We start from the raw sequence: 113,480 nt of genomic DNA on the forward strand, positions 1-113,480 counted from the left end.
CCGCTAACACAGCCCGGATGGGCACATCCAACCGCCCGAACGAACTGAGACCTGGATAAAACTTGGGGGCAAGGTCAATAAGCGCGAGACTCCGCAGTCGTCGTCGCGACGGAGAGCTCCAAGCCCACCGCCTATCAACCTGCCGCCTACCGCTTCGCCGGCAGCACGAACATCTGGCCCGGATAGATCAGATCGGGCCTGCGGATCTGCTCGCGGTTGGCGCGGTAGATCACCGCATAGCGGGTGCCTTCGCCGAGCAGGCGCTGGCTGATGTGCCACAGGCTGTCGCCGCGCGAGACCGTGATCGTCCTCATCCCGCGCCGGCCGGGTGACGCCGCCACGTCCTTGAGGTCGCCAGGCGACGCCGATGCGAGCTGCGTGCGCGCGGCGGCAGCGCCACTCAAGTGAACTCCCCTCCGAAGAGAGCCAGAACGCTGAACGGCTCCCGCAGCAACCTCGAGCCGCTCCGCAGGATAGATCGCAGCCGATCTGATGGCTCTGGACTCCGAAGGCGCGATAGGGTGGCATGATGCGATCCCCTGTCTCACGCCGGGAGCGCCGCGGTGTCCGACATACGCCACACCTTCTTCGCTCGCCCGCAGACCCGGCTGGCGCCGCCGTCGGTTGATCTGCTGGCAGGACGCCGGGTGCAGGACACCGTCATCCTGAACCGGACGATGCTGGTCGCAGCGCCGCCGACACTGATCGGGCAGCGGACCCATGCATCGTTCCATGAGCTGACGGGCCGCGACGACGACGACAAGACCCGCCTCTTCGCCCGCCCTCTCCGGAGCGACGTTCCAGACGACGCTGCCACGGTCCTGTTCGTCCCGCGCCGTGGCCAGCGCGACGTCTTCACCGACAGTGAAGACCGGCCGGCGATCAGGAAGTCGCTGCCGGTCGGCTCGCTCGTGCATCGCTACCGCATAGAGAAGGTGATCGGTGAAGGCGGTTTCGGCATCACCTACTCCGCGGAGGACACGGTGATCCGCCGCCGCGTGGCGTTGAAGGAGCTGTTCCTGCAGGGAGGCTGCTATCGCACGCAGACGAACGAGGTCCGCTCCGTCGAGGCTGACGCAGATGACCGCCTGATCCGCTGGGCCAGCTACTACTTTTCCGAGGAGGCGCGCATCACCTTCGCGTTGCGTCACGAAGGTGTCGTTCGTATCCAGGATTTCTTCCGTACCAACAATACGGCCTACATCGTCTATGAGATGATCGATGGTGCCGACATGCGGCATTGGGCCGAAGCAGCCCGCGGCAGCCTGGCGCATTCCGACGTACTGGGACTGCTGAGCGCGGCCGGCGACGCGCTTGCGCACGTCCATTCCTGCGGTTTCCTGCACCGCGACGTCAAGCCCGCAAACGTCCTGATCGCAAATGCCCGGCAGTTGCCGATCCTGATCGATTTCGGTGCCGCGATCGAGCAAGGCGCGATCACTGAGGGAGAGATCGTGGCAACGCCGGGCTACGCCCCACCGGAGCAGTACAGCCCCGAGACGCGGCTCGATCCGCGCTGCGACATCTATGCGCTCTGTGCCACCTTCTACTGGCTGCTCTCGGGACAGCGACCGCAAGACGCGCGCGAGCGCCAGGCATCCGATGATCTGCAGCCGCTGCGCACCCAGGTCGATCGCCCCCTGCGCTTCGGCGAGCGGCTCTACCGGGTCATCGACCAGGGCCTCAGCCTCGATCCCGCGCAGCGCTATGACAGCGTCACCGAACTGCTCGACGACCTGTTTCCGAAGACGATGCTGGCCCCGACCGGCTATGCCCCGCGGCCGCTCGGCGACAAGATCTTCCTGTCGTACCGGCGCAGCGACAGCGCTCATTTCACAGGCCGCCTGCTCGACTTTCTCGAAATGCGGTTCGGCCCCGGCGCGGTGTTCGTCGACGCGCACTCGATCCCGCCGGGAAGCGACTTCTGGGATCACATCAAGGATGTGCTGTGCAACTGCGCCATTCAGCTGGTGATCATCGGACCAGGCTGGACGCCGTCGTTCCGCACGCGTCGCCGCCGCTGGTATCAGTCCGCCGCCCGCCCCGACTACATCATTCAGGAGATCGCTGCCGCGAGCGAACTTCAGATACCGATCCTGCCGATCCTGTTCGATGGCGCCGGGATGCCCAATGCTCACGAGCTCCCACCGGAGTTGCAGATGTTGCCCAATCTCAACGCGAGCGTGATCGGTTCCGCAGACGTTTTCCGCAGCGCGGCTGAAAACATCTGTGACCACATCGCACAGCTACGCCTGACAGCAGCGGCTTGGCCGCGATAAGGCTTGCTGCCGGACCTTGCCGTCACGCGGCTCTGGTGCTGACGGACTTGGCAGACGCACCAGACTGGCTGACGCCTGCGCCCGCCTACCGCTTCGCCGGCAGCACGAACACCTGGCCCGGATAGATCAGATCCGGCCTGCGGATCTGCTCGCGGTTGGCGCGGTAGATGACCGCATAGCGGGTGCCTTCGCCGAGCAGGCGCTGGCTGATGTGCCACAGGCTGTCGCCGCGCGAGACCGTGATCGTCCTGACGCCGCGCCGGGCGGGTGACGCCGCCACCTCCTTGAGGTCGCTTGGCGACGCCGATGCAAGCTGCGTACGCGCGGCGGCAGCGCCACTGCCTTGGGCCGCGGCCGCAGGCAGCGAGGCCGTGGTCAGGGCTTCCGGCACGTTCAGCGGCACCTCGGCACGGGCCTGAACGGCGCCCGTCTTGCCGTCCACCTCGTCGAGCCGCAGCCGGTCCTTGCCGGCCCAGGCGGCATCCTTGATGGTCGCGGCCACGCGCCCGTCGGTGCCGGCCACAGCCGAGCTGACGAGACGGTCGTTGATATAGATCCTGACGGTCGCGCCAGGCTTGGCGCGGCCGCTGACGCGCAGATTGCCGTTGGGCTCGAAATCGACGGCCTCCACCGCAACCGCCAGCGGCGCGGATGACGCAGGCTTCGACAGCACGCGCGTCGGCTGGTCGGGCGCGATCACCGCAACGGTGGCCGGCCGCTTGCCGGCCTCGACCACGACAGCCACGCTCTGCTTGGACGACAGCTCGCGGCCGTCCGGCTGCCGCGCGCGCAGGGTCAGCTCGAACGTGCCGGCAGGCAACGGCGATGGCACCATCGAGAACTGGCCTGCGCGATCCGCCACCACCCGCGCATGCGGCTCGCCATTGCGCAACAGCTCGACGGTGGCGCCGGGAGCCGCGCGGCCCGCGACGACGGTCTCGCCCGTGGGCTCCACGCTGACCACATCGAATGACGGCTCGTCGCTGGAAGCCGCCGGCGGGGTCACCGGCGCCAGCAGCGCCGCGAGACCGCTGGCCTGCTGCTGTGCGGTGGCGAGCGCGGCCTGGGTCGTCGCGCTCACCTTGTCAGCCGCGCCCGGCACCGCGGCGCGCTGCGCAGCCTCGGGCGTTGGCCCTGGCCCAGGCGGCAGAGCACCTGATGCCGCAGTGCCATCACGGCTCGCGGACGTCACGTCACGCTTGATCATCGACAAATCGAGGACACCAGCGGCAAAGGCGATCGCCAGACCGGCCAGCGCGACCGCCGCGGCGCCGCCGCCAATCCAGATCCAACGTCCGCCGTTTCCGGTGCTCATGCGGTGATCCGTCCCTGGTCGAGCGCGCACGGAGGCACGACTCCGTCGGCGGTAATCCTGCTGCGTTCATAACATCCTGGCTGTCGAAAAGCCATCGCGTGGCAGCGCCGGACCGGCCTCAGCGGCCCCCCGCCATCTGGCCTGCGCATTCTGCGAACACCTGGCGCAGGAACCTGTGGCTCGGATCCTGGTCGCGAAACGAGGGCCAGATCATCGACTCGTTCAGCCGGGGAATCTCGAACGGGAAGTCGACATACTTCACCGGATAATGCCGCGCGAGTTGCTGAGCGAGCAGCCGATGCACCGTCGCGATCCGGTCCGTTCCGCACAGCATCGTCGGCAGCACGCAGAACGTATCGACGGTGCAGGCCACCTTGCGCTGCCGGCCCATGCGCGGGAAGAACAGCTCCTCGAACGAATAGGAGCCGGGCTCGCCGAGGCGGACGTTGATGTGGCTCGCTGCGAAGTAGTCGTCCTCGGTCAGCCGGCCGCGCTTCAGCTTGCGTGCCTGATCCATCATGCAGACGTGGTCGTCGGACAGCAGATGCGTCTGCGGATGCGGAATCCGCGACGCATACAGCTCCGGCAGGATCATCAGATCGATGTCGCCGAGCTGGAACACCTGCTCCAGATGCCTCGGCAGATGCGAGATCTCGAGCTGAAAGCCGGCCGCCCGGTGCGCCAGCGCGATCGCCACCCGCGATACCAGCACGTAGGTCGCGTAGTCCGAGGCGCAGATCCGGAACGTCCGGCTGACCTTCGCCGGATCGAACTCCGCCTTCGTGCTGATCGCTGTGCGCGCGCGGATCAGCGTGTCCTTCACCGGCTCGACCAGCGCCTGGGCGAGCGGCGTCAGCTCGAACTGGCGGCCCACCGGCGTCAGCAGCTCGTCGGCGAAGAAGTCGCGCAGCCTTGCCAGCGCCGCGCTGGTCGCCGACTGGCCCAGCCGCAGGCGGTCGGAGGCGCGGGTGACGTTGCGCTCGTCGAGCAGCGCGTCGAGCGCGACCAGCAGATTGAGGTCGAACCTGTCCAGCCGCATCGCCGCGCTCTCCCTGCCCTGCGATCCTCTCCCGTGGGACCGATGTATCGATCCTATCGATGCAGGAATGCAATTCAATCGATTTTGCCGGATCGTCGATCCGACCTAGCCTGTCTGCGGGATCAGCAAAGGCAAAGGGTGGCGCAGACGCCCGGGCCGTGGGGCCGCCACTGATCCCCTGACGGGGAGGGAAACATGGGCCGTTCGCGCTCGAGTGGAGTCGTGCTTGGTGTGTGCCACGTGGCCGGCATGCTGGACATGGTGGCCTTGCCGGTCTGGGTCGGAACGTTCATCGAATTCTACGGTCTGTCGCCGGCCCAGGCGGGCGTCACCGTCACCAGCTTTCTCGCCGGCATCGTGCTCGCGAGCCTGCTCACCGCCCGCGCTTTGGGGCGGCTCGATCCGCGCGCGGTCGTCGTCATCGGCTTCGCTGTCGCGAGCGCCGCCTTCGGCATTCTCGCCAGCCGGCCGGTCGCCGGCACGCCGTTCGCGGTCCTGCCGGTCATCCATGTGATCGCCGGCCTCGCGGCGGGCGCCGCGCTGTCGATGACGCACGGCACGATGGGCAGGACGGACAATCCGCACCGCCTGTTCGGTCTCGCCAATGTCGCGCTCGCGGTGTTCGGCATCGCCTTCTTCGCCGCCGTTCCGGCGCTGATCCACGCGGTCAGCCCGCGCGTGCTGTTCGTCGTCTTCGCCGGCAGCATGGCGCTCGCCGCGCTCGTCGCCGCGCTCGGCTTCCCGCGGACGACCGGACGAGCGGCCGCCACCGACGTGACGCGCCAGCCCATGCCGGCCAAGGCGTGGCTCGTCATCGCCGTCGTGATCTGCCTCACCTTCAACCAGGCGCTGATCTTCTCCTTCCTGGAGCGGATCGCCGACCACAAGGGCTTCTCGCGCGCCGACATCACGGCCGTGCTGATGGCGGTGGGCTTCATCAACCTGCTGCCGGGCGCCTTGGCGGCGATGCTGCAGCAGCGCCTGTCGCCGATCGCGGTCGGCATCGCCGGGCCGGTGCTGCAGGCCGCGCTGGCATTCGTCGTCGTGTCAGCCGAGAGCTTCGCGACCTTCGCAGCCTTTGCCAGCCCCTACGTCTCGATCGTGATCTTCACCCACACCTTCCTGTTCGGCCTGCTCTCGCAGGTCGACCCGAGCCGCCGCGCCGTGGCGGCCACGCCGGCGATGATGATGATCGGCTCGGCGGCCGGCCCCGCCGTCGCCGGCGCGATCGTCCAGGGCATCGGCTATGGCGGCCTCGCCTACATGGCCGCGGCGACGTCCACGCTCGCGGTCGTGCTGATGCTCACGTTCAGGGCCCGCACCGGCGCAGCGCCAGCCATGCTGCGGTCGGCCTGAGCCGCATATCCATTTTTTTTGACTGCCGAGGAGAACACGAGAATGAACCAGCATGTCACCCAGCCGACGGGCCTGCAGTTTCCGCAGGACGTCGTGTTCTCCGGCTACGCCGCGCCGGTGCGGATCGAGGGCGAGGTGCACGACCTCGAGGTGATCGGCCGCATCCCGGCCGGCCTCGAAGGCGCCTACTACCGCAACAGCGCCGACCACCGCTATCCGCCGCTGCTCGGCAAGGACATCTTCCTCAATGGCGACGGCATGGTCCACATGGTCCGGATCCAGAACGGCCATGCCGACCTCGCGATGCGCTACGTCCGCACCCACAAGTTCCTGCGCGAACGGCAGGCGCGCAAGGCGCTGTTCGGCGCTTATCGTAATCCCTTCACCGATTCACCCGAGGTCGCCGGCGAAGACGCCAACACCGCCAACACCTCGGTGATGTGGCATCATGGCAGGCTCTACGCGCTGAAGGAATCGGGCCGTCCCTACGAGCTCGATCCGCTGACGCTTGCGACCCGCGGCGAAACCGATTTCGCTGGCCAGCTCACGAGCCGCACCTTCACGGCGCATCCGAAGATGGATCCGCTCACCGGCGAGTGCATCGCCTTCGCCTATAATTGCGAGGGCACGGCCAGCAACGAGATCGAGCTCTACAGCATCGCGGCCGACGGCGAGTTCACCCGCACCGAGCGTTTCACCGCGCCGTACTGCTCGATGGTTCACGACTTCCTGGTGTCGCGCAACTACATCGCCTTCGTGATCTGCCCGATGGTGTGCGACTGGGAGCGCGTCAGGCAGGGCGAGCCCTACTGGCACTGGGACAGCCATCGGCAAACCCACGTCGCCGTCATTCCGCGCCGGGAGGGCGTGGCCGGCATCCGCTGGTACACGGCCCCGAAGCTCGCGATGCAGACGCATACGTTCAACGCCTGGGAGGACGGCAGCCGCCTCGTGCTCGACCAGTTCGTCACCGAGTCCGGCTGGCTCAGCCAGTTCCCGGACATAAACAACCCGGGAGCCCATGAGCTGCCGCCGTTCGGCGAGCGCTGGACGCTCGATCTCGCCAGCCAAAGCGGCGCGATCGAGATCGCGCGTTTCATCGGCCATATCGGCGAGATGCCGGTCATCGACCCGCGCTTCGCGATGAGCCGGGTGCGGCATTTCTGGTTCGGCACCAACAATCCGAAGCTCGGACCGATGCTGCCGTTCGGCCCGAAGGGTCCGCCCTTCACCTGCCTCGGACATTTCGACGAGGAGACCGGCAAGCTCGACTTCTACTACGCCGGCCCCGACAGTTCGCCCGAGGAGCCCTGCTTCGTGCCGCGCAGCGCGGATGCGGGGGAGGGCGACGGCTGGCTGCTCAGCATCGTCGGCCGGCGCGCGGAGAACCGTACCGATCTGGTGATCCTCGATGCGCGCAATCTCTCGGCCGGGCCGGTCGCAACGCTGCGCTTTCCGTGCCGCGTGCACGAAGGCTTCCACGGCATCTGGGTTGACGCGAACAGCCTGGTGACGCGCGCGGCCACGAACAGAGGAGCACCACCATGAACCGGCTCTATGGCTCGCTGCATTCGCGCGCGCATCGTTGCGCGTGGATGCTGAAGGAGCTGAAGCTCGCTTTCGATCACGTCCCGACCGAGTTCACCGACGGCAGCACCCGCCGGCCGGAATTCCTGACGATCAATCCGAACGGTCGCGTGCCGGCCTACCAATCCGACGAGGTCGTCCTGTTCGAGTCGCTGGCGATCAACCTCTATCTGGCGCGCCGCCATCCGAGCGAGATCTCGCCGGCGAACCTGACGGAGGAGGCTCTCGCTACCCAATGGAGCTTCTGGGTGGTGACCGAGATCGAGAAGCCGCTGCTGCTCGCCGCCGCCAACCGCTTCCTGTTCGACGCCGACAAGCGCAATGCCGACGAGCTGAAGGTCGCACTGACCAAGCTCGCCCGCCCGCTCGGCGTGCTCGATCGCCATCTCGCGTCGCGCTCTTATCTGATCGGCGACCGCTTCACCGTCGCCGACCTGAACGTGGCTGCTGTCATGACGCTTGCGCGGCTCGGCTCGCTCGATCTGTCGGAATGGCCGCGCGTCGAGCGCTGGCTCGACGACTGCCTCGAACGCCCGGCAGCGGCGGACTGGAAGCCGATCAGCTTCCGGATCCCGCGGCCCGAGAGCGCGCTCGGCATTCTCGCGATGTTCGTCTGAGGCGCCGGTGTCGCTCGATCGCAAGCAAGAGTTGCCCGTGATGCTGGGACTAGCCGATGCCGTCACCATCGTTACAGCCGCACTTCGCCACGGCCGTGCGCAAAACCTCGCGCCGCTCGCCGTCGCGGTGCTCGATGCCGGCGGTCACCTGATCGCCTACCAGCGTGAGGACGGCGCCGGCATCGTCCGGTTCGAGATCGCCTTCGGCAAGGCGTGGGGCTCGCTCGGCATGGGCTTCGGCTCGCGCGAGCTGAGCCGCCGCGCCGGCCATCTGCCGACCTTCTTCACCATGCTCTCGGTCACCAGCGGCGGCCGCCTCGTCGCCTCGCCCGGCGGCGTTCTCGTCCTCGGACCTGCCGGACGGGTGCTCGGCGCCGTCGGCATCTCCGGCGACACCGGCGACCACGACGAGGCCTGCGCGATCGCCGGAATCGTCGCGGCCGGCTTCCAGACGGAGGAGACAATCCAACGATAGGATCTGACGGCGGCCGTTCCGCTGGCCCTGACGGCACCTCGCGCAAATTTTCTGTTTCTTTTTTTCAGAATTCATATATGATCCGTCCATCCCGCCTCGTTGCGAGGGGCGTACGCGTCGTCACGGACGTTGGGGTGGGATGCGGTGGACGCGGCGGCTGTGCACGACGGGCATGGCTGCGCGGACGGCGAAGTCGCGTGGTCCTGACCTCCCGACGCTGAGGCCAAGTCCGAGCCGGTGCTGACGCGCGGCGCAGACGACGGGGGCAAGAAAGCCCGGTCCCCGGGGAGATCGCGTATAAGCCGTTAAAACCAGCCGCGCGGGGAATGCCGGGTCGATCGGCTGTACCTGTGGTGACTGCCGCCTGCTTTCTTGTCTGCAGGCGGGCCATGGGTGAGGCCCTCACCCGGCATTCCCTGCGCCCTCGGTTCGCGAGGGCTCGCTGCGATCAACCCGGGTGCTTGCGCGCCGCGGGAGGCTTCTGCACGCCGTCTCACGAGCTCAGGCCCAGCGAAGACGCCCAGCCCGCCTCCCCGGCCCGTATTCATACGGTGCCTCAATTTTATGCAACCCTTAACGGGATTAAGGCCCCTCTTAACATTGACACGACCGCCTGCATCCAACGTCCGCATGCAGGCAGGGGACAATGGAGTTTCATCCGTGCGCCAAAATCTGCCCGTCACCCGAAACGAATACCCGATCACCGACGAGACGCTGATCGTCTCGCGCACCGATCTCAAGGGCAAGCTGACCTACTTCAACGACCAGTTCGTCGATGCTGCCGGATTCACCTCCGACGAACTGATGGGTCAGCCGCACAACATCATCCGCCATCCCGACATGCCCGCCGCGGCGTTCGATAATCTCTGGGACACGCTGAAGCAGGGCAAGCCATGGTCCGGCGCGGTCAAGAACCGCCGCAAGAACGGCGACTTCTATTGGGTTCTTGCCACCGCCTCCGCGATCCGCGAAAACGGCGAGGTCACCGGCTATACCTCGATCCGCACCAAGCTTCCCGCCGACCAGCGCGCCGAGGCCGAGAAGGTCTATGGGCTGCTCAACCAGAACAAGGCGCAGGATTACGCGATCAGCGCCGGCATCATCCGCCAACGCTCCGTGTTCGACCGGCTGTCGTTCTTCACCGGCACGCTGAAAGCCCGCCTGACGACACTGGCCACCGTGCTGGGTGTTTTCATGCTGATCATCGGTGCGGCCGGCCTGCTGTCGACGCGGTCGTCCGATGCCAGCATGAGGTCGCTGTACGAGGATCGCACGATTCCGCTGTCGCAATTGTTCGAGATCAACGATCGCAGCCTGCAGAACATGTCGTCGCAACAATCAGCAGCGGCGAACGGCAAGGCCGGAAAATCGATCGCCGGCATCAGGGCGTTCGTGGACGGAAACAGCGAAAGGATCTCCAAGGTCTGGGCCGACTACATGGCGAGCTATCTGACGCCGGAGGAGAAGGCCGTCGCCGAGACGTACGCGATCAAGCGCAAGGCCTATCTCGAGGAAGGCATCAGACCGGGCCTGGTCCTGCTCGAGCAAGGCAAGTTCGACGAGGCCAGCCAGCACATCGCCACCAAGGGTCACGATCTGTTCGAGGCCGCCAAGCACGAGCTCGACAAGCTCGTCGCCATCCAGGTGAAGGAAGGCAAGGCGCTCTATGAGTCAGCCGAGAGCCAGTACCACGCCGTGATCGCGGTCGTCGCCTTGATGATCCTGGCGGGCCTTGCAATCGGCGCCCTGTTCAGCGTGCAGACCATTCGCGCGGTGCTGCGACCGCTCAAGGTGCTCAACGACTCGATGCAGAACATCACCGACGGCAAGCTCGACAACCTGATCCCGGTCGCGCACGACGACGAACTCGGCGAGGCGCTGCGCAATCTCCGGACCGTGCAGGCGATCGTTCGCTTCAACAGCGAGGAAGTGAAGGCGATCCAGCGTACCGGCGAGGTCAAACGCAAGGCTGAGATGAGCAAGCTCGCCAGTGAGTTCGAAGGCGCGATCGGCGGCATCGTGCAGACCGTGTCGACGGCCTCGTCCCAGCTCGAGGCGTCGGCCGGCACACTGTCATCGACGGCATCGCGCTCTCAGCAGCTGGCCACCACCGTGGCCGCGGCGTCCGAGCAGGCCTCGACGAACGTGCAATCGGTCGCCTCGGCGACCGAGGAGCTGACCTCGTCGGTCACCGAGATCAGCCGTCAGGTGCAGGAATCGGCGCGGATCGCCTCCGGCGCCGTCGACCAGGCCCGCGTCACCAACGACCGCGTCAACGAGCTGTCGAAGGCGGCCGCGCGGATCGGCGACGTCGTCGAGCTCATCAACACCATCGCCGGCCAGACCAATCTGCTGGCGCTCAACGCCACGATCGAGGCGGCGCGTGCCGGCGATGCCGGCCGCGGCTTCGCGGTGGTCGCGTCCGAGGTCAAGGCGCTGGCGGAGCAAACCTCCAAGGCGACCGGCGAGATCGCGCAGCAGATCTCCGGGATTCAGGCGGCCACCCAGGAATCGGTCGTCGCCATCAAGGACATCAGCACGACCATCGAGCGGCTGTCGGAGATCTCCTCGACGATCGCCGCCGCCGTCGAGCAGCAAGGTGCTGCGACGCAGGAGATTTCGCGCAACATTCAGGAGGCGTCGCGCGGCACCTCCGAGGTCAACACCAACATCGTCGACGTCCAGCGCGGCGCCTCGCAAACCGGCTCCGCCTCCGGCGGCGTGCTGTCGGCGGCACAGTCGCTGTCGCAGGAGAGCGACCGGCTGCGCCAGGAGGTCAGCAGGTTCCTCGACAACGTGCGGGCAGCCTGACGCCAGCGGCCCGGGTCAGCGCCTGGTCAGGCGGATCGGGCGGCCCTGGCTGATGAAGGCGTAATGGCCGGCGCCGATGCCGCCGACCATCAGCGCCTCCACGACCGGCTCGGCGATCTCGCCGGTCGCCGCCCAGTCGACGACGAAATTGGCGCCGGTGCCGCCGCGCGTGTCCTTGGTGGGCACGAATACCTCGACGGTCGCGAACGGCTTCAGCGCCACCGGCTCGCGCAGATGGGCTTCGACCAGCGCGCCGGCCGTGTCGTAATAGTCGATGCGCCTGACGATCAGCGGCCGCTGCTCGGAGGCGTTGTGGATGCTCAGGGTGACCGAAAAATCGGCCTGCACCTTGCCCGGGTTCATGGCGACGCTGGAATAGACGGGGACATAGACCGCGCCGCTCACGGTCGCAGCGTCAGCAGGAACCGCGGTCAGCGAGCTCGCAAACGTCGTGGTCAGGCTGTCGGCCGCCCGCCCCTCGCTCCCTGCGAGCAGCAGCGCCAGCACCGCGGTCCCGATGTGACAGATTGCGGGTTTCCTTGCGCCGCGGCGCGACATAAGTTGCCGCCTCGGGGGTTGCTTCATGCATGAACTGATCGGCGACATCACGCTCTGCATCCTGTTTGCGTGGGTGCTTGGACTGGCGGCGCACCGCTGGCGCCAGCCCTCGATTCTCGCATATCTGGTCGCGGGCTTCGCCATTGGCCCCTTCGGCACCGGCTGGGTCAAGTCCCAGGAATCGATCTCGGTGATCTCGGAGCTCGGCCTGATCTTCATGCTGTTCATGATCGGGCTGGAAATCGACCTGAAGAAGATCATCCGCGCCGGCCCGGTGATCCTGATCGCCGGCGGCGTCCAGCTGCTCGGCGGCGCCGCGCTCGGCATCCTGTTCTTCGTCGCCATCGGCATGCGGATGGGCGCGGAGAGCTATGACGCGCTCTATCTTTGCGTCGCCTGCGCGCTGTCCTCGACCGTCATCATCGTCAAGGTGCTGTACGAGAAGCGCGAGCTCGACACCCTGCCCGGCCGCATCACGCTCGGCGTGCTGGTGCTGCAGGACGTGTTCGCGATCCTGTTCCTGGCGGTGCAGCCGAGCCTCGACGACCTGCATTTCAGCGTCATCCTGCTGTCGTTCGCCCGCGCCGGCGCGCTGGTCGCGATCGCGCTGCTGCTCAGCCGCTACGTGCTGCCGCCGGTGTTCCACCGCATCGCGCGCACCCCGGAGCTGATCCTGCTCGGCGCGCTCGCCTGGTGCTTCCTGATCGGCGAGATCGCCGAGCGGCTGCATCTGTCGCGGGAAATGGGCTCCTTGATCGCCGGCGTGTCGCTCTCGACCTTTCCTTACGCGCTCGACGTCACCGCCAAGGTCACGACGCTGCGCGATTTCTTCATCACGCTGTTCTTCGTCGCCCTCGGCATGACCATCCCGATCCCGACGATGTCGGTTGTCGGGCTTGCGCTGGTGATCGCGCTGTTCACGATCGCGAGCCGGCTCGTCACCACCTTCACGCCGCTCTACATGATGCGGCAGGGCCTGCGCGCGAGCCTGCTTCCGGCACTCAACCTCGCCCAGATCAGCGAGTTCTCGCTGGTGGTGATCCAGACCGGCGCGGCCGCCGGACATCTCAAGAACGGCACGTCGGCCGCGGCGTCTTTCGCTTTCGTGCTGCTCGCGGTGCTCTCGACCTTCGTGATCGTGCGCTCCGATCCGATCGTGCGCCGGAGCATCCCGCTGCTGAAGCGCGTCGGCCTGCGCGACCTGGACACCGCCAAGGACGGCGAGGCAGGCCACGAGGGCGGCCACGCGGCCGGACGGCCGATCGTGCTGCTCGGTTTCTTCCGGACCGCGAGCGCCCTGCTCAGCGAGATCGAGCGCAACCAGCCGGGGCTGCTGGAGCAGATCGGCGTGGTCGATTTCAATCCGGTGGTGTTCCGGACGTTGTCCGATCGCGGCATCCAGGTGACCTATGGCGACATCAGCAATGTCGACACGCTGGTCCATGCCGGGGTCGGCCAGGCCGAGCTGATCATCCTCAGCATTCCGGACTCGCTGCTCAAGGGCGCCAACAACGAGAAGCTGGTGCGGCACGTCCGCAGCATCAACGCATCAGCCAAGATCGTCGCGACCGCCGACCTGCTCGCCGACGTCCGCGACCTCTACGAGGCCGGCGCCGACTACGTGACCGTGCCGCGGCTCAGCGATGCGCAGGTGCTGCTCAACCTGATCCAGGACGCCAGCGCCGGCCTCTTGTTGGAGCGGCGAAGCCAGGCTGAGGCCATGTTGGCCGACCGCCGCGAGGTGCTGCCGTGATGCGCGTCAACCCCGATCCACAACACGAAATCCTGCCAGACCCAAGATCATGACAAACAGCCAAGTCCATGTCGTCGACCACCCGCTGGTGCAGCACAAGCTCTCTTTGATGCGCGAGCGCGACCGCTCCACCAAGGGCTTTCGCGAGCTCCTGAACGAGATCGGGATGCTGCTGGCCTACGAGGTCACCCGCGACCTGCCGCTAGAGCTGGTCGACATCGAGACACCGATCGCGCCGATGAAGGCGCCGAAGATCGCCGGCAAGAAGCTGACCCTGGCCCCGATCCTGCGCGCCGGCGTCGGCTTTCTCGACGGCATGCTGGCCTTGATGCCGTCGGCGCGCATCGCCCATATCGGGCTCTATCGGGATCCGAAGACGCTGCAGGCGGTCGAGTACTACTTCAAGGCGCCGCAGGACCTGACCGACCGCACCGTGATCCTTATGGATCCGATGCTCGCGACCGGCAATTCGGCCTGCGCCGCGGCCGAGCTGCTCAAGGCACGCGGCGCGCGCGACATCCGCTTCGTCTGCCTGCTGGCCGCGCCGGAAGGCATCGCGCAGTTCGAGAAGGAGCATCCGGACATCCCGATCTGGACCGCCGCGATCGACGAGAGGCTGAACGACCACGCCTACATCGTGCCGGGTCTCGGCGATGCCGGCGACCGAATGTTCGGGACGAAATAGCAGGAGTGGTCAGGACGGGCGCGGCGCGAGGCGTAGGAGGTTGAAGATGCGTCCGTCGATCACCAGCAGCGCGCTCCCGATCACGAGCGCACCAGCTAGCTCCCGCAGCGAAATGGTCTCGTCGAGGATCAAGGATCCAAGCAGGATCGTTGTCACGGGAATCAGCAGCGTCACCAAGGTCACATTGGTGGCACCGGAGCGACGCATGACCTGAAAGAACACGATGTAGGCGAAGGCCGTCGACAGCGTCGCGAGCGCAGCGATCGCGAGCCAGGTCTGCGGCCCGGGCATCGGCAAGGACCACGGCCGGTCGACCAACCCGGCGATCACGAGCATCATCACGCTCGAGGCGGACAGTTGAAAGGTGGCGGTGGCAAGCGGCGGCGAGTTGGCGAGGTGACGCCGCACCAGCAGCGCGGCGATGCCATAGCTGAAGCACGCACCGAGACCGAACAGAATGCCGATGCCGCCGCCGGAGGCATCGCCTCTCAGGATTACGACGCCGACGAGCCCGACGATGAGGCCACCGACGCGACGCGCCGAGAGCCTTTCCTCGCCGGCCGCGGCCATCACCAAGATCGTGAACAGCGGCGTGGTGGCATTCAGAACCGAGGCAAGACCCGACGTGATGTAGGTCTGACCGATGACGATCAAACAGAACGGCACGACATTGTTGAACAGCGCGACGGCGACATACGGCCACCAGCCGACAATGCCCTTGGGAAGGCCCAGCCCGCGCCAGCGCAAGATCGGCAGCAGGATCGCGGCCGCCAAGACGATCCGCAACAGCACCAGCGTCAGTGGTGGCAGTTCCTTCAAGGCTAGGCTGTTAAAGATGAAGGAGCCGCTCCACAACAACGACAGCAGACCGAGCAGCGACCAATCCCGCCCATCCATGCCGTCGTTCGGAGAGGTCATTATGGCAACCGCCTGTCGATCTGCGGAGGGACGTTGCAGCCGAAGCAAGCCGCCGTCCACCCGTTTTGCGCCACCATGGCGCGACGGCTAGGGCGAGCCTCTCGGCCGCGAGACCAGCTCGATCATGCGGCCCTCGTCCTCGTCAGGCATCGCCGCCTTCGCCCGCGCATAAGCATCGACGGCGGCCTGGGCCATGACGGGACGATCGCCGAGCAGTTCTTCCGCCAGCCGCAACGCGTACGCCGCATCCTTGTAGCGCAGCGCGGCGGTGAAGCTCGCATCGGCGAAGTTGCGCGCGATCATGCGCGGCGCATGCCGCAGCACTTGCGGACTGGCCGCAACGCCGCCTTGGATCGCTTCCAGCACGAGGTTCATATCGAGGCCGGCCTGCTCGGCAATCGCGAGCCCCTCGGCGAGGCCGGCGATCTGCATCGCGCCCAACAGATTGTTGATCAGCTTGTAGACCGTGCCCGCACCGACCAGCCCGAAATGACGAATGGTCGAACCGATCGGCGTCAGATACGGCCGCGCGCGCTCGAGATCGGCGGCGTCGGCGCCGACCAGCAGCGTGAGCTTGCCGCTCGCCGCCGCGTCGGGCAGTCCGGTCACCGGACAGTCGAGATAGATCACGCCGCGCGCGTTCAGTTCGCGCGACAGCCGCAGCGCATGGTCACGCGACACGGTCGAGCATTCGATCGCAATGGTGCCGACCCGCATCGTCGCGGCGGCGCCGTCCGGCCCGAGCCAGACCGCCCGCGATGCGTCGTCATCGGCGACCATGGTGACAACAGCATCGGCATCGATCGCCGCATCGGCCGGCGACGTCGACCAGCGCGCGCCGCGGGCGATCAGATCGTCGGCCTTCGCTTGGCTGCGATTCCACACCGCGACGGAATAGCCGGCGTCGAGGTAACGACCTGCCATGCCATGGCCCATGCGGCCGAGCCCGATGAAGGCGACGCGCGCCACCGCTCAGTCCACGTCGTCGATCACGGCCCCCGGCGTGGTGCCGAAAGCACGCTGCGCCAAGGTGGCGGCCATGAACTCGTCGAGATCGCCATCGAGCACGCCCGAGGTGTCGGAGGTCTGCACGCCCGTGCGCAGATCCTTCACCATCTGATAGGGCTGCAGGACGTAGGAGCGGATCTGGTGACCCCAGCCGATCTCGGTCTTGGCCGCCTGATCGGCTGCCGCCTTCTCCTCGCGCTTCTTCAGCTCGATCTCATAGAGCCGCGCGCGCAGCATGTCCCACGCCTGGGCGCGGTTCTTGTGCTGCGAGCGGCCGGCCTGGCAGACCACCGCGACGCCGGTCGGGATATGGGTCAGCCGCACCGCCGATTCGGTCTTGTTGACGTGCTGGCCGCCCGCACCACCCGACCGCATCGTGTCGACGCGGACGTCGGACTCCTTGATGTCGATCTTGATCGAGTCGTCGATGACCGGGAAGATCTGCACCGACGAGAACGAGGTGTGGCGGCGCGCATTCGAATCGAACGGCGAGATGCGGACCAGCCGATGCACGCCGGCTTCGGTCTTCAGCCAGCCATAGGCGTTGTGGCCGGAGATCTGGATGGTCGCCGACTTGATGCCGGCCTCTTCACCCAGCGATTCCTCAAGATACTCGACCTTGAAGCCATGGGTCTCGGCCCAGCGCGTGTACATGCGCAGCAGCATCTGCGCCCAGTCCTGGCTCTCGGTGCCGCCAGCGCCGGCATGAACCTCGAGATAGGTGTCGAACTTGTCGGCCTCGCCGGACAGCAGCGCTTCGAGCTCGCGCCGTGCGACGTCCTTCTTGAGCTCCTTCAGCGCGTTCTCGGCTTCCTTGACGACGCCAGCGTCGTTCTCGGCTTCGCCGAGCTCGATCATCTCGATGTTGTCGCTGAGCTCGCGCTCGACCTTGCCGATGCCGGTCAGCGAATCCTCCAGTGAGGTTCGCTCCTGCATCAGCCGTTGAGCCTTTTGGGGGTCGTTCCAGAGGTTGGGATCCTCGGCGAGCTTGTTCAGCTCGGCGAGCCTTGCCGTCGATGTCTCGACGTCAAAGATGCCTCCTCAGCAGCCCGACAGACTGCTTGATCTCTTCTACGATTTTTTCGATCTCGGCGCGCATGTCGCTCTCTTCGGGCCGCAGCCGAACATGCCACGGCGATCATCTATGGCTGGGGATGTAACGGCGCGCGGTGCAAAGCGCAATCGCCATGCACCGCATCAACCCGGGTTTCGCGCGGCCTAGTACAGGCTGCCCGTTCCCGGACGGATGATGAAGCTGCCCGCATCCGGCTGGCCCCCGGCCGACGGCGGCATCATGCGGCCGTCGGCATCGGCGACGCCGATGACCGAGTAGTTGTCCGGCGGCGCCGTGCCCGGCTTGAACGCTTCCATGATGGTGCGGCCGCCGTCGCCTGGACCCGCGCGCAGGCCGGTCTTGGCGTCGACACGGACGAGCTTGATGCCGGCCGGGATCTTGAAGGGGGTGGCGGGCTTGTCGGCCAGCGCGAGCTTCATGAAGTCCTTGGCGATCGGCGCGGCCAGATGGCCGCCGGTCGCGGCATTGCCTTTGCCGAGCGGTCGCGGCTTGTCGTAGCCCATGTAGATCGCGACCGCGAGATCCGGCGAGAAGCCGACGAACCAGGCGTCCTTGGCCTCGTTTGTGGTTCCGGTCTTGCCAGCGATCGGCTTGCCGACCTCCCTGAGCACGGTCGCCGTACCCGCCTGCACCACACCCTCGAGCATCGAAGTGACCTGGTAGGCCGTCATCGTATCCAGCACCTGCTCGCGGCGATCGACGAGCTGCGGCTCGGTCTGGTTCTTCCAGCCGTCCGGCGCGTCGCAGCCGCGGCATTCGCGGGCGTCGTGCTTGAATATGGTGTGGCCGTAGCGGTCCTGGATACGGTCGATCAGGGTCGGCTTCACCCGGCGGCCGCCATTGGCGATCATCGAATAGGCCGTGACCATGCGCATCGCCGTGGTCTCGCCGGCACCGAGTGCGTAGGACAGATAATTCGGCAGCTCGTCATAGACGCCGAAGCGGCGCGCATATTCCGAGATCAGGGGCATGCCGACGTCCTGCGCGAGCCGCACCGTCACCGTGTTCAGCGACAGGCGCAGCGCGTTGCGAAGGGTCGTGGGACCGAGATACTTGCCGTTCGAGAAGTTGTCGGGACGCCAGACCTGACCGCCCTGCCCCTGGTCGATCTCGATCGGGGCGTCGACGACCTGGGTCGACGGCGTGTAGCCGTTGTCGAGCGCCGACGAATATACGATCGGCTTGAACGACGATCCCGGCTGCCGATAGGCCTGCGTGGCGCGGTTGAACTGACTCTGGTCGAACGAGAAGCCGCCGACCATGGCGAGAACGCGCCCGGTGTTTGGATCCATCGCGACCATGGCGCCGGAGACTTCGGGCAATTGCTCGAGCCGATACTGGCCTTCGACCGGATTGCCCTCCTTGAACAGCGGATCGGCGTAGATCACGTCGCCCGGCTGCAGCACCTGCGCAACCGATGTCGGCACCTTGCCGCGGCCATTGCCGGTCGCAGCACGTGCCCATTTCACGCCGTCGAGCGTTATCAGGCCGGTCTGCCGTTCCTTGCTGACGGCACCGCCGAGCTCGCGCGGCGGCTGGAAGCCGATGCGGGCGGACTGGTCACTGGTCTCGAGCACCACGGCCATCCGCCATGGCGAGATGTCGGAGAGCGACTTGACGTCGGCGAGCTTGACGCCCCAATCGCCGGAAATGTCGAGCTTGGAGACGGCGCCGCGATAGCCCTGCTCCTGGTCGTAACGCACGAGGCCGGCGACCATGGCCTTGCGGGCCATCACCTGAACCTTCGGATCGAGCGTCGTGCGGACCGACAGTCCGCCCTCATAGAGCTTCTTCTCGCCATAACGCTCGAAGATGTCGCGGCGCACTTCCTCGGCGAAATACTCACCGGCAAAGATGTGCGCGCCGGTGTTGCGGCTGGCGATCGTCAGCGGATCCTTGCGCGCCTTCTCGGCATCGGCCTGCTTGATCCAGCCGTTCTCCAGCAGGCGGTCGACGACGTAGTTGCGGCGCTCGATGGCGCGGTCGCGGTTGCGGATCGGATGCAGGCTGCCCGGCATCTTCGGCAGTGCCGCCAGATACGACGCTTCCGCGACCGTGAGCTCGTTGACCGACTTGTCGAAATAGACCAGCGACGCAGCGGCAATGCCGTAGGCGCCGGAGCCGAGATAGATCTCATTCAGATACAGCTCGAGGATCTTGTCCTTCGAATAGGTGCGCTCGATGCGCATCGCCAGCAGCGCTTCCTTGATCTTGCGCGCAAACGACACCTCGTTCGTCAGCAGGAAGTTCTTGGCGACCTGCTGGGTGATCGTCGAGGCGCCCTGCGGGCGCCTGTTCGAGCCGAAGTTCTGGGCATAGACCACCGCGGCACGCGCCATGCCGGTGAAATCGATACCGCCGTGCTCGTAGAAATTCTTGTCCTCGGCCGCGAGGAAGGCGTTGATCACGAGTTTGGGAACCGCCTGGATCGGCAGGTAAAGGCGGCGCTCCCTGGCATATTCACCGACCAGCGAGCCGTCGACCGCGTGCACGCGGGTCATCACCGGGGGCTCGTAATCCTGCAGCTGGGAATAGTCGGGCAGGTCCTTGGAGAAATGCCAGATCAGGCCGGCCGCCGCCGCCACGCCCACAAGGAAGACAACGGTACCGGCCGCGAACAAGAAGCCCAAAAACCGCACCAGAAAGCGCATCGGCAATTATCCGTTCCAACTCTTGTTCATCTCTTGGCTTGGGGCGCGCGGTGCGTCCCAAAAGCGCTGCCGCGAAAATCACGCGGTCGGCTGCAATGCCGCGTAACCCATGCCAGAGAACCGCACGGTCAAGCCCATCAACGGTGAAGCCTACCACAAGTCTGCAGATAAGGAATCCTCATATGATTCCTTGTGCCTCGCACCACGTTTATACGAGCCTTGCTGTGGCCAAACTAGGGCTTTGGCCGTGCCGGGGCCGGCTTGTCCGGCCGATCTCCACCGGCATTGGCGACGCGCTTGGACAGAAAGGCATCGATGGCGCGCGCCATGGCATCTGCCGTGCGCGAACGCCAGACTTCGGAGACCAGATTACCCATGTCGCCCTTGTTGGAGACATAACCGAGTTCGACGAGCACCGACGGCACGTCCGGCGCCTTGAGGACCCGGAACCCGGCCGATTTCAGCGGCCGCTTATGCATATGCACCGAGCTCTTCATGTCGTTCATCAGGATACGGGCGAACCGGTTGGAAAACGTACGCGTTTCCCGCCGGGCCAGATCGATCAGGATGTCGGCGACGTCTGCCGGCTCCTCGGTGAGGTTCACGCCGGCGATCATGTCAGCGCGGTTTTCGGCCTCCGCCAGCCGCTCCGCTTCGACGTCGGAGGCCTTGTCGGACAAGGTATAAATTGTGGCACCTTGAGCATCGCCCTCGCCGCGCGGCAACGCGTCGGCATGAATGGAGACGAACAAGGCCGCCGACTGCTTTTGGGCGATTCGGACCCGGTCACCGAGCGGAATGAAGGTGTCGTCGTCGCGCGTCATGATCACCCGGTACTTGCCCGCCCGTTCCAGGCGATCGCGCAACGCCTGTCCGAACGACAGCACCAGGTTCTTCTCGGGAATCTCGCCGCCCTGGGTTCCGTAGTCGACGCCGCCATGCCCCGGATCGATCACGACCACGGGCCGCGGATCAGGCGGCGCGGCGGGGCCTGCGGGCGCTGCGGCGACGGTCGTCGGCGGCCTCACGGCGGGCGGGAACCCGGCTGTGGCGGCGAAGGCCGCGGATGGGCTGATCTCGGTCAGGGTTGGCTTCAGCTGGGGACTTCTGTCGTTGCCAATCGCCCGCGCAAAGGTCGCCTCATCAACCTCTTCCAGCTCCAGCACCAGCCGGGGCGGCTGCCCATTGGCGGCATCCAGCACCAGGGAGTTCGCGATTCGCACCGGCCCGGTCAGATCGAACACGATGCGGGACCCACCGGGCATGACCATGCCATAGCGGAACGCCTTGACCAACCCGCGACCGCTGGTGCCGGCCCCGGCCGGCAAGTGAAAGCTGACCTGCGGGAGGTCCACCACGACGCGGTAAGGGTCGCTCAACAGGAAGGCCCGAAAAGGAACCGCCTTGTCCAGGTCGAGCACGAATCGGGTCTGCCGGGAATCGCCCGCCAACCGCGCGTCGGAGGCAATCGGGAAGCCCGGCCCGACCGCAGCAGGCGGCACCTGCCCGACCGGCCCCGTCTGGGCCTGTGCCGAAGGCATTCCAGTCCATAACAATTGCGTGACGCACAGCGACGCGCATCCCAGCAAAGAAAGGTAATTCGCCCGGCCAACTGCCAAATCAGTGCCTCCGCGGGACCGTCTTACCCCAACCAATCCACGGGGTTAATCGCGAAATTTTGGCATTTTCGTTAAACCTTACCGATTGTTGCGGTTCCGCGACGCTTCCCTTGCACGGCCACCGCAATCCTCGTATGTACGAAGGGCTGAAGGCTATTACTTACTGCCGGTTGTGTCGCGTTCAACCTCCGGTGAAACGCTGGAAGCTTCGTGGTCGAGGTTCTCGACGTCAGCGGAGATTCCTGCGCCTTTCCGACGCTCCTTCAGGCCTGCGCGCTTCCCGCGCGGCCGAAACGGAGCGCCGGTGACGAGCCGAGTGGCCCGGTTTCCAGGGCGCCTCCTTGGCTGAGGCCACCTGGGCACCAAGTCACACACGGCGTAGCCTGATACCGCGCCCGTGATGGGTGGGGTATTGATCCCAAGGCAAGCGCCTCGGTGCAATCTGGTCTTCAGCAACAGACAACGGCGGCTCCTCAGCCGCCAACGTGTTCCAGACGGGCCGACGCTTGATGCGCCATAAGAGACTGCCAACCTTGACCAGCGGACGATCCGCACCGATGCGGGGCCAGACCCCCGATCGGCTGATCGCATCGCGGGGTTCACGGCGGGCACGGCGCGACCAGCTGCGTTTAGGCCTTCCCCTCACCCCCGAATCAGGTGGACCGTCGCGTCGTCCCACAGCGCGTCACGCGCTCGCGGCCAATCGCGTCCGTCGCCTCCAAGAGTTCCAATATGCCCAACAAGATGTTGATCGATGCTACCCACCCGGAAGAGACCCGGGTCGTTGTCGTTCGTGGCAACCGCGTCGAGGAATTTGATTTCGAAACTGCCCAGCGCAAACAACTCCGCGGCAATATCTACCTCGCCAAGGTCACGCGCGTAGAGCCCTCGCTGCAGGCGGCGTTCGTCGAATATGGCGGCAACCGCCACGGCTTCCTGGCTTTCAGCGAAATCCACCCCGACTACTATCAGATCCCGGTCGCCGACCGTCAGGCGCTGATCGAGGCCGAGGAACGCGCCCACCGCGAAGCCGAAGAGGAGAGCGAGAACCGCTCCAACCGCCGGCGCAACCGCCACCGCAGCTCGCGGCGTCGCGGCAGCGGCGAGCGTGTGCAGAGCGAGATCGTCCAGGCCGCCGACGGCAGCCAGGCGGCGCAGCCCGATTACGAGGCGCATGAGCATCACGCCTATGCGCATGATGACCATTCCGAGCAGCCGCATGTCGAAGACGCCGGCCTTGCCGGGGCGCTCGACCACACGGCCACGAACGAGAACGATCAGGGCTCCCCCGCCGAGCCGGCGCACGAGCCTCACGATGCCGTCGCCGCGCATGGGCACGACGATGCCGAGCCCGTCCCGGCCGCGGAAGCGCCGGCTGTCGAAGCAGCAGCGGTCGCTCCGGCCAGCGACGTATCTTCGGCCGAGGCGCATGACGACGACGAGCATGGTCATGACGATGACCATCATCATGACCATGAGGCGCATGATCACGATCATGATGAGCATGATCATGACGATCATGAGCACGACGACCACCACCATGAGCACGACGATCACGAGCACGACCACGAGATCGCGCCAGTCGCCGAGCATGACGACAGCGACGTCACCATCGTTCCAGGCGACGAGAACGGCGCCGAGGCGGCAGCCGCCGACCACGAGGACGACGAGGACGACGGCGAGGAGATCGAGGAAGAGGTAGTCGAATCCGTCGGCGGCGACGACGTGCTCGAGGAAGTGCCGGAACGGACCTTCCGTCCACGCCGCCAGTACAAGATCCAGGAGGTCATCAAGCGCCGCCAGGTGATGCTGGTGCAGGTGGTCAAGGAAGAGCGCGGCAACAAGGGTGCGGCGCTGACGACCTATCTGTCGCTGGCCGGTCGCTATGCCGTGCTGATGCCCAACACCGCGCGCGGCGGCGGCATCAGCCGCAAGATCACCTCGGCGCAGGACCGCTCGCGGCTGAAGGAAGTGGTGCAGGACCTCGACGTGCCCGAGGGCATGGGCGTGATCCTGCGCACCGCCGGCGCCAACCGCACCAAGCCCGAGATCAAGCGCGACTTCGAATACCTGCTGCGCCTGTGGGAAACCGTCCGCGACATGACGCTGAAGTCGCAGGCCCCGACCCTGGTCTACGAGGAAGGCTCGCTGATCAAGCGCTCGCTGCGCGACCTCTACAACAAGGAGATCGACGAGATCCTGGTGGCCGGCGAAGCCGGCTACCGCGAGGCGCACGACTTCATGAAGATGCTGATGCCGACCAACGTCCGGGCGGTGAAGCAGTATCGTGACGGCCAGCCACTGTTCTCGCGCATGGGCGTCGAGAGCCAGCTCGACGCGATGTTCTCGCCGACCGTGCAGTTGCGCTCGGGTGGCTACATCGTGCTCAACCAGACCGAGGCGCTGGTCTCGATCGACGTGAACTCCGGCCGCGCCACGCGTGAGCATCACATCGAGGACACCGCGCTCAAGACCAACATGGAGGCCGCCGAGGAAGTCGCGCGGCAGCTCCGCCTGCGCGACCTCGCCGGGCTGATCGTCATCGACTTCATCGACATGGACGAGAAGCGCAACAACCGCTCCGTCGAGCGCAAGCTGTCGGACTGCCTGCGGCAGGATCGCGCGCGCATCCAGGTCGGCCGCATCTCGCATTTCGGCCTCTTGGAAATGTCGCGCCAACGCATCCGCGCCAGCGTGCTGGAGAGCTCGACCGAACCGTGCGCGCATTGCGGCGGCACCGGCCACGTCCGCTCTGTCTCGTCAGTCGCGCTGCAGCTGCTGCGCAGCCTCGAAGAGACGCTGATGAAGGGCGCGACCCACAATCTCGTGGTCCGCACCCGCACCGAGGTGGCGCTCTACGTGCTCAACCACAAGCGCGGCCATCTGCGCGACCTCGAGAACAGCTTCAAGGTCTCGCTTGCCGTCATCGCCGACCCGAGTGTGAGCGGCCAGCAGTCCTTCATCATCGATCGCGGCGAGCAGGTGCACACGCTCGAGGCCGCCAAGGCGCTGCTCGTGGCGCAGGCTTCCGCGCCGCCGCTGGTGGCCGAGGAGATCTTCGACGACGACGAGGTGTTCGACGTCGAGACCGAATCCGAGGTCGAGACCGAGGAGACCGAAGGCTTGTCCGAGGACGCTGCCGAGGCCACTGAGGGCGAACGCGACGGCTCCCGCCGCAAGCGCCGGCGCCGCCGCCGCGGCCGTGGCAACGAGGCGCGCGAGGCGTCGCCGGACGGCGGCGTCGGAGCGCAGCCCAGCGAAGCCGGGATCGCGGCCGACCTGCCCGCCGAGGAGGCCGAGGCCGACGAGGAGGAAGGCGAAGAGCAGCAGGCATCGGCGCAGGGCGACCAGGTCGGCGATCATGCCAATGGCGAGCGGCGCCCGCGTCGCCGTGGTCGCCGTGGCGGTCGTCGCCGGCGTGGCGGGATCGAAGACGGCCTTCCGGCCTCGATCAGCGACGAGCTCGCGCCGGCATCAGCTTCGGAAGCCGAGTCGGCGGTCGCCGATTTCGACGGCAATGGTGGATCCGAGCACGATGAACCGGCCGCGCCGGTCGCCGCTGCTGCGGCCCCGATCGAGAGCGTCGAACCGGTTGCGACGGCTGTGCCGGCAGCACCAGCGCAGCCCGAGGCCGCGGACGCTGAGAGCCCGAAGGCCGAAACCGAAAAGGCCCCGCGTCGCTCGACGGTTCGTGAAAAGGTCAGCTTCGTCACCGAGCCGAAATCGGATACCACGGCTACGGCGGTCAACATGGCCGAGAGCACACCGACCGCTGTGACGGCCGAGCCCGCGGCGACAGAGCCGGTCGCCACCGAGTCCAGTGCAGATTCGGCGTCCGCTGCTCCCCGCAAGGCCGGCTGGTGGTCGCGCCGCTTCGGCGGCGGGCAATAGCGGAGCCGCCACGCGGCCTGCGCCCACATCGATCTTCAATGCAAAACGCCCGGCCTGACGGCCGGGCGTTTTCGCATTCCGCCTCCCGCTGCTGACGGCCTAGCCGAGCCAGCGCGCGATCCGCGCCACTGCCTCGCGCATGTCCTCGGCGGAGCGCGCGTAGGAGAACCGCACGAAACTGCGGCCGTGGATCGGATCGAAGTCGACGCCGGGCGTCGCCGCGACATGCGTCTCCTCCAGCATCCGCTTGGCGAAATCGAAGCTGTCCTTGGTGAAGTCAGAGACGTCGGCATAGAGATAGAACGCGCCGTCGGCGGGCAGGAACCGGGTCAGGCCGGCCTTGGGAAATCCCTCGATCAGGATGCGGCGGTTCTCCTGGTAGCCGTGCTTGATCGCCTCCATGTCGGCGCGCCCGTCGAAGGCCGCTTCGGCTGCGATCTGCGACAGCGTCGGCACGGAGATGGCGAGGTTCTGCTGCAGGCGCTCGATCGGACGGACCAGCGCATCCGGCACCACCATCCAGCCGATGCGCCAACCGGTCATGCAGAAGTACTTAGAGAACGAATTGATGATCAGCGCGTCGGCCGACAGCTCCGCCGCGGTCACCGCGGGGAAGGCATAGTCGAGCCCGTGATAGATCTCGTCGGAGATGAAGCGGATGCCGGCATCGCGGGCGGCCGCGATGACGCCGCCGAGCGCCTCGCGGGACATCATCGTTCCCGTCGGGTTGGCAGGGCTCGCAACCAGCACGCCCTTCAGCGGCGTCTTGCGGTGGGCGGCGAGCAGCGCCTCGCCGGTCAGGGCATGACGATTCTCGGCGGTGGTCTCGATCAGGACCGGCTCGCATCCCAGCGCCGTGAGAATGTGGCGATACGGCGGATAGCCGGGCACGGTGACGGCGACGCGGTCACCGGGCTCGAACATCGCCAGGAATGCCAGGACGAACCCGGCCGAGGATCCCGTGGTGATCACGATCCGCGCGGGATCGGTCTCGCAAGCGTGCGTCTCGCGATAATGCCGTGCGATTCGCTGGCGCAGCGACGAGAGCCCGAGCGCGGACGTATAGTCGATCCGGGCCTGGTCGAGTGCGGCATGGGCTGCCGCGATCGCGGTGCGCGGCGCCGGTGCGGCGGGCTGGCCGACCTCCATGTGAATGACGTGGCCGCCCCCCGCCTCGATCCGCTCGGCGGCCGCCATCACGTCCATCACCATGAACGGCGGAACATTGCTGCGGGCGGATGGTGCGGTCAGGGCCGCGATCCGCTGTTCCAACGTCGGTATCACTGTCGCGTCCACCATCGATTTCTGCTATTGACCCCGGCTGTTCGGACCCGCTCTCCGGACGGCAAATGCCCCGTAGGCATGGTTCGCCGCAGATGAGCCGCATTCCGCAGTTTGGTGGGCAATAGCCCGTATCGAGCCTCGCGCCAATTGCAAAGATCGCCTGATGTTGCTCCGTCACGTGCTTGGAAAGAAACTGTCAGGCGGGATTGCCGCGCTGGTTGCCGCCGCCATGGCGCTGGCGCCGCTCGCGCCGGCTTCGGCGCAGCAGGCCAAGGGGCCGCCGATCCTGCGTGACACCGAGGTCGAGGCGCTGCTGCGCGACTATACCAGGCCGATCCTGCGCGCCGCCGGTCTCGAGAAGCAGAACATCCAGATGGTCATCATCAACGACGCGTCCTTCAACGCGTTCGTCGCCGATGGCCGGCGCATCTTCGTCAACTACGGCGCGATCATGCAGTCGGAAAATCCGAATCAGCTGATCGGCGTGCTCGCCCACGAGACCGGCCATCTCGCCGGCGGCCACCTCGCCAAGTTGCGCCAGCAGCTCGCCACCGCGCAGACGCAGTTGATCATCGCCACCATTCTCGGTGCCGGCGCGCTTGCCGTGGGCGCCTCCCGCGGCGGCAGCGGCAATAACGGCCTCACCAATGCGGGCGCCGCCGCTTTGTCGGCGCCCGGCGAGGTCATCCGCCGCTCGCTGCTGTCCTATCAGCGGCAGCAGGAGGAGAACGCCGACCGCGCCGGCGTGAAATTCCTGAGCGCCACCGGCCAGTCGCCGAAAGGCATGTACGAGACGTTCAAGCGCTTCACCAATGAGAGCCTGTTCGCGGCCCGCGGCGCCGATCCCTATCTGCAGTCGCATCCGATGCCGGCCGATCGTGTCGAGGCCCTCGAAGGTCTGGCGCGGCAGTCGCCGTACTGGGACAAGAAGGACGACGCCGCGCTGCAGTTGCGCCACGACATGGCGAGGGCCAAGATCTCCGCCTTCATGGAGCGGCCCGACACCGTCGCGCGGCGCTATCCGTCGTCCGACAACGGCCTGCCCGCCCGCTACGCCAGGGCGATCTCGACCTATCTCCATGGCGACCTGCGCAGCGCGCTGAGCCAGATCGACACCCTGATCCAGGCCCAGCCCAACAACCCCTATTTCTACGAGGTCCGCGGCCAGGCGCTGCTCGAAGGCGGCCGCCCGGTGGAAGCGATCGCGCCGCTGCGCAAGGCGGTCCAGCTGTCCCATAATGCCGCGCTCATCGAGATGTTACTTGGCCAGGCCTTGGTGGCGAGCGACAACAAGGCCTACACTGAGGAGGCGATTTCGATCCTGCGCGCGGCGGTCGCGCGTGAATCGGAGGCGCCGCTCGGCTATTCCCAGCTCGCGATGGCCTATGGCCGCAAGGGCGACTACGCCGAAGCGGATCTCGCCTCGGCCCAGGCGGCCTTCCTGCGCGGTGACAACAAGACCGCGCGCGAGCTTGCATCGCGGGCAAAAACACGCTTTGCCGTCGGGTCACCCGGATGGGTGAAGGCCGACGACATCGTCGCGTCAAAGCCGCTGCAGAACCAGTAGAACGGACGGAATACCGCTATCATTCACCGGGGATCACCCAGATACCGATCACCGCCATCGACCAGGACCCGATCCATTTGACCCAGAGGACCTCCTTCATGCCGTCATTCCGCACGCTTCTTCCCGCGGCGTTGCTCGCGCTCTCGCTCTGCGGTGCCCCGCAGGTGGTGTCGGCGGAGAGCATCTCCGACAGCCAGCGGAGTGAGATCGAGACCATCGTCAGGAACTACCTGATCGCGCATCCCGAGGTGCTCGAGGAGGCGATGGCCGAGCTGCAGAAGCGGCAGACCGCGGCCGAGGCGGCCAAGCACGAGGCCGGGATCGCCAAGAACGCCGAGACCATCTTCAACTCGCCGCGCGGCGTCGTGCTCGGCAACAAGGATGGCGACGTCACCTTCGTCGAGTTCTTCGACTACAATTGCGGCTACTGCAAGCGCGCCATGGCCGACATGATGGACCTGATGAAGAGCGACCCGAAGCTGAAGGTCGTGCTGAAGGAATTTCCGGTGCTGAGCCAGGGCTCGGTCGAGGCCGCGCAGGTCGCGGTCGCCGTCCGCATGCAGGCGCCGCAGAAATATCTCGACTTCCACCAGAAGCTCCTGGGCGGCCGCGGCCAGGCCGACAAGGCGCACGCGCTCGCCGTGGCCAAGGAGCTCGGGCTCGACGTCGCGCGCGTCGAGAAGGACATGGCGAGCCCCGAAGCCAAGGCGACGATCGAGGAGAACTTCAAGCTCGCCGAGGAGATGGGCATGAACGGCACGCCGAGCTACGTGATCGGCAAGCAGGTCGTGATCGGTGCCGTCGGCGTCGAGGGCCTGCGCGAGAAGATCAGCACGGCACGCTGCGGCAAGGCGACCTGTTGAGCGTGCCTGGATTACACATGATCTGAGAAAAGGCCGGCTGGATCAGCCGGCCTTTTGTTTTGAGCGGTCGGCTGTCAACCGGCGTTCAACATTAGCCGCGTGCCGACGACACCATTGCGCAGGGACCACGAAGCGAGATTGAAACAGAGCTACGCCTGCCGCTGACGCTGGCTTGCTGTGATCCTTCTCACCGCAGCAGTCTGCGATGCACGGTGAGCATGGCCAATGCCGACCGAAAAGCAGAAGAAGCGGCGGAGTTCTTTCGACCTGCAGGACGTCCTCGAAGTCTTGTGCGACCCGTTCGGGACTATCATCAGCCTCGTGTTGCTGGTCGCGATCATGGGCATCGCGTCCTGCTTCCGTCGCTGGCGCACAAAGGGCGCGCCAAGTCTGCATGTTGTCACGGTGAGGCCGCGTGAGGAGCCGTTCTTCGATCGTGCACATGAATTGCGCTATGCTTCGGCTGATCCCTTCGTACGGCGCTTCGGAAGGCGTGGGGGAAGGCATCCTGCGATCCGTTCCACTCCCGGACAGTTCCTCCTTGTAACGGACAGTGAAAAGGGGTGCCGGGGCGTCTCCGGCCGCGTGAAGGGCTGAGGCCTGCGCAAGACTTCCGCTGGCCGCCGCGATTACGGTGACAGTGCATTTCGATTACGGTGATAGTGCATTTAATAGCGACCGACCGGAACGGACAAGTAAAACGCACTGTCACCGTAATCTCGGAGCCGAATTTGCGATCAAGTCGGCAGCGTCCGCTTCCAGCCCATTACGGACGTCGGCTACCGGTCAAGGGCGGCTGTAGCCGGTCGGCTGATGGCGCAGCCGGTGTACCCCCAGCTTCGGAAATGCCCCCTCAGTTCCGGGACTTACGTTTCGTGCCAAAGGCGGTGGCAGTGGTGGATGCAAGTCACGCAACAAAAGCCGCCCGAAGGCGGCTCTTAAATTCAAACCGGGTGGTCTTAGTTCGTGCTCAAGATGCCGGTAGCCGTTCGAACCTCGCGTCCGTCTTGCGGGAAGGTTGAATCAACGCCAATATTCAACCAGTTTGTATGCAAATTGATCGGTGCCCAATGGCCAACCACGCAACGCTGAAAGAACCTTTAGGTCGCAAGCGGTATATCAAGCGGTATCTAAAGCAGTTTCCATGGCTTGTTGTTGTCAAGAGAGCCATCTATGGCGCCCTATCTAGCGATCCATTAAAACTTTATGCCCTCTGCTTATTAGCGATAAAGGCTATGAATTTCATCCCGATCACGCGCATGTCGTTCTTTAGGAGGTTGGCGTTCGATACTGCGGCGCCGGGGACCGTTCTCATCGCCGGCAAAAACGAGAGATTTGTTGTCTTGGCATCCGACAATATAATCGGCCGGCGTGTCTATGTGGACAATGAGCCCTACGATTTCGATAAGATGCAGACCGTCTTGCGCATTCTTGGAGGCAGACCAAGGACGCTGCTGGTGGACGTGGGTGCCAATATCGGAACGATCTGCATTCCGGCTGTGAAGCGCGGATTGTTTCAACGGGCCATCGCTATCGAGCCGGAACCGCGCAACTTCGCGCTGCTCTTGGCCAACGTTCACATCAATTGGCTCGCTGATAAGATATCGCCGCAGAACTTTGCGCTCGGCGCCACAGATGGCGACCAAGTCGTATTCGAGCTTTCCGGCAGCAACTCCGGCGACCACCGCGTGCGCACCACTGATAGCCCTGGCACTTACGGAGAGGCAGAGCGATCGACTATCACGGTGCGGTCGGAGTCCTTCGACGCTGTTGCCAAAGATATCGATCCAAATGAAACCGTCATCTGGCTCGATACCCAGGGCTTTGAGGGACACATTCTCAGCGGCGCCAAGAGTGCCCTACGCTCACGCACACCCATCGTTCTTGAATTTTGGCCTTACGGCCTTGATCGCAGCAATGGTTATCCGCTGCTCAAGGATGCCCTAATACAGAATGGCTACAGTCAATTCTATGATCTCGAAGGCATCATCAAACCATTGCCGCTGACAAGCGATTCGCTTGATGGGCTGCGCCGCCGTATCGGCGATACCGGTGATTTTACCGACATTCTCGTTGTGTAGAACGTAAGCGGTGCCGCGACCGCATACGTCGGCCTAAAACGTGCGGCTCTGCCCGTCTGGGCGTGAACGGTCAGCGTGAAAGCTCTGGTAGGTTACGGTGACAGTGCACTCAATAGCCGTCGACAGCGCGCTCCAGCGGAAATGGTTAAGTGCACTGTCACCGTAATTGCGTATTTGATGTTCCGAAGCCGCTCGTCGGCAAATCCTAGGACCCGGAACAGAGAATCGAATTCTCGAATGACCGACTGCGCAATACCGTGACTATTCTGGAATCGTCCCATGTCCGCGTACCTGGTTTCAGCCGATCCGGAGGGCGTGCAACTGATCTGGAAATTTGGTGTCAAGCTCTTGCCAAAGCTCGTCCTCGACGAGAACCGAGGTCCAACCCCGGTATTCCTTGGCACCGTCCCGCCAAGCAGTGTCGCGCCAAATCAGCGGCTCCCCGGGAGCACGTCCGCGCAATTTCCATTCGCGAAAGTCGTTCACTAAACAAATAATCTGCGCGCCATCTTCAGTCTTGAACTCATAAGCTTCCGTCGGCATTTCCCGCCACAGGAACCGCTGAGCACGACCCAGAATGTTGATGAAAGTAATAGGCACTATCGAACATCAACCTTGCCGAGACCTTGGGCTTCGCCCGATGCTCGACCGGAATGAATTCGACTTGGCCAGGCGCCCAGTGCTCCATCACCGCTCGCGCCCGCTCAGAGACGACGACGACGCCTCTGGCCATGTGAAACATGTCGGGCAGCCTTGAAGAGGCCGCGGTAAAGATAAGGCATTTCGGAAAATAGGACGCTGGTACAGGCTCAGGAATAAATTGCCTCGATCCCATTGCCATGACCGAAGTCTTGTCGAGATCAAAGACCGTACCATTGACGTGGATCGGATTGAACACATAGGTCAAGACAAGGACCCCTTACTGGCCGTGACTAATGCTGAGACGGGCGACCGGAAACTCTGAGCTTGATCCTAGCGCGTGGAGTAATCTCGGACGGCGCCAACAAGCGTATCTGTTCGAACGTATTTTCCGACCTCTCCCCTGCGTATGCTGAGCTCGTCGGTTCCGCACTCAATCAGCAGCCGTCCTGGTGGATCCAGGTGCTGTCGCCGATTCTTGAATCCTTCTATGCAGTAGCCGCTATGGTTCGCGGAGCCGTCGTCAGAGGAACCGGGATGGTAAGCCCAGTGCAATCTGCTGTTACGTGCGATCAGGCACTCACCAAAGAAGATGCCAAGATCAAAGATCACATTCAGGCCCCGCTGCGCATCGGTCCGAGGGGTCACGCGCTGAAAATATGCTTGGCGTATGCTGATGGATCGCAAGTCGGCAGCAAGAGTTCCGCAGTTTCCCGGGCACCACGTTGACACCGCAGTCAAGCCGGACTCGTCGAGCGTTGCGTCTACGGAAAACTTTGCCAGAAAGCTTCGAAGAGCAGCCAAACGCGCGGCACGATTATCCAAGGAATATGCGAAATTCTCGCGCCCGCGTTCCACAAATTCGCGAGACTGTTGTCTGGACGCGGGGCTGTCGGGTTCGCGCACAAAGTTTGGCCCCTGCCGATGCGGGGGATCGTAGATTGGATAGTCAGTCAGAGACTGAGCCATCTTGAGTCGCTGCTGAGACAGATAATCGGGTTGACGGCGAAACCAACGAAACCTGCGTTCTCCCGCAGCGAACTACGCCCAGCCCATTCTTTCGACCACCTAGTCTCTGCTGGGCGACATATTCAATTCCCTGCCGATCGAAATCAACCTTCTGCAAATAGGCTTGTGACCTCGCAGGGCCTGCTCAACGTGCCGTTGATTTGCTGGAGCTGGCGGAGTGCCGAGTCGCCCGTCGGGCACGCCTCGTCCGAACGGATGGCTTCGGCCGCCTTGTTCGGACATCAAACGGCGTGCGCCCGGATACTGATTTCATCAGCGCGTTCAAGCCGATGACCCCTGTCCAGTCCCGTCGCTAAAAACATTTTCATTTCGTCTTCTCAGAATTCATGATTGTTTGTCGCCGTCCCGTCTCGATCTGAGGGGCGCTTCGCGGTCGTCACGGACGTAGAGGCGGGATGCGGTGGGCGTGTTGGTGCTGCAGCGTGGCTTGTCTGCGCGGACGAACGGCATCGATGCGCACGGTCAAGTCGCGTGGTCCTGACACCCCGACGCTGGTGTCAAGGTCGAAGGGCTGGACGAGTCCTGCGACCGACGGTGGCCAGAAAGCCCGGAGCACCGGGGAGAACGCGAAGCAGCCGTTCCACCCATCGCGCGGGGAATGCCGGGATGTCTCGGCTGAACCTGTGGTACCTGCCGCCTGCATTTTTTTCTGCAGGCGGGCCATGGGGGCGGCCAGCTCCCGGCATTCCCCGTGCCCTCTTCGAGAAGAGGGCATACTCAGAAGGCAAAGCTCGGACGCGACTGCGCCGCGAGGCGGCGCTGGTGCGTCCCGAAGCGAAGAACGAGCCGAACCCAATGTTTCAGGCGCGCATGTTCAGCATCGAGAACAACCAGGGGCTCGCCGCTCCTGCCCCGGAGCTATCTCGAACTCATGCTGAGCCGCGTCCGCAACGCCTCGCGAATGTGCTTGCGCGCGATCGCCTCCGCGCCGTGCGGGTCGCGCGCCGCAATCGCCTCGATCAGTTCGGCATGCTCGGCAGCAGCGGTGGCCGGGCGCCCCTCGGCGGCAAAGGTCGTGGTGCCCAGCAGCGATATCGCAACGTGCATGTCGGCCAATGCGGAATCGAGATAGCGGTTGCGCGCGGCGCGCTGGATCGCGCCGTGCATCAGCCGGTTCAGCCGGGCAAGCTCGGCTGCGTCCCCGACTGCGGCCATGAAGCGCGCGTGAATGTCGTGCAGCGCCGCGATCTCGGCTGGCGCGGCGTGTTGCGCGGCCAGTCGCGCCGCCGCGCCCTCGAGGATTTCCCGCATCGCGTAAAGCTCGAGAACCTCGCTCGGATCCAGGCTGCGCACGATGAGGCCGCGTCCTCCGGCCGGCTGCACCCAGCCCTTGGCCATCAGCCTGCCGAACGCCTCGCGGACCGGCGTGCGGCTGACGTTCAACCGCTGGGCGACCTCGTCCTCGCGCAGCCGGTCTCCGGAGCGATAGACGCCGCTCTCCAGCCCCTGGCACAGCGCGCGGAACACCGCCTCGCCCAGGGAGACGTTGTCGCGGTCGATCGTGAGGGTGGGCGCTTCGGAGGTCATGAATCCACTGTCTCACAGCGGGGAAACCGCGGAAAGAGTTATTGCATATTTTTGTATACAATAGTATACGAATTCAATCGCGACCTCGCCGGGGCGCGCGATGCCCGATCTTCCTTGCCCGGAGAGAACCACGTCATGACGACCGACGGCGACATCGCCGACCATCCCAAAGGCTATGACGTGGTGGTCGTCGGCGGCGGCAACGCCGCCCTGTGCGCCGCCATAGCGGCACGCCGCGCGGGCGCCTCGGTCGTCGTGCTCGAGGCCGCCTCGAAGTTCTATCGCGGCGGCAACACCCGCCACACTCGCAACATGCGCTGCGCCCATGACGCGGCAACCGCAACCTTGAGCGGACCCTATACCGAGGACGAATTCTGGGACGATCTGCTGCGGGTCACCGAAGGCCAGACCAACGAACAACTGGCGCGCATGATGATCCGCGAGTCCAAGGAGATGCTGGACTGGATCGTCGAACAGGGCGTGCGCTTCCAGCCGTCGCTCGGCGGCACGCTGAGCCTGGGGCGTACCAACTCGTTCTTCCTCGGCGGCGGCCGCGCCATGCTCAACGCGCTCTATCTGACCGCCGAGCGTCTCGGCGTCGACGTGCGCTATGAGGCTGAGGTGGTCGCGCTCGACATCGACGATAACCGTTTTCGCGCGGCGATCGTCCAGCAAGGCGGCGGCAGAATCCGCATCCGCGGCCAGGCGCTGGTCGCCGCCGCCGGCGGCTTCGAATCCAACATCGACAAGCTGGTCGAAGGCTGGGGCGAGATCGCGCGCAACTTCCTGATCCGCGGCACGCCCAACAATCGCGGCACCGTGCTCGACATGCTGCTCGGCGCCGGCGTCGACAGCATCGGCGATCCGACGCAGTGCCATGCGGTAGCGATCGATGCGCGCGCGCCGAAATATGACGGCGGCATCATCACACGTCTCGACTGTGTCGTGTTCGGCATCGTCGTCAACAAGAATGCAAAGCGCTTCTACGACGAGGGCGAGGATGTCTGGCCGAAGCGCTACGCGATCTGGGGCCGGCTCGTGGCCACCCAGCCCGATCAAATCGCCTACATCATCTTCGACGCCAAGTCGGCCAATCTGTTCATGCCGTCGCTCTACCCGGCAATCGAAGCCGACAGCATCGCCGAGCTCGCCGGCAAGCTCGACCTTTATCCGGAGAAGCTGTCCGTCACGGTCGCGGAGTTCAATGCCGCCGTGCGCGACGGCAGCTTCAATCCCGACATTCTCGACGATTGCCGCACGGAAAACCTGACGCCGCCGAAGACACATTGGGCGCGGCGCATCGACACAGGTCCCTACTACGCCTACCCCGTGCGGCCCGGCATTACCTTCACCTATCTCGGCGTTCGCGTCGACCATGACGCCAGGATGATGATGAAAACCGGAGGAGCGGCCGACAACATGTATGCCGCCGGCGAGATCATGGCCGGCAACGTGCTCGGACGCGGCTATGCCGCCGGCATCGGCATGACCATCGGCAGCGTGTTCGGACGCATCGCAGGCCGGGGAGCAGCACGACATGCAGCGCAGTGAGTCGTTGACCGAAGCGGATCGCCTGATGACGATCTGCAATTCCTGCCGCTATTGCGAGGGCCTCTGTGCCGTGTTTCCGGCAATGGAGATGCGCCGCGCCTTCTCGAGCGGCGACCTCAACTATTTCGCCAATCTCTGCCATTCCTGCGGCGCCTGCTACGTCGACTGCCAGTTCTCGCCGCCGCACGAATTCGACGTTCGCGTTCCCGCCGTCCTCGCCCGGGTGCGGCACGAGAGCTATGCCGACTACGCCTGGCCGCGCGCGCTCGCGCCGATGTTCAAGCGCAACGGCCTCGCCATTGCGCTCACCGCGGTCGTGAGCATCGCGCTTTTCATCCTCGGCTTCGTCGCGTTCGACGATCCCAAGGCGCTGTTCGACAACCGGCACGGTCCAGGATCATTCTATGCCCTGATGCCGCACAACACGATGGCGCTGGTGTTCGGCGCAGCGTTCCTGTGGGCGATGGTCGCTTTCATCATGGGGTCGCGCGCCTTCTGGACCGACATTGGCGAGCCGTATGCGACGCTCAGCCAGCCTCGTCCCTTTCTGCAGGCGGTCCGCGACGCCGGCAGCCTGCGCTATCTCGATGGCGGCGGCGTCGGCTGCTACAACGAGGATGAGAAGCCCACAGATACGAGACGCTTCTATCATCACCTCACGTTCTACGGCTTCATGCTGTGCTTCGCGTCGACCAGCGTCGCAACGCTCTATCACTACCTCCTGCATCGCGAGGCGCCCTACCCGCTGTGGGATCTGCCGGTGGTGCTCGGCACGCTCGGCGGCATCGGCATCGTGATCGGCCCGCTCGGACTCTACGCGGCGAAGCGCCGGCGCGAGCCGGCCATGGTGGACGCGGGCAGTCGCGGCATGGATGTGGCCTTCCTCGCGATGCTCGTCCTGACGGGTGCAACAGGCCTGGGCCTGTTGCTTCTGCGCGAGACGAGCGCCATGGGCATCATCCTCGCGGTGCATCTCGGTGCGGTGTTCGCGCTTTTCATCACCATGCCCTACGGCAAGTTCGTCCACGGGCTGTATCGCTTCCTGGCGCTGGTCCGCTATGCCCGGGAGCGCCACAAGACGACGGCTTAGACGATGCTGTGACGCGCTTAGTCCGCGTCCTGCTCATGCTGTGTTCATCACCCTGAGTATTCGTTCATATCGTCGCGATGTTGGAGATTTTTTCGGAACCATCGGCGGCGCACGGGAACGAGTCCAACCTCCTGCAGTTGTCGGCGCGGGCAGTGCCAAAGACCGAGGAGGATAGAGGATGACCAATCGCTTGATGGTATCAGTTGCTGCGATCGCGCTGCTGGCGGGCGCAGGCTTTGCTCATGCGCAAGGCGCGGGTGGTGGTGCGGGCGGACAGTCGAGCGGTGGCGCAGCCATGCAGGGCGGTTCGAGCGGAGCTGGCGCGGCCGGCGGAGCTTCGAGCGGCGGCATGAACGCGACCGGTGGCGGCGCGATGCATCGCGACAGCGCTTCTCCGACGGCGGGCGGCTCGTCCGAGATGCGCTCCAGCCAGTCGGAGAAATCCGGTGCGACCAAAGGCCAGCACGCCGAAGACGGCATGAAGGGCCCGGCCACCAAGGGCGCGAGCTCCGAAGACAGCAAGGGCGGCGCCAAGAACATGAAGGCCGAGGGCCGCGACAGCAAGAGCGGCAGCAGCGCGGCCGAGAACCGCGACAGCAAGAGCGGTACCAGCACCAACGCCGAGACGAAGACCGGCGGTGATCGCTCGCAGACGACCACTGGTCAGGCCGGCGCCGGCGGCAAGCTCTCGACCGAACAGCGCACCAAGATCACCAGCGTGATCCGCAGCCAGCGCGTCGAACCGGTGACCAACGTCAACTTCAACATCTCGGTCGGCACCCGGGTGCCGCGCGAGGTTCACTTCCACCAGCTTCCGGCCGAAGTCGTCACGATCTATCCGGAGTGGCGCGGATATGACTACATCCTGGTTCGTGAGCAGATCATCGTGATCGATCCGCGGACCCATGAGATCGTCGCGGTTCTCGACGCCTGATCCCCGACCAGGCAGGCGACGGGAAAAGGGGTGGGCAGCAATGCCCGCCCCTTTTGTGCTGATGCGGACTCGCGCAATACGTGCACCTTTGCTGTCCCGGTGGTTAACAAGCCTTTTCCGGGACTTGGCTGCATTTTTTCGTGTGACGGGCAAGCATCCCTATCTCCACACGCGGCGCCGAAAGGCTTCCCCTGAGCGGCTTTGTTACCTATAACGCCGCCCACCGCCGCCACACCGCCGGGATGGGAATGGCCGACACCCACAAGACAATCTACGTCCTCAACGGACCCGACGCCAATCTGCCAGGCACGAGCGAGCCGGACACCGCCGGCTGCGCCACGCTGGGCGATGTCGAGAGCCTGTGTGTTCAGGCGGCGGCCCGTTTCGGCCTGATCGCCGAATGCCGGCAATCCACCCACGAGGGCGTGCTGGTGGATGCCATCCGCGAAGCCGGCTCCGAGGGCGCGGCGGGCATCATCCTCAATGCCAGCGCTTACTCCCCTACCTCGGTCGCGCGGCGTGACGCGCTAATGGGGGTGAACCTCCCCATGGCCGAGGTGCATATCGGCAACACCTCCGCCCCCGAGCGCTTCCGGCACCACTCTTTCACCGCAAAAGCCGCGTTTGCGTCCATTCGTGGCTTTGGGATCGAAGGCTATCGGCTCGCGATCACCGGCCTCGCTGCGAAGATTGGTGCCAAGACCGACCCGCAGACCGACATCATGGCGCAAGCCTGACGTCTCACGTCCTCACGTCACACAAGGTTTCTGGATCACGATCATGGCGCCCCAGCCCGAAGACAAGACCACGGCAAAGTCCGAAGACAGCCAGCTCATCCGTGAGCTCGCGGCGCTGCTGGATGAAACCAGCCTGACCGAGATCGAGCTGGAGCGCGCCGGCCTGCGCATCCGCGTCGCCCGCAATGTGACCATCGCCGCCGCCATGCCGTCGGCCATTCCGGCCGCTGCTGGGGGCGTTCCCGTGGTCGCCGCGGCGACTGCGGCCGCAGCCGGCGCCGATCTGTCCAAGCATCCGGGCGTCGTCCCCTCGCCGATGGTCGGCACCGCCTATTGGGCGCCGGAGCCCGGCGCCAAGCCGTTCATCGATGTCGGCACCAAGGTCTCGGTCGGCCAGACGCTGATGATCATCGAGGCCATGAAGACGATGAACCAGATTCCGTCGCCGCGCGCGGGCACGGTGACGCAGATCCTGGTCGAGGACGGCCAGCCGGTCGAGTTCGGCGAGCCGCTGGTGATCATTGAATAAGCGTGAATTGCGAATGGCGAGTAGCGAATAGCTAGCCATTCCCTATTCGCTACTCACTACTCGCCATTCGCTCCGTAGGACGCCATGTTCGACAAAATCCTCATCGCCAATCGCGGCGAAATCGCTCTTCGCATCCTCAGGGCCTGCAAGGAGCTCGGCATCTCTACCGTCGCGGTGCATTCGACCGCCGACGCCGATGCCATGCATGTGCGCCTCGCCGACGAAAGCGTCTGCATCGGTCCGCCGCCGTCGAAGGACAGTTACCTCAACATCCCCGCTCTGCTCGCCGCCTGCGAAATCACTGGCGCCGACGCCGTCCACCCGGGCTATGGCTTCCTCTCGGAGAATGCCCGCTTCGCCGAAATTCTGTCCGACCACAATCTGCACTTCATCGGCCCGAAGGCCGAGCACATCCGCCTGATGGGCGACAAGATCGAGGCCAAGAAGACCGCCAAGCGGCTCGGCATTCCCGTCGTGCCGGGCTCCGACGGCGCCGTGACGCCCGACCAGGACGCATTGGCGATCGCCAGGGAGATCGGCTTCCCGGTGCTGGTCAAGGCCGCCGCCGGCGGCGGTGGCCGCGGCATGAAGGTCGCGCATACCGAGGCCGACCTGCAGCTCGCGCTGACCACCGCGGCCAACGAGGCCAAGTCGGCATTCGGCGACGCTTCCGTCTACCTCGAGAAGTACCTGCAGAAGCCGCGGCACATCGAGATCCAGGTGCTCGGCGACGGCCGCGGCGGCGCCATCCATCTCGGCGAGCGCGACTGCTCGCTGCAGCGGCGCCACCAGAAGGTCTGGGAGGAAGGCCCCTCTCCGGTGCTCGATGCGGCGGCACGCGCCAAGATCGGCAACACCGTCGCCAAGGCGATGCAGGAGCTGAAATATATCGGCGTCGGCACCATCGAATTCCTCTACGAGGACGGCGAGTTCTATTTCATCGAAATGAACACCCGCATCCAGGTCGAGCATCCCGTCACCGAGATGATCACCGGCATCGACCTCGTGCTCGAGCAGATACGCATCGCCGCCGGCGGCGATCTGCCGATGACCCAGGATGCCGTTGTCATCAACGGCCACTCGATCGAGTGCCGCGTCAACGCCGAGAACCCGGTCAGCTTCCGTCCCTCGCCCGGCAAGATCCTGCAGTACCATCCGCCCGGCGGCCTCGGCGTCCGCATCGACTCGGCCGTGTACCAGGGCTACGTCATTCCGCCCTACTACGACTCGCTGGTCGGCAAGCTGATCGTGCACGGCAAGAGCCGGGTCGAGTGCCTGATGCGGCTGCGCCGCGCGCTGGATGAGATGGTCGTCGACGGCATCGAGACCACGCTGCCGCTGTTCCGAGCCCTGGTTCGCGAGCCCGCCATCATCGACGGCGACTACCACATCCACTGGCTCGAGCAGTACCTGGCCGGCCAGAAGACGGACTGAGGCCGCCTCGCGAAAATCCCATCCAAGCGGGAACCAATCGTCCGCAACGGCGTTTTGCTGGGTCGGATCGGTTCCGCCAGGGGGCTGGGAATTTCCATACACGTACGAGCGAGCAGTGGCGCCTGAGGTGAGACGACGGCGCACGCTGGGACAGATCCTGCTGTTGTCGGCGGGGTTCGTGGTGCTGGTCGTCGTCAGCACGGCGTCGGTGCTGCTGGTCAACAAGGCCCGCAGCGACAGCGCCTGGGTGGTGCACACGGTCGAGGCCGAGAACCAGATCAACGCGCTGCTGCTCGAGGTGCGGCGTGCCGAGAGCGCCGCCCGCGCCTATGTGCTGACCCAGGGACAAGAGTTCCTCGCCGATCACGAGGCCGCCGTCGCCGCGATCGGGCCCGTGTTCGACAAGCTCGACGCGCTCGTGGCCGACAACAAGATCCAGGTCGAAAATCTCGGCCGGCTGCGCAGCGTCATCGAAACCCGACTGTCGCAGTTCGAGCGCGAGAAGGCGCTCGTCGCCGCAGGCGATCTTGCCGGCGCCGTGGCGCTGGTGCGCGACGCCGGCTCGACCGACAGCAGCAACAGGATGCGCCAGACCGCCGAGGTGATGCGGAGCGAAGAGGAGCGACTGCTCGCGCAGCGCACGGCGAACGCCGATGCGAGCCAACAGCTGGCGGCGATCGTCACGATTGCGGGCTCGGCGCTGGTGATCGTGCTCGCCGTCATCTCCGTGCTGCTGGTGCGCCGCTCCACCCGCGCCCGCGACGAAGCCGAAGCCCAGCTACGCGACAGCAACCTCAACCTCGAAGCGACAGTGGACGAACGCACGGCCGATCTGCGCGAGGCCAATGAGGAGATCCAGCGCTTCGCCTACATCGTGAGCCACGACCTGCGCTCGCCGCTCGTCAACATCATGGGCTTCACCAGCGAGCTCGACGAGCTGCGCAACGACATCTTCCGGCGCATCGCCGCGCTGGCGCGCGCAGCGTCGGCCTCGCCGCCACCGGCCGAAGGCAGCGAGCCCGAGCTCGAAGGCGCCGACAAGCAGCTGTCCGAGGATTTCTCCGAAGCGCTCGGCTTCATCAAATCCTCGATCGCCAAGATGGACCGGCTGATCTCGGCGATCCTCAATCTGACCCGCGAGGGGCGGCGCGAGTTCGTTCCCGTGCGGATCGACACGCGCGAGCTGATCGAGGCGATCGTTTCCACCCTCGCCCATCAGGCCGACGAGGCCCAGGCGACCATCCGCGTCGAGCCGCTGCCGGCCATCGTTAGCGACCGCCTGGCCCTCGAGCAGATCTTCTCCAACCTGATCGACAACGCGATCAAATATCTCAAGCCGGGTGTTCCCGGCGACATCGCCATCCGCGCCCGCACCAAGCTGGGTTTCGCGATCTTCGAGGTCACGGATAACGGGCGGGGGATTGATCCCCGGGATCACCAGCGTATCTTTGACCTGTTCCGCCGCGCCGGGACCCAGGACCGTCCCGGCCAGGGGATCGGGTTGGCACACGTGCGCGCGCTGGTGCGGCGGCTCGGGGGAACCATGTCGGTCGCGTCGGAGCTCGACCAGGGCAGCACGTTCACCATCACGCTCCCGATCAACTGGAACGTCTCAAACCGGAACTCAGACCGATGACCATGCCCGTGACGATCATCATGATCGAGGACGACGAAGGCCACGCCCGCCTGATCGAGCGGAACATCCGGCGTTCCGGCGTCAACAACGAGATCAAGCCGTTCACCAACGGTACAGATGCCGTGAAGTATCTGCTGGGGCCCGACGGCAGCGGCCTCGAGCACAAGGGCCATGCCCTGCTGATCCTGCTCGATCTGAACCTGCCGGACATGACCGGCATCGACATTCTCAAGCTGGTGAAGCAGAACAGCTTCCTGAAGAGCGCGCCCGTGGTGATTCTGACCACGACCGACGACTCCCAGGAGATCAAGCGCTGCTACGAGCTCGGTTGTAACGTCTACATCACCAAGCCGGTCAACTACGACAGTTTCGCCAACGCCATCCGCCAGCTCGGCCTGTTCTTCTCCGTCATTCAGGTTCCGCCCGCCGCATGAGCTCCGCCGCACCCACGCTGCTCTACATCGACGACGACGCAGGGCTGGCGCGGCTGGTGGAGCGCGGGCTGAAGCGGCTCGGCTTCATCGTCGAGCATGCACCCGGCGGCAGCGAGGGTCTCGAACGCATCAAGCAGGGCGGCATCGACGTGGTCGCGCTCGACCAGTACATGCCGGGCCTCGACGGGCTGGAGACCTTGGAGCGGATCATGGCGCTGCCGGAGGCGCCGCCGGTGGTGTTCGTCACCGCCTCGCAGGATTCCAAGATCGCGGTGACGGCGCTGAAGGCCGGCGCAGCCGACTACCTGGTCAAGGACGTGCAGGGCGAGTTCATCCCGCTGCTGCAGGTCGCGGCCGAAGGCGCGCTACGCCAGGCGCGGCTGCAGAAGGCGCGCGACGAAGCGGAGGCCGAAGTGCGGGCGTCGCGCGACCGCTTCGCGGCGCTCGCCGCCGAGCGCGAGGTGCTGCTGCGGGAGGTCAACCACCGCGTCGGCAACTCGCTGCAGATCATCGCCTCGCTGCTGCATCTGCAGGCCAATTCGAGCACCCAGGACGACGTCAAGGCGGCGCTGACCAACGCCATGGGGCGGGTCGCGGCGGTCGCCCAGGTGCATCGCCGGCTCTACACCTCGCAGGATCTCAAGAGCGTCCTGCTGAACCAGTATCTGGACTCGCTGCTCGACGATCTCCGCCGTTCAGCCGAGGGCAACCGGATGTCCCGGCTGACCTTGAAGGCCGAACCGGTCGAGATCGATCCGGATCGCGCGGTCGCGATCGGCATCGTCGTCAACGAGCTGGTCATGAACGCCGTCAAATACGCCTATCCCGACGGCCCCGGCCCGATCCACGTCGAGCTCAAGCTCGAGGCCGACGATGTCGTGCTGTCGATCACCGACAACGGCGTCGGCCTCAACGCCACCAGCGACCCGCGCTCGACCGGCATGGGCCAGCGCATCGTCAGCGCCATGGCGACCAAGCTCGACGCCACGGTCGCTCCGGACCCAGGCCATGACGGCACCAGGATCGTGGTCCGCTTCCGTCTTGCCAAGGAGGCTCCCAAGCGGGCGGCCGCCGCGGTCGGCTGAGCCGCACGTGCCCTGCCCGCCCGACAGCCCATCGCCTCGCCTGCCGCATCCTGCTAAGCTTCGTCCATGAATTCGCGCAACTCCGCAGCGTCCGAGATCACGCCCGAGGTCCTGCTGCGTGCCTATGCCTGCGGCATCTTCCCGATGGCCGAAAGCGCCGACGACCCGTCGTTGTTCTGGGTCGAGCCGGAGCTGCGCGGCGTCATTCCGCTGAGCGGGTTTCGCATCGCCTCGCGTCTGGCCCGCACTGTGCGCTCGGACGCCTTCACCGTAACCGTGAACCAGGCCTTCAAGGCGGTGATGGACGGTTGCGCCGAGCCGCAGCCGGGGCGCGAAGACACCTGGATCAACCGGCGCATCCGCGAGCTCTATAGCGGTCTCTACGCGATGGGCCATTGTCACAGCGTCGAGTGCTGGCAGGACGGCGAGCTCGTCGGCGGCCTCTATGGCGTCAGCCTCGGGCGGGCCTTCTTCGGCGAGAGCATGTTTCACCGCGCCCGCGACGCCTCCAAGGTGGCGCTGGTGCATCTGGTGGCGCGGCTGATCGTCGGCGGCTTCGAGCTGCTCGACACCCAATACGTCACCGAGCATCTGAAGACCTTCGGTGCCGTCGAGATTCCGCGGCGCCGCTATACCGGCCTGCTCGAAAGGGCGCTGACCGGCCCAGCGGGGAATTTCGCGAGGCTTCCGGTCGACCGTCCCATACCAGGGGCGCAGGCGCTCGCCATCATCGCCGAGCGCGGCTGAGCCGAGCTTACCTGACCACCCCGCCGAAAAGGCCACCCGGTGGCGGAGGCGGCGGCGCGACCTGCTGGGTCTGATACTGCTGCGGCGGCGCGGGGGGCCGCGGAGCGGCCTGCTTCTGCTGCGGCGGGCGCTTCTGCGCCGGCTGTGCCGCCGGCTTCTGCTCGGGTGCGGCGCTGACGACCGTGGTCTGCGGCTCTTTGCAGTCGACCAGCCAGATGTCGTAGATCGGATGCTCGACGCCGTGCAGGCCGGGGCTTGCCGCGAACATCCAGCCCGAGAAGATCCGCTTCACCTCGCCTTGCAGGGTGATCTCGTCGACCTGCACGAAGGCGTCGGTGTTGGCGGCCTCGGTCGCCGGCCTGGTGTAGCAGGCGTCGGTCTTCACCCGGAGCGCGCCGAACTGCACGGTCTCGCCGATGTCCTCGTCGAAATTGATGATGCGGCCGGTGATCTTGTCGAGGCCGGAGAAGCTCGCCTTCTTGTTCACGATCTTCTGCGCCGGCGGCTCGGTCACGACCTCGTCGCCCGGCTGCAGGGTGGCAGGCGTCTGCGGCACCGGGCCATTGGGGGGAACAGCGGCATTCTGCGGCGCGCCGCGGGGCGGCTGGCCGCGGCCGGCCGGAGCTGCGCCGGGCTGGCCGGGCGGCGCGACGGCCACGGGGGCATTGTTCTGCGGCACCACCGTCGTGCCCGGAGGCGGTGCAAGCGGCTGCGATTGAACTGGTCCCGGAAGGGCGGCGCCCTGCCCCGGCGGGGGCATGCGGTTGGGCGCCGGCAGCACGCGACCCTGAGGCAGCTCAGGAACCTCTTCCTCTTCGTCCGGCTGCGGCGGAATCGGTTCGCCGCGCCGCGGAATGTTGCCCGGAGGCCGGGGAACGGGGTCGGAGAAAATGGTACCGATCTGCGCGCGCGCAGGCACGCTCAGCGCGAGGGATGTGGCGGCCAGCAATGCCGCGATACCGGTCAGGACGATTGTTCGGTGCATCTCGCGCGGCTTTATCAGGCGAATCGGGGTTCGGGACAATCAAATCGCGTCATGACCCATCCGCCGCTCTCGATCAGCCCTCCCGTTAACATGCCGAATACGGCGGGGGAAGGGCGTGTGACCGGCGCGCCGCGAGGTGGTCATCGGGGTCATCAAATGAGATAGTCGCATCACCAGAAGATAGCGTGGAACCAACGCGCAACAAGGCCGCGGCCGCAACGGCCCGGTCAGGGAAGGAAACACATGGCTGATTCGATCCGTCTCGACGGCAGGGTGGCCGTGGTCACCGGCGCGGCCGGCGTGATTGGCGCCGCCACCCTCCGATTGCTGGCCGCACGCGGCGCCCGCATCGTCGCGGTCGACCGGCGCGAGCAGGATCTCAACGCGGCGATCGCCGATCTGCCCGCCGGCGCCGAGGCCCTCGCGATCACCGCCGATGTCACCGACGAGGCGCAGGTGGCCGCTTATGTGCGCCGAGCCTGCGACCGCTTCGGAACCATCGACGTGTTCTTCAACAATGCCGGCGTCGAAGGCGAGATCAAGTCGATCACCGACTATCCGCTCGAGGCGTTCCGCCGCGTGCTCGACGTCAACGTGGTCGGCGTGTTCCTCGGCCTGAAGCACGTGCTGCCGGTGATGCTGAAGCAGAACCGCGGCTCGATCATCAACACCGCCTCGATCGCCGGACTGATCGGCTCGCCGCAGATCGCCGTCTACAGCGCCAGCAAGCATGCGGTGATCGGCCTCACCAAGAGCGCGTCCTGGGAATGCACCGGCACAAATGTGCGCGTGAACTGCATCTGTCCCGGCCTGATCGACAGCCGGATGCTGAGCGCGATCATCGAAGGCCGCAACGGCGTCCCCGTTCCGGTCGAGAAGGTGGTCGACCGCGTGCCGGCACGCCGACTCGGCCAGGGCTCGGAGGTCGCATCGATCGTCGCCTTCCTCGCCTCCGACGACGCAAGCTACGTCTCCGGCGCCGCCTACACCGTCGACGGCGGCCGCACCGCCGCCTGACACTCTATCAGATTAACCCACCGTTCAACTCACAGGTCAATCGTCAATGCCCGTCCAACTCGATGCCGATGCCGCTGCCGTCTACAAGGCGTTTCAGGAAGCCGGCCGTCCGGCCTATGAGACACTGACGCCGCAGGAGGCGCGGGACTACTATCTCGCCGCGCGCGTCGTGAGCAATCCCGAGCCGCCGGAGCTTGCCGAGGTCAAGGAGCTCGCCATCCCTGCTCCGCATGGAGCGATCCCCGCTCGGCTGTATCAACCAAAGACGGTGCGGCAGAACGGCGCGGGCGCGCCGGCGCTGGTGTTCTTTCACGGCGGCGGCTGGGTGATCGGCAATCTGGATTCGCATGATGCCGCCTGTCGCGCCCTCGCGCATGAGGGCGAACTGATCGTGATCTCGGTCGACTACCGCCTCGCCCCCGAGCACAAGTTTCCAGCGGCGGTCGACGACGCCGTGGCGGCGACGCGCTGGGTCGCCGGCAACGCCGCCGCGCTCGGCATCGACGCCGCACGTCTCAGCGTCGGCGGAGACTCCGCGGGCGGCAACCTCGCCGCCGTGGTCGCATTGTCGGTGCGTGACGGCAACGGTCCGAAGCTCGCTGGACAGGTCCTGATCTATCCGGCGACCGACTTCACGATGGGTCATCCGTCACACAGCGAGCCCGAGACCAGCGTGCTGCTGACGCATTCGGTGATCCGCTGGTTTCGCGATCACTATCTCAACAGCACAGCCGACATCCACGACTGGCGCGCCTCCCCGGCCAAGGCGGAGACGCTCGCCGGCCTGCCGCCCGCCTATGTGCTCACGGCCGGCGCCGACCCGCTGCGCGACGAAGGCGACGACTACGCGCGCCGCCTGCGCGACGCCGGCGTGCCGGTGACGTATCGCACCCACCCCGGCCAGTTCCACGGCTTCTTCACCATGGGCAAACTGCTCGACCAGGCCAATGTCGCCGCGCGCGACATCGGCGGATGGCTGAAGCAGCTGAACTGACCGGCGCAGACTTTCCCGCGCGCGTAAGGCATCCGCTATCAGCTGGCTGCCAAGCGCGCAGGGAAGGCGCACATCGGGCAAACCGAGCTCACTCGCGGGATCGATCATCCCCGGGGCGCGTCATCGCGTTTGCGGTCCCGCGGAAATTTCCGCTGTTTTCGCGCTGCAACCAAGATAGTGTCCGACCGCCCGCGCGGACCGCCAATCGAGCCCCGCGTGTCGCCAGCCACCAGGAATTCTTCCGATGTTCGAACGCTTGAGCCTCCAGCCCGCTGATCCCCTCCTCGCCTTGATCGGCATCTTCAAAGCCGATCCGAGAGCCGACAAGGTCGATCTCGGCGTCGGCGTCTATCGCGACGAGGCCGGCCACTCGCCGATCTTCCGCGCGGTGAAGGCGGCGGAGCGCTCGATCTGGGAAAGCCAGGACAGCAAGGCCTATGTGGCGCCCGAAGGCGATCAGGCCTTCCTGGACCTGCTGTGGACCATGGTCGGCGGCGAGGCGTCCCCGGTGCATGCCGCTGGCGTGCAGACCCCCGGCGGGTCGGGCGCGCTGCGTCTCGCGGCCGATCTGATCCGTCAGGCCGGTACGGGCACGATCTGGCTGGGCCTGCCGAGCTGGCCCAACCACGCCGGCATATTCGCCGCGGCCGGGCTTCAGATCGAGACCTATCCGTACTTCGAGGTCGCCTCGCAGACCCTGCAGCTCGACAGCATGCTGGAGGCATTGCAGCGCGCCCAGCCCGGTGATGCCGTGCTGCTGCACGCCTCCTGTCACAACCCGACCGGCGCTCCTTTGACGGCCGATGATTGGACGCGCATCACCACCGTGATGTCCGCGCGCGGGCTCGTGCCGCTGATCGATTCCGCCTATCAGGGCTTTGGGGCCGGGTTCGACGGCGACGTCGCCGGCCTGCGCGGGCTGATCGCAGCTGTCCCAGAGGCGCTGGTCGCGGTGTCCTGCTCGAAATCATTCGGCCTCTATCGCGAGCGCACCGGCGCGCTCTACGCCGTCGCAGCGTCGCAGGCAGCGGCCGAGACGGCACGCTCGAACCTGGTCGCGATCGCCCGTACCAGTTATTCGATGCCGCCGGACCACGGCGCAGCGATCGTGAAAACCATTCTCGGCACGCCGGACCTGTACGAGGATTGGCGCCGTGAGCTGGAATCCATGCGCGAGCGCCTGGCCAGCTTGCGCCGCTCGTTTGCCGAGGCGCTGGGCGACCGCTGGTCGAACTCGATCGCAATCGGCAAGCAGGAAGGCATGTTCTCGCTACTGCCGCTCACGCCCGCCGAGGTCATGACCTTGCGCGAGAAGCATGGCGTGTACATGCCGACCTCCGGGCGCATCAATGTCGCCGGCCTGAAGCTCGCCGACGTCGCCCGCGTCGCCGGCCTGTTCAAGGCGATCTGAGCCGTCGCGACGAGGACCTTCGCCGTGACCGAGATGGTGTTGCAGGAGCGGCACAAGCTCTACGAGGACGCGATGGCGTTGACGCTCGGCACGCTGTTCGTGTCGCTCGGCATGCTGATCTACAGCAAGACGGTGCTGCTGGTCGGCAGCACCGCCGGCCTGTCGCTGCTGCTGAGTTATGTCAGCGGCTACGGCTTCGGCTTGAGCTTTTTCCTCATCAATCTGCCGTTCTATGCGCTCGCGATCCAGCGCATGGGCTGGCCCTTCACCATTCGCACCTTCGTCGCGGTCGGCCTCGTCGCGGTGTTCTCGCGGCTGACCACGTCATGGATCGACATCAGCCATATCGACCCGCTCTACGCCACGGTGATCGGCGCCGGCTTGACCGGAACCGGATTGCTGATGCTGTTCCGCCACCGCACCGGCCTCGGCGGCATCAACATTCTCGCGCTGTATCTGCAGGAGCATTGGAAGATCCGCGCCGGCTATTTCCAGCTTGCGATCGACGGCCTGATCATGCTGGCGGCGTTCTTCGTGATCCCGGTCGACCGGCTGGCGCTCTCGGTCCTCGGGATCGTGATCGTCAACGTCATCATTGCGATCAACCACAAGCCCGGGCGCTACATGGCGCTGAGCTGAGGGACGGTTTCCACCACAGGCCCCCCTGCTCCCGATGCCGCATTGCCGCGAGAAACCTTGCCAGATCGCCCATTCCATGTGATGAAGGCTCTGGTATGCCAGCAATCGAGGCAAGGGGCTACCGCCCCCGTCCGCCCTTCAGGGGCGTTTGACGGTCTCCTCGGTGCGGCTGGATCGCCAATAAGAAACGCAAACCCATAAGAAACGCAAAAGCACAATCCGAACCAATCCTGGGGAGACCAAGGCATGGCACGCAATATCCTGATTCTGGGGGCCTCCTACGGCTCCCTCCTGGGCACCAAGCTCCTGATGGCCGGCCACAACGTGACGCTGGTCTGCCGCAAGAAGACCGCCGAGCTGATCAATCGCGAGGGCACCGAGGTCCGCATCAAGCTGCGCGATGAGCCGAACCATCGCTCGATCTTCTCGCGCGACCTGCCCGGCAAGCTCGACGCCGCGACGCCCGATGCCGTCGACCTGTCGCGTTACGACCTCGTCGGTCTGGCGATGCAGGAGCCGCAATACACCAATCACACCATCCGCGTGCTGATGGTCAAGATCGCCGAGGCCAAGCTGCCGTGCCTGTCGATCATGAACATGCCGCCGCTGCCCTATCTGAAGCGCATCCCGGCGCTGGCCGACAGCGATCTCGAGGAGGCCTATACCAACGCCATGGTCTGGGAGCGATTCACGCCCGGGCTCGTGACCTTGTGCTCGCCGGATCCGCAGGCTTTCCGTCCGCCGGAGGAAGGCGCGAACGTGCTGCATGTCGGTCTGCCGACGAACTTCAAGGCCGCCGCGTTCGAGGACGACAAGCACAACGCGCTGCTGCGTGAGCTGGAGCGCGACATCGACGCGGTCAGGCTCGACGGCCAGGACGTGCCGGTCAAGCTGAAGGTGTTCGACTCGCTGTTCGTGCCGCTGGCGAAATGGTCGATGCTGCTGACCGGCAATTATCGCTGCATCACGCGCGGCGAGCCGCAGGCGATCCGCGATGCCGTGCACGGCGATCTCGCGCGCTCGAAGGCGATCTACGAGCATGTCGATGCGATCGCGCGCAAGCTCGGTGCCGATCCGACCGACCAGGTGCCGTTCGAGAAATATGCCAAGGCGGCCGAGAGCCTGCTCAAGCCGTCGTCGGCGGCACGCGCGGTCGCCGCCGGTGCGCCGTTCATCGAGCGCGTCGACCTGCTGGTGAAGCTGATCTCGCAGCGGATCGGCATGCCCAGCGCCGAGATCGACCAGACGGTGCAGACCGTCGATTTCAAGCTCAACGAGAAGATCGTGGTGGGCGGCTCCACGGCGCAGTGAGCGCGCGCGTCGGCTCCCGGTTCCGTCCGGCGCCGACATTCTCGGTAACGAGATGTGACTTTGCAGGAACGCGCGGCCAACGCATGGTTCGCGCGTTCTTTGATTCACATTCTTCGGAAGCCGATGTCATTCTCCGGGCCCTTCGCTCGTCCGCTGCAGGCCCTGAGCTGGCTCGGCAATCAGGGCACGCGCGCCATCGTTGGCGTCTTGCTGGCCGCGATCGCGGTCCCGCCGCTCGGCGAGCTGGCGCGCCCCTACGTCACCGAGGCGATCTTCCTGCTGCTCTGCATCTCCTTCATGCGCGTCGACGTCGCGATGCTGCGCGCGCATCTGCGCCGCCCGCTGCTGGTGCTGGCCGCGACCGCATGGACGACGATCGCGGTGCCGGCGCTGGTCGGCACGATCACGCGGATCACCGGCGTCGATGACGCGGCGCAGGATCTCTATCTGGCGCTGATGCTGCAAGCGACGGCGTCGCCGATGATGGCTTCACCGGCGCTCGCCGCGCTGATGGGGCTCGACGCCACCTTGGTGCTGATCACGCTGGTGACCTCGACGGCGCTGGTGCCGCTGACGGCGCCGCTGTTCGCCTATGTTTTTCTCGGCCAGACGCTGTCGCTCTCGCCCGCCGCGCTCGGGCTGAAGCTCGCCGGAATCCTTGCCGGCGCACTGGCCGTCGCCACCGTGATCCGGATCGTGTGGGGCATGGAGACGATCCGCCGCCACCGTGCGCCGATCGACGGCTTCAACATCCTCATCCTGTTCGTGTTCGCCTCCGCCATCATGGCCCATTTCCTCGCCGATCTCGTCGCGAGCCCGCTCCGCATGGCGGCGCTGGCAGTGCTGGCCTTCGCCATGTTCTTCGCGCTTCTCGGCATCACGATGCTGCTATTCCGCCGCGCCGGCCACGAGCGCGCCATGGCGCTCGGCATGATGGTGTCGCTGCGCAACATGGGACTGATGCTGGCGGCGACCGAAGGCGCGATCCCGGCGATGACCTGGCTGTATTTCGCAATGAGCCAGTTTCCGATTCATCTGGCACCCCAGCTGTTGCGACCGTTGGCCGAGCGGCTGCGCGGCAAGGCCGGTCGACCCGGTGAAGCCGGTTACGACTTGATCAGCCCTGCATCGGAATGAGGCAGCGCAGCATCGCGACACCTTGGCAGCGCTTCGCGTCTGGGACGGATTGCTAACAAGCCAGATCGGCTGTTGCTGGTCCGCCGTCCCAACGCTACGCTCCGCACCGATTGGTGCAGGAGGATTATGTGACCACATCAGACGATCAGAGGATTTCCGAAGACCGCCGTGACGCCTTGCGCTACGCGCTTGCGATCGGCTCCGGCGCCGCGCTCGCATCAGCGATGAGCACGAGCCCGGCCTCGGCCCAGGCGGCGGCGGACAACACGCTCGACCGTGTCCGCGCGAGCAAGGTGCTGCGCATCGCGGTGCTGCCGGGCGAGCTGCCCTATTTCAACAAGGACCTCGCCTCCGGCACCTGGTCGGGCTTCTCGATCGAGATGGCCAACGACATCGCCAAGCTGCTCGACGTGAAGCTCGAATACGTCGAATCGACCTACGGCAATTCGGTGCTCGACCTGCAGGCCGGCAAGATCGATCTCGGCTTCGCGCTCAACCCGACGCCGCAGCGCGCCCTCGTCATCGACTTCTGCGGCACGGTGTTTCCGCATCCGTTCGGCGCCATGCTGAAGAAGGGCCTGGAGGCGAAGAGCTGGGCCGACATCAACAAGCCGGAGGTGAGGATCGCCGTCGACGTCGGCTCCGCCAACGAGGCGGTGGCCCGGCGCTTTGCGCCGAACGCCAGCATTAAATCGCTGAAGTCGCGCGACGAGGTGATGCTGGAGATGGCTTCTGGCCGCGTCGACGTGGTCGTCAACGCACTCATTCTCGGCCTGACCGCAATCGCCAAGAATCCTAATCTCGGCAGCTACAAGATCCTGCAATCGCCGTCGGTGGCCATCCCCTCCAGCATGGGCGTGCGCCGCGAGGCGGACAAGCGCTGGCGCGACTTCCTCGCGGTGTGGATCGACTACAACCGCGGCATCGGCCAGATGCGCGAATGGTTCGTCAAGGGCCTGGGCCTTGCCGGCGTCAAGTCCGAGGATGTCCCCGTCGAGCTGAACATCTGACGGAGACCAGATCTCCGTCGTCATTGCGAGCGCAGCAGCGAAGCAATCCAGAGCTCAGTCTGACGCCCTGGATTGCTTCGTCGCTTCGCTCCTCGCAATGACGGCTTATGGCTTGCCGCCTCACGTCTTGTCCTCTCACGCCTTGTCGTAGGTCATGCCGCGCTCGAAGCGACGGCCCAAAAGGGTGGCGGGAAACAGGATCGCGAAATAGATCAGCGCGATGATCGTGTAGACCTCGAGCGGCCGGTAGGTGTCAGCATTGATCAGCGTGGCGTTGTAGACGAGATCGGGCACTGCGATCACCGAGACCAGCGAGGTATTCTTCAGCTGCGTGATCGACTGATTGACGTAGGGCGCGAGCATCGGCTTGAGCGCCTGCGGCAGGATCACCAAACGCATCATCCGCCAGGGGCGCAGGCCCAGCGCCCGCGCCGCGTCCCATTGGCCACGCGGCACGCTCTCAATGCTGCCGCGCACGATCTCGGCATAGAACGCCCCGCCATATAGCGACAGCACGGTTACCGCCGCGGCATGGGCGGGGATGTTGACGCCGATCACCACCGGAAAGGCGTAGTAGAACCAGATGATCTGCACCAGGAGCGGCGTGCAGCGGAACAGCTCGATATAGGCAATCAGCAGCCAGTCGATCACGACGAGGCGCCGCAGCCGGATGATGCCGACAGCGAGTCCAACGATCGAGCCGAGCAGGATGGTGCCGAACGTGTAGGCCATGGTCCAGCCCAACCCCACCCAGAACAGATGGCTGTACTTGGCGAGGATGGCAAAATCCCAGGTATAGTTCATCGCAGCTCCGAATTGACGCGGTCGCGGCCCATCATAGATACCGGCCCGGAGCGAACGCCGAGGCGTCGAACGACGGCGCCTCGCCGGCGATCATCGCCGCGATCGCAGCACCCGTGGCGGGACCGGTGGTGAAGCCGATGTGCTGATTGCCGAAGGCGAGCCACAGGCCCGAATGCCGCGGCGCCGGTCCGATCATCGGCAGCGAGTCCGGCAGGGTCGGCCGCGCGCCGCGCCAGGGCTGCGCCACCGCGTCGCCGAATTCGACCACGCCGCGCGCCAGCGGCACGACCTGCTCAAGCTGGGAAAAGTTCGACGGCGCGTCGCGATCGGTCAGTTCGACGCCGGATGTCACGCGCACGCCGTTCTCCATCGGCGTCATCAGGAAGCTGCTCTCGGCATCGTGGATCGGCCGCAACAGCTTGCGCCCCGGGTTCGGCGCGAACTCCTGGTGATAGCCGCGCTCGAACGCCATCGGCACGCGGTAGCCGAGCGGCCGCAGGATGTCCGGCGACCACGGCCCGAGCGCGACCACGACATGCCGGGCGCGGATCTCGCCGTCGCCGAGCACGACGCGCCAGCCCTCGCCGTCGGCCAGCAGGGCCCTGATCTCCGACTGCCGCAGCACGCCGCCCGCGCCCTCGAACATCCTGGCATAGGCCTTGGTGACGTTGCCCGGCGAATCCACCGACGCCGTCTGGCTGTGCAGCAACCCGACCTTGTAGACCGGCAGCATGTTGGGCTCGAGCGCCGAGATCGCCTGGCGGTCGAGCAGCTCGCTCTTGATGCCGTATTCGGCAAGCGTATCCTGCTCGTCCTTGGCCGCGGCCAGCGCCTCGCTGCGCCACGCCTTCAGCCAGCCGGTCTCGCGGATGCGCTGCGGCTCGCCGGCCCGCACGATCCAGTCGCGATGCAGCGCCAGCGATGCGCCGATCAAGCCGTGCAGCGCGATCGCGCGCGGCCTGACACGCGACTGCACCGCATTGGCGAGGAAGCGCAGCACCCATTCGACGTTGCGCAACGTCCAGGCCGGATCCCAGCGCAGCGCTGCGTTGCTGTTGCCGAGATAGGACGGCAACGAACGAAACAGCGAGGGCTTGTTGAGCGGCAGGATCGAGCCGGAGGAGAGAATGCCGGCATTGCCGTAGGACGTCTCCTCGCCCGGCGCCTTGCGGTCGACCAGCACCACCGAAAGCCCGCGCTCGCGAATAGCATAGGCCGAGGAGACGCCGACGATCCCGGCTCCCAGCACGATGACGTCGGCCGTCTGCGTCATGTTCTGCATTGCTGTTTGTTCCATCTACATCAGGGTGAGACCGCCATCGACCGGCAGCACAGCGCCGGTGACGTGGCCGGCTTCAGGCGACAGCAGAAAGGCGACGGCCGCAGCGACCTCGTCCGGCTCGGCGAGGCGGCGTTGCGGATTGGCGGCTGCCGCGGTCTGCCAGGCGGCGGGATCGAGTGAACCGAGACGCCCCTCGTCCTTGCGCGTATAGCCAGGCATGACGACATTGGCGGTGCCCCCGGTGGCGGCCAGCTCGATGGCGAGACACTTCACCAGCGCCTCCAGCGCCGCCTTGGCGGCGGCGGAAGCCGGGAACGTGCTGCCTGGCACGAACCGGTGCGCGACGAAGCTGGAGATGGCGATGACACGCGCCGCCTCGCTGTGCAGCAGGTCGGGCAACGCGGCGCTGGCGAGTTCGTGGAAGGCGGCCGGCATCACCGCGAGCGCCCGGTCGAGCCCGTCGCGCGGCAGCTCGCGAAAGCTGCGACGATCGGCAAATCCCGCGGCATGGACCAGCCCGTCGATCCGGCCGAAGGTCGTTCGCGCTGCTTCGATGAGATTGGTCGCAACTCCGGGCGTTGCGAGATCGCCGCAACGAAAATCGACCTCGGCGCCGGCCTGTCGGCACGCCGCGGCGACGTCGCGCAGGCGCGCGACCGCGACCTCGTCGGCGCCCTGCCCGTGCAGGATCAGGCCGTGCCGGGGCGCGGCGACGCGGCGCGCCACCGCAGCGCCGATGCCGGCTCCGCTGCCGGTGATGATGGTGACACGCATGACGCCGTAGCCCGCCCCCTGGTTTCGCGGGGCGGACTATAGGTGTGAGGCCCGCCAGTGCCAACACGCCGGCGGACATGCCGGGATGTCGCTCGCGCGGGACTGCCGGTCGGCCCCTGCCGTTCGCGCGCAAAGGTCAGGCGCGCGATCAGCCGCTCAACACTTGGCGCCGACGCTGCACTTCTGTGTCGATTGCGAAATCGTGCCGCCGGCCGTCCGGCATGCGGCGGCATTGGCGGTGACGCAGGCGACCTTCACGGACGTACAACCTGCATGATCGTTCTTCACGCATTGCGTTGCGCTGAAGGTGTTCAGCACGCTGCCGCCCTTCTTACAGACGCACATTCCGGTGACGTCGGCTTTGGCCGCAACGGCGCGGTCGAGACCGCCGATGGACATGACAACAAACAGAAGCAGACAAAGAGCTCCGCGCATCACAATCTCCTTTGGATTGGCAATGCGCGGACTATGCGCGCGTCGCGCCGAGCACACAATCTATAATTGCTTCTGCTGGATCAATCGCCGCTGTCGAGAACCGCGACGGTGCGCTGGTACAATGCGGCGGCGCGCTCATGGCTCCGCCCGATGCACACCACGCCGAGCTTGCCGAACTCCGACAACGCGCCGATCAGATGGAAGGCGACGCCCTCGCCGGCGGCGGCGTGAAAGTGCAGTCCATTGAGAACGGCAATGTCGACGAGGTCGTCGGGCGTCAAGCCGCGATAGGCCGCGTTTTCCAGATTGTCGGATGCGTAGTAGCAGCGCGGCTCGCCGGAGGGCGTGAGGAACGCACAGCTCCCGGCGTCGTAACGCCCGTCGGTCAGGAACTGCAGCATCAGGAACGGATGCGTCGTGCCGCCCTTGCGCAGATTGATCTCGATCGCGACATGGCGCCACGACGCCCCGTCACGCACCGAGATGAAGTCGACGCCGAGCCGACCGATCACGCCCTTGCGCGCCAGCACCTCGGCCACGGCGACGCCGCGCGACTGAACCTCGCGGCGATAGGCGTCGTCGGCCGGAAACCGGCAGCCGAGAAAAATCTGGCCGCTCGGCCCGCCGAGCAGCTGATCGTGCGTCGAGACCGCGTGCACGCGGCCGAGCGGATCGATGCGCAGCTGTGCGGAGGGCGATGTCTTGGTCTCTCCGGGAACGAACGCCTCGACGATTCCGCCCATCAGCCTGAGCTTCTCGGCAAAGAGCTCCCACACCATGCCGCGCGCCTCGAACGCCATCAGCGGCAGCCGGTCGCCCAACCAGTGCCGCAGGCTGCTATCGGCGGGTGCGTCGCTGAGATCGACGATCGCATTGCCCTCGCCCGAGAAGCCCTCGTTAAGCTTCACCACGGCCTTGCGCAGCTCGGGCTTGCGCCGCTTCAGCTCGGTGAGAGCATCCGCGAGCGCATCGGCGTCGAACAGATCCTCGAAGCCGTCTGGCAGATCGATTCCGGCCTCCTTGAAGATGCGGCGTGATCCGCTCTTGGAGCCCAGCGATGCCAGCGCCGGATCGCAGCCATAGATCGGCAGGCCCAGAACCAAGGCGAGCCGGCGCTCCAACTCGGTGACCGTGAAGCAGCTGAGATGCGCGGGCCCGCCCTGGCGCAGCGCCGCGTCAAGCCGTGCAAGCAGGCGCGGCCGCTGCAGAATCTTCTGCGTCAGCGGCGCTGCCGAGGCATCGTCGCAGGACAGCATGGTCAGCCGCGCCCGGGCATGGCCGCTCGGAATACCCGGCAGCAGATGTAGGTAGTAGTCGATGATGGTCTCGGACATCGCCGTGCTGGTCACGTAGATCACGCGCGTCCGCGGCAGGCGCAGCAACAGCAACATGCACAGCATGCGCTCCTCGTAGTGATGCACGCCGGAGACCTTGGCGAGCACCTCGGGATCGAGCGTGAGGCTCGGCACGATCAGCACCGTGCGCGGCAGGGCCGGGTCATCGAACAGTCTGTCGTAATCAGCGGCGAACTGCGCCTGCAGCTGACGAAAGCGCGTGCGTTCGGCCTCCGTTGCGCCAGGACTTGCCATGTCGCCGAGATCCGCCATCGCGTCACCCGCCTGCTGCATCCAGCCGCCGTCCGTCGCGGCCGATGCGCTGCATGAGATAGCCGAGACAATCGAGCCGCACCGCGTGGGGATCGAGCGTCAGCATCGCCGGGATGGCGCCGCGCGCCAGCCGCACCTCGCCGCCGGCATAGGTGAAGTAGTCGCCTTCACCGCCTTCCGAGGCAACGATCTCGAGCCTGAAATTTCCGGCATGAGCACCGAACGACGTGCCGGCATCCAGCTCGGCGAAATTCAAATGATCGAGATCGGAGCGGAAACGGAAATCCGCCGCGCTGCCATCGTAGGAAAAGCTCGCATCGGCCGGCACCTTGACGATGGCGAAGGTGCGCATCAGATCGATGTCGGCGGCTGCGACCTCGTGGTCAGGAAAATGCTGGAGCGCCAGCGCGGACTCGATCAGTTCGACCGCGTGCGCGACACCCGCTTCGGCTCCTGGGCGGCCGCACTCGACGGTGATGGAGGGGCAGAAGCGCGACAAGGCCGCAGACTGCACGCCGAGCGGTTCCGTAAAATAGACCACCGTGCGGCCGAACAGGCGCGCAAGCTGGAGATGATCATCGTCGCAGCTGGTCACACAGGCGTAGTGCGGATTGTTGCCGGTGTTGTTGTGGATGTCGATGCTCGCAAACAGCGAATCGGAGGCTGCGATGTCGACGACGGCCTGCATCATGGCGGCTTCCGCCGTCGCAGGATGCTCCGTGCCGGGCCAGGCGCGGTTGTAATCGTGCTGGCCGGGAAGCGTGCGCACGCCGGCCTTCGCGGCCGCGATGTTGCCGACGAACAGCTTGATGGGCCGCGACAACACGCGACCCCGCCAGCGCTTCAGGACGGCCTGAATCGCCCGCCAGCCGGTGTCTTCGTTGCCGTGGAGGAGCACACTCAGGAACAGCATGCCGCATTGTCGTCCCGGCAGGTCGAACAGCGTCGGCGCGGGAAGGTGCCGCCATAGCTCGGGCGCGGCGACGTCCAGCAGAGCGTCGGGAAAGCCGTTGAAACGGGCGAGCTGCAACGGCTGGTCGGACATCGATCCAGCGTTACGCCCTCCGCCGTCGTCACTCACGATTGCCTGCTCCGCTGCACGATGCGAGTTCGCCAACCACGATAGGCCCGTAGCCGTCCCCCAGACTGATTCAGATCAACCGGCAACCGCCCGCGCCGCGCGGCGCAGCGCCTGCGGCGGCTGGCCGAACGCGCGGATGAAGGCCCGGCGCATCCGTTCGGGATCACGGAAGCCGGTCGCGGCGGCGACGAGTTCGATCGGCTGGTGCGACGCCTGCACGCGGTCGCGCGCGACCTCCAGCCGGAGACGCTCGATCGCCTTGGACGGCGTCGTGCCGGTCGCGGCCACGAAGGCGCGGGTGAAATGCCGTGTGCTCATGCCGGCGCGCTCGGCGAGGTCATCGACCGTCAGCGGCGCGTCGAGATGCTCGCGCGCCCAGGTCAGGAGATCGGCAAACCGCCCGCTGGGGGCTTTCAGCTCCAGCAGCGACGAGAACTGCGACTGGCCGCCGCTGCGCCGATGATAGAGCACGAGCTGCCGGGCGGTCTTGCGCGCGATCTCCTCGCCATGGTCCTCGGCGACCATGGCGAGCGCGAGATCGATGCCCGCGGTGATCCCTGCCGAGCTCCAGATGCTGCCGTCACGGACATAGATGCTGTCCGGCTCCAGCTTGACGTTGGGATAGGTGCGCAGGAATTGCCGCGTGCGCTGCCAATGGGTGGTTGCGCGCCGGCCGTCGAGCAGGCCGGCTTCGGCCAGCATGAACGCGCCGGAACAGACGCTCGCGATGCGCGTGCCGCGCGCGGCGACCTTCTGCACGAATTTGAGCGTGCAGGGATTGCGGCTCGCCGCCTCGACGCCATCCCCGCCGGCGATCAGCAGCGTGGTGAAGGCCGGGATCGAACCGAATTTGCGCGCCAGCATCTCCACGCCCGAGGACGATCGCACGGGTCCGGGCTGCGCCGCGATCAGGCGGATTTTCGGCGCGGCGCTGGCGTAGCGGGCGGCGATCTCGAACACCGAGATCGGACCTGCCGCATCGAGCAGCTGGAAATCCGGGAATATGAGCATGCCGATCACGCGGAGGCTCCATCTGTCCGAAATCGAGGGAACTTCGACATATCAGACGGCGAGCGGATCATGCAGGATGGCGCACGTCAACCCATCATGCTCGCGAGTGCCGCCATGGCCGAACCGCTCTCCATCGCTCTCGTCCTGTTTCCGCATCTGACCCAGCTCGATCTCACCGGTCCCGTCCAGGTGTTTTCCAGCGTGCCGGGCGCCACGCTGCATCTGGCCTGGAAGCGGATCGAGCCGATCCCCACCGATTCGGTGCTGACATTGCAGCCGACGACCACCTTTGCGCAGTGTCCGCAGGCCGACGTCATCTGCATTCCCGGCGGCTTCGGCGTCGATGCCATTCTCGACGATGCCGAGGTGATCGACTTCATTCGCCGTCAGGCTGACGGCGCGAAATACATCACCTCGGTCTGCACCGGCTCGCTCGCGCTCGGGGCCGCCGGACTGCTCGACGGCTATCGCGCCGCGACCCATTGGAGTGCGCGCGAATGCCTGCCGCTGTTCGGCGCGACCATCAGCACCGAGCGTGTCTGCATCGACCGCAACCGCATCACCGGCGGCGGCGTCACCGCAGGCATCGACTTCGCGTTGACGCTGGTGTCGCAACTGGTCGATCGCCCGACGGCGGAAGCGATCCAGCTGCGGCTCGAATACAACCCCGCCCCGCCATTCAGCGCCGGATCGCCCGACACCGCGCCTCCGGAGGTGCTGTCACGCATGCTTGAACGGATCGCGCCGTTCCTGAACCGGCGGATCGAGGCGGCCGAGCGCGCCGCGGCGGCCCTCAACAGGGCCGCGACGTAGCCACCGGCCGCGCACACCATCGTCAAACGACAAGGCCGCCCGCAGCTGCAGACGGCCCTCTCTCATTCCATGTTTCGCGCTGGGGACGAATCAGCTGCCTGGCGTCCAGGGCTGATAATCGCCGGTGGCCTTCGGACGGCGCCCGCTGGCCAGGGTCGAGCCCGCGGGACGATAGGCCAGCGGCGTGCCCGTCAGATTGGGCTGGTGCGGCTTTTCCCACTCACGGGCCTTGTAGCCATCCTGCGTCGGCGGCACGTCGACCATATGGTGCATCCAGGCGTGCCATTCCGGAGGAATGCGGCTGGCTTCCGCGAGGCCATTGTAGATCACCCACCGGCGCTCGAAGTGCAGCACCGGATCGATCTTGCCGCCGGCGGTCCGATAATAGCGGTTGCCCTGTGCGTCCTGCCCCACGAGCTCGCCGAAACGCCAGGTCCACAGCTGCGTGCCGAAGGTCTGGCCGTTCCACCACGTGAAGAGCTTGAGAAAGAACTGTTTCATGCGCGCGGGCCGGGTTGGTGAGCAACGGGGCTCTGATGCCACCCCGCCCGCCACTTGTCCAGTGTCGCCCGCCGCCACATCCCCATCGGCCGTCGATATGCCTCGATGACTGCCATCTGCCGCAGGGAACGACATCCTCTGCCTGCGGTTAGGTCATTTTCCCCTGATGGAGTGACTTCGATGAGAAGCCTGAAGACATTGAGCGCGGTCGCGGCGGTGGCGCTGATTCTGCCACTCGCGACGGCCACGACGAGCTTGGCACAAGGTCGCGGCGGCGGTCCGGGTGGTGGCGGCGGCCCCGGCGCTGGCGCGAGCATCGGCGGCGGCGGTGGCGGCGGTGGCGCTGCAATGGGTGGAGGCGGCGGTGGCCGCGCAGCCATTGGCGGCGGTGGAGCAATCGGCGGTGGCGGCCGCGCCGGAATCTCCCCTGGCGGCGGCGCTGCGTTCAGCGGCGGACCGGGGCGTGGCGCAATGGGCGCTGGGCCTTCGTTCGCTGGTCGCGGCGGCGGCCCTGGCGGCGGCAGCGTGGCGTTCAACAATGCCGGCCGGCCCAACAACTGGAACGGTGGCAACTGGAACCGAGGCGGCGGATGGCGTCACGGCGGTGGCGGCTGGCATCATCGTGGCGGCGGCTTCTGGCCGGGTGTCGGCATCGGGGTCGGTCTCGGCCTTGGCAGCAGCTACGCCTACTACAATGATCCGTACTACTACGGGCCCAACTACTATAGCGACGACTACTCCTACTATGACGACTCCGCGCCGGTCGCGGTCGTTGGAACCGAAGGTGTGGACCCGGGCTATTGCGCACGGCGTTACCGCTCCTACGATCCGGCGTCGGGAACCTATCTCGGTTACGACGGCATCCGTCATCCCTGTCCGTAGTTACCCGAATACGTCCAGCAAAGAAGCAGAGCGGCGAGGTACGTACCTCGCCGCTTCATTGTTGTCGCAACTTGTTTGTTGTGTGTCCAACCCGCCACGATGCGGACTGATTTTTGACGAAATTTGAGCAATGTGCCAATAGGCGTGCAGATGAATTGCGCGAACAGGTTCAATATCAAAGAAGTTCCTGATTCTGCCCGGTGACGGGCCGCTCGCGAGGGTGACTGCTCTTCTGCCGATGCACCATTTGTTTCTGCAGTCCCGCGCCCTGCCCCTCGGAGCGAACAAGCGTCCAGGCCTGCCGCCGTCAAATGCGCCAGGACTTCGATCGAGGAGGCGCGCCTTGCCCAATGATCATAGCTGCTTTCGACTCAGTCGCGACGGATGGCCAGCACCGCGGCCACACCACGCGCGAACGCGACACGCCGAACCGACCTGCCGATGATCGAGCTGCACGTATGATTGGTCATCGCCTCGCCTTGGGACTCGGACTCGGAACTCTGCTGGCGATCGGAGCCGCGTCGACGGCGTTGGACTTCAAGTCGCGTCATGATGCCGCCTGGGTCGCTTCGTCGCTCGACATCCTGCAGAAGACCTCTGATCTGCGTCTGCTCCTGCGCGAAGCCGAGGCCTCGGCGCGCGGCTACGGACTGACCGGTTCCGAACCGTTCAAGGCGGAGTTCGGCGACGTCAGCGCCCGGGTTCCAACCGCACTGGCCGACCTGCAGCGCGCTGCAGCCGACAGTCCCGGACCCACGACGCTTCTCGCGGAGACCGCTGCGCTGATCGACCAGCGGATCAACGTCGCCGCAGACCTCATTCGGCTGCGTGCGGCGTCGGATCGTGCCGGCATGGAAGCGCTCGGCAAGCGCTTCGAAGGTCCGGTGCTCATGAGTGCGATCACGGCCAATCTCGATCGTTTCGTTGCCGACCAGCGGCAGTTGCTGGCGGCGCGCACGGCCACGTCGAAAGCGACGGGCACGCTGCTGCTCGCCATCGACCTGAGCGGGCTTGCGCTGTTGCTGCTGATCGCGGGATACCTGATCCGGCGCGCCTATGTCGGCGACCGGGCGCTGCGCGCCTCCCTGGTCCGCTCCGAGGCCGAAGCCAGTTGGCTGGCCGAAAAGGCCGAAAAGCAGCATCTCGATCTGGTGGCGGCGCACGAGAAACTGCGCCACTCCGCCGAGATCCTGCAGAGCACGTTCAACAGCATGGCGGAAGGCGTGCTGGTGATCGACGCCGCGGATACCGTCGTGTTCTCCAATCCGGCCGTCGAGCGCCTTCTCGGCTACAGCCCCGGCAAGAAGCTGACCCAGGTCCGGTCCCAGCTTCGCGTCTATGAGAGCGACGGAGTGACGCGAATCACAGGGGCTGATTTGCCGACACCACGGGCGTTGCGCGGCGAGGCGTTCGACCGGCGCGAGCTCATGGTCCAACTGCAGGACCACGACGAGCCGCTGCGGCTGATGGTGAGCGGCCGGCCGTTGCGCGACGCAGCGGGTGCCATCACCGGCGCCGCCATGGTCTATCATGACATCACGGAGGCGCATGAGACCGAGCGGCTGCTGCAGCAGGCGCAGAAGCTCGACGCGATCGGCAAGCTCACCGGCGGCGTCGCGCACGACTTCAACAACATGCTGACGATCATCACCGGCACCATCGAAACGCTCGCCGAAGAGGTCAGGGACCGCCCGGCCGCCGCGGCGACGGCCGCGCTGATCGGTCAGGCCGCCGATCGCTGCACCGAGCTGATCCGTCACCTGCTGGCGTTCGCGCGCAAGCAGCCGCTTCACCCGCGCGACAGCGACGTGAACAGCACCATCCTCGACATCGCCAAGCTGCTGCGGCCCACGCTCGGCGAGCAGATCGAGATCAACTCGATCCTCGACGAGGAGGAGCTGATCGCGCACATCGACTCGGCTCAACTCGCCAACTCCCTCGTCAACATGGCGATCAATGCGCGCGACGCGATGCCCAACGGCGGCAAGCTGCTGCTGGAATCGCGGCGGGTCGAGCTCGACGACGCCTATGCCGCCGCGAATGCTGGTGTGGCTCCCGGCTCCTACATCATGGTCGCGGTCAGCGATACCGGCACCGGCATGTCGACCGAGGTTCGCGATCGTGCCTTCGAGCCGTTCTTCACGACGAAGGAGGCCGGCAAGGGGTCGGGGCTCGGACTGAGCATGGTCTATGGCTTCGTCAAGCAGTCCGGCGGACACATCAAGATCTACAGCGAGGAAGGCAGGGGCACCACGATCCGGCTCTATATCCCCGCCCCCAAGGGACTGGCCGCGAGCCCCGCTCCGCCGGAGCCGCCGCCGCCCCGCGGCGAGGAGACGATCTTCGTCGTGGAGGACGATCCGCTGGTGCAGGATTTCGTCGTCTCACAGCTGCGCAGCCTCGGCTATGGGACGATTACCGCATCGACCGGCGTCGAGGCCCTCGCCAAGATCGAGAGCGGGCAGGCCTTCGATCTCCTCTTCACAGACGTTATCATGCCCGGCGGCGTCAACGGCAAGGAACTCGCCGAGGAGACGCTGCGGCAGCGTCCCGGCACGAGAGTGCTCTACACCTCGGGCTACACCGACAACGCGATGGTCGAGCACGGCCGCCTCGACCAGAACGCGCTGCTGCTGACCAAGCCGTATCGAAAATCCGAGCTGGCCCAGATGGTCCGGCTGGCGCTCGTTGCCGGTTGCGATCAGGCTGCTCGATCTGTCGATGCACTTCGATCAGCCAAGCAGTCGTCGCGCTAGCATGGGCAACGGCTATTGCCGGTCCGATGCATCCCAGGCACGGCCGCATCGATCGGACCACGTTGCTGTTGACCAGGTCGCCTCGCAAATCGGAGCTTGCCCAGAGGGTCCGGCTCGCGCTACTTGCTTGATGCGCTCCGGCACACAGATCGTTTGTTGATGTCCGATCGGCAGAGCGGTCGCGTAAGCGCAATGCCGCGCATTGCGAGGTCAGAGCCGACCTCAGCGCCAGCGCAGTCCCCACGAACTCGAATGGAACCCGACTTGGGCAGTTGGCAGAAGGCCGCCTCCTGCTTAGTCATGATGTGGTTAGTCATGATGTGGTTCCGGCCGAACTATTCGTCGTCGCAATTTTGATTGAAAGCAATTCATACTAACGATGCCGCTTGATAGGCTGATCACATCCCGCACCGAAGGGCCTCCGTGATGATTCGCCGGCGGGTTGCGATCGGTCTCGGTCTTGGAACTCTGCTCGCGGTCGGCGCCGCATCGACGGCGCTCGACATCAAGGCGCGCAGCGACAACGCTTGGGTCGAGCAGACCATGGAAGTGCTCGAGAACGCCTCCGATCTGCGTGTCCTATTCCGGCAGGCGGAAGCCGCCTCGCGCGGCTTCGCGCTGACCGGCATGGATCGCTTCCTGACGGAGTTCCAGGAGACCCGCGCGCGTCTTCCCGCCGCTCTCGACGACCTGGCGAAGGGGGTGAGCGACAATCCCGAGCAGACCCAGACGCTGACACAGCTTCGCGAGCTCATCCGGTCGCGGATGGCGCTCGCGGATGAACTCGTCCGCCGGCGTGGCGCGAGCGACAGTGCCGGACTCGCCGCACTCACCGCCGATACCGGGGCGACGGCGTCGGGCAGCGATGGGTTCGAGACCTTCACCAATGAGGAACGGCGGCTGCTCGGCATCCGCATGGCGATTTCGCGCCGCACCGGCTCGTGGCTCCTGGCGATCGATCTGGTGGGGGTCGGCCTGCTGCTGATGATCGCCTTCTATCTGATCCGCCGGGCGCATCTGTCGGATCGGGCGCTACGCTCCTCGCTCACCCGTTCGCAGGCGGCAACGATCTCGCTGGAAGCACAGTCGCTGCAGCAGCGCGGAGAGCTCTCGGCGGCCTATGACGAACTGCTCCGCTCGGCAGCGATTCTCGAAACCACGTTCAACAGCATGGCCGAGGGCGTGCTGGTGGTCGCTCGCGACGGCACGATCGTGTTGTCGAATCCGGCGATAGGGAGCTTCCTGGGAACGCGGGTTGGCAAGACCTTCGCCGAGATGGTCGTCGAGAACGGCTTCTTCGAGAACGACGCCATCACGCCGATCCCCGACGACGAACTGCCGATCGCGCGCGCCCTGCGCGGCCTCTCCTTCGACCGGCGCGAAGTGGTGGTGCGGCCGCTGGACGGGCGCGTGCCCGCCCGGCTGATGGTGAGCGGGCGGCCGCTGCGCAACGCGGACGGCGCGCTCAACGGCGCCGTGCTGGTGTACCACGACGTCACCGACGCGCACGAGACCGAGCGCCTGCTGCAGCAGGCGCAGAAGCTCGACGCCATCGGCAAGCTCACCGGCGGCGTCGCGCACGACTTCAACAACATGCTGACCATCATCACCGGCTCGATCGAGGTCTTGATCGACATCGTGCAGGACCGCCCGGCCGCCGCCGAGCTGGCGGCGCTGATCGGCAAGGCGGCCGACCGCTGCACCGAGCTGATCAGCCATCTGCTGGCGTTTGCGCGCAAGCAGCCGCTGCGGCCGCGAGACATCGACGTCAATGCGACCGTGCAGGACATCGCCAAGCTGCTGCGCCCGACGCTCGGCGAGCAGGTCGAGATCCGGGCCATCCTGGCCGAGGAGGATCTGATCGCCCACGTCGATTCCGCGCAGCTCGCCAACTCGCTGGTGAACATGGCGATCAACGCCCGCGACGCCATGCCGGACGGCGGCAAGCTGCTGCTGGAGACGAAGAGCACCACGCTCGATGCGGCCTATGCCGACGCCAATCCCGGCGTCACCGCCGGCCGCTACATCATGCTCGCGGTCAGCGACACCGGCATGGGCATGCCGCCGGAGGTGCAGCACCGCGCCTTCGAGCCGTTCTTCACCACCAAGGAAGCCGGCAAGGGCTCCGGGCTCGGACTGAGCATGGTGTACGGCTTCGCCAGGCAGTCCGGCGGCCACGTCAAGATCTACAGCGAGGAGAACCGCGGCACCACGATCCGGCTCTATCTGCCGCCGGCGCGGGCGGCGACGGAGGTTGCCGCCGCACCGGAGAGCGATGTGCGCAGCGGCAGCGAGACGATCCTGGTGGTCGAGGACGATCCGCTGGTGCGCAGCTTCGTGCTCGCGCAGCTGCAGAGCCTCGGCTACACGACGCTGTCGGCGACGCGCGGCAGCGACGCGCTGGCGATGATCGACGACGGCGCGGCATTCGACCTGCTGTTTACCGACGTCATCATGCCCGGCGGCATGAGCGGCCGTCAGCTCGCGGAAATGGTGGTCGCGCGGCGTCCGCAGGTGCGCGTGCTCTACACCTCCGGCTACACCGACAACGTCATCCTCGAGCACGGCCAGCTCGCGCCCGAGGCGCTGCTGCTGACCAAGCCGTACCGCCGCGCCGAGCTCGCCCAGATGGTGCGGCTCGCGCTCAACCCCGCGTCGCCAGCGCCACCGCTCCCAGCGTGAAGGCGAGCGCTGCAAGCTGCCCTGCCCCGAGCGGCTCGCGCAGCGCCACCGCCGAGGCGACGACGCCGATCACCGGCACCGCCATGGTGCCGATCGCCGCCACCGACGCCGGCAGCCGCGCCAGTGCCGCGAACCAGGCGACATAGGCGACGCAGAACTGGATCACGGTCGAATAGAACATCAGCGCCCAGTCGAGTTGGTCGAGCTTGCTCCAGTCGGAATGCTCCAACGCAAATCCGACGATCACGATCGGCAGGCAGCCGATGCCGATCTGCCAGGCCGCGGCCGACAGCGGCGGCAGCTTGATCGGAAGCTTCTTGGCCATGACCGTGCCGAGCGCGAAGCCGAACGCGCCGCCCAGCACCATCACGATGCCCGGCAGCTTGTCGCGGCTGGCGGAGATGCCGTTGCTGCCCATGATCGAGGCCAGTCCCGCGAAGGCCAGCACCAGTGCGAGCACGCGCAAGGCCGTCGGACGCTCGCCGAGGATCGGCCAGGCCAGCAGCGAGGCCCAGACCGGCATGGTGTAGGCGATCAGCGCCGCCTCGCTGGCCGGCAGCCACAGCAGCGCCAGCCCCATCAGCACCATCCAGGCGGTGACGTTGAGCATCCCGGCCAGGATCAGCCGCGGCCAGATCTCTGATGGCACGGCCAGGCTCTGGCTTCGGACGATCGCGAGCAGCGCCAGCAGCAGCGCCCCGACCACGCCGGTGGTACCGCGCAGCGTCAGCGGCGGCAGCACGCTGACGAGGTGCTTGGTGACAGGCCAATTGAAACCCCAGCCGAGCGAGGTGATGGCGAGGAACATCAGCCCGGCGGGCGTGATCCGCCCGCTGGCCACTGGCTTGTCTGTCATGGAATCACCGGCGCCGTCTGTGGGACCAGGAGCTTGCCGAGGTTTTCCCGGCCACACCAGGGATTGTGGGGCATGCCTGCCCCGCGCCCTCCCCCGTAAGCCGCCGTGAGTCCCGCTGATGCAAGCAAAACACACCGTTTGCACGCGAATAAATTTGCCCCTGTGAACAGCGGGGCGAAGCCCTGTGGACAGGCCTCGGAGCAAATTTTTTCGGTTTCGAATCCGCGTGGACTCGCCGATAGTTACGGCCATCACGATACCGGCATGCGGCTGGTTATCCCGCACTTTCCCCCATATTTAGTATTTGGTTAGGGAACCCCCACTAGTTCTTGACGGGGGAAGCGGAGTCGTCCTAGCTTCCGACCCGGTTCGGCGCTTGGTCGCGTTTCAAGTTCCGCCGGCCGCTTCCCAGAAGGGTTTCAGGACGACCGCGCCAGAAGGCCAACAGGCCCGGCGTGCGGATCGTCGTCTGTCCCGCGGCGAGGTGGTCGCGACGGCATGACAGCCGAGACCCCCCACTAGATGTGGGGGCTCCCCTGCGACAACGGCGGGGGCCGGACGGCAGCGTGAGGCGTTGAGCGTGAGGCGTTGAGAGACGGGCCGGGCAACCGGTTGAACTGCGGCGGCAAGGGGTCCCGGGGATGGGACTCGCAAGCCACCGCCTTTGGATGCAATGATCCCGGCCGCGAACGCGGTCCGGCAAGAAAATTGGGGCTCGCGATGCGGATTGAACGGCGCAACACCACCGATGGACAGTCACCCTATGCAGGGATCGACTTCCGCCTGACCACGTCCGAGATCAAGAATCCGGACGGCTCGGTGGTGTTCCGGCTCGAGAATGTCGAAGTGCCCGAGTTCTGGTCGCAGGTCGCCTCCGACGTGCTGGCGCAGAAGTACTTCCGCAAAGCCGGCGTCGCCGCGCGCCTGAAGAAGGTCGAGGAAGAGAGCGTGCCGTCCTGGCTGTGGCGCTCGGTGCCGGACACCGAGGCGCTGGCCGCTCTGCCCGAGAATGAGCGCTATGGTAGCGAGCGTTCGGCGAAGCAGGTGTTCGATCGCTTGGCCGGCTGCTGGACCTATTGGGGCTGGAAGGGCAACTACTTCTCCTCGGAAGCTGACGCGGTCGCGTTCTACGACGAACTGCGCGTCATGCTCGCCAAGCAGATGGTCGCGCCGAACTCGCCGCAATGGTTCAACACCGGACTCCATTGGGCCTATGGCATCGACGGTCCCGGCCAGGGCCACTATTACGTCGACTACAAGACCGGCAAGCTGACCAAGTCGAAATCGTCCTACGAGCATCCGCAGCCGCACGCCTGCTTCATCCAGGGCGTCGAGGACGACCTCGTCAATGACGGCGGCATCATGGATCTCTGGGTGCGCGAGGCGCGCCTGTTCAAATACGGCTCCGGCACCGGCTCCAACTTCTCGCGGCTGCGCGGCGAAGGCGAGCGGCTGTCGGGCGGGGGCCGCTCGTCCGGCCTGATGAGCTTCCTCAAGATCGGCGACCGCGCCGCCGGCGCCATCAAGTCGGGCGGTACCACCCGCCGCGCCGCCAAGATGGTGGTGGTCGACGCCGACCATCCGGATATCGAGGCCTATATCGACTGGAAGGTGAAGGAGGAGCAGAAGGTCGCCGCTCTCGTGACCGGCTCCAAGATCAACCAGAAGCACCTGAAGGCCGTGATGAAGGCCTGCGTCAATTGCGAGGGCTCCGGCGACGACTGCTTCGATCCCGAGAAGAACCCTGCCCTCCGCCGCGAGATCAAGCTCGCGCGCCGCGCGCTGGTGCCCGACAACTACATCAAGCGGGTCATCCAGTTCGCCAAGCAGGGCTACAAGGACATCGACTTCCCGATCTACGACACGGACTGGGATTCGGAAGCCTACCTCACGGTGTCCGGCCAGAACTCCAACAACTCGGTGTCGCTGAAGGACGACTTCCTGCGCGCCGTCGAGACTGACAGCGACTGGAGCCTGATCGGCCGCACCAACAAGAAGGTCGTGAAGACGCTGAAGGCGCGCGACCTCTGGGAGAAGATCGGCCACGCCGCCTGGGCCTCGGCCGATCCCGGCCTGCACTTCAACACCACGATGAACGACTGGCACACCTGCAAGGCGTCCGGCGACATCCGCGCGTCCAATCCGTGCTCGGAATACATGTTCCTGGACGACACCGCATGCAACCTGGCCTCGGCCAATTTGCTGACGTTTTACGACACGAAGACCAAGCAGTTCGACGTCGCGTCGTATGAGCACCTCTGCCGGCTCTGGACGGTCGTGCTCGAGATCTCCGTGCTGATGGCGCAGTTCCCGTCCAAGGCGATCGCCGAGCTCTCCTACGAGTTCCGCACGCTCGGCCTCGGCTACGCCAACATCGGCGGCCTGCTGATGACCATGGGCCTGTCCTACGACTCGAAGGAAGGCCGCGCGCTGTGCGGTGCGCTCTCGGCGATCATGACCGGCATCGCCTACAAGACCTCGGCGGAGATGGCCGGCGAGCTCGGCACCTTCCCGGGCTACAAGAAGAACGCCGCGCACATGCTGCGCGTGATCAGAAACCATCGCCGCGCCGCGAAGGGCGAGGCGACCGGCTATGAGGCGCTCTCGGTCGCCCCGGTGCCGCTCGACCACGCCCACTGCCCGCAGGTCTCGCTCGTCAGCCACGCCATCCAGGCCTGGGACGACGCGCTCGCGCTCGGCGAGACCAACGGCTATCGCAACGCCCAGGTCACCGTGGTCGCCCCCACCGGCACCATTGGCCTCGTCATGGATTGCGACACCACCGGTATCGAGCCTGACTTCGCGCTGGTGAAGTTCAAGAAGCTGGCCGGCGGCGGCTACTTCAAGATCATCAACCGCGCTGTCCCTGAGGCGCTGCGCGCGCTCGGCTATCGCGAGAGCGACATCGCCGAGATCGAGGCCTACGCCGTCGGTCACGGCTCGCTGTCCAACGCGCCTGCCATCAACGCCTCGACCCTGAAGGCAAAGGGCTTCACGGATGAAGCCATCGCCAAGGTCGAGAAGGCGCTGCCGACCGCGTTCGACATCAAGTTCGTGTTCAACAAGTGGACGCTCGGCGAGGACTTCATCCGCAACCAGCTCGGCGTGTCAGCCGAGGCGCTGGCGCAGCCGACGTTCGAGCTGCTCGCCGCCATCGGCTTCACCAAGCGCGAGATCGAGGCCGCCAACGTCCACATCTGCGGCGCGATGACGGTCGAGGGTGCTCCGCACCTGAAGGCCGAGCATTACGCGGTGTTCGATTGTGCCAATCCCTGCGGCAAGATCGGCAAGCGCTATCTCTCGGTCGAGAGCCACATCCGCATGATGGCGGCGGCGCAGCCGTTCATCTCGGGCGCGATCTCCAAGACCATCAACATGCCGAACGACGCCACGGTCGAGGACTGCAAGGCGGCGTATCTGTTGTCCTGGAAGCTCGCGCTGAAGGCTAACGCGCTCTATCGCGACGGCTCGAAGCTCTCGCAGCCGCTCAACTCGCAGCTCATCAGCGATGACGAGGACGAGGATGATGCGGTCGAGTCCTTCTACGAGAAGCCGATGGCGGCACGTGCGACGCAAGTCTCGGAGAAGATCGTCGAGAAGCTGGTCGAGCGCATCGTCGTGATGCGCGAGCGCGAGAAGATGCCGGATCGCCGCAAGGGCTACACCCAGAAGGCGGTCGTCGGCGGCCACAAGGTGTACTTGCGCACCGGCGAGTATGACGACGGCCGTCTCGGCGAGATCTTCATCGACATGCACAAGGAGGGCGCGGCGCTGCGCTCCTTCATCAACAATTTCGCCATCGCGGTGTCGCTGGGTCTCCAGTACGGCGTGCCGCTGGAGGAGTATGTCGACGCCTTCACCTTCACCCGCTTCGAGCCGGCCGGTCCCGTCCAGGGCAACGACTCGATCAAGTACGCCACGTCGATCCTCGACTACGTGTTCCGCGAGCTCGCCGTCAGCTACATGTCGCGCTTCGACCTCGCCCATGTCGACCCGTCGGAGAGCAATTTCGATGCGTTGGGCCGCGGCGTCGACGAAGGCAAGATGTCCGAGGACGGCCCGGGACAGCAGGCGGCACGCTACGTCTCGCGCGGCCTGACCCGCTCGCGCACCGACAACCTCGTCGTCATGCGCGGCGGCACGTCCTCAGGCACGGCCCACACCACCGTCTCGGCGCCGCATGACGGCCCGTCCGGCGGCCGCGTCACCGCGCTCGCCTCCTCCCGCGCCGGCGACGCCATCGAAGGCGCCGTCGCCTACAAGCAGGAGCCGCAACACGAGCTCTCGCCCACCGAGAAGCTCGAGGCCCTGCAATGGAGCAAGGCCGGCACCGCCGCCACCCAAGTCGCCTCCAAGGCCGAACGCCGCGCCGAAGCCAAGGCCAAGGGCTACGAAGGCGAGATGTGCTCGGAGTGCGGGAATTTCACGCTGGTGCGGAATGGGACCTGCATGAAGTGCGATACTTGCGGCAGCACGACGGGGTGTTCTTGAGGCGCGTCAGGTGCCTGACTAAACCCTAGCTAGGGCGGCCGTAAAGGCCGCCCTTTTATTTTTTTGCTTGTCAGAGACAATTCTGCCCCCTTAAGTTGTAATGCAATAGTTGCTCTCAACGCGCCGTTTTCATCAATTCTAAAACACACGGCATCCAAGCCGCTGTGCGAACGGCGATGCTGGGCGCTGTAAACGGAAAGAAAACCTCCAGGTCGCATCCGCCCAGGGAAAACAGATGCAACATTCCTTTAATAGTCCATTATTCAGGAAGGCCTCAGAGCAATTTGGCGGCACAGTCGATGTAGAAAACCTTGGAGAGCATAAGGCGATCTACATGCTTGCAGCCACTTGCTTCACGACAATTAAAAATTCATTCAGGAGCAAAAATCCTGCTTTTTATGATTTTCTAGAGTCCGTTGATGTCGGTTTTATCTTCTCGGATCGCCCTAACGCTCAAGCGTGGAGCGTTGGGGGAAAACATTTTATAGGTCTAACATCAGGTTTAGTTCACCTAATTTACTACGTGACGCAATACATCTTCTCGATAAAAGACGCGTTTCCGTACATCGACGGCGGCGAACTCGAAGATCCGATCGCCCCTGACACTCTACGCGTCGGATTTGCTATCGATCAAATAGTTCGCCTGAAGAAGGCCCAGATTATAGCCTATTCTCGTGAAAGGAGCCCAAGATCAGAAGATCGTCACTCGATATCAATTCTTTCCGCCATTTGCGCATTCCAATTTGTTATTTTGCACGAGTACGCACATCTTTTCTTTGGGCACCTGGCCATTATTCGAGACATTTATGGCTTGCAGCTATTGACAGAGCTGAACTACGACGAAGACGCCGTAGACTACGGCCTTCCTAACGAGGCGAAGCAATTCTTCGAGATACAAGCAGATCAATTTGCTGTTGATCTGGCTTTACGAAATCGAATTTTCTTCGAAAGTAAGATGGACGACGTAGAACTAGAAAGTCTGTACGGAGTTTGGTCGCTATCAGTACATCTTATGTTTTGGCTTTTCTCCCAATTGACTTCGTTTGAGAGCAAGTCAATTCAGGCTAGCCACCCTCATCCGCAAACTCGCAGTTTTTCGGCCTTCATTGCAACAAACCAGCAATTCGAGCGACTTTCAGCAGCGAAGAGCCGGCGGAAGCGACATGCGAACACAGTTGCGAGCCGAGGTGCTAGTCGAGGAATCGCGATGTTGAAGGAATTCTGGACGAAATACGACATACCTGGCTCAAGCTGGCTCTGGCTTGAAAGCGAGCACTCGATGGAACAACATATGAAGTGGTCACAATTGATGTTGTCGCAGGTTAAAGAAATTAGAGGCCGCCAGGCAGAGTATGTAAACTTAAACATTTATGATGCATTGTTCTTAAAGAAATAGGAACTTCTGAATGAAGTCGGACACGCTGGAGATACGCTGAGCTCGATCCAAACCCAGCGTTTGTACTTCGGCAACGCGTGCTACAGATGTACACGCTTGGCCACTCCCCCCCATGCACCTCCACATCTTCTCCGACCTCCACGCCGACATGGCCGATATCAAGCCGATCGCTGCCCTGCCCGGGGTCGATGCGGTCGTCGTCGCCGGCGATGTCTGCGAGGGGGCGGTGAACGGGTTTACGCGGCTGCGCGAGATCGTGCCGGAGCCGGTCCCGATCGTGATGGTGATGGGCAACCATGAGTTCTATCAGCGCACCTTCCCTGAGGAGCTGAAGCTGGCCCGGACCGAGGCGGCGCGGTTCTCGGTGCATCTGCTGGAGAACGCGGCGGTCGAGATCGCGGGCATGCGCTTCGTCGGCTGCACGCTGTGGACCGACTATGCCATCTTCGGCCCCGGAAGCGAAGCGGAGGCGATGGCGGCCTGCCTGGACGGCCTGGCCGACCATCGCTGCATCACCTGGCGTGACCAGCCTTGGGAGCGCTTCACGCCGCAGCACGCGCGCGGCCTGCACCAGGGCTCGCGCGCCTATCTGGCGGAGGCGCTGGCGACGCCGTTCGATGGCCCGACCGTCGTCGTCACCCACCACGCCCCCGCCTGGGGCTCGGTCGCCGAGCGCTATCGCACCGATCGCCTGACACCCGGCTTCGCCTCCGACCTCTCGGCGCTGATCCTGTCGACCCAGCCGGCGCTCTGGGTCCACGGCCACATCCACACGCCTTCGGACTATCACATCGGCAACACGCGCGTGATCTGCAACCCGCACGGCTATGGCCGCGAGAACCCGGCGTTCGATCCGGCCTTGGTGGTCGAGGTCGCGTAGCCCGGATGAGCGCGGCGACATCCAGGGTCCCCTGCACCGCCGATGATGAACCCGGATATCGCTGCGCTCATCCGGGCTACGCGCTGGACCGAAGGCTGTTTGTTCCACTAGGCGACTCCGCCCATCCCGGGCGCCTCGGTTGACTTGCATCAACGGCGTTGAAGTGGACCCGTACCAGACTGTCACCGTCAGAGAAGCGGAGGCAGCATCATGGCCGATACGCAAGCGTCTCTCGTCCCATCCCACGATGCCCCCGATCCGCACCGTCAAATCGATTCAGCCGCGTGGGCCGTATTCTTCATCTGGCTCGGCGTGGTCATGCTCGCGGGACTGTCCTGGGGCTGGTTCCTGGTGGGCGTCGGCGTCCTCATCCTGGGCGTACAGATGATGCGGACGCAACGGAGCCTGAAGGTCGACAGGTTCGGCGTGATCATGGGGGTCATCATTCTCGCGGCCGGCACTTGGGATCTTCTCGCCTTGTCGTTGCCGCTCATGCCGATGATCCTGATCGTGCTGGGCGGATATCTGCTCTGGAAGACGCTTTCGACGCCGGAATCCCCCTGAAGCGGCGCACGAGACATCAGTGCCGTAGCCCGGATGAGCGCAGCGACATCCGGGGTCTCCCCCGACGCCGGTGCCGAACCCGGATATGGCTGCGCTCATCCGGGCTACGAGACCGGTGATGCCGCTCCTCCGTCGCGCTCATGTCGGCGGGGGCCCATCGGGCTGGCGTTGACCGGCCCCGTTGAGTCCCACATCATCGGCGGATGCCATTCGATGACCCAGACAAATTCCATAACGTCGGGACGCCTCCCTCCGACGCAGGCTATCGCTGTCCATGCTGCCGCTTCCTCACCTTAGGCGAACGCGGCGGCTTCGAGATCTGCGCGGTGTGCTACTGGGAGGACGACGGGCAAGACGATCATGATGCCGACGTTGTTCGCGGCGGCCCGAATGGAGCGCTTTCGCTGACCGACGCGCGGCGCAACTTCGCTGCATGTGGCGCATCGGATCCCGTCTTTCGCGCCAACGTCCGCATGCCAAGGGACGACGAACTGTAGCAAAAGTAGCTCGGATGAGCGTAGCGACATTCGATCTGGTGTTTCCGCCTGATCTCGTCGTCCTGTTGCGAGAGCGCCGTTCTGTCGCCGATCATGACCGGGCCGACAAGGCAGCCATCCGGGGACGCGCTCGACTGGCCGCTCGAAGGGCTGCTTTTCGACCTCGAGCACAACAGTCTGTGGTGCCCGAATGGGGCGACAAGCCAGCACGTCTGGACGCCTGTGAGGAGATTTTCCGCTCGGTGGTCTCCCGCGCGCCCATGCTGATTCCTCTGATCGGCCATCGCTATCTTCCGGCCGTGCCTTGCGAGTCCGGCAATCCGGTGTTCTCCGTCTACCAGCGCCGCGCGGAGTAGCTGAGAGCCATGGCTCGCGGGCGCTCTGGGTCCACGGCCACATCCACACGCCCTCGGACCATCACATCGGCATCACGCGCGTGATCTGCAACCGGCACGGCTATGGCCGCGAGAACCCGGCGTTCGATCCCGCGCTGGTGGTCGAGGTCGCGTAGCCCGGATTCGCTGCCGCGAGCGGGCATGGGTTGCGACCTCCCCACTCATCCATGACGGGCCAGGCAGGGAATGCGATCCCACGCCCGGACCCAGGCCGGGCGGCTCGCCCGCGGGCTCAGGCCGCCGAGCGGTGGCTGGTGGGCTGCCTCAACGCATCCGCAAAACCGTCGCGCCAGGAGGCATGCGCCGGCAGCCAGCCGAGCTCGCGCTTGGCCTTGTCGTTGGATGCCCCGCGCACCTCCGTCATCATCGCAACCATGTGCTCGCCCGCAAGCAGGCGCCCGAGCCAGGCGGGAATGTGACGCGGCGCCTTGGCACCGAGCATTTCGGCCAGCGCGGGCAACCATTCCTCCACCTGCGCCGGATGATCGTCGACGATGTTGTAGATGCTGCCGGCGCGTCCGCGGTCGACTGCGGCCAGCGTTGCAGAGGCGGCGTCCTCGGTGTGAATGAACGACCACGTGCCGCCGCCGCGGCCGATCACCGGCACCCGCCGGTGGCGCAGCTCGCCGATCATTTCAGGCGAGAGCATGCCGGTGCCCGGTCCGTAGAAAAATCCATAGCGCAGCACGATCCCTTCCGGCATCGCCGATGCGGTGACGCTTCGCTCCAGATAGCGGATGGCGTCGAGCGTGCGCCGCAGCTCCTGGGGCGGATGCGGATCGAGCTCATCGGCCTCGGTCTTCACGGCTCCGCCGGTGCGGCTGAAGCTCCAGCCGCAAAAGCTCTGCGCGATGAAGCGCCTCGCGCCGGCATCGCGCGCGGCCGCAAGCAGAATGTCGGTTCCGCGGGTGCGTAGCTCGTTGGTTCGCGCGAAGGAACGATCGAAATGGCGCAGGTCGGTCGCAGCAAGATCGGTCATCTGGTGGATGACCATTTCGGGCTTCGCCGCGATGACCGCAGCGCGCATGCCCTCGGCATCGAGCCCGTCGGCGACCACCACCTCCGCGCCCAATCGGCGCACGATGTCTGCTTTCGCTTCACTCCGTGTCGTGCCGATCACCGAATGACCCGCGGCAACCAGTGCCGGAACAAGATATCGCCCGACCGCGCCGGTCGCGCCCGCAACTAGGATTCGCATGATGTGCTCCTCGATCCGTTGCCGTCACTCTCGACGTAGTCGAGGCGTAAAGCTGTTCAAGGACACCTCTTCGTGAGGCCGCGGTTGGAACCGCGGATGAGCGGGTGGGCAAAGCGGCGCACACGGCAACGCCGCGTCGCATCGTGCGCAGCGCAAGCGCGCGTGATGAAAAATGGCGGGCACGTGCCGCCTGACGGCGGCGCTTTGCCCACCCGTTCCGATTTGAACGTCCTTGGTCTGGCTGATCGGTGCACGACAAGGCGCTCACGCGCCCTACTCTGCTGACATCGCCATCACCCATGCCCGCTGCTCCTCCGTGTCGGGTACTCCGACGCCGCGGGCCGTGGCGATGCGCGACAAGGCCTCGGCGGCATCGACGCCGAGGCGGATCATGACGCAGGCGGCGAGCAGCGAGGAGCGGCCGATGCCGGCGCGGCAATGGATCAGCACATCTGCGCCATCCGACAGCCGCGCGGCAAGGCTGCGCGCGAGCTCTGCCGTCGCGCGCCGGCTCTCGGGCAGGCCGCGGTCGGGGATCGGGAACGATACGAACGCCACGCCGCTGACAGCACACAGCGCGGCCTCGCGGTGCAGGCCGAGGTCGTGGATCTCCGCCGGCTCCAGGAGGCTGACGACGTGGGCTATGCTCTCAGCCGCCCAGCCGCCGATCTCATCCTCCAGCCAGTCGCCCGCGCGCGGCCGCGCGGCGATGGCGAGGCGGCCGGTGGTGGGGCAATCGATCCAGTGAAGGCGAGACATGGCGGGAGATCCGATCTTCGGTGGAGCGGTCATAGATGGGCCACGTCAGCGCATCACCCCCATGACGGCCGACGCGCGCTGCGGTACTCTGCGGCCATGAAGATGAAGAGGCTCACTTACGTCCTCGCACGCGTCGAGGCGTGACCAGCCGATCTGCAGGACGAGCTTGCAGACCTTGCGCTCGAAATCGACGCCAGCATGGCCGGCGGCGAATACCGGCCGAGCGAGGCAGAGCTGACCGGCATTGATCGCGCCCTGCGCGCCGCCGATGAAGGACGCTTCGCCAGCCAGGAAGACGTCGCAGCCGCGTTCGCCAAATTCCGCCCCCGATGAGGGGCGGCTCCATCACACGGCTCTGCGGGCGGGCTTATAGCTCCACTTCACCAACGCTTCGCGGCCGCGGCTGCCTCCCGTGGCCTAGCGCAGTCCCGTTCCGTGGCAGCGCTGGCATTTCAACACCTTGTCGCCCTTCTTGACCAAGCCCTTGCCTTCGCAATTCTTGCACTTGGCCTTCTTCTTGATGTTCGGGCCTTTTTCGTTGGCCATGCTGGTCTCCGGGATGAGTTCGTTGCAGGCGCGTTTAGCCGCTATCTCCATCCCGAACAATGGCATGGTGGCTGCGGCGCCTCGTGACGACCGTGGCGGGGACAGTGAGAATGATCGACATCAGTCGCCTGACAGCGCTTTGTGCAGCCTCTGAAGGTCGGACGACTCTCTCGCCTCGTCATTCCGGGGCGCCCGAAGGGCGAGCCCGGAATCCATAGCCACGAGCGGTTATCAGGTGGCGAGATACATGCCCACGACTATGGTTGCCCGTTACGACGGCTTGTGGGTATGGATTCCGGGCTCGCGCTTTCGCGCGCCCCGGAATGACGTGTGGAGAGAGCTTCCGCTCTCATGCGACCTCCACCGACAGCCCCTACTTGAAGCACACCGACGTATCTCCCGGCACGAACGAGTTGCCCGGCATCGGCTTCAGCGGGGTCAGCTTGGGGTTGGCGTTCATCAGCCGCTTCGAATAGGCCCCGAGCGCGGCGTTCATCGTGTTCAGGCGGTCCTGGGCGTCGGTACGTTGCAGCGGCAGGGTGATGACGCCGGAATTGTAGACCTCGGCACGGGACCATTGCTGCCCCGAGACGATGCGGCCGACGAGGCGCGATTTCAGGTCGGCGGCGCTGTCGCCGGCGGCGCTCTTGGCCCCGACGACGTTCGGCGGCAGCAGGTCGGGGTTGACGATCCAGCCGCGCTTCTTGGCGACGTTGTTGCCGAACAGGATCAGTTCGTCGACCGTGTTGTTCAGCGCCACGTAGTTGCGCAGCGGCAGGCTGGCATCGCCGGTGCCGGTCTCCTGCACGTGGCTCGCCAGATGCGGCCCCGTTGCGCAATAGGTACCGAACACCAGCTTGATGCTGCCCGAGCTCATGGCCATGTAGCTGCCGACATCCGAGCCGCCGGGCGGCGACGGCGCGTCGTCGCCGCAGAAGGTGCCGTGAGAGGAAGCATCCTGAAGGCTATGCAGATAGAGCCCGATACGGGCGATCTGCACCGGCACCGGCGGCTTCTTCGGGTCGTCGAACAGCACGCCGGTGGTCCTTTGCTTGTCGTCCAGCCAGGACTTCAGCTGGGTGTAGTCGACGACCGCGCTGGGGTTGCTGTTGTCGAGTATCTTCGGCCCCGACGTCACGTTGATCGCCGGCCCGATGGCGTAGTTCTCGAGCAGCGGCACGTTGCCGCTGAGCGGCACGTTCGCGAGGCATTTCGGGCCGCTGAAATTCGACGAGCCGTTCGGCACGGTGTAGCCGGCGGTGCACAGCAGGCCCGGCGCCTCGTCGCCCTTCATGGCCCATTGCCGGAGGTCGTACAGCGTGCCCTGATAGACGTCGTCGATGGTGATGGGATAGCCGGGCGGCGGATAATGGAACGGATAGACGGCCTGCACACCGCTGGCGCCGTGCACGTCGGTGCCCTGCCCGTTCGGCGAGAAATTCAGCATATAATGATACAGCGGTCCGTCGGTGGTGTTGTTGGTGCGCTGGAAGCCGTTGAACGCAGCGGTGATGTAGCTGGCGCCCGAATTGGTCGTCGTGGCCTGCCCGCCGCACTGGTCGATCGGCGCATATTGCCCGTAGTCGGAATTCTCGTTGTAGGCGGCGATCCAATAGGCCACGTCGGCGCGATAGCCGAGCGCCTGGGCGATGAAATAGGTGCTGTCGGCATGGATCATGCTGCGTCCCGGCGGGATGGCGGCAAACTGCACCGCCTCGAGCAGGCAGCCGCGGTTGAGCGCCTCCGCCGGATCCTTGCACGCGCTGGCCGGCGCGAGGCAATTCCTCAGTCCATCCTTCACGCGCGGGATGCAGATGTCCTCGAGGAACGCGTGCGCCGGGCGCGCCGTGGTCAGTCCCCAGCCGAGAACGGCTGATCCCACGGTGACGGAGAGGGTCGACAACGCGAACACGATGCGCATGAAAATCTCCTTGGTGATCTGAAATCCAGCCGGCCGGAACCGAATGATGACAAACGCCATCCATTCCAGCCGTGGGAGTTTGAAAACGATGCCGGTCCGTGACGCGCACATCGCAGATTCGGCGAGTTCGATTTGATACGAGATGAAGCGATTAATCAACTTGAAGTTGTTTGGACTGTTCGCTGTGCCGGCAATGACGGAGATCCCTGCGTCCATCGATAAGCAACTCCGCGCGCCCTGCGACCAGATGTTCGCCCCCTTCCCGCCGCATCATCATCACCCGAGCGGCAGTTGATCTCGCTCGCATCAGCCTTACCTGAAGGGTCCGGCCGCCGCGCGTCGGCGGATGTTGCGTATCCAATCGGCGAGTGAGTTCCAGCATGAGCGTTCAGACAGTCCGCGGACCGAACCACCTTCCTGAGGGCGGCGACGGCGTGATCCGGATCGACAGTTTTGCGGCCGCGCGTGACGTGCTGCGCTCCGGCGACGTGCGGCAGGCCGGGTTCAAGGCCGAGCTGGTGCATCGCTTTCTCGGGCCCGCGCCACGCGCCGGTGCTGTACCAGGATGGCGAATCGCATCAGAAGCAGCGCAGCGCCACCGCGCGGTTCTTCGCGCCGCGCGTCGTCGCCACCCGCTATCGTGAGCTGATGGAGGCGATGAGCCGCGATCTGGTGGCGCAGTTCTGCGCGACGCGGCGGGCGCGCCTCGACGACATGAGCCTTGCGCTCGCGGTCGCCGTCGCCGCCGACATCATCGGGCTGACCGACAGCCCGCGCGATGCGATGGCGGCGCGGCTGAACCGCTTCTTCACGATGCCCGCCGGCGACGGACCGGTCTCGACCCTGCTCAGCGCGATCGCCGGCCAGCTCCGCACCTTCACCTTCTATCTGTTCGACGTGCGCCCGGCGATCAGCGCCCGGCGCCGTGAGCCGCGCGAGGACGTCATCTCGCATCTGATCGCGGAAGGCTATTCCAACCGCGAGATCCTCACCGAATGCCTCACCTACGGCGCCGCGGGCATGGCGACGACGCGCGAGTTCATCGTCATGGCGAGCTTGCGGCTGTTCGAGGACGACGCGCTGCGCGCGCGCTTCCTCGCCGCCGACGAGCCGCAGCGCATGAGCATTCTCGAAGAGGTGCTGCGGCTCGAGCCGGTGGTGTCGGTGCTGAAGCGCCGCACGGCGTGCGAGATGACGGTGCAGACCGACGCGGGCACGACGACGATCCCCGCGCGCAGCGTGGTCGAGATCGACGTCGGCGCCGCCAACCGCGACGAAGCCGCAGCCGGCGCCTGCCCGCACCAGTTCGATCCCGACCGCGCCCGCCCCGCCAAGGGCTCCGCCAGCCTGATGAGCTTTGGCGACGGCCCGCACCGCTGCCCCGGTGCCGCCGTGGCACTGCAGGAAGCCGCGATCTTCCTCGACCACCTCATGCGCGTCCCCGGCCTGCGGCTCGAGCAGCGCCCGACCAAGACGACGAACCCGGTGAGCAGCGGGTATGAGTTGCGCGATGCGGTGATCGTGGTGGGGTGAGGCGACGTGGCGGACGAGGAGCACAACTAACAAGTGCTCATCGCAGGTGCTGATGGGGAAAGAAGCACAGTGCAAGTAACTGCGCCCTCTCCCCTTGTGGGAGAGGGCATGTACGGCCCATCCACGCATGTGGTCGGGTGAGGGGTATCTCTCCGCGAGCGATGCGCGTGGAGAGATACCCCTCACCCGACCGAGTCTGCCGCACAGTCCTACATGCCCTCTCCCACAAGGGGAGAGGGCGCATTCACTCGCACCGTGATTTCATTTCCATCATTACTGCCACGATGTGTCGACCGCTCAGCAATTAGCAGGCAGCGCCGTAGGGTGGGCAAAGGCGCGCCACTCTACCGCTGTTGGGCGCAAGGTCTCGCGCGACGTGCCCACCGTCCGCACCCATTGCGACCGCCGGTGGGCACCGCCTCACGGCGGCGCTTTGCCCACCCTACGGTTCAGTGCGTAGGGCGGATGAGCGCAGCGGAATCCGCCATCTTGTGTGCCGAGCGGCGGATTACGCTGCGCTAATCCGCCCTACTCGATCGCTCACCGCAATCCGCCCGTCACATGCAGCGTCTCGCCTGTCACATACGACGCATCATCGGACGCGAAGAACGCCACCGCGGCGGCGATCTCCTCGGCCTTGCCGACGCGGGCGAGCGGCGTGGCGGTTTCGATCCAAGTGCGCATGTCGCCTTCGTGTAGGCCGGCGGCGACGACGCCTTCGGTGACGATCATGCCGGGGTTGATGGTGTTGACGCGGATCTTGCGCGGCGCGAGCTCCTTCGACAGCACCGAGGAGATGGCGTCGACCGCGGCCTTGGTCGCGCTGTAGACCGCGGTGTTCGGCGGCGTCAGCGTCGACACGCCGGAGGAGATGTTGACGATGCTGCCGCCGGCCGGATTGAAGTGCCGCGCGGCTTCCTGCGACACCAAGAGCAGGCCGAGCACGTTGAGATCGAACTGGCTGTGGAAATGCTCCGGCGTGATGCCGTCGAGCGGCGCGAACGCGTAGACGCCGGCATTGTTGACGAGGATGTCGATCGGGCCCAGCGCCTTGACGGTCTCGGCGACCACGCTCTTCACCTGGCCGGCGTCGGTCAGATTGCCGCCGACGGCCACCGCCTTGCCGCCCTTGGCGGTGATGCCGGCCACGACGCGGTCGGCGCCCGCCTTGCTGGCGCTGTAGTTGACGGCGATCGCGGCGCCTTCCGCCGCCAGCCGCGCCGCGATCTCGGCGCCGATCCCCTTCGATGCGCCGGTCACCAGCGCCACCTTGCCTTCCAGTCTCCTGCTCATGCTGCTCTCCTTGCGCCGCGGCGCTAATTCAATTGTTCAGAACTAGTGAACTATTGAACCGCCGCAAGGGGCCCGCTATATAATTTTCCATGGCGCCCTTGTTTCATCCGTCGCGGGAGGACATCACCCTGGCCGGCGTGCTCTCGGCACTCGCCGACCCGATGCGGCTGCGCATCGTCAAGGGGCTGATGGAACAGACCGATTGCAGGTCCTGCATCGAGGCCGCCCCCTGCCCCGGCATGGCCAAATCGACGCTGTCGAACCACTTCCGCATCCTGCGCGAGGCCGGCCTGATCCAGACCACCAAGAAGGGCGTCGAGCACCGCAACGTCGTCCGCGAGGCCGACCTCAACGCGCGCTTCCCGAAACTGCTGAAGACGATCCTGGGCTACGCCGATTGAAGCGGCCGTCGTCCGGGTGGGCGGTGGCGATATCCGGAGTTACGACAATCGCGGGTGATGAACCCGGATGAAGCTGCGCTCATCCGGGCTGCGCACGACGCGCTCCGCGCCGATCGCCGCATCACGCCTCGCGGGCCGCCGCCTCCATCTCACCATCGCGTTCATCGCTGGCGGCGTCCGGATTGCGGTGCAGGCCGGCTGCGAAGATGTCGTGGACGAGGCCGAGCTTGCCAAGGCCCAGGATGATCAGGCCGTTGATGTCGATCTCGTACCAGGCGTGCGACAGATAGGCGTCGCGGGGAAAGCGGTGATGGTTGTTGTGCAGCCCCTCACCGAAGGTGACGAGCGTGGTGATGAGTTCGTTGGTGGTGCCGTCGCTGGTTTTATAACGGCGATAGCCCCAGCGGCCGTCGCTGTGGCAGACCGAGTTGACCAGCGAGGTCGCGGCGGTCATGACGTAGCTGCGGAACAGGCCGGCGAACAGCACGCAGCCGACCATGGTATGCACGCCGCCGAAGGTGTAGCCGATCGCGGCCGGAATGATCACCGCCGACAGCGTGTACCAGACCCAGCGCGTGCGGGTGAAGAACATCGCGATCGGGTCGTTGAGGATGTCCTTGGCGTAGTACTCCGCATCGGTCGTCGCCTGGTCCCACACCCAGCCGCCCTGCGCATGCATCATGCCCTTGGCGAAGCTGAGATAGCGATGGCCCATGCCGTCATAATACGGGCTGTGCACGTCGCCGGGCTTGTCGGAATGGAGGTGGTGCCGGCGATGGTTGGAGACCCATTTCAGCACCGAGCCCTGCACCGCCATGGTGGCGATGGCGCAGAAGAACGCCCGCATGACCGGGCCGCAGCGGAAGCTGCGATGCACGAACAGGCGGTGCATCGCCACGCCGATGCCGACCGTGGTGAGCGCGAACATGCCGAGGAAGACCGCGATTTCGACCCAGCCGATGCCGTACATGACAGCCCACACCGGCCATCCCACAGTGCCCGCGAACATCAGTCCGAATGCGATGTAGGAATCGCGAAACTTGGCATCGACCACCGGCCCTTCGAGCAGCACGCCCGGCGGCAGCTTCGGCTCCGCAGCCTGGTCCGACATCACGCCCTCAACAACGATACTCATACGCCAGCCCATTCATGAAAAATTAACCATGCTGCGGCGCATCGTACAGTTGTAGGCGCGCTCTCGCAAGCACCGGGCGGCCGTCGCGCCGCGTCACGCCGGCGCAAGGCCTAGACGCCAAAGGCCTCACCACGGTCATTGCGAGCGCAGCGAAGCAATCCAGAGTCCCGCGCGCAGCCCTGGATTGCTTCGCTGCGCTCGCAATGACGCGGTGAAAGCTGGCCGATCGCTCGTTTGCAGCCTATGCGCGCGAGGCCCCGACAATCACTGTGCCGCCGCAGCACGGCGAACAGGGCGCGCGCGGCCATCTCGCGGGATCGCATCCAACGATGCACGCCCTTGCCCCAGGCCCCGCGCATGTTAGCCTTAACGGCAAAAGAGACATCAGGGGGGAGGACGATCATGCCGAAGCTGAGCCGCCGTGCGCATCTGCAGGGGCTGTTGGGAATGGCCGCGATGGCCGGGATCGGCGGCATGGCGCGCGCCGCTGATGCGCCGGCGGTGCCGCCGGAGGGCATCGGGCGCGGCATCAAGCACATCTCCTACAGCGACATCGGCGGGCGGCCGGACAGCGTGCAGATCATGGCGCACCGCAACCATCTCTATGTCGGCCACATGTTCAGCGACGGCGTCACCATCCTCGACGCCAGCGATCCGCACAACGTCAAGCCCGTGAACTTCTTCACCGCCGGACAGTTCACCCGCACGCATCATCTGCAGACCTCGGACGATCTGCTGCTGCTTGCCAACGGCGCCAACATCGTTGCGATGCAATCCTACTCCGACCAGCGCGGCTATTTCGAGAACTCACTGTCCGACAGCATCACCAAGCGCAAGCCGTTCCGCAGCGGCCTCTCGATTCACGACATCTCCAAGCCCGGCGAGATGCGCGAGATCGCGTTTCTGGAAATGCCCGGGCTTGGCATCAACCGGCTGTCCTGGATGGGCGGCCGCTACGCCTATGTCTCGGCGCATTTCGACGGCTTCACCGATCACTGCCTGTGCATCGTCGATCTCAACGAGATCACCAAGCCGGTCATCGTCTCGAAATGGTGGCTGCCGGGCATGAACCGCGCCGCCGGCGAAGCGTCGACCGCGCCGAAGGGCAAGCGCTACGCGCTGCATCACATGATCGTCGCCGGCAAGCTCGGCTACGGCGCCTGGCGCGACGGCGGCTTCACCATCCACGACGTCTCCGATCCGGCGCAGCCAAAACTGCTGTCGCATCTGAACTGGTCGCCGCCCTTCCCCGGCGGCACGCATACGCCGTTGCCGCTGCCAGGCCGCAACCTCGCCATCGTCGCCGACGAGGCCAATGCCGAGAAATGCGCCAGGGCCTGTTCCAGATCTTCGTCGTCGACGTCCGCGTGCCGGAGAATCCGGTGACGATCGCGACCTTGCCGGTGCCGACCGAGCGCGACTATTGCGCCGCGCCCGGCACCTTCGGCCCGCACAATCTGCATGAGAACCGCCCCGGCTCGATGCAGAGCGAGGACACGATCTTCGCGACCTACAACGCCGGCGGCGTGCGCGTGTTCGACATCCGCAATCAGTTCGCACCGAAGGAGCTCGCATCCTGGCTGCCGCCGGCACCGGCCAAGCTGATCGACCCGCGGCCCAACGTGTCGCTCGCCGCCAAGACCGCCGACGTGTTCGTCACCAAGGACGGCCTGATGTACGCGACCGACTGGAATGCGGGACTGCACGTGCTGCAATATGAGGGGTGAGATGGGGGCGGCGCGCTCAGGCGATGCTATCGCGTCACCTTGAGAACTAAGACGGCAACGGCCGGGCCTCGTCCTGCGAGACGCGCGCCAAGTGGCGCGCTCCTCAGCGTGAGGAGCAGCAGCGCGGCATGGGGCCCTCGTGCCAGACGCTCTTCATGAACGCGCCGGTTGGCATGTTCATAGTCGATGTGCAGCGCCGCCTTCGGTGCACGCCCCTCATGGTGAGGAGCGCCGCACCACCGATGTGGCCATCGCAATCAGCATCAATGGCGGCGCGTCTCGAACCATGAGGCCACGGTCTGCTTAATTGTCGGTCCGGAAGACCTGCTTCCCTACTTCTCCTCTTCCATCGTGACCGCGACGGCGCCGACTGCCGAGAGCCGCACCTTGTCGTCCTCGATTTCGGCGACGAGGCCCTTGTCGATGAAGTGATGGTGGCCCTTGTGGCTGCCCTCGCCGCCGTCCTGTTTGGTCAGCTTGATGCGGTTGCCCTCGACGCGGTCGACGGTGCCGACATGCACGCCGTCAGCGCCGATGACCTCCATGTGTTCCCTGATGTCCTGCATGGCGGGAGTCCTCTCGCGGTGATAGAGAAGCTCCTTCAACAAACGGACGATGGAAGCGTTCCGCGCGGGGGTACACACGGAGCCGTAGGGTGTGCAAAGGCGCGCCAAGAAGCATCTCATGATGCGACGATGTCTCGCGCGCCGTGCCCACCGCCCGTCCCCAGCACCACCGATGGTGGGCACGCGCCGCCGTCGGCGTCGCTTTGCCCACCCTACGGCTGCGCCCAACTAACTTTCCTATGGACTGCACCCGCCGTCACGTCAGATCGGATAGCGCCATTTGAGCGCACGGCGGACGAAGAAGGCGGCGACCGCGACGATCACCAGCGCGATCATGTCGCTCCGGAACAGCATCGGCGGAAAGCGGACGAACATGGGTGTGAAGATCAGCGCGAACAGCACCAGCAGAAGGCCGTTATAGATGTAGTACAGCGGCGACCTGAAAATGCCCGTCCGCGCCAGCTCGGTGCAGGACATCGGCTGCGGCAGCAGATCGGCGAGCAGTGAGCCGAGAAAGTCAGCACCGTCCATGACGTCAACATCGCCCGTTCTGCGCGATCACCCTGGTCGTTCCAACAGCCTAACCGTTTCAGCGATCATCGCACGGTCCGCTGTGCTCACGCGTCGATCACATCTTTGTCTGTCATCGGCGCTCGACCGTTGGTTCGATGCCATCCCGCAACAGCAAGTGTTGGGAGAAATTGCGCACACCGCGCGCGCCCTGCCCGCCGATCACCTCGACCGATGGCGGGCACGTGCCACCTGACGGCGCCGCTTTGCCCACCCTGCGACAGCGTCATACGGGCGAACTCCTGCCGGTGACATCCTGTGCGCCCTTGAACATTGCTCAAAATTGCTGTATCGATATTTGAGCGATGCTCATAAATGTGGAATCGATGATGGCGACCTCCTTCGATCTCGAAACGACAAGCCAAGGCCAAGGCGGGACGGGCCAAAGCGCGGCGCCCTGGATCCGGCTCGCGCCGACGGCGGTGACGGTCGGGGCCATCCTGCTGATGGTGATGCATGGACGCATTGCCCAGCCGGCGCACTACAACGAATTCGCCGACCAATCGGCCGTGCTCGGCATCCCGCACGCAGCCGACGTGCTGTCCAACGCCGGGTTCGCGCTGGTCGCCATCTGGGGCTGGCTGAAGCTCTGGCCTCGCCGCACCGACGCATCTCTGCGCGCGGGATGGCCGGGCTACGGGATGTTTCTGGCCGGCCTCCTGCTGACTGCTTTCGGGTCCGCCTTCTACCACCTCGCTCCCGACAATGGCCGCCTGGTCTGGGACCGGCTGCCGATCGCGCTCGCCTGCGCCGGCCTGCTCGTTGGCGTCCGCGGAGACACCCAGCCGGGACTGCGGACCGGAATGGAAGCGTTCGTGATGGGATTGTTTGCGGTCGCCAGCGTCGCATGGTGGGTCATCACTGCGCGAAGCGGCGCGGACGATCTGCGACCCTATCTGCTGCTGCAGGGTCTGCCGCTCGTTCTCATCCCGTTGTGGCAGGCGATCCATCGCGCCCCGCGCGCCGATCGCATCGCCTTCGCCGCCGCGATGCTGCTCTACGTGCTGGCCAAGCTCGCCGAGGTGCTCGACCACGAGATCGCGATCGCTCTCGGCTTCGTCAGCGGGCACACCTTGAAGCATCTGATCGCAACGACAGCCACGGCCGTGGTCGTCTGGAGCCTGATCCGTCGCAATGCGCTGCGCTCGCAATGACGCGGGAGACCGTGCGCGCGCAGCTATTTCGTGTTCGATCTCAAGCCGATATGTCCTGTCCAGATCTTCCGGAAAAAATAAATCACTTTCATTTTTTCCGAATTCATGATTGTCTTGCGGCATCCCGGCCCGCGAGAGGGGCGTATCGCGATCGTCACGAGACGTGGGGCCGGCGATGCGGTGGCCGCGAGTTTGCTGCAGCGGGCCCTTGGGCTCGCCGACGAACGGCAGCTTGCGGACGTGAAGACGCGTGGTCCTGGCGCCCCGAGGCTGGCGCCAAATTGGCGGGTGATGATGATCCCGCTAATGACGGTGGCTAACAAGCCGGACACCGGGGAGATCGCGAGATAAGCGTGAAAACCATCGCGCGGGGAATGCCGGGATGTCTCGGCTGAACCTGTGGTTCCTGCCGCCTGCATTTTTTTTCGCAGGCGGGCCATGGGTGCGGCCAGCGCCCGGCATTCCCCGCGCCCTCTCACTTCATGAGGGCGACACGAATATCAAAGCTCGGGTGCAATTCACGCCGCGGGAATGCGTAGCCATGTCTCTCCATCATCGCGAGGAGCAAAGCGACGAAGGGATCCAGAGTCCCGACGCAGCCCTGGATTGCTTCGCTTCGCTCGCAACGACGGCGGCGCAAGGCGCCTCGACCTCACCGTTCGCTGGCGCCACTTCACCTCACTCCGCAAGCACACCCTGCACGAATCCATCCGGATCGTTGCAGAACTCGCGCAGCGCCTTGAAGTGATCAGTGTCCCGCACCGCGATCTTCTCCAGGCCGTATTTGGTCAGCCGCAGCAGCGTCGCGCCGGGATAAGCCATCAGCACCGGCGAATGCGTCGCCATCAATACCTGGCAATGGCCCGCCTCATCCATCCGCCTCATCAGCTTCAAGAACTCGATCTGCCGCGCCGGCGACAGCGCCGACTCCGGCTCGTCGAAGATGTAGAGGCCCTGGCGCCGGCAGCGCTCCTCGAAGAAGCGCAGAAACCCTTCGCCATGGGAGTGGGAGAGGAAATCCGGCGGTGGCCCGCCGACGTCCAACGCGGCCTCGTCGAGATAGCGCGCCACCGAGAAGAAGCTTTCGGCGCGAAAGAACCAACCGTTCGTGACCTTGGGCAACCAGCTGGCGCGGAACGCCGCACCAAGCGCGCCGCCCATGCGTTCGACCGCGCGGGCATGGTTCACCGGCATGTACCCCTTGCCGCCACCGGCCTCGTCATAGCCGGCCAGCGCTGCGATGCCTTCGAGCAGGGTCGATTTGCCGGTGCCGTTCTCGCCGACGATGATGGTGATGGCGTGGGAGAAGCTCAGCTCGAAATCGTCCTGCAGGAACGGCAGGCAGAACGGATAGGCGGCACGGTCGGTGATCTTGGCCGGATCGAGCGACAGCCGCTTCAGATAGGGTGCGGGCAGCCGGATCTCGCGCTGCTTCCTCGCCATGACGCATTCACAACCCCAGGGACACCAGCGGCAATGTCGCACATCGCGGCTGAAACGGCCACCGTCCGTGGCAGGCTACGCCACGACCTCCAGCACCAGCTCCATCGTCATCAGCACCGGGTTGTCGCCGCGAACCAGACGGCCGCGTGCGAGGGTGCCGGTGTAGTCGACCAGCGCGACGTCGAGCACGGCCTCGAGGCCATCGGCGCCTGGCGCGATTTTGCCGGACGTGATGGTCAACTCAGTCGCGAACGGCTCGACGATGGCGCCACTCTCGAAGCGCGCGCCGATGGTCGAACCGACGCCGCCGTGGATCCGGGCTTCGCGAATGCCCTGCGCCTGACAGAACGCTTCGAGGCAGCCGGCGAAATCCTGGTTCGGCCGCAGCCGCAGCGCGAATGCGCGGCGGTCGGTCTTGGCCTCGCGCGGTACGGCCGCGACTGGCCCGAACAGCTTGAAGCCGGTCTCAGGGTCGGGCTCGCCCGCGAAGATCGCGCCATCGAGCCCGAACGCCTTGACCTCGAACGGCTCGGCAACGATCGTCTCCTCCGGCAGGATGTGCCCGCCTCCGGCGCGGCCGCCCTCTTCCGTCCACAGCGCGTGACAATGGAAGAACGGTGCGCCGTCGCGGACGCCCAGCGTCATCGTCGCCGTGTCGAGCCGCGTGACGCCGGTGGGCCGATAGGTCTCGCTGTAGAACGCGGCGTGGTCCGGCGTCTTCGACAGCGCCGGCATGACATAGGCGAACGGCCCGAGCGCACCGCCTCTGATGTCGAGCACGCCGCCGGCAAAGCCGTGCGCCGCAAAGCCGCGATGCGCTGCCTGCAGCAGCGGCAGGCCCTTCTCCATCGTGAAGGTGAAGGCGCGGCCGCGCGCTTCGACCCACTGGATCCGTTCCGCAACGGGCGCGCCCGGCTGAGTGATGGAACGCATCAAGGTTCAGCCCTTCTTTGTGAGGTCGAGCAGCCCGCGCGCTTCGAGTTCGTCGCGCACCAGACGCTTGGGGATCTTGCCGTAGCCGGATTTCGGCAACGCATCCCAGAAGAAGAACCGCTTCGGCATCTTGTAGCGCGGCAGCTTGGTCGCGAGATAGCCGGCAATGTCGCTCTCGCTCGGCGCTGCAGCGCCTTCGCGGGCTACGCAGACGGCGACGCCGACCTCGCCCCAGACCGGATCGGGCACGCCGAGCACGGCGACTTCGCCGATATCCGGATGCGTCAGGATCTTTTCCTCGACCTCGCGCGGATAGATGTTGGAGCCGCCGGAGATGTACATGTCCGAGGCGCGCCCGGTGATGTAGACGAAACCCTGCGCATCCATGTGGCCGAGATCGCCGGTGCGGAACCAGCCGTCGCGAAACGCCTTCGCGTTGGCCTCGGGGTTATCGTAGTAGCCGGCGAACACCGCCGGGCCGATGACGCAGATCTCGCCGGTCTCGCCGGGCTTCAGTTCGCGGCCCTGGTCGTCCTGGATCGAGACCTGCATGCCCGTGCGCTCGTAGCCGCAGGTCCCGATCCGCGCCTCCGGGCCATCCTCCTGCTCGTGCGCCGCGGCCGGCAGCACGGTGATGTTGCCGGTGACCTCGCCGAGCCCGAAATACTGCACGATCACCTTGCCGAGCCGCGCCAGCGCGCGCTTCTGGTCCTCGCGATACATCGGCGCACCGGCATAGATCACATGGCGCAGCGAAGAATGATCGAACTGGTCGACCGCGGGATGCTCGACCATCATCTTCAGGATGGTCGGCACCGTGAACAGGTTGCTGACGCGATGCCGTTCGATCAGGCGGAAGGCCTCGGTGATGTCGAACTTCTCGCTCGGCAGCAGCACGGTCTTGGCGCCGCGCGCGCTCTGCATCAGCTGATGCACGCCGGCGCCATGCGACAGCGGCGCGACGACGAGCGAGGCATCGTGCTCGGTGGTCCCGGGCGTCAGGTCGGCGAGATGATTGGTGATGACGAACGCCATCTGGCCATGAGTCAGCACGGCGGCCTTGGAGCGGCCTGTGGTGCCCGAGGTGAAGAAGAACCAGCAGGGATCGTCGTGCTCGACCGCGGCGTTCGCCAGGTCGGCGTCGGCATGCGCCTTCATCGCGTCAGCGACGGAGCGCGAGCCGAGGTCGCCGCCGTCGCCCATGCGCCAGGTGAACGATGCGGTCGTCACTGCGGCGGCGTGCTCGGGAAAATCGCCATGGCAGAGGAAGGCCTTCGCTCCCGAAGCCGTCGCGAGATAGGCGACCTCGTCCGGCATCAGGCGGAAATTGGTGGGCACCCAGACCGCGCCGAGCCGGAACGCGGCGAACATCGAGACGAACATCTCCTCGCAGTTCTTGGAATGCACCAGGATGCGATCGCCCTTGGCGATGCCCTGCTCGGCCAGCGCCGCCGCGAGCGCCGAGACCATCGTGTCGATCTCGCGCCAAGTCCAGGAGCGCTCGCCCCACACGAAGCCGATGCAGTCGCCGAGCCGGCGGCCGTTCTGCGTCACGATATGCGCGAGGTTCATCACCCGTCGGGACATGCGCAGCTGTGTCATCGACGAGCCCTCGTGCTGATAACGCGGATGAATGGCCTCGTGAACAGACTCATTTGGCAGCGTCCCCTCGATCGATCCCCGGACGATCTCAGCCGCCCGTTACCTCTGGTCTGTTTATCTCGCCCCGGCGCGCCCTCGCAAGGCCGCCTGGCCCATCGCTCCCATGCGGTCGCTTCATTCGAACGAATGCGGGCGCCGTGCGACAAACCCGTGCCAGCAGCGCATGTCATTTCACCCTTTCAACGCGCGCCGAATCTGATTTGAGGATCCCCATGATCGATCGTCGTCTCCTGCTTCTCGGCCTGGCCGGCGTGCTCGCCACGTCCCCGCTGCACGCGCAGACCTCCGCCGCCACCGAGCCCGCCGGCATCATGACCGCGATCTACACGCGCGTGGCCAAGGGCAAGGGCGAGGACGGCGGCAACTTCGTCATCGGAGACAAGGCGGCCCGCGCGAAATACCTGTCGAAGGCGCTGGCGGCCCAATGGATCAAGATGGATGCCCGCACGCCCAAGGGCGAGGTCGGCGCGGTTGATTTCGATCCGATCACGAATTCGCAGGATCCGGATGTCGCCTCGTTCAAGGTGGTTTCGGAGAAGCAGGAGGCCGACAAGGCGACCATCGCCGTCACCATCACCGGCCATCGCCTGGAGCGCAAGGAACAGGCCGACAACGTCATTCGTTACGACTTCGTCCGCGATGCCGGCCAATGGAAGATCGACGACATCCGCGGCGCCATCGACGGCAAGCCGTGGTCGATCCGCGACATGCTCGCCGAGTTCATCAAGCTGACCGATAAACCGAAACGAAAGTAACGCCTCATGACCGCCGTCCGCGACAACAAGGCCGAGAGCCGCTTCGAGCTCGACATCGACGGCAGCATCGCCTTTGCCAATTATCGCGCGACTCCGCTCGCGGTCATCATCACCCATACCGAAACGCCGCGTCCGCTGCGCGGGCGCGGCATCGGGTCAGAGCTGGTGAAGGGCGCGCTGGAGCTGATCCGTGCGGAGGGACGCAAGGTCGCCGCGGGCTGCAGCTTCGTCGCCGATTACCTCCGCGATCACCCGGAGAACCGGGACATCATGGCGTGACGACCCGTAAAACTACTGAGCGCAACGATTGGAGCCGCCTTCTTAACCCGGCGGCTACCCGGATGGATCAGCAATTCCCCGCCGTTCAAGCAATCAGACCAATGGGGAGAGGCTCATGTTCATCGCGGCCGTATTCGACGTTCTCAAGCGCTACGTCCACTATCGCACTCAGCTCGCTTATGTCGATCAGCTGGACGAGCGGACGCTGCGCGACATCGGTTTTACGCGCGACCAGCTGCATGCCGAGGCCTGGCAGCGCGCCGCGTTCGTGCGCGCCTGACGCGTTTCGCTATGGCGCGGCCACGCGTCGCGCCACACGACATTTAAGACGACAAAGGCCCGCGCGATCGCGGGCCTTTCGCTTTTGGAACGAGAGCACCAGCTTCTCAGTGCTTGATCTCCGGCGGCAGCTTGCCGCCATTGGCTGCGAGCTTGCTCATGACCTGCTTGTGCAGCCAGACGTTCATGCTGGCGGAATCGTTGGTGTCGCCGGTGTAGCCGAGCTCCTTGGCGAGCTCCTTGCGCGCCGCGAGGCTGGAATCGATGTCGAGCGCCTTCATCAGGTCGACGATCGAGGTCCGCCATTCCAGCTTCTCGTGCTTGGCGGCGGCAGCCTTATCGACGATCGCTGCCACATCGACATTTTGCGGCGCAGCAGCCGGAGCCGAGGCCGGAGCCGCACCCGGGCTCGCCGTCGGCGCGCTCCCACCTGCAGCTGGCGCGCTGCCGCCGGCCGGCGCAGCCTCGGCCGAATGGCCGAAAATCGCGCCCATGATCTTTCCGAAAATGCTCATCAATGGCTCCCAAAGCAGTGTGATCGAATGAAGAACTCGGCCGACGGTGTTCCGTTGCGGAGCAGCCTGTCAGCGTCCGTTCGCCCCGCTCGCCAACGCGGACACGGCGACCGTTGTGAAGCTTACCGAAGGCGGAATGACGGCGGAATGACTTTATGTGCGCCATGCTCAGCTTCATCAGGTGGATCTGCCCGCCTAATGCACTGCGATATTCACTGCGGTCACCGAGCCGTGAGTAGGCGCGGCCGGGATCGTCGTTATGCTTCTCGCTTCCGTTCGCGAATGGCCGTCCCGAGGTTCGTCGCGTCTGGCCATCCGCGATCCGTCAACGACAAGCGCAGCCCGGCCTGCGTGGTTGGGAAGCGCCTCACGCAGTTTGAGGGAGCGAACGACGATGGCGACCTATCACAGCAATGTCGATGTACATGTTCGGCCAGCCGACGAGGTGGCGGCCGAGATCACGATCCGCAAGATCGACATGTCGAGCCTGATGCGCGCGCTGCGGCTCGGCTGGGACGACTTCAAGGCGGTGCCCAGCCACGCGATCATGCTCTGCGCGATCTATCCGGTGCTCGGCCTGGTGCTGGCGCGCGCGGTGTTCGGCTATGCGGTGCTGCCGCTGCTGTTCCCCTTAGCGGCGGGCTTCGCCCTGCTCGGCCCGTTCGCCGCGTTGGGCCTCTACGAGCTCTCGAGCCGGCGCGACCGCGGCGAGGAGGCGAGCGCCTGGGATGCGTTCGAGGTGCTGCGCTCGCCGTCATTCGGCTCGATGCTCGGCCTGGGCACCCTGCTGCTGGCGCTGTTCGTCACCTGGGTCGCGACCGCGCAGGCGATCTATGTGGCCGTGTTCGGTTATGGCGGAGCCACCGGCGTGAGCGACTTCCTGCAGCGCGTGTTCACCACCCCGCAGGGCTTCTGGCTGATCGCAGTCGGCTGCGGCGCCGGCTTCCTGTTCGCGTTGATGGCGCTGTGCCTCAGCATCGTCTCGTTCCCGCTGATGCTCGACCGGCACGCCGGCGCGCTCGAAGCCGTGGTGACGTCGCTGCGCGTGGCGGCGCAGAACCCGATTCCGGTCGCCGCCTGGGGCCTCATCGTCGCCGTGCTGCTGGTCGCCGGGACCATCCCGTTCTTCCTGGGGCTCGCGGTCGTCATCCCCGTGCTCGGTCATGCCACGTGGCATCTCTATCGCGAGGCGATCGCGATCCACCCCGATGCCGCGCCGATCATGACCCCACCGGCGCGCGCCTCGAAGCCCGCGGCCGATTTTCCGGCCAATCTCTTCCCATGGCGGTCGCGCGACCGGATGTGAGGACACACATGGGTGAACGTGCTTGCCGCCGGCCTCTTGGCCGGCGGGGGTCTGAATGGCAGGCGTCGGGCGGTCATCACAGCCGACGGCAACGTGATCGTCCGGCCTTGTTGCTGCCGCGGTTGCGCCCGACATGGAGCGCGCCCGACCTCCTTCTTTCAGCATCCATTGCCGTCCAGGTGTTTCAATGATTGCCCGCGTTGCCCTCCACGTTTTGGCCTGCCTCGCTGTCCTGACGACGTTCTCCGCCCCCGCCCGCGCCGCCGTTCCCTGCAGCACCGGCAATTTCGATGCATGGCTCGCCGAATTGAAAACCGAGGCCGCCGGCAAGGGGATTTCCCAGAACGCGATCAACGCGGCGCTGACGGGTGTGACGCCGGACCAGACCGTGCTCAATCGCGACCACGGTCAGAAGGTGTTCACCCAGACCTTCGAGGAGTTTTCCGGGCGCATGGTGCCGCCGCGGCTGACCCGCGGCTCCAACATGCTGAAGCAGTATGGTTCGGTGCTGTCCCGCATCGAGCAGGCCTATGGCGTGCCCGGCGAGGTGCTGGTCGCGATCTGGGGGCTGGAGACCGATTTCGGCGTCAACGTCGGCAAGTTTCCGACCATCCGTTCGCTCGCCACGCTCGCCTATGACTGCCGGCGCGCCGAGCAGTTCCGCGGCGAGCTGCTGGAGGCGCTGCGGATCGTCGATCGCGGCGACCTCCAGCCTGCCGAGATGCGCGGCGCCTGGGCCGGCGAAATCGGACAGACGCAGTTCATGCCGTCGTCCTGGATCAAATACGCGGTCGATTTCGACGGCAATGGCCGCCGCGACCTGATCCGCAGCGCCCCCGACGTGCTCGCCTCCACGGCGAACTACCTCAAGGGCTATGGCTGGCAGAAGGGCAAGGATTGGGAGCCGGGCAGTCCCAATTTCGCGGTCATCCAGCAATGGAACAAGAGCGAGGTCTATGCCCGGACGATCGCGACCTTCGCGACCCAGCTCGCGCGGGCGCCCTAGCGCCAAAGAATTAGGGCCGGCCGCCGAGGGCGACCGGCCGGTGGTTGATGACGGGTGAGATGCGGTTACTTCATCATTCCGACGTGCATCGCCTTGGTCAGATGCATGCTGCAGGCGCCCATCTTGCCGGCGAGCAACGCATCCTGAGCCGCGGCGACCTGCTTCTGGGCCTCCCAGCGGGCATCGCCATCCGCCATGGCCTCGACCGCCGTCTCGGTCTTTTCAAGATTGGCCCCGCTGCAGCCGGCGCCATGCATCCGCGCCGCCTGAACCGGTCCGAATGCGAAAACAGCCGCGATGAATGCGGCTCCCAACAATTTGGTTGTCATTGCTTTTTTCCTCGCTGGTGCATCGGCATCGGCATCATTGCTCGACACCGCGACAATTTGTCGCACAACCGGAGCGGATCACGAGTGAAATCCCCGCGAGCAGCGCGTGATCAATGGGCCGGGATTACGCACGCCGAATTGAAAGAATGAATTATAAATCAGGTCTGTGGACCCATGCATTCGTACGACGCTCTTCCCTCCGTTGATTATCCCTCTCCTTCCGCAAATCACACCGAGCGGAACGAGAGCTTCATTGGTTGCCCAAATGCGCCGATTGAAAATCCCGCATCATTACGGACTGTTACGAGATCGCCCAAGCTGTGGGCGCGCGCGCTTGATTCTTACTCAAGAGTTACCCGAGCTATGCGCCTCAGGTTTAGCTGCGTCGCAACATTTACGCTTCCGCATCGCAACAATCCCTTCTATGTTCATTTCAACGATGAGGTTCCACTAAGAACTGAATCGCGAATTGAAGGAGATTTCTCATGTTGCTCTCGCTCATCCGCATGGTTCACGCGTTCCGTGAGTATCAGCGCAACGTTGCCGAGCTGTCGCAGCTCAGCGATCGCGAACTCGCCGACATCGGTCTCGATCGGTCGGACATTCCGCGCGTTGCTGCCGGTCACTACAACGGCTGATCAGCCTGCTTCCGATTTCTACCGGACATCGCCCGCCTCGCTGCGGGCGTTGCCGCATCTGGGCCTCGTCGGCGACACAGCGGACCGGTTTCTAGCATCCGGGCCCACTCGCGCATTTGCAGCGCTGACGAAAAGCGCTACCTGTCCCGCGATGACAGGGACCAAATCACCTCATACCGTCCACGTGATCGGGGCCGGACTCGCTGGCTCCGAGGCCGCGTGGCAGCTCGCCGAGGCGGGCCTCGACGTGGTGCTGCACGAGATGCGGCCAGACCGCATGACGGAGGCCCACCGGACCGCGACGCCGGCAGAGCTGGTCTGCTCGAACTCGTTCCGCTCCGACGATGCGGCCAACAATGCCGTCGGCCTTCTCCATGCGGAGATGCGCCGGCTCGGCTCGCTGATCATGCGCGCGGCCGATGCCAACCAGGTGCCTGCCGGCGGAGCGCTGGCGGTCGATCGCGACGGATTCTCGGCAGCGGTCGCGGCGGCGCTGCAAGGTCATCCGCGTATCGAGCTGCGCCGCGGCGAGCTCACCGGCCTGCCGCCTGCAGACTGGGGCAGCGTGATCATTGCGACCGGTCCGCTCACCTCGCAGCCGCTCGCCGAGGCGATCCGCGGCCTCACCGACGAAAGCGCGCTCGCCTTCTTCGATGCCATCGCGCCGATCGTGCACAAGGACACGATCGACATGTCGCAGGCGTGGTTCCAGTCGCGCTATGACAAGGTCGGTCCCGGCGGCACCGGTGCCGACTACATCAACTGCCCAATGACGAAAGAGCAATACGACGCCTTCGTCGCGGCGCTGCTCGCCGGCGAGAAGACCGACTTCAAGGAGTGGGAGACCAACACGCCCTATTTCGACGGCTGCCTGCCGATCGAAGTCATGGCCGAGCGCGGCCACGAGACCTTGCGTCATGGCCCGATGAAGCCGGTCGGCCTGACCAACCCGCACAACCCGACCGTGAAGTCCTACGCGATCGTCCAGCTGCGCCAGGACAACAAGCTCGGCACGCTCTACAACATGGTCGGCTTCCAGACGAAGCTGAAGTATGGGCCGCAGCAGCAGATTTTCCGCACCATTCCAGGCCTCGAGAATGCGGAGTTCGCGCGGCTCGGCGGCCTGCATCGCAACACCTTCCTCAACTCGCCGAAACTGCTCGACCAGCAACTGCGGCTGCGCGCGCAACCAAGGCTGCGCTTTGCCGGTCAGATGACGGGGTGCGAAGGCTATGTGGAGTCGGCGAGCATCGGGCTGATCGCGGGCTTGTACGCCGCAGCCGAGGCGCGCGGCGCGAGCTTGTCGCCGCCGCCGCCCACGACAGCGCTCGGCGCCCTGCTCGGCCACATCACCGGCGGACATATCGAGACGATCGATGGCGCGACGCGCTCGTTCCAGCCGATGAACATCAATTTCGGCCTGTTCCCGCCGTTGACAGTAGCTCCGACCAGGAAGCCGGACGGCACGCGACTGAAGGGCAACGAGAAGACGGTCGCCAAGAAGCAGGCGATGAGCGCCCGCGCACTGGCGGATCTCGACCGCTGGATCGCCGAACATCTGCGTGTCGCGGCCGCTGCGTGAGAGTGCGATGAGTTTGCCGAAGACCGACTCAGCCCTGCTGGCGGCACGCTGGAGCGAGGGCGTGCTGCTCAAGCGCGACGTGTTCTCGACCGTCGAGCGCGGCCGCTTCAAGAGCGAGGCCGGCGAGGTCGACGCCGTGCTGCGCCGGCTCGACGAAGTGCCGTGGTGGTCGTTCGTGCTGGCACGCCATCTGTTCGCCCGGGAGCGCACGGCGCTGACGCGCGCCAAGGGGCTGAATGCCGGACCCGACCTGCTGTGGGCGGGAGATCGCGCGCTGGTGCGCGGCTTCATCAACGGCGTGGCGCTGCATCTCGCCAAGCCGCATGGCAACGTCGCCTATTTCCGCTCCGCCAAGCAGATGATGCGCCGGCTGCATCGCGCCGGGATCACGCACAACGACCTCGCCAAGGAGCAGAACTGGCTGGTCGGCCATGACGGCCATTGCTACGTGACCGACTTCCAGCTCGCCGCGTGCTTCTCGCGCCGCAGCCGGCTGTTCCGCATCGCCGCCTATGAAGACCTCCGTCACCTCCTCAAGCACAAGCGCTCCTACGCGCCCGAGGCGCTGACGCCGAAGGAGCGCAAGATCCTGGCGCGCAAATCGCTGTTCGCGCGGATCTGGCTGATGACGGGCAAGAAGGTGTATCGCGCGATCACCCGCGGCATCTTCAACTTCACCGACCGCGAGGGCGGCGGCCGACGGCTGGTCAATGATGCACCGGTGCTGATGGACATGATCCGCAGGAATCCTGCTGTGCGCGACGCCGCGATCGTGGCCTTCGCTGACCGGCGCTCCGGCGTGGGACTCTATGCCTTCGTCGAGGCTGACCAGTCTGCGCTTGAGAATCAATTGCAGGACGAATTGACCTCGGCCAAAGGGCCGAAACCGCCGGAGCATATCCAGGTGGTCCACGCGCTGCCCCGCGACGCCGGCGGCAAGCCGCGCACCGAGTTGCTGCAACTGGTCGCGATGAACCAGATCGACCTGATCGAGCCGATGCTCACCAGCGACAGCGATCGTGCGTTTCTCAAGGACATCCTGGATTCACGCAAGAACCTGCGCGACCGCTTCAATTTCGAGGCTGACCTCAAGCTGCCGTCGACCTGAGCGGACAAGACTTCGGAGACCGCACACGCTATCGTCGGGTGACATCGCAATGGAGGATCTGGCCATGAACGTCGAGACCCGACTGCATTCGGCCTCTCCGTCATCATCGATCGAGATCGTTCCCACGGGCGCGCAGCTCGGCGCCGAGATCCGCAACGTCGATCTCCGGAATCTCGACGATGCAGCGTTCGCGGCCCTGCTCGGCGCCTTCCACGACCATTCCGTGCTGCTCGTTCGCGGACAGACTCTCTCCGACCAGGATCTGATCGCCTTCAGCCGCCGCCTCGGTGATCTGGACTTCGCACCGATCCAGGAGAACGGCCGCCGCTTCGTCGACGGCCTGCCCGAGATCTACATCGTGTCGAACGTGAAGGTGAATGGCGAGGCGATCGGCAGCCTCGGTGCGGGCGAAGCGGTGTGGCACACTGACATGTCGTATCTCGACACGCCACCGATCGCGAGCGCGCTGTATGCGCTGGAAATTCCGCCGGTGGGCGGCAACACCTCGTTCTGCAGCATGTACGCCGTCTATGACGCGATTCCTGCCGATTTGAAGCGTCGTATCGCAGGCCTGAAGATCAAGCACGACGGCACGTACAACAGCGGTGGCTTCCTGCGTCAGGGCGTGACACCGACGGATGATCCGCGCACATCACCGGGCGCGATCCATCCGCTCGTCTGCACGCATCCCGAGTCCGACAGGCAGATGCTGTATCTCGGCCGCCGCCGCAATGCGTATCTCGTCGGACTCGCGCTTGCTGAATCGGAAGCGTTGCTCGACGAACTCTGGACCTATGTCGCGCGCCCGGAATTCGCCTGGGAACATGTGTGGAAGGTCGGTGATCTCGTCATCTGGGACAACCGTTCCACCATGCATCGACGCGATCCGTTCGACGATCACAGCAGGCGAATCATGCACCGGACTCAGATCAAGGGCGCACAACGGCTGCAGTGATTCGACGGAGTGCGGCTTGCGCCCATTTGCACGCCACGTTGCCTGCGATCGACTCGCAGGTTGCTGAATATTTCTCTCCACATCGCCTTGAAGAGTCCCATTTCTGACTCAGACCCGCAGACTGTGCCGACAATCGGCAGATCGTGCCGCGATCCTTCCGCGAATTGCCTCCGAGCCGAAACAACCCCGACAAATTACAGTGGTTGATTTGCAGCGCTGGTGAAACTTGGGAGATGACGCAAGTGAGTCTCAGAAGCAACGTTGCTCGAAGCGCTGAAAGCAGCCTCATCCAGGTCAATCCTACGGGAAAGGCGCTCGGCGCCGAAGTCTGCAACGTCGATCTCGGATCGTTCGACGATTGGGCGTTCGCCTCCTTTATGCGCGCGCTGCTCAAGCATCAGGTTCTGCTCGTGCGCGGCCAGCGCCTCAGCGAGCGCGACCTCGCGGCGTTCAGCCGTCGCTTCGGCCATGCTGATCTTCTGTACACGTCGCCAGGAACGATGTTCGGCGACCGGCTGTCGTTCTGCAGTCTCTTTGCCGCCTATGACGCGATGTCACCGGCGCTGCGCAGCCGCGTTGCGCATCTGAAGCTTCGGCAGCTCGCGACCGACATGTCCGATGACGGCCGTCGCAGCATCGTTGCGGGACCCGTGCATCCGCTGGTCGGCAATCATCCCGATACAGGAAGGCCGATGCTCTCGCTCGGCCAGCGCCGGCAGTCCTATGTCGTGGGCCTGGAGCAGGACGAGTCGGATGCGCTGCTCGACGATCTCTGGCATCTTGCCGAGCGGCCCGAGTTCCGTTGGACCCACATGTGCCGGCCCGGTGATCTCGTCGTGTGGGACACCCGCTGCACCATTCACCGGCACGAGGCGCCGGAGATGCCGAGGCTGCTGCACAGTCCGCCGCTCTGGAATGCCATCCCGAGTGCGTAGCACGCGAGGGGTTCAGCGCGCCCGAAAGCTTGCCGATCTCGCCGCCCGCCACAGCGTCCACAACGTTGCCAGACGCGACCGGGCAGCTGGTTGAAAGGGATCACCGGCGCGGCGATCGGCCTGCGCCAGGTCGCGCCGCACCAGCGCGAGCGGCAGCAGCGCCGGCCGGACCGCCGGGGGCGCCTCGCGTGAAAGCTCGAGCGTGTGATCGAGATGCTGCCTGGCCTGACCGCGCAGGTCGGCGAGCATCTGCTGTATGACAGGAGTATCCTTGCCGGCGAACATCTCCTCCTGGCCGACGCCATGGCGCGCGAGCAGTTCGAGCGGAATGTACAGCTGACGATGCGCGGCATCCCGCGGCAGTGACGAGATCAACTGCATCAGGCCAAGCGCTACTCCGGCGTGGTGGGCGAGATGATCGACGGTCTCGAAGCTGCCGGCAACGAGCCGTGCGGCCAATCCAAACAGCGCGCCGCTGGTATCGCTGAGATAGGCGTCGAGCGCGGCCATGGTCGGCATCGGGTCATTGTAGAGGTCGAACTGATGTTCGTCGATCAACCGCGTCAGCCGCTCGACCGGCAGCCCAAAGCGTTGCACGGTCGTCAGCAACTCGGCGGCTACCGGATTGCCTTCCACACCGCCATGGGCCTGGCCGCTCAGCGCGTCGTGCCACCATTGCAGGCGAACCTCGCCCGGCAACGGTTGCGACACGAGATCACGGATGCGCGTGATTTCGACGTTGAACGCGTACAGCGACAGCAGCGCGCGCCGGATCTCGGGTGCAACGAACAGCGTCGAGGCGTAGCGGTCGAAATCATGCTCGCGGACGAGGCCTGCACAGAACGCGGCGTCGCTTGCGCTGGTGTCGCTCATGGCACGGCAATGAGCGCGGCAGCAACCCGCCGCCGCTCGCCGATCATGACGTTGTAGGTGCGGATCGCCGGCCCGGTCTGCATCGCATCGAGCACGACGCCCACGCCGCGCAGGGCCGCCCGCAACGGCGCCGGAGGAATCCACACCTCGGTCCCGGTGCCGACGATCAGCGTGTCGATCTTGTTCGCCGCATCGAACACGCGCTGTAGCGAATAGCGATCAATCTGGCTCGACTGGATCACATCCCAGGCCCAGATCGAATCTGGCAGGCACAGCAGCGAGCCGCGATGCGACATGTCGGCGAAGGCGAAACCGCCTTTGCCATAGCCGTCGATCGGCGCGGACCGCGGGAAATGCGGTGTATCGTTCGCAGTGGCCATGTCCGAGATCAACCTGCTGCCTCCGGATATGATCCAAAGGCAAGCTTCCTTTGAATCACGGAGTCTTCTTCGTCGCCGGCTTCTCCTCCTGCTGCCCCTCGGCGCGGACCGAGTGCACGCCGAGATAGATCAGGATCGGAGACGCGATGAAGATCGACGTGTATGTGCCGACCAGCACGACGCCAAACATCATCACCGCCGTGAAGCTGTGAATGGCCGGGCCGCCGAACAAGAGCAGCGCGAGCAGCGCCAGGGTCACCGTGACGTGGGTGATGATCGAGCGCGACAGCGTCGAGTTGATCGATTCGTTGAGCAGCTGCGGCATCGGCATTTTCTTGTACCGCCGCAGCATCTCGCGGATACGGTCGTAGATGACGACGGTATCGTTGAGCGAGTAGCCGAGAATCGTCAGCAGCGCCGCAATGCTGGTCAGATCGAAATCGACCTGGCTGATCGACATGAAGCCGATGGTCAGCACGATGTCGTGGACGTTGGCGATCATGGCGCCGAGCGCAAACTGCCACTCGAACCTGAACCAGAGATAGATCAGGATCGAGACGATCGCGAGCATCAGGCCGAGGAGGCCAACGGCCAGGAACTCGCCGGAGACGCGCGGACCGACGACCTCAATTCGGCGATACTCGACGGAATCACCGATTGCCGCCTTCACCTTGTTGGCGGCCTCCTGCTGCGCGGCATCACCGCCAGGCTGCTCGGCGATACGGATCAGAACCGATGCATCGGTATCAGCACCGAACTGCTGCAGCTGCACTTCGCCGAGGCCGAGCGTCGACAGCGTCGCGCGCATCCCGGCGATGTCGGCGGTGCCCGACTTGGCCCGCACTTCCAGCAGGCTGCCGCCGCGGAAGTCGATGCCGAGGTTCAGGCCGTGGGTGAAGAACAGCACGATCGCGAGGATCGACAGAGCCGCGGAGATTGGAAAGCTGATGCGGCGGAACTGCGTGAAGTCGAAATGCGTGTCGTCGGGAACGATGCGCAGCGACGGCAGCAGGCCGAGCGCGCTGACCACCGTCAGCACCGCGATCAGGATGCCAAGCCCGATGAGAACCCAGTGTGTCACGATAGCTCCTAGATTGGCACGCTTTGCGGCCGCTTCCACCGCACCCACCACGCGACGATCAGACGGGTCAGCGTGAAGGCGGTAAAGACCGTGGTGAGAATGCCGATGCCGAGTGTCACGGCAAAGCCGCGGACCGGGCCGGTGCCGATGTAGAACAGCACGGCGGCGGCGATGAAGGTGGTGATGTTGGAATCGAGGATGGTCGCGAGCGCGCGCTTGAAACCGGCATCGATCGCCGAGATCGCGTTGCGGCCGCCGCGCAGCTCCTCGCGGATGCGCTCATAGATCAGCACGTTCGAGTCCACGGCGATGCCGACGGTCAGCACGATCCCGGCGATGCCCGGCAGGGTCAGCGTAGCATTGAGCAGCGACAGCACGCCGAAGATCATCGCGACGTTGACCATCACGGCGATGTTCGCGAACACGCCGAACAGCCGGTAGGTCACCAGCATGAACACGATGACCAGGATCGAGCCGACATAGGAGGCGAGCTCGCCCTTGGCAATCGAATCGGCGCCGAGCCCGGGGCCGACCGTGCGCTCCTCGATGACCTTGAGCGGAGCCGGCAGCGCGCCGGCGCGCAGCAAGATCGCCAGCTCGTTGGCGGACTGCACGGTAAAATTGCCGGAGATCTGGCCCGAACCGCCGGTGATGGGCTCGCGAATGACAGGCGCCGAGATCACCTTATTGTCGAGCACAATGGCGAAGGGCTGGCCGACATTCTCGGTGGTTGCCTGCGCGAACTTGCGCGAGCCGGCCGAATTGAAGCGGAAGGTGACGATCGGCTCGTTGGTGCGCTGATCGAAGCCGGTCTGTGCATCCGACAGATCGCCGCCGGCGACCAGCACTTGCTTCTTCACGACATAGGGCTGATTGGGCGGCGACGCGCTCTGCAGAACTTCGGAGTCCGGCGGCACCCGCCCCTGCAGCGCCTGCTCGGGCGACACCGTGGTATCGACCATGCGGAATTCCATCTTGGCGGTCCGGCCAAGCAGATTCTTCAGCTGAGTCGGATCCTGCAATCCCGGCACCTGCACGAGAATGCGGTCGGTGCCCTGGCGCTGGATCACCGGCTCGACGGTGCCGAGCTCGTTGATGCGGCGCTCGACGATCTGGATCGACTGCTCGATGGTCTGACGGATGCGCTCGATGATCGCAGCCTGCGGGACCGTCAGCTGGATCAGGCTGTTGCCGGCATCGCTGACTTCGAGACTGCGCTGGCCGCTGGAGCCCAACAGGCCGCCGAGCGGCTGCGACAAGTCGCGCAGCTTGGACAGCGCGGTCGGAACGTCGGTATCCTTGGTGATGCGGACGTCGACGCCATCACCTTTGGTCACCAGTCCAGTGTAGCCGATCTTGGCATCGCGCAGCGTCCGGCGCACGTCGTCGCGCACGGAATCGAGCCGCTCCTTCTTGACGTAGTTGGAGTCGACTTCGAGCAGCAGATGCGAGCCGCCCTGCAGGTCGAGTCCGAGAACGATGTGCCGCTGAGCCCAGGCCGGCCAGGTCTTGACGGTCGCTTCGGGGAAGAAGTTGGGCACGGCGCACAGGCACACCACGAGCGCCGTGAGGATGATGCCCAGCGCCTTCCACCGCGTGAAATACAACATGAGAGGTGTCCGTAAGGGCCGAAAGCCGGCCCGAAAAACCAGAACATCAGGTCAGACGAAGGCCGGCATCGCGCCGGCCGGGCAGCGATCAGCTCGCCGCCTTCTCGTCCTTCTTGTCATCCTTTGCATCGGCCTTGGCCGGCTCGCCCTTGGTGCGGACGCCCGTGATCATCTGGCGCATCTGGCGGACGCGGATGCCGTCGGCGATCTCGAACTCGACCTGGTCGTCGTCGACGACCTTGGTGACCTTGCCGACCAGACCGCCCTGGGTCACGATCGTGTCGCCGCGGCGGACGTTCTTGACGAGGTCGGCGTGCTCTTTGACCTTCTTCTGCTGCGGCCGCAGGATCAGGAAATACATGATCACGAAGATCAGCGCGAAGGGCAGCAGCGACATCAGCATGCTGTTGGTATCGCCAGCGCCGGCGGCCTGGGCATAGGCAGGGGTAATCAGCATGCAGTCGATCCTCGTGGGCCATTGCCCGGTGACACGGAAATAGCCGGCGAACCACGCTGCTCTCGGCGCGGGCCGGCCTCTTTGCGAATTTCGCGCGGAATATAGCGGCCGCGGTCCCAATAGCAAGGCGCCCGGCTCCACCATTTCACCCCGCTTGCGGCCGCCGCCATGGCCCGATATGGCTGCCCCATCAGGAACTTGCAGCATGTCGAAAAAACCAGCCAAAGCCCCCACCCGCAGCCCCGCCAAAACCGTGTTCAGGCCCCGGACCAAGGGAGCAAAATCCGCCGTGCAAAAGCCGGCCTCGGTCGCGGCAAAACGTCCCGCAGGGCCGGGCCCGGACGACACGCGCGAGCGGATCGCCCAGGCGCTCGAAGCGATTGCGGCGCATCTGGCGGCAACTCACGCGGGTGCGACGCCGGCTGTGGACCTCGATGCCGCCGATGCCTTCGTCTGGCATCCGAACGGTCGGCTGTCGACGGTGCCGCGCGTCAGCCGCGTCGAGATCGACCTGCTCAAGGGCATCGATCGGATGCGCGACATCCTGATCGAGAACACCGAGCGCTTCGCCAACGGGCTGCCCGCCAACAACGCGTTGTTGTGGGGGGCGCGCGGCATGGGCAAATCATCGCTGGTCAAGGCCGCCCACGCCAGCATCAACGTCGCGCGCAAGCCGTCCGCCCGCCTGAAGCTGATCGAGATTCACCGCGAGGACATCGAGAGCCTACCGGCGCTGATGGACATCCTGCGTGCAGCACCTTTCCACTTCATCGTGTTCTGCGACGACCTCTCGTTCGACGGCAATGATGCGTCCTATAAGTCGCTCAAAGCCGTGCTCGAAGGCGGCATCGAGGGCCGCCCCGAAAACGTCATCCTCTACGCGACGTCGAATCGCCGCCACCTGCTGGCCCGCGACATGATCGAGAACGAGCGCTCGACCGCGATCAATCCGGGCGAAGCGGTGGAGGAGAAGGTCTCGTTGTCCGACCGCTTCGGCCTGTGGCTCGGCTTCCACCGCTGCAGCCAGGACGAATACCTCGCAATGGTCAGAGGCTATTGCAGCCATTTCGGTATCGCGGTGGCGGAGGATGCGCTGGAGCGCGAGGCGCTGGAATGGGCCACCACGCGCGGCTCGCGCTCCGGCCGCGTCGCCTGGCAGTTTACGCAGGATCTGGCCGGCCGCCTCGGCGTGCGGCTGAGCGCGAAGTAGCGGCGGGGTTCGCCAAGCCTTCGCGGCGATGACAGCAGAGCGTGGCGCTGAGCCTGCCTCAGCCTCCGTCATTGCGAGCGCAGCGAAGCAATCCAGTCCTTGCTCGGTCCTGGATTGCTTCGCTGCGCTCGCAATGACGCTTGTGGCGATATCCAGTCTCAAAACGCAAAAGGGCTCGCCGATGGCGAGCCCGAATGTAACGTCGGCAGGCGTGCTGGCTTACGCCCCGTTGAGGAATTGCAGCGGGTCGACCGGCGACGAGCCCTTGCGGATCTCGAAGTGCAGCTGCGGCGATCCCACCTCGCCCGACTGACCGGACTTGGCGATGACCTGGCCACGCTTGATCGGATCGCCACGCTTCACCATCAGCTCACTGGCGTGAGCATAGGCGGTGACGAAGCCGTTCGAATGCCTGACAAGGACGAGGTTGCCGTAGCCCTTCAACTCGTTGCCGGCATAGGCCACGACACCATCTTCGGCGGCCTTCACCGGCGTGCCTTCGGGCACGGCGATGTTGATGCCGTCATTGGCCTTGCCGTTGGTCTTGGCACCGTAGCTCGTGATCACCTTGCCGCGGGCCGGCCAGCGGAAGGTCGGCAGCGAGCTCGTCGTCTCGGCGGGGCGCGCCGGCTCTTCCTCCTTCTCGGGCGCCGGATTGGCCTGGGCCAGGCGAGCGCTCTGGACCGGGCCTGCGGTTGCCACCCGCGTCGTCGGCGCTGGCGCCGGTACGGTCGCAACCGCCTGGGGAACGGTTGCGACCGGAGCCACAGGCGCAGCAACCCCTGCAGCCTTGCCAGGGACGGTCAGCCTGGCACCGAGCTTCAGGGGGGAAGCCTGATCGAGATTGTTGGCGCGGGCGAGCTCGGCAGCCGACAGGTGGTTCTGGCGCGCGATGCTGGCGAGGGTGTCGCCGCGATTGACGAAGTGGATGGTCGACGGCGCGGCGGGGGCAACGGCGACAACGGGCTTTGGCGCCGGCGGCGGCGCAGCAACCGGCTGCGCAGCGGCAACCGCGCCGGGCTGCGGAATGATCAGCTGCTGGCCCGGCGACAACGCGCGGGGCCCCTTGTAGCCGTTGGCCGCCAGGATCTCCGCCGGGCTCACATGATAGCGCTTGGCGATGATGTCGAGCGTATCGCTGGTGCCGACGATGATCTTCGTGCCGCCGGCCGGACGCGCAGCGGCAACGGAGCGTGGCGGCACGGCGCCGGTGGTCTCCAGCTGGGGCTGGGCCGGCGGAGCATAGGCGTGGGTCGCCGGTGGTGCATAAGCCTGTGGAGCCGGCACCGGGGCTGGCGGCGCGTAGGACGCCACGCCACGCCCGCCCCCGGACATGCCGCCGGCACCACCGCCGGACGGATAGGATTGCGGCGCGCCGACCGCGGGCGGCGGCAGCGCGGAGGACGAATAGGCCGGCGCCGGCGCGGCGGGCGTGTAGGATTGGCTATACTGCGGCTGCCGGGGCGGCTGGGCCTGCACCGAGCCGGTGGAGTCGGAGGCGAAGGGATTGGAGAATGGATTTTGCGTCTGCGACAGCCGCGTCGACATGTCGGCGCTGCAGCCGGCGACGCCGAAAGACATCAGCGCCAGCGCCGCAACCTGCGGCAGGCGGCGCGAGCGAAGCAACTCGACGGTAGCGGGCATGGTTACTCACTCGTACGCAACAAACAACGAATTCGAGTAAACACAGCCGCGGTAAATAAGCGCTTAAGCCGCGAATAAAGCGTTGTCGGGCCTGCTGATCCGGTCCCTCAAAGTTCGCGCGCAATCCCCGGAATTGCCGGCACAAAACGCACGTCCACGAGCTCCTTGCGATCAAAGCGATCGCCGCTCCTGGTGACCCTGACCAGCGTCTGGACCCCGTGATGGGGCCCAACGGGCGCGATCAGGATACCGTCCGGCTGAAGCAGGTCGAGCAGGCTTTGCGGGATCTGGTCCATCGCAGCCGTGACGATGATGCGGTCAAACTGGCCGATCCCGGGCGGCAGCGCGTAGCCGTCCCCGAGCATCACCTCGACGTTGAAGCAGTCGAGCTTCTCCAGCCGCTTCCGCGCCTTGTCGGCCAGGGTCCGGAAACGCTCGACCGTCAGGACGTTGGCCGCCAGCCGGGACAGGATCGCGGCCTGGTAGCCCGAGCCGGTGCCGATCTCCAGCACGCGGTGGGTCTTCTGCAGCTTGAGCTGCTCGGTCATATAGGCGACCACGAAGGGCTGGCTGATGGTCTGCCCGCAGGCGATCGCCATGGCGCTGTCGCGGTAGGCGTCGGGACGGTCGGCCGAGAGCACGAACTCTTCCCGCGGCACCTCCTCCATCGCGCGCAACACCGCTTGGTCACTGATCCCGCGGCGGCGCAGGGTCAGCTGAAACATCATCTTTTCGGGCGGAGCGGTCGGGGGCATTGCGCCGTTTCGGGTGGTTCACCTCGATCCAATCTAGAGCATCCTCAGCACCTTGCGCAGCGAATATTGGCAAGACCCACTGTAGCGATGGCGGCCAGACCACGAGGAGTCACAGAAATTCGCTCCTCGCCAGGAACCAGCGGGCGTCGACCTCGTTTACTTTGCGGGCGATTTTGCCCGCGCCGCCAGGCGCTGACACACGAGAACGGCGCTGTTGACGTTGCGCGGTAAGCCGTTATTTGCGAGCGTCGAAGTCGCGTATTGGGCAAGGACTGACATCATGACTGCACCACGGCCGCCGCGCGGCTCCGTGTTTCTGGTTGAAGACGAAGTCATGATCAGGATGATGGTGGCCGACATGCTCGAAGAGCTCGGCTACACCGTCGCCGCCGAGGCCGGCGAGATCGGCGAGGCGATGCGGCTGGCGGAGAGCACCTATTTCGACGTCGCGATTCTCGACGTCAACGTCAACGGCAAGGTGATCTCGCCGGTGGCCGATGTGATCAAGGCCCGCAACCGCCCCTTCATCTTTGCAACCGGCTACGGCTCGTCAGGGCTGCCGGAGGAGTATCGCGACCGGCCTGCCCTGCAGAAACCATTTCAGCTGGAGACGCTGAGCAAGGCGATCGACCACGCGTTGCGGAGCGCGGAGCCGCAAAGCTAGTTTCACAAGGCTAGTCCCTGGGACGGGAGTCTAGCCGAGGATCTCGCCGAGCTTCCCCGAAAAGCTCTCGTCGGTGCGGTCCAGGCGCAGCGGCGTGACCGACACATAGTGGGCCGCCAGAGCCGCGAGATCCGTGCCCTCGTCGGGCACATCCAGCGCCGCGGCGCGGTCGAAGCCGATCCAGAAATACGGATTGCCGCGGCCATCGCGGCGTTCGTCGACCTTCAGGAAGCCAAGATTGCGCTTGCCCTGCCGGGTGACGACGATGCCGCGGACCTCATCCGGCGCGCAGGACGGGAAGTTGACGTTGATCACGGTGTTCTTCGGCACCCCGGCGGCCAGCACCTTGCGCACGATCTGCGGCCCGAACTTGAGCGCGGTGTCCCAGGACGGCTTGTCGCGCGTGGCGATGCTGAACTCCTGCGACAGCGCGAATGACGGCAGCCCCAGGATGGTGCCTTCCAGCGCGCCGGCGATGGTACCGGAATAGACCACGTCCTCGGCGACGTTGCGGCCCTTGTTGACGCCTGACAGCACGACGTCGGGCAGCTTGGTCCCCAGGATGTGGCGGGCGCCCATGATGACGCAGTCGGTCGGCGTTCCCCGCACGGCGAAGTGCCGCGGACCGACTTCGCGCAGGCGCAGCGGATCGTTGAGCGACAGCGAATGCGACACGCCGGACTGGTCGAGCTCGGGTGCCACGATCCAGACGTCATCGGACAGAGCGCGCGCGATCTCCTCGATCACCTTCAGGCCCGGAGCGTGAATCCCGTCGTCATTCGTGCAGAGAATCCGCATGCCCATCTTCCCGTTCGATCCGATGTCCGGGTGTCTTATCCGCTGCGCAGCATCGAGGCAAACCCACCGCACCGCGCCTCGATCGGCCGCTTCAACGCCGAATGCGCCACTGCGGCAGGAACCGCGCGAGCTGGCCCTGCGTGCCGAGCTCGAGCGAGCTGGAGGACGTTGCGGAGGCTTCGGAAGCAGCAGGACAGGCCGGCGGCGGCTGCTCGGGCTCGGCCGGCGCCGCCGCCGGAAACCGTCCCCGCGCAACGCTCAGCGCCTTGTCGAAATCGGCCGCGTTGAACCAGGGCTGATCGAGCAGCGGCTTGGCGAGACCATCGCTCCACACCCTCGTGCGATCGATGTCGAACGTGCCCTTCAGGCGCTGGTCGATGGCCTGGATACCGGCGGCGGTGACCGCCCATTGCCGTCCAATCCAGAAGATGTCCCGATGCAGGGCCATGGTGCCGGTGTCTGAGA

General features: G+C 65.5%; 101 protein-coding genes and 1 pseudogene. 57 read left to right on the plus strand and 45 right to left on the minus strand.

The annotated features are described in order from the left end of the window. Positions 1-146: 146 nt before the first annotated feature. Positions 147-404, minus strand: a complete 258-nt coding sequence (locus ACQR1I_RS32850; RefSeq protein ID WP_434870713.1) for a LysM peptidoglycan-binding domain-containing protein — start codon at positions 402-404, stop codon at positions 147-149. A 159-nt stretch (positions 405-563) separates the two neighbouring features. Here ACQR1I_RS32850 and ACQR1I_RS32855 point away from each other — a divergent pair, with 159 nt between their 5' ends. After that, positions 564-2,279 carry a protein kinase domain-containing protein gene (locus ACQR1I_RS32855; RefSeq protein ID WP_434870712.1) on the plus strand — a complete coding sequence of 572 codons (1,716 nt, stop codon included), beginning with the start codon at positions 564-566 and terminating at the stop codon, positions 2,277-2,279. A gap of 85 nt (positions 2,280-2,364) precedes the next feature. Here the strand turns inward: ACQR1I_RS32855 and ACQR1I_RS32860 are convergent, their stop codons facing one another. Then, positions 2,365-3,594 carry a LysM peptidoglycan-binding domain-containing protein gene (locus ACQR1I_RS32860; protein ID WP_434870711.1) on the minus strand — a complete coding sequence of 410 codons (1,230 nt, stop codon included), beginning with the start codon at positions 3,592-3,594 and terminating at the stop codon, positions 2,365-2,367. Positions 3,595-3,712: 118 nt separating this feature from the next. Further along, positions 3,713-4,633 (minus strand): LysR family transcriptional regulator, encoded by a 921-nt coding sequence (locus ACQR1I_RS32865; protein ID WP_434870710.1) that lies wholly within the window; start codon positions 4,631-4,633, stop codon positions 3,713-3,715. 195 nt (positions 4,634-4,828) lie between these two features. Between ACQR1I_RS32865 and ACQR1I_RS32870 the strand changes: the two genes are divergently transcribed. The 5 genes from ACQR1I_RS32870 to ACQR1I_RS32890 all read left to right on the plus strand — a co-directional run bounded on the left by ACQR1I_RS32870 (position 4,829) and on the right by ACQR1I_RS32890 (position 11,479). After that, positions 4,829-5,989 (plus strand): MFS transporter, encoded by a 1,161-nt coding sequence (locus ACQR1I_RS32870; RefSeq protein WP_434870709.1) that lies wholly within the window; start codon positions 4,829-4,831, stop codon positions 5,987-5,989. Between the two features lie 42 nt (positions 5,990-6,031). Continuing rightward, the gene (locus ACQR1I_RS32875) at positions 6,032-7,537 is read left to right on the plus strand and encodes a carotenoid oxygenase family protein (protein ID WP_434870708.1); all 1,506 of its coding nucleotides are present in this window, start codon (positions 6,032-6,034) and stop codon (positions 7,535-7,537) included. Continuing rightward, positions 7,534-8,193 carry a glutathione S-transferase family protein gene (locus ACQR1I_RS32880; protein WP_434870707.1) on the plus strand — a complete coding sequence of 220 codons (660 nt, stop codon included), beginning with the start codon at positions 7,534-7,536 and terminating at the stop codon, positions 8,191-8,193. Before ACQR1I_RS32875 ends, ACQR1I_RS32880 begins: the two co-directional genes overlap by 4 nt. Positions 8,194-8,233: 40 nt before the next feature. Further along, on the plus strand, positions 8,234-8,668 hold the full coding sequence (locus ACQR1I_RS32885; protein ID WP_434870706.1) for a GlcG/HbpS family heme-binding protein: 435 nt from the start codon (positions 8,234-8,236) through the stop codon (positions 8,666-8,668). A 660-nt stretch (positions 8,669-9,328) separates the two neighbouring features. Then, a complete protein-coding gene (locus ACQR1I_RS32890; protein WP_434870705.1) occupies positions 9,329-11,479 on the plus strand; it encodes a methyl-accepting chemotaxis protein in 2,151 nt (716 codons plus the stop codon). A gap of 15 nt (positions 11,480-11,494) precedes the next feature. Here the strand turns inward: ACQR1I_RS32890 and ACQR1I_RS32895 are convergent, their stop codons facing one another. Beyond that, on the minus strand, positions 11,495-12,037 hold the full coding sequence (locus ACQR1I_RS32895) for a DUF3124 domain-containing protein (protein WP_434870704.1): 543 nt from the start codon (positions 12,035-12,037) through the stop codon (positions 11,495-11,497). A gap of 25 nt (positions 12,038-12,062) precedes the next feature. On the opposite strand from ACQR1I_RS32895, the gene ACQR1I_RS32900 reads away from it, so the two are divergent. Beyond that, entirely contained in the window at positions 12,063-13,790 is a 1,728-nt protein-coding gene (locus tag ACQR1I_RS32900; RefSeq protein WP_434870703.1) for a cation:proton antiporter, read from the plus strand. Positions 13,791-13,839: 49 nt separating this feature from the next. Then, positions 13,840-14,475 carry a uracil phosphoribosyltransferase gene (upp, locus tag ACQR1I_RS32905; RefSeq protein ID WP_015666779.1) on the plus strand — a complete coding sequence of 212 codons (636 nt, stop codon included), beginning with the start codon at positions 13,840-13,842 and terminating at the stop codon, positions 14,473-14,475. Between the two features lie 9 nt (positions 14,476-14,484). On the opposite strand, the gene ACQR1I_RS32910 is transcribed toward upp, so the two are convergent. The 5 genes from ACQR1I_RS32910 to ACQR1I_RS32930 form a co-directional block, all read right to left on the minus strand. Continuing rightward, positions 14,485-15,393: a DMT family transporter gene (locus ACQR1I_RS32910; RefSeq protein WP_434870719.1), complete on the minus strand. Its 909-nt coding sequence runs from the start codon at positions 15,391-15,393 to the stop codon at positions 14,485-14,487. A gap of 87 nt (positions 15,394-15,480) precedes the next feature. Continuing rightward, the gene (locus ACQR1I_RS32915; RefSeq protein WP_434870702.1) at positions 15,481-16,362 is read right to left on the minus strand and encodes an NAD(P)-dependent oxidoreductase; all 882 of its coding nucleotides are present in this window, start codon (positions 16,360-16,362) and stop codon (positions 15,481-15,483) included. A 3-nt stretch (positions 16,363-16,365) separates the two neighbouring features. Next, positions 16,366-17,500 (minus strand): peptide chain release factor 2 gene (prfB, locus tag ACQR1I_RS32920; protein WP_434870701.1). Its coding sequence is split into 2 segments (ribosomal slippage): positions 16,366-17,430 and positions 17,432-17,500, totalling 1,134 coding nucleotides; the frame shifts between segments, so codons are not numbered across the junction. Between the two features lie 119 nt (positions 17,501-17,619). Further along, on the minus strand, positions 17,620-20,127 hold the full coding sequence (locus ACQR1I_RS32925) for a penicillin-binding protein 1A (RefSeq protein WP_434870700.1): 2,508 nt from the start codon (positions 20,125-20,127) through the stop codon (positions 17,620-17,622). 233 nt (positions 20,128-20,360) lie between these two features. Then, positions 20,361-21,668 carry an N-acetylmuramoyl-L-alanine amidase gene (locus ACQR1I_RS32930; RefSeq protein ID WP_434870699.1) on the minus strand — a complete coding sequence of 436 codons (1,308 nt, stop codon included), beginning with the start codon at positions 21,666-21,668 and terminating at the stop codon, positions 20,361-20,363. Between the two features lie 810 nt (positions 21,669-22,478). On the opposite strand from ACQR1I_RS32930, the gene ACQR1I_RS32935 reads away from it, so the two are divergent. Next, complete coding sequence (locus ACQR1I_RS32935; RefSeq protein WP_434870698.1) at positions 22,479-25,637, plus strand: Rne/Rng family ribonuclease; 3,159 nt, start codon at positions 22,479-22,481, stop codon at positions 25,635-25,637. 99 nt (positions 25,638-25,736) lie between these two features. On the opposite strand, the gene ACQR1I_RS32940 is transcribed toward ACQR1I_RS32935, so the two are convergent. After that, a complete protein-coding gene (locus tag ACQR1I_RS32940) occupies positions 25,737-26,936 on the minus strand; it encodes a pyridoxal phosphate-dependent aminotransferase (RefSeq protein ID WP_434870697.1) in 1,200 nt (399 codons plus the stop codon). Positions 26,937-27,084: 148 nt separating this feature from the next. On the opposite strand from ACQR1I_RS32940, the gene ACQR1I_RS32945 reads away from it, so the two are divergent. The 4 genes from ACQR1I_RS32945 to ACQR1I_RS32960 all read left to right on the plus strand — a co-directional run bounded on the left by ACQR1I_RS32945 (position 27,085) and on the right by ACQR1I_RS32960 (position 31,432). Then, positions 27,085-28,488: a M48 family metalloprotease gene (locus ACQR1I_RS32945; RefSeq protein WP_434870696.1), complete on the plus strand. Its 1,404-nt coding sequence runs from the start codon at positions 27,085-27,087 to the stop codon at positions 28,486-28,488. Between the two features lie 98 nt (positions 28,489-28,586). Next, positions 28,587-29,351: a DsbA family protein gene (locus tag ACQR1I_RS32950; protein ID WP_434870695.1), complete on the plus strand. Its 765-nt coding sequence runs from the start codon at positions 28,587-28,589 to the stop codon at positions 29,349-29,351. A gap of 225 nt (positions 29,352-29,576) precedes the next feature. Beyond that, complete coding sequence (locus ACQR1I_RS32955) at positions 29,577-29,948, plus strand: hypothetical protein (protein WP_434870694.1); 372 nt, start codon at positions 29,577-29,579, stop codon at positions 29,946-29,948. Positions 29,949-30,421: 473 nt separating this feature from the next. Beyond that, positions 30,422-31,432, plus strand: coding sequence for an FkbM family methyltransferase (locus ACQR1I_RS32960; protein ID WP_434870693.1), 1,011 nt, complete (start codon positions 30,422-30,424; stop codon positions 31,430-31,432). A gap of 297 nt (positions 31,433-31,729) precedes the next feature. Here the strand turns inward: ACQR1I_RS32960 and ACQR1I_RS32965 are convergent, their stop codons facing one another. From ACQR1I_RS32965 to ACQR1I_RS32975, 3 genes are all read right to left on the minus strand, one after another. Further along, the gene (locus tag ACQR1I_RS32965; protein WP_434870692.1) at positions 31,730-31,975 is read right to left on the minus strand and encodes a hypothetical protein; all 246 of its coding nucleotides are present in this window, start codon (positions 31,973-31,975) and stop codon (positions 31,730-31,732) included. Continuing rightward, positions 31,956-32,330 carry an imm11 family protein gene (locus tag ACQR1I_RS32970; RefSeq protein ID WP_434870718.1) on the minus strand — a complete coding sequence of 125 codons (375 nt, stop codon included), beginning with the start codon at positions 32,328-32,330 and terminating at the stop codon, positions 31,956-31,958. The genes ACQR1I_RS32965 and ACQR1I_RS32970 overlap by 20 nt, the downstream gene beginning before the upstream one ends. A gap of 1,628 nt (positions 32,331-33,958) precedes the next feature. Further along, on the minus strand, positions 33,959-34,627 hold the full coding sequence (locus tag ACQR1I_RS32975; protein WP_434870691.1) for a GntR family transcriptional regulator: 669 nt from the start codon (positions 34,625-34,627) through the stop codon (positions 33,959-33,961). Positions 34,628-34,762: 135 nt separating this feature from the next. Here ACQR1I_RS32975 and tcuA point away from each other — a divergent pair, with 135 nt between their 5' ends. The 10 genes from tcuA (at position 34,763) to aat (ending at position 44,804) form a co-directional block, all read left to right on the plus strand. Further along, positions 34,763-36,178: an FAD-dependent tricarballylate dehydrogenase TcuA gene (gene tcuA, locus ACQR1I_RS32980; RefSeq protein ID WP_434870690.1), complete on the plus strand. Its 1,416-nt coding sequence runs from the start codon at positions 34,763-34,765 to the stop codon at positions 36,176-36,178. Then, entirely contained in the window at positions 36,165-37,268 is a 1,104-nt protein-coding gene (tcuB, locus tag ACQR1I_RS32985) for a tricarballylate utilization 4Fe-4S protein TcuB (RefSeq protein ID WP_434870689.1), read from the plus strand. Before tcuA ends, tcuB begins: the two co-directional genes overlap by 14 nt. 178 nt (positions 37,269-37,446) lie before the next feature. Beyond that, positions 37,447-38,202: a DUF1236 domain-containing protein gene (locus tag ACQR1I_RS32990; protein ID WP_434870688.1), complete on the plus strand. Its 756-nt coding sequence runs from the start codon at positions 37,447-37,449 to the stop codon at positions 38,200-38,202. A gap of 242 nt (positions 38,203-38,444) precedes the next feature. Beyond that, entirely contained in the window at positions 38,445-38,939 is a 495-nt protein-coding gene (locus tag ACQR1I_RS32995; RefSeq protein WP_434870687.1) for a type II 3-dehydroquinate dehydratase, read from the plus strand. A gap of 43 nt (positions 38,940-38,982) precedes the next feature. Then, entirely contained in the window at positions 38,983-39,468 is a 486-nt protein-coding gene (gene accB / locus ACQR1I_RS33000) for an acetyl-CoA carboxylase biotin carboxyl carrier protein (protein WP_434870686.1), read from the plus strand. An 84-nt stretch (positions 39,469-39,552) separates the two neighbouring features. Beyond that, a complete protein-coding gene (gene accC, locus ACQR1I_RS33005; RefSeq protein WP_434870685.1) occupies positions 39,553-40,902 on the plus strand; it encodes an acetyl-CoA carboxylase biotin carboxylase subunit in 1,350 nt (449 codons plus the stop codon). Positions 40,903-41,017: 115 nt separating this feature from the next. Further along, positions 41,018-42,538 (plus strand): sensor histidine kinase, encoded by a 1,521-nt coding sequence (locus tag ACQR1I_RS33010; RefSeq protein ID WP_434870684.1) that lies wholly within the window; start codon positions 41,018-41,020, stop codon positions 42,536-42,538. Beyond that, positions 42,535-42,972, plus strand: a complete 438-nt coding sequence (locus ACQR1I_RS33015) for a response regulator (RefSeq protein WP_434870683.1) — start codon at positions 42,535-42,537, stop codon at positions 42,970-42,972. The genes ACQR1I_RS33010 and ACQR1I_RS33015 overlap by 4 nt, the downstream gene beginning before the upstream one ends. Beyond that, entirely contained in the window at positions 42,969-44,057 is a 1,089-nt protein-coding gene (locus ACQR1I_RS33020; protein ID WP_434870682.1) for a sensor histidine kinase, read from the plus strand. The genes ACQR1I_RS33015 and ACQR1I_RS33020 overlap by 4 nt, the downstream gene beginning before the upstream one ends. A gap of 66 nt (positions 44,058-44,123) precedes the next feature. Then, complete coding sequence (aat, locus tag ACQR1I_RS33025) at positions 44,124-44,804, plus strand: leucyl/phenylalanyl-tRNA--protein transferase (protein ID WP_434870681.1); 681 nt, start codon at positions 44,124-44,126, stop codon at positions 44,802-44,804. Positions 44,805-44,811: 7 nt separating this feature from the next. Here aat and ACQR1I_RS33030 read toward each other — a convergent pair whose 3' ends face one another. Further along, entirely contained in the window at positions 44,812-45,789 is a 978-nt protein-coding gene (locus tag ACQR1I_RS33030) for a DUF2155 domain-containing protein (RefSeq protein ID WP_434870680.1), read from the minus strand. A gap of 243 nt (positions 45,790-46,032) precedes the next feature. Here ACQR1I_RS33030 and ACQR1I_RS33035 point away from each other — a divergent pair, with 243 nt between their 5' ends. The 7 genes from ACQR1I_RS33035 (at position 46,033) to ACQR1I_RS33065 (ending at position 53,308) form a co-directional block, all read left to right on the plus strand. Next, positions 46,033-46,806, plus strand: a complete 774-nt coding sequence (locus ACQR1I_RS33035) for an SDR family NAD(P)-dependent oxidoreductase (RefSeq protein WP_434870679.1) — start codon at positions 46,033-46,035, stop codon at positions 46,804-46,806. A 46-nt stretch (positions 46,807-46,852) separates the two neighbouring features. Further along, complete coding sequence (locus ACQR1I_RS33040) at positions 46,853-47,800, plus strand: alpha/beta hydrolase (protein WP_434870678.1); 948 nt, start codon at positions 46,853-46,855, stop codon at positions 47,798-47,800. A gap of 244 nt (positions 47,801-48,044) precedes the next feature. Beyond that, on the plus strand, positions 48,045-49,211 hold the full coding sequence (locus tag ACQR1I_RS33045) for an amino acid aminotransferase (protein WP_434870677.1): 1,167 nt from the start codon (positions 48,045-48,047) through the stop codon (positions 49,209-49,211). A 33-nt stretch (positions 49,212-49,244) separates the two neighbouring features. Next, positions 49,245-49,850 carry a YitT family protein gene (locus tag ACQR1I_RS33050; RefSeq protein ID WP_434870717.1) on the plus strand — a complete coding sequence of 202 codons (606 nt, stop codon included), beginning with the start codon at positions 49,245-49,247 and terminating at the stop codon, positions 49,848-49,850. A gap of 246 nt (positions 49,851-50,096) precedes the next feature. Beyond that, the gene (locus tag ACQR1I_RS33055) at positions 50,097-51,161 is read left to right on the plus strand and encodes a ketopantoate reductase family protein (RefSeq protein WP_434870676.1); all 1,065 of its coding nucleotides are present in this window, start codon (positions 50,097-50,099) and stop codon (positions 51,159-51,161) included. 123 nt (positions 51,162-51,284) lie between these two features. Further along, complete coding sequence (locus tag ACQR1I_RS33060; RefSeq protein WP_434870675.1) at positions 51,285-52,298, plus strand: Na+-dependent transporter; 1,014 nt, start codon at positions 51,285-51,287, stop codon at positions 52,296-52,298. Positions 52,299-52,426: 128 nt separating this feature from the next. Then, on the plus strand, positions 52,427-53,308 hold the full coding sequence (locus ACQR1I_RS33065) for a transporter substrate-binding domain-containing protein (protein ID WP_434870674.1): 882 nt from the start codon (positions 52,427-52,429) through the stop codon (positions 53,306-53,308). Positions 53,309-53,443: 135 nt separating this feature from the next. On the opposite strand, the gene ACQR1I_RS33070 is transcribed toward ACQR1I_RS33065, so the two are convergent. The 7 genes from ACQR1I_RS33070 to ACQR1I_RS33100 form a co-directional block, all read right to left on the minus strand. Further along, positions 53,444-54,112, minus strand: a complete 669-nt coding sequence (locus tag ACQR1I_RS33070) for an amino acid ABC transporter permease (RefSeq protein ID WP_434870673.1) — start codon at positions 54,110-54,112, stop codon at positions 53,444-53,446. Between the two features lie 31 nt (positions 54,113-54,143). After that, on the minus strand, positions 54,144-55,394 hold the full coding sequence (locus ACQR1I_RS33075; protein ID WP_434870672.1) for an NAD(P)/FAD-dependent oxidoreductase: 1,251 nt from the start codon (positions 55,392-55,394) through the stop codon (positions 54,144-54,146). 15 nt (positions 55,395-55,409) lie between these two features. Continuing rightward, positions 55,410-56,168, minus strand: coding sequence for an SDR family NAD(P)-dependent oxidoreductase (locus ACQR1I_RS33080; RefSeq protein WP_434870671.1), 759 nt, complete (start codon positions 56,166-56,168; stop codon positions 55,410-55,412). A gap of 156 nt (positions 56,169-56,324) precedes the next feature. Then, entirely contained in the window at positions 56,325-56,603 is a 279-nt protein-coding gene (locus tag ACQR1I_RS33085) for a hypothetical protein (RefSeq protein WP_434870670.1), read from the minus strand. A gap of 80 nt (positions 56,604-56,683) precedes the next feature. Beyond that, complete coding sequence (locus tag ACQR1I_RS33090) at positions 56,684-58,231, minus strand: peptide ligase PGM1-related protein (RefSeq protein WP_434870669.1); 1,548 nt, start codon at positions 58,229-58,231, stop codon at positions 56,684-56,686. Further along, entirely contained in the window at positions 58,215-59,255 is a 1,041-nt protein-coding gene (locus ACQR1I_RS33095) for a M14 family metallopeptidase (protein WP_434888870.1), read from the minus strand. The genes ACQR1I_RS33090 and ACQR1I_RS33095 overlap by 17 nt, the downstream gene beginning before the upstream one ends. A gap of 111 nt (positions 59,256-59,366) precedes the next feature. After that, positions 59,367-60,311, minus strand: coding sequence for a GlxA family transcriptional regulator (locus ACQR1I_RS33100; RefSeq protein WP_434870667.1), 945 nt, complete (start codon positions 60,309-60,311; stop codon positions 59,367-59,369). 105 nt (positions 60,312-60,416) lie between these two features. Between ACQR1I_RS33100 and ACQR1I_RS33105 the strand changes: the two genes are divergently transcribed. Next, positions 60,417-61,115 (plus strand): DJ-1/PfpI family protein, encoded by a 699-nt coding sequence (locus ACQR1I_RS33105; protein ID WP_434870666.1) that lies wholly within the window; start codon positions 60,417-60,419, stop codon positions 61,113-61,115. Positions 61,116-61,205: 90 nt separating this feature from the next. Here ACQR1I_RS33105 and ACQR1I_RS33110 read toward each other — a convergent pair whose 3' ends face one another. After that, positions 61,206-61,616 carry an NADH:ubiquinone oxidoreductase subunit NDUFA12 gene (locus tag ACQR1I_RS33110; protein ID WP_434870665.1) on the minus strand — a complete coding sequence of 137 codons (411 nt, stop codon included), beginning with the start codon at positions 61,614-61,616 and terminating at the stop codon, positions 61,206-61,208. Between the two features lie 180 nt (positions 61,617-61,796). Here ACQR1I_RS33110 and ACQR1I_RS33115 point away from each other — a divergent pair, with 180 nt between their 5' ends. The 3 genes from ACQR1I_RS33115 (at position 61,797) to ACQR1I_RS33125 (ending at position 67,936) form a co-directional block, all read left to right on the plus strand. After that, on the plus strand, positions 61,797-62,498 hold the full coding sequence (locus ACQR1I_RS33115; protein WP_434870664.1) for a BA14K family protein: 702 nt from the start codon (positions 61,797-61,799) through the stop codon (positions 62,496-62,498). A 458-nt stretch (positions 62,499-62,956) separates the two neighbouring features. Continuing rightward, positions 62,957-65,254, plus strand: coding sequence for a CHASE3 domain-containing protein (locus ACQR1I_RS33120; protein WP_434870663.1), 2,298 nt, complete (start codon positions 62,957-62,959; stop codon positions 65,252-65,254). Between the two features lie 426 nt (positions 65,255-65,680). Next, the gene (locus tag ACQR1I_RS33125) at positions 65,681-67,936 is read left to right on the plus strand and encodes a CHASE3 domain-containing protein (RefSeq protein WP_434870716.1); all 2,256 of its coding nucleotides are present in this window, start codon (positions 65,681-65,683) and stop codon (positions 67,934-67,936) included. On the opposite strand, the gene ACQR1I_RS33130 is transcribed toward ACQR1I_RS33125, so the two are convergent. Beyond that, complete coding sequence (locus ACQR1I_RS33130) at positions 67,899-68,792, minus strand: DMT family transporter (RefSeq protein ID WP_434870662.1); 894 nt, start codon at positions 68,790-68,792, stop codon at positions 67,899-67,901. The genes ACQR1I_RS33125 and ACQR1I_RS33130 overlap by 38 nt on opposite strands. A 720-nt stretch (positions 68,793-69,512) precedes the next feature. Here ACQR1I_RS33130 and ACQR1I_RS33135 point away from each other — a divergent pair. The 6 genes from ACQR1I_RS33135 (at position 69,513) to ACQR1I_RS33160 (ending at position 76,976) form a co-directional block, all read left to right on the plus strand. Next, positions 69,513-73,283, plus strand: a complete 3,771-nt coding sequence (locus ACQR1I_RS33135) for a vitamin B12-dependent ribonucleotide reductase (RefSeq protein ID WP_434870661.1) — start codon at positions 69,513-69,515, stop codon at positions 73,281-73,283. A 235-nt stretch (positions 73,284-73,518) separates the two neighbouring features. After that, positions 73,519-74,679, plus strand: coding sequence for a hypothetical protein (locus tag ACQR1I_RS33140; RefSeq protein ID WP_434870660.1), 1,161 nt, complete (start codon positions 73,519-73,521; stop codon positions 74,677-74,679). 112 nt (positions 74,680-74,791) lie between these two features. Next, positions 74,792-75,559 carry a metallophosphoesterase gene (locus ACQR1I_RS33145; protein WP_434870659.1) on the plus strand — a complete coding sequence of 256 codons (768 nt, stop codon included), beginning with the start codon at positions 74,792-74,794 and terminating at the stop codon, positions 75,557-75,559. Positions 75,560-75,769: 210 nt separating this feature from the next. Next, entirely contained in the window at positions 75,770-76,123 is a 354-nt protein-coding gene (locus ACQR1I_RS33150) for a hypothetical protein (protein WP_434870658.1), read from the plus strand. 203 nt (positions 76,124-76,326) lie between these two features. Then, on the plus strand, positions 76,327-76,620 hold the full coding sequence (locus tag ACQR1I_RS33155; RefSeq protein ID WP_434870657.1) for a CPCC family cysteine-rich protein: 294 nt from the start codon (positions 76,327-76,329) through the stop codon (positions 76,618-76,620). A gap of 14 nt (positions 76,621-76,634) precedes the next feature. After that, complete coding sequence (locus tag ACQR1I_RS33160; protein ID WP_434870656.1) at positions 76,635-76,976, plus strand: hypothetical protein; 342 nt, start codon at positions 76,635-76,637, stop codon at positions 76,974-76,976. A gap of 271 nt (positions 76,977-77,247) precedes the next feature. On the opposite strand, the gene ACQR1I_RS33165 is transcribed toward ACQR1I_RS33160, so the two are convergent. Continuing rightward, positions 77,248-78,213: an NAD-dependent epimerase/dehydratase family protein gene (locus tag ACQR1I_RS33165; RefSeq protein ID WP_434870655.1), complete on the minus strand. Its 966-nt coding sequence runs from the start codon at positions 78,211-78,213 to the stop codon at positions 77,248-77,250. 273 nt (positions 78,214-78,486) lie between these two features. Next, positions 78,487-78,972 (minus strand): protein-tyrosine phosphatase family protein, encoded by a 486-nt coding sequence (locus ACQR1I_RS33170; RefSeq protein WP_434870654.1) that lies wholly within the window; start codon positions 78,970-78,972, stop codon positions 78,487-78,489. A gap of 198 nt (positions 78,973-79,170) precedes the next feature. Between ACQR1I_RS33170 and ACQR1I_RS33175 the strand changes: the two genes are divergently transcribed. Then, the gene (locus tag ACQR1I_RS33175) at positions 79,171-79,305 is read left to right on the plus strand and encodes a hypothetical protein (protein WP_434870653.1); all 135 of its coding nucleotides are present in this window, start codon (positions 79,171-79,173) and stop codon (positions 79,303-79,305) included. 84 nt (positions 79,306-79,389) lie between these two features. Here ACQR1I_RS33175 and ACQR1I_RS33180 read toward each other — a convergent pair whose 3' ends face one another. Both ACQR1I_RS33180 and ACQR1I_RS33185 read right to left on the minus strand, forming a co-directional pair. Then, positions 79,390-79,518, minus strand: a complete 129-nt coding sequence (locus ACQR1I_RS33180) for a hypothetical protein (protein WP_015666732.1) — start codon at positions 79,516-79,518, stop codon at positions 79,390-79,392. Positions 79,519-79,891: 373 nt separating this feature from the next. After that, entirely contained in the window at positions 79,892-81,439 is a 1,548-nt protein-coding gene (locus tag ACQR1I_RS33185) for a hypothetical protein (RefSeq protein ID WP_434870652.1), read from the minus strand. Between the two features lie 552 nt (positions 81,440-81,991). Here ACQR1I_RS33185 and ACQR1I_RS33190 point away from each other — a divergent pair. Further along, positions 81,992-82,972, plus strand: coding sequence for a cytochrome P450 (locus ACQR1I_RS33190; RefSeq protein WP_434870651.1), 981 nt, complete (start codon positions 81,992-81,994; stop codon positions 82,970-82,972). Between the two features lie 540 nt (positions 82,973-83,512). Here the strand turns inward: ACQR1I_RS33190 and ACQR1I_RS33195 are convergent. Further along, complete coding sequence (locus tag ACQR1I_RS33195) at positions 83,513-84,265, minus strand: SDR family NAD(P)-dependent oxidoreductase (protein WP_434870650.1); 753 nt, start codon at positions 84,263-84,265, stop codon at positions 83,513-83,515. Between the two features lie 89 nt (positions 84,266-84,354). On the opposite strand from ACQR1I_RS33195, the gene ACQR1I_RS33200 reads away from it, so the two are divergent. Beyond that, a complete protein-coding gene (locus tag ACQR1I_RS33200; protein ID WP_434870649.1) occupies positions 84,355-84,666 on the plus strand; it encodes an ArsR/SmtB family transcription factor in 312 nt (103 codons plus the stop codon). Between the two features lie 121 nt (positions 84,667-84,787). Here the strand turns inward: ACQR1I_RS33200 and ACQR1I_RS33205 are convergent, their stop codons facing one another. Continuing rightward, positions 84,788-85,801 carry an acyl-CoA desaturase gene (locus ACQR1I_RS33205; protein WP_434870648.1) on the minus strand — a complete coding sequence of 338 codons (1,014 nt, stop codon included), beginning with the start codon at positions 85,799-85,801 and terminating at the stop codon, positions 84,788-84,790. Positions 85,802-86,203: 402 nt separating this feature from the next. On the opposite strand from ACQR1I_RS33205, the pseudogene ACQR1I_RS33210 reads away from it, so the two are divergent. Next, positions 86,204-87,528, plus strand: a pseudogene (locus ACQR1I_RS33210) (LVIVD repeat-containing protein). A 332-nt stretch (positions 87,529-87,860) separates the two neighbouring features. Here the strand turns inward: ACQR1I_RS33210 and ACQR1I_RS33215 are convergent. Beyond that, on the minus strand, positions 87,861-88,094 hold the full coding sequence (locus tag ACQR1I_RS33215; RefSeq protein WP_434870647.1) for a DUF2171 domain-containing protein: 234 nt from the start codon (positions 88,092-88,094) through the stop codon (positions 87,861-87,863). A 261-nt stretch (positions 88,095-88,355) separates the two neighbouring features. Continuing rightward, positions 88,356-88,625, minus strand: coding sequence for a hypothetical protein (locus ACQR1I_RS33220; protein ID WP_434870646.1), 270 nt, complete (start codon positions 88,623-88,625; stop codon positions 88,356-88,358). A 365-nt stretch (positions 88,626-88,990) separates the two neighbouring features. Between ACQR1I_RS33220 and ACQR1I_RS33225 the strand changes: the two genes are divergently transcribed. Continuing rightward, a complete protein-coding gene (locus tag ACQR1I_RS33225) occupies positions 88,991-89,818 on the plus strand; it encodes a hypothetical protein (protein ID WP_434888871.1) in 828 nt (275 codons plus the stop codon). Positions 89,819-90,496: 678 nt separating this feature from the next. On the opposite strand, the gene ACQR1I_RS33230 is transcribed toward ACQR1I_RS33225, so the two are convergent. From ACQR1I_RS33230 to ACQR1I_RS33240, 3 genes are all read right to left on the minus strand, one after another. Beyond that, positions 90,497-91,261 carry an AAA family ATPase gene (locus ACQR1I_RS33230; RefSeq protein ID WP_434870644.1) on the minus strand — a complete coding sequence of 255 codons (765 nt, stop codon included), beginning with the start codon at positions 91,259-91,261 and terminating at the stop codon, positions 90,497-90,499. A gap of 75 nt (positions 91,262-91,336) precedes the next feature. Continuing rightward, positions 91,337-92,194 (minus strand): PCC domain-containing protein, encoded by an 858-nt coding sequence (locus ACQR1I_RS33235; protein ID WP_434870643.1) that lies wholly within the window; start codon positions 92,192-92,194, stop codon positions 91,337-91,339. Between the two features lie 6 nt (positions 92,195-92,200). Continuing rightward, positions 92,201-93,796 carry an acyl-CoA synthetase gene (locus tag ACQR1I_RS33240; RefSeq protein WP_434870642.1) on the minus strand — a complete coding sequence of 532 codons (1,596 nt, stop codon included), beginning with the start codon at positions 93,794-93,796 and terminating at the stop codon, positions 92,201-92,203. Between the two features lie 272 nt (positions 93,797-94,068). Between ACQR1I_RS33240 and ACQR1I_RS33245 the strand changes: the two genes are divergently transcribed. The 3 genes from ACQR1I_RS33245 (at position 94,069) to ACQR1I_RS33255 (ending at position 95,170) form a co-directional block, all read left to right on the plus strand. After that, positions 94,069-94,611, plus strand: coding sequence for a DUF3828 domain-containing protein (locus tag ACQR1I_RS33245; protein WP_434870641.1), 543 nt, complete (start codon positions 94,069-94,071; stop codon positions 94,609-94,611). Positions 94,612-94,617: 6 nt separating this feature from the next. Continuing rightward, complete coding sequence (locus tag ACQR1I_RS33250; RefSeq protein WP_434870640.1) at positions 94,618-94,890, plus strand: GNAT family N-acetyltransferase; 273 nt, start codon at positions 94,618-94,620, stop codon at positions 94,888-94,890. A gap of 115 nt (positions 94,891-95,005) precedes the next feature. Then, positions 95,006-95,170: a DUF1127 domain-containing protein gene (locus ACQR1I_RS33255; RefSeq protein ID WP_434870639.1), complete on the plus strand. Its 165-nt coding sequence runs from the start codon at positions 95,006-95,008 to the stop codon at positions 95,168-95,170. Positions 95,171-95,276: 106 nt separating this feature from the next. Here ACQR1I_RS33255 and ACQR1I_RS33260 read toward each other — a convergent pair whose 3' ends face one another. Then, positions 95,277-95,684: a DUF3597 domain-containing protein gene (locus ACQR1I_RS33260; RefSeq protein ID WP_434870638.1), complete on the minus strand. Its 408-nt coding sequence runs from the start codon at positions 95,682-95,684 to the stop codon at positions 95,277-95,279. Positions 95,685-96,078: 394 nt separating this feature from the next. Between ACQR1I_RS33260 and ACQR1I_RS33265 the strand changes: the two genes are divergently transcribed. Next, positions 96,079-96,990, plus strand: coding sequence for a DUF2189 domain-containing protein (locus ACQR1I_RS33265; RefSeq protein WP_434870637.1), 912 nt, complete (start codon positions 96,079-96,081; stop codon positions 96,988-96,990). 187 nt (positions 96,991-97,177) lie between these two features. Further along, positions 97,178-97,996 (plus strand): lytic murein transglycosylase, encoded by an 819-nt coding sequence (locus ACQR1I_RS33270; protein ID WP_434870636.1) that lies wholly within the window; start codon positions 97,178-97,180, stop codon positions 97,994-97,996. 65 nt (positions 97,997-98,061) lie between these two features. Here the strand turns inward: ACQR1I_RS33270 and ACQR1I_RS33275 are convergent, their stop codons facing one another. After that, positions 98,062-98,325 carry a hypothetical protein gene (locus ACQR1I_RS33275; RefSeq protein WP_434870635.1) on the minus strand — a complete coding sequence of 88 codons (264 nt, stop codon included), beginning with the start codon at positions 98,323-98,325 and terminating at the stop codon, positions 98,062-98,064. 485 nt (positions 98,326-98,810) lie between these two features. Between ACQR1I_RS33275 and ACQR1I_RS33280 the strand changes: the two genes are divergently transcribed. The 5 genes from ACQR1I_RS33280 (at position 98,811) to ACQR1I_RS33300 (ending at position 103,543) form a co-directional block, all read left to right on the plus strand. Continuing rightward, the gene (locus ACQR1I_RS33280; RefSeq protein ID WP_434870634.1) at positions 98,811-98,963 is read left to right on the plus strand and encodes a DUF1127 domain-containing protein; all 153 of its coding nucleotides are present in this window, start codon (positions 98,811-98,813) and stop codon (positions 98,961-98,963) included. Between the two features lie 151 nt (positions 98,964-99,114). Next, positions 99,115-100,545, plus strand: coding sequence for a methylenetetrahydrofolate--tRNA-(uracil(54)-C(5))-methyltransferase (FADH(2)-oxidizing) TrmFO (gene trmFO, locus ACQR1I_RS33285; RefSeq protein WP_434870633.1), 1,431 nt, complete (start codon positions 99,115-99,117; stop codon positions 100,543-100,545). A 7-nt stretch (positions 100,546-100,552) separates the two neighbouring features. Continuing rightward, positions 100,553-101,653, plus strand: coding sequence for an AMP-binding enzyme (locus ACQR1I_RS33290; protein ID WP_434870632.1), 1,101 nt, complete (start codon positions 100,553-100,555; stop codon positions 101,651-101,653). Positions 101,654-101,717: 64 nt separating this feature from the next. Continuing rightward, on the plus strand, positions 101,718-102,608 hold the full coding sequence (locus tag ACQR1I_RS33295; RefSeq protein WP_434870631.1) for a TauD/TfdA dioxygenase family protein: 891 nt from the start codon (positions 101,718-101,720) through the stop codon (positions 102,606-102,608). A 242-nt stretch (positions 102,609-102,850) separates the two neighbouring features. After that, positions 102,851-103,543 carry a TauD/TfdA dioxygenase family protein gene (locus ACQR1I_RS33300; RefSeq protein WP_434870630.1) on the plus strand — a complete coding sequence of 231 codons (693 nt, stop codon included), beginning with the start codon at positions 102,851-102,853 and terminating at the stop codon, positions 103,541-103,543. 12 nt (positions 103,544-103,555) lie between these two features. Here the strand turns inward: ACQR1I_RS33300 and ACQR1I_RS33305 are convergent, their stop codons facing one another. From ACQR1I_RS33305 to yajC, 5 genes are all read right to left on the minus strand, one after another. Beyond that, positions 103,556-104,416: a phytoene/squalene synthase family protein gene (locus ACQR1I_RS33305; RefSeq protein ID WP_434870629.1), complete on the minus strand. Its 861-nt coding sequence runs from the start codon at positions 104,414-104,416 to the stop codon at positions 103,556-103,558. After that, a complete protein-coding gene (locus ACQR1I_RS33310; RefSeq protein ID WP_434870628.1) occupies positions 104,413-104,796 on the minus strand; it encodes an Mth938-like domain-containing protein in 384 nt (127 codons plus the stop codon). Before ACQR1I_RS33310 ends, ACQR1I_RS33305 begins: the two co-directional genes overlap by 4 nt. A gap of 55 nt (positions 104,797-104,851) precedes the next feature. Then, on the minus strand, positions 104,852-105,877 hold the full coding sequence (gene secF, locus ACQR1I_RS33315; RefSeq protein WP_434870627.1) for a protein translocase subunit SecF: 1,026 nt from the start codon (positions 105,875-105,877) through the stop codon (positions 104,852-104,854). An 8-nt stretch (positions 105,878-105,885) separates the two neighbouring features. After that, positions 105,886-107,487 carry a protein translocase subunit SecD gene (secD, locus tag ACQR1I_RS33320; RefSeq protein ID WP_434870626.1) on the minus strand — a complete coding sequence of 534 codons (1,602 nt, stop codon included), beginning with the start codon at positions 107,485-107,487 and terminating at the stop codon, positions 105,886-105,888. Positions 107,488-107,575: 88 nt separating this feature from the next. After that, positions 107,576-107,944 (minus strand): preprotein translocase subunit YajC, encoded by a 369-nt coding sequence (yajC, locus tag ACQR1I_RS33325; RefSeq protein ID WP_172108587.1) that lies wholly within the window; start codon positions 107,942-107,944, stop codon positions 107,576-107,578. Positions 107,945-108,149: 205 nt separating this feature from the next. Here yajC and ACQR1I_RS33330 point away from each other — a divergent pair, with 205 nt between their 5' ends. Beyond that, positions 108,150-109,154 (plus strand): ATP-binding protein, encoded by a 1,005-nt coding sequence (locus ACQR1I_RS33330; protein WP_434870625.1) that lies wholly within the window; start codon positions 108,150-108,152, stop codon positions 109,152-109,154. Between the two features lie 219 nt (positions 109,155-109,373). Here ACQR1I_RS33330 and ACQR1I_RS33335 read toward each other — a convergent pair whose 3' ends face one another. After that, positions 109,374-110,798, minus strand: coding sequence for a peptidoglycan DD-metalloendopeptidase family protein (locus ACQR1I_RS33335; protein WP_434870624.1), 1,425 nt, complete (start codon positions 110,796-110,798; stop codon positions 109,374-109,376). Between the two features lie 107 nt (positions 110,799-110,905). Further along, entirely contained in the window at positions 110,906-111,553 is a 648-nt protein-coding gene (locus tag ACQR1I_RS33340) for a protein-L-isoaspartate(D-aspartate) O-methyltransferase (protein WP_434870623.1), read from the minus strand. Positions 111,554-111,833: 280 nt separating this feature from the next. Here ACQR1I_RS33340 and ACQR1I_RS33345 point away from each other — a divergent pair, with 280 nt between their 5' ends. Then, complete coding sequence (locus tag ACQR1I_RS33345; RefSeq protein ID WP_434870622.1) at positions 111,834-112,217, plus strand: response regulator; 384 nt, start codon at positions 111,834-111,836, stop codon at positions 112,215-112,217. A 30-nt stretch (positions 112,218-112,247) separates the two neighbouring features. Here the strand turns inward: ACQR1I_RS33345 and surE are convergent, their stop codons facing one another. Next, positions 112,248-113,015, minus strand: coding sequence for a 5'/3'-nucleotidase SurE (surE, locus tag ACQR1I_RS33350; RefSeq protein WP_434870621.1), 768 nt, complete (start codon positions 113,013-113,015; stop codon positions 112,248-112,250). 91 nt (positions 113,016-113,106) lie between these two features. Next, on the minus strand, positions 113,107-113,463 hold the full coding sequence (locus ACQR1I_RS33355; RefSeq protein ID WP_434870620.1) for a hypothetical protein: 357 nt from the start codon (positions 113,461-113,463) through the stop codon (positions 113,107-113,109). Between the last annotated feature and the right edge of the window lie 17 nt (positions 113,464-113,480).

Origin of the sequence: Bradyrhizobium sp. HKCCYLS2038 (genome assembly GCF_051167655.1) — a bacterium.
GTDB lineage: Bacteria > Pseudomonadota > Alphaproteobacteria > Rhizobiales > Xanthobacteraceae > Bradyrhizobium.

Bases quoted from the DNA above. Each gene is read 5' to 3' on its own strand.
- ACQR1I_RS32955 (WP_434870694.1), top strand. From the start codon at position 29,577: ATGCCGACCGAAAAGCAGAAGAAGCGGCGGAGTTCTTTCGACCTGCAG.
- ACQR1I_RS33090 (WP_434870669.1), bottom strand. From the start codon at position 58,231: ATGCAGCAGGCGGGTGACGCGATGGCGGATCTCGGCGACATGGCAAGT.
- ACQR1I_RS32995 (WP_434870687.1), top strand. From the start codon at position 38,445: ATGGGAATGGCCGACACCCACAAGACAATCTACGTCCTCAACGGACCC.
- tcuA (WP_434870690.1), top strand. From the start codon at position 34,763: ATGACGACCGACGGCGACATCGCCGACCATCCCAAAGGCTATGACGTG.
- ACQR1I_RS33340 (WP_434870623.1), bottom strand. From the start codon at position 111,553: ATGCCCCCGACCGCTCCGCCCGAAAAGATGATGTTTCAGCTGACCCTG.
- accB (WP_434870686.1), top strand. From the start codon at position 38,983: ATGGCGCCCCAGCCCGAAGACAAGACCACGGCAAAGTCCGAAGACAGC.
- ACQR1I_RS33265 (WP_434870637.1), top strand. From the start codon at position 96,079: ATGGCGACCTATCACAGCAATGTCGATGTACATGTTCGGCCAGCCGAC.
- ACQR1I_RS33045 (WP_434870677.1), top strand. From the start codon at position 48,045: ATGTTCGAACGCTTGAGCCTCCAGCCCGCTGATCCCCTCCTCGCCTTG.
- ACQR1I_RS32860 (WP_434870711.1), bottom strand. From the start codon at position 3,594: ATGAGCACCGGAAACGGCGGACGTTGGATCTGGATTGGCGGCGGCGCC.
- ACQR1I_RS32945 (WP_434870696.1), top strand. From the start codon at position 27,085: ATGTTGCTCCGTCACGTGCTTGGAAAGAAACTGTCAGGCGGGATTGCC.
- ACQR1I_RS33310 (WP_434870628.1), bottom strand. From the start codon at position 104,796: ATGGCCACTGCGAACGATACACCGCATTTCCCGCGGTCCGCGCCGATC.
- ACQR1I_RS33215 (WP_434870647.1), bottom strand. From the start codon at position 88,094: ATGCAGGACATCAGGGAACACATGGAGGTCATCGGCGCTGACGGCGTG.
- ACQR1I_RS33195 (WP_434870650.1), bottom strand. From the start codon at position 84,265: ATGAGCAGGAGACTGGAAGGCAAGGTGGCGCTGGTGACCGGCGCATCG.
- ACQR1I_RS32990 (WP_434870688.1), top strand. From the start codon at position 37,447: ATGACCAATCGCTTGATGGTATCAGTTGCTGCGATCGCGCTGCTGGCG.
- ACQR1I_RS32960 (WP_434870693.1), top strand. From the start codon at position 30,422: ATGGCCAACCACGCAACGCTGAAAGAACCTTTAGGTCGCAAGCGGTAT.
- ACQR1I_RS33160 (WP_434870656.1), top strand. From the start codon at position 76,635: ATGAGCGTAGCGACATTCGATCTGGTGTTTCCGCCTGATCTCGTCGTC.
- accC (WP_434870685.1), top strand. From the start codon at position 39,553: ATGTTCGACAAAATCCTCATCGCCAATCGCGGCGAAATCGCTCTTCGC.
- tcuB (WP_434870689.1), top strand. From the start codon at position 36,165: ATGCAGCGCAGTGAGTCGTTGACCGAAGCGGATCGCCTGATGACGATC.
- ACQR1I_RS33180 (WP_015666732.1), bottom strand. From the start codon at position 79,518: ATGGCCAACGAAAAAGGCCCGAACATCAAGAAGAAGGCCAAGTGCAAG.
- ACQR1I_RS33270 (WP_434870636.1), top strand. From the start codon at position 97,178: ATGATTGCCCGCGTTGCCCTCCACGTTTTGGCCTGCCTCGCTGTCCTG.
- ACQR1I_RS32885 (WP_434870706.1), top strand. From the start codon at position 8,234: ATGCTGGGACTAGCCGATGCCGTCACCATCGTTACAGCCGCACTTCGC.
- ACQR1I_RS33105 (WP_434870666.1), top strand. From the start codon at position 60,417: ATGGCCGAACCGCTCTCCATCGCTCTCGTCCTGTTTCCGCATCTGACC.
- ACQR1I_RS33095 (WP_434888870.1), bottom strand. From the start codon at position 59,255: ATGTCCGACCAGCCGTTGCAGCTCGCCCGTTTCAACGGCTTTCCCGAC.
- ACQR1I_RS33355 (WP_434870620.1), bottom strand. From the start codon at position 113,463: ATGGCCCTGCATCGGGACATCTTCTGGATTGGACGGCAATGGGCGGTC.
- ACQR1I_RS33330 (WP_434870625.1), top strand. From the start codon at position 108,150: ATGTCGAAAAAACCAGCCAAAGCCCCCACCCGCAGCCCCGCCAAAACC.
- ACQR1I_RS33075 (WP_434870672.1), bottom strand. From the start codon at position 55,394: ATGCAGAACATGACGCAGACGGCCGACGTCATCGTGCTGGGAGCCGGG.
- ACQR1I_RS33245 (WP_434870641.1), top strand. From the start codon at position 94,069: ATGATCGATCGTCGTCTCCTGCTTCTCGGCCTGGCCGGCGTGCTCGCC.
- ACQR1I_RS33170 (WP_434870654.1), bottom strand. From the start codon at position 78,972: ATGTCTCGCCTTCACTGGATCGATTGCCCCACCACCGGCCGCCTCGCC.
- ACQR1I_RS32875 (WP_434870708.1), top strand. From the start codon at position 6,032: ATGAACCAGCATGTCACCCAGCCGACGGGCCTGCAGTTTCCGCAGGAC.
- ACQR1I_RS33120 (WP_434870663.1), top strand. From the start codon at position 62,957: ATGATTGGTCATCGCCTCGCCTTGGGACTCGGACTCGGAACTCTGCTG.
- ACQR1I_RS33060 (WP_434870675.1), top strand. From the start codon at position 51,285: ATGTCATTCTCCGGGCCCTTCGCTCGTCCGCTGCAGGCCCTGAGCTGG.
- ACQR1I_RS33200 (WP_434870649.1), top strand. From the start codon at position 84,355: ATGGCGCCCTTGTTTCATCCGTCGCGGGAGGACATCACCCTGGCCGGC.
- ACQR1I_RS33135 (WP_434870661.1), top strand. From the start codon at position 69,513: ATGCGGATTGAACGGCGCAACACCACCGATGGACAGTCACCCTATGCA.
- ACQR1I_RS32900 (WP_434870703.1), top strand. From the start codon at position 12,063: ATGCATGAACTGATCGGCGACATCACGCTCTGCATCCTGTTTGCGTGG.
- ACQR1I_RS32965 (WP_434870692.1), bottom strand. From the start codon at position 31,975: ATGCCGACGGAAGCTTATGAGTTCAAGACTGAAGATGGCGCGCAGATT.
- ACQR1I_RS33225 (WP_434888871.1), top strand. From the start codon at position 88,991: ATGATGGCGACCTCCTTCGATCTCGAAACGACAAGCCAAGGCCAAGGC.
- ACQR1I_RS33030 (WP_434870680.1), bottom strand. From the start codon at position 45,789: ATGCACCGAACAATCGTCCTGACCGGTATCGCGGCATTGCTGGCCGCC.
- ACQR1I_RS33150 (WP_434870658.1), top strand. From the start codon at position 75,770: ATGGCCGATACGCAAGCGTCTCTCGTCCCATCCCACGATGCCCCCGAT.
- ACQR1I_RS33140 (WP_434870660.1), top strand. From the start codon at position 73,519: ATGCAACATTCCTTTAATAGTCCATTATTCAGGAAGGCCTCAGAGCAA.
- ACQR1I_RS33015 (WP_434870683.1), top strand. From the start codon at position 42,535: ATGACCATGCCCGTGACGATCATCATGATCGAGGACGACGAAGGCCAC.
- ACQR1I_RS33305 (WP_434870629.1), bottom strand. From the start codon at position 104,416: ATGAGCGACACCAGCGCAAGCGACGCCGCGTTCTGTGCAGGCCTCGTC.
- surE (WP_434870621.1), bottom strand. From the start codon at position 113,015: ATGCGGATTCTCTGCACGAATGACGACGGGATTCACGCTCCGGGCCTG.
- ACQR1I_RS33155 (WP_434870657.1), top strand. From the start codon at position 76,327: ATGCCATTCGATGACCCAGACAAATTCCATAACGTCGGGACGCCTCCC.
- ACQR1I_RS33335 (WP_434870624.1), bottom strand. From the start codon at position 110,798: ATGCCCGCTACCGTCGAGTTGCTTCGCTCGCGCCGCCTGCCGCAGGTT.
- ACQR1I_RS32940 (WP_434870697.1), bottom strand. From the start codon at position 26,936: ATGGTGGACGCGACAGTGATACCGACGTTGGAACAGCGGATCGCGGCC.
- ACQR1I_RS33230 (WP_434870644.1), bottom strand. From the start codon at position 91,261: ATGGCGAGGAAGCAGCGCGAGATCCGGCTGCCCGCACCCTATCTGAAG.
- ACQR1I_RS33130 (WP_434870662.1), bottom strand. From the start codon at position 68,792: ATGACAGACAAGCCAGTGGCCAGCGGGCGGATCACGCCCGCCGGGCTG.
- yajC (WP_172108587.1), bottom strand. From the start codon at position 107,944: ATGCTGATTACCCCTGCCTATGCCCAGGCCGCCGGCGCTGGCGATACC.
- ACQR1I_RS33055 (WP_434870676.1), top strand. From the start codon at position 50,097: ATGGCACGCAATATCCTGATTCTGGGGGCCTCCTACGGCTCCCTCCTG.
- ACQR1I_RS33115 (WP_434870664.1), top strand. From the start codon at position 61,797: ATGAGAAGCCTGAAGACATTGAGCGCGGTCGCGGCGGTGGCGCTGATT.
- ACQR1I_RS33250 (WP_434870640.1), top strand. From the start codon at position 94,618: ATGACCGCCGTCCGCGACAACAAGGCCGAGAGCCGCTTCGAGCTCGAC.
- aat (WP_434870681.1), top strand. From the start codon at position 44,124: ATGAATTCGCGCAACTCCGCAGCGTCCGAGATCACGCCCGAGGTCCTG.
- ACQR1I_RS33260 (WP_434870638.1), bottom strand. From the start codon at position 95,684: ATGAGCATTTTCGGAAAGATCATGGGCGCGATTTTCGGCCATTCGGCC.
- ACQR1I_RS33220 (WP_434870646.1), bottom strand. From the start codon at position 88,625: ATGGACGGTGCTGACTTTCTCGGCTCACTGCTCGCCGATCTGCTGCCG.
- ACQR1I_RS32930 (WP_434870699.1), bottom strand. From the start codon at position 21,668: ATGCCTTCGGCACAGGCCCAGACGGGGCCGGTCGGGCAGGTGCCGCCT.
- ACQR1I_RS32975 (WP_434870691.1), bottom strand. From the start codon at position 34,627: ATGACCTCCGAAGCGCCCACCCTCACGATCGACCGCGACAACGTCTCC.
- ACQR1I_RS32865 (WP_434870710.1), bottom strand. From the start codon at position 4,633: ATGCGGCTGGACAGGTTCGACCTCAATCTGCTGGTCGCGCTCGACGCG.
- ACQR1I_RS33110 (WP_434870665.1), bottom strand. From the start codon at position 61,616: ATGAAACAGTTCTTTCTCAAGCTCTTCACGTGGTGGAACGGCCAGACC.
- ACQR1I_RS32880 (WP_434870707.1), top strand. From the start codon at position 7,534: ATGAACCGGCTCTATGGCTCGCTGCATTCGCGCGCGCATCGTTGCGCG.
- ACQR1I_RS33175 (WP_434870653.1), top strand. From the start codon at position 79,171: ATGGCCGGCGGCGAATACCGGCCGAGCGAGGCAGAGCTGACCGGCATT.
- ACQR1I_RS33255 (WP_434870639.1), top strand. From the start codon at position 95,006: ATGTTCATCGCGGCCGTATTCGACGTTCTCAAGCGCTACGTCCACTAT.
- ACQR1I_RS33145 (WP_434870659.1), top strand. From the start codon at position 74,792: ATGCACCTCCACATCTTCTCCGACCTCCACGCCGACATGGCCGATATC.
- ACQR1I_RS32895 (WP_434870704.1), bottom strand. From the start codon at position 12,037: ATGTCGCGCCGCGGCGCAAGGAAACCCGCAATCTGTCACATCGGGACC.
- trmFO (WP_434870633.1), top strand. From the start codon at position 99,115: ATGACAGGGACCAAATCACCTCATACCGTCCACGTGATCGGGGCCGGA.
- ACQR1I_RS32925 (WP_434870700.1), bottom strand. From the start codon at position 20,127: ATGCGCTTTCTGGTGCGGTTTTTGGGCTTCTTGTTCGCGGCCGGTACC.
- ACQR1I_RS32935 (WP_434870698.1), top strand. From the start codon at position 22,479: ATGCCCAACAAGATGTTGATCGATGCTACCCACCCGGAAGAGACCCGG.
- ACQR1I_RS33125 (WP_434870716.1), top strand. From the start codon at position 65,681: ATGATTCGCCGGCGGGTTGCGATCGGTCTCGGTCTTGGAACTCTGCTC.
- ACQR1I_RS33240 (WP_434870642.1), bottom strand. From the start codon at position 93,796: ATGACACAGCTGCGCATGTCCCGACGGGTGATGAACCTCGCGCATATC.
- secD (WP_434870626.1), bottom strand. From the start codon at position 107,487: ATGTTGTATTTCACGCGGTGGAAGGCGCTGGGCATCATCCTCACGGCG.
- ACQR1I_RS33165 (WP_434870655.1), bottom strand. From the start codon at position 78,213: ATGCGAATCCTAGTTGCGGGCGCGACCGGCGCGGTCGGGCGATATCTT.
- ACQR1I_RS32870 (WP_434870709.1), top strand. From the start codon at position 4,829: ATGGGCCGTTCGCGCTCGAGTGGAGTCGTGCTTGGTGTGTGCCACGTG.
- ACQR1I_RS33205 (WP_434870648.1), bottom strand. From the start codon at position 85,801: ATGAGTATCGTTGTTGAGGGCGTGATGTCGGACCAGGCTGCGGAGCCG.
- ACQR1I_RS33185 (WP_434870652.1), bottom strand. From the start codon at position 81,439: ATGCGCATCGTGTTCGCGTTGTCGACCCTCTCCGTCACCGTGGGATCA.
- ACQR1I_RS33235 (WP_434870643.1), bottom strand. From the start codon at position 92,194: ATGCGTTCCATCACTCAGCCGGGCGCGCCCGTTGCGGAACGGATCCAG.
- ACQR1I_RS33345 (WP_434870622.1), top strand. From the start codon at position 111,834: ATGACTGCACCACGGCCGCCGCGCGGCTCCGTGTTTCTGGTTGAAGAC.
- ACQR1I_RS33295 (WP_434870631.1), top strand. From the start codon at position 101,718: ATGAACGTCGAGACCCGACTGCATTCGGCCTCTCCGTCATCATCGATC.
- ACQR1I_RS32910 (WP_434870719.1), bottom strand. From the start codon at position 15,393: ATGACCTCTCCGAACGACGGCATGGATGGGCGGGATTGGTCGCTGCTC.
- ACQR1I_RS33085 (WP_434870670.1), bottom strand. From the start codon at position 56,603: ATGCGCGGAGCTCTTTGTCTGCTTCTGTTTGTTGTCATGTCCATCGGC.
- ACQR1I_RS33080 (WP_434870671.1), bottom strand. From the start codon at position 56,168: ATGCGTGTCACCATCATCACCGGCAGCGGAGCCGGCATCGGCGCTGCG.
- ACQR1I_RS33040 (WP_434870678.1), top strand. From the start codon at position 46,853: ATGCCCGTCCAACTCGATGCCGATGCCGCTGCCGTCTACAAGGCGTTT.
- ACQR1I_RS32950 (WP_434870695.1), top strand. From the start codon at position 28,587: ATGCCGTCATTCCGCACGCTTCTTCCCGCGGCGTTGCTCGCGCTCTCG.
- ACQR1I_RS33280 (WP_434870634.1), top strand. From the start codon at position 98,811: ATGTTGCTCTCGCTCATCCGCATGGTTCACGCGTTCCGTGAGTATCAG.
- ACQR1I_RS33070 (WP_434870673.1), bottom strand. From the start codon at position 54,112: ATGAACTATACCTGGGATTTTGCCATCCTCGCCAAGTACAGCCATCTG.
- ACQR1I_RS33275 (WP_434870635.1), bottom strand. From the start codon at position 98,325: ATGACAACCAAATTGTTGGGAGCCGCATTCATCGCGGCTGTTTTCGCA.
- ACQR1I_RS33020 (WP_434870682.1), top strand. From the start codon at position 42,969: ATGAGCTCCGCCGCACCCACGCTGCTCTACATCGACGACGACGCAGGG.
- ACQR1I_RS33290 (WP_434870632.1), top strand. From the start codon at position 100,553: ATGAGTTTGCCGAAGACCGACTCAGCCCTGCTGGCGGCACGCTGGAGC.
- upp (WP_015666779.1), top strand. From the start codon at position 13,840: ATGACAAACAGCCAAGTCCATGTCGTCGACCACCCGCTGGTGCAGCAC.
- ACQR1I_RS33050 (WP_434870717.1), top strand. From the start codon at position 49,245: ATGGTGTTGCAGGAGCGGCACAAGCTCTACGAGGACGCGATGGCGTTG.
- ACQR1I_RS33035 (WP_434870679.1), top strand. From the start codon at position 46,033: ATGGCTGATTCGATCCGTCTCGACGGCAGGGTGGCCGTGGTCACCGGC.